110 protein-coding genes and 1 tRNA gene (2 of these 111 cut by a window edge) are annotated in these 111,505 nt (G+C 72.5%); 65 read left to right on the top strand and 46 right to left on the bottom strand.

Features of this window, described 5'->3' with window-relative positions; genetic code table 11:
* On the bottom strand, positions 1-697 hold the 5' portion of the coding sequence (gene aroA, locus ACLQ27_RS08300) for a 3-phosphoshikimate 1-carboxyvinyltransferase (RefSeq protein WP_425866191.1). 602 nt of this gene lie to the left of the window's left edge; the window shows 697 of its 1,299 coding nt (coding positions 1-697); the start codon lies at positions 695-697; its stop codon lies beyond the left edge, outside the window.
* Between the two features lie 102 nt (positions 698-799).
* Here aroA and ACLQ27_RS08295 point away from each other — a divergent pair, with 102 nt between their 5' ends.
* The 5 genes from ACLQ27_RS08295 to rsrA all read left to right on the top strand — a co-directional run bounded on the left by ACLQ27_RS08295 (position 800) and on the right by rsrA (position 4,104).
* Positions 800-1,510 carry an SOS response-associated peptidase gene (locus ACLQ27_RS08295; RefSeq protein ID WP_425866189.1) on the top strand — a complete coding sequence of 237 codons (711 nt, stop codon included), beginning with the start codon at positions 800-802 and terminating at the stop codon, positions 1,508-1,510.
* 197 nt (positions 1,511-1,707) lie between these two features.
* The gene (locus ACLQ27_RS08290; RefSeq protein WP_234587627.1) at positions 1,708-2,100 is read left to right on the top strand and encodes a WhiB family transcriptional regulator; all 393 of its coding nucleotides are present in this window, start codon (positions 1,708-1,710) and stop codon (positions 2,098-2,100) included.
* A 53-nt stretch (positions 2,101-2,153) separates the two neighbouring features.
* Positions 2,154-2,771, top strand: a complete 618-nt coding sequence (locus ACLQ27_RS08285) for an alpha/beta hydrolase family protein (RefSeq protein ID WP_357495833.1) — start codon at positions 2,154-2,156, stop codon at positions 2,769-2,771.
* Between the two features lie 216 nt (positions 2,772-2,987).
* Complete coding sequence (locus tag ACLQ27_RS08280) at positions 2,988-3,815, top strand: sigma-70 family RNA polymerase sigma factor (protein WP_354861333.1); 828 nt, start codon at positions 2,988-2,990, stop codon at positions 3,813-3,815.
* Between the two features lies 1 nt (position 3,816).
* A complete protein-coding gene (rsrA, locus tag ACLQ27_RS08275; protein ID WP_007464731.1) occupies positions 3,817-4,104 on the top strand; it encodes a mycothiol system anti-sigma-R factor in 288 nt (95 codons plus the stop codon).
* A 124-nt stretch (positions 4,105-4,228) separates the two neighbouring features.
* Here the strand turns inward: rsrA and ACLQ27_RS08270 are convergent, their stop codons facing one another.
* Complete coding sequence (locus ACLQ27_RS08270; protein WP_369814844.1) at positions 4,229-4,303, bottom strand: 50S ribosomal protein bL37; 75 nt, start codon at positions 4,301-4,303, stop codon at positions 4,229-4,231.
* A gap of 223 nt (positions 4,304-4,526) precedes the next feature.
* Here ACLQ27_RS08270 and ACLQ27_RS08265 point away from each other — a divergent pair, with 223 nt between their 5' ends.
* Together ACLQ27_RS08265 and ACLQ27_RS08260 are read left to right on the top strand one after the other, a co-directional pair.
* A complete protein-coding gene (locus tag ACLQ27_RS08265) occupies positions 4,527-4,748 on the top strand; it encodes a biotin/lipoyl-binding carrier protein (protein ID WP_007464729.1) in 222 nt (73 codons plus the stop codon).
* Positions 4,745-5,254 (top strand): GNAT family N-acetyltransferase, encoded by a 510-nt coding sequence (locus ACLQ27_RS08260; protein ID WP_425866186.1) that lies wholly within the window; start codon positions 4,745-4,747, stop codon positions 5,252-5,254. The genes ACLQ27_RS08265 and ACLQ27_RS08260 overlap by 4 nt, the downstream gene beginning before the upstream one ends.
* A gap of 10 nt (positions 5,255-5,264) precedes the next feature.
* Here ACLQ27_RS08260 and ACLQ27_RS08255 read toward each other — a convergent pair whose 3' ends face one another.
* The gene (locus tag ACLQ27_RS08255) at positions 5,265-5,867 is read right to left on the bottom strand and encodes a TetR/AcrR family transcriptional regulator (RefSeq protein WP_425866184.1); all 603 of its coding nucleotides are present in this window, start codon (positions 5,865-5,867) and stop codon (positions 5,265-5,267) included.
* 112 nt (positions 5,868-5,979) lie between these two features.
* Between ACLQ27_RS08255 and ACLQ27_RS08250 the strand changes: the two genes are divergently transcribed.
* Positions 5,980-7,560: an MDR family MFS transporter gene (locus ACLQ27_RS08250; protein WP_425866182.1), complete on the top strand. Its 1,581-nt coding sequence runs from the start codon at positions 5,980-5,982 to the stop codon at positions 7,558-7,560.
* A gap of 220 nt (positions 7,561-7,780) precedes the next feature.
* Here ACLQ27_RS08250 and ACLQ27_RS08245 read toward each other — a convergent pair whose 3' ends face one another.
* The gene (locus ACLQ27_RS08245; protein WP_425866180.1) at positions 7,781-9,610 is read right to left on the bottom strand and encodes a tetratricopeptide repeat protein; all 1,830 of its coding nucleotides are present in this window, start codon (positions 9,608-9,610) and stop codon (positions 7,781-7,783) included.
* 184 nt (positions 9,611-9,794) lie between these two features.
* Between ACLQ27_RS08245 and ACLQ27_RS08240 the strand changes: the two genes are divergently transcribed.
* Positions 9,795-10,826, top strand: a complete 1,032-nt coding sequence (locus tag ACLQ27_RS08240; protein WP_357496243.1) for an SIS domain-containing protein — start codon at positions 9,795-9,797, stop codon at positions 10,824-10,826.
* A gap of 30 nt (positions 10,827-10,856) precedes the next feature.
* A complete protein-coding gene (locus tag ACLQ27_RS08235) occupies positions 10,857-12,449 on the top strand; it encodes a histidine kinase N-terminal domain-containing protein (protein WP_425866178.1) in 1,593 nt (530 codons plus the stop codon).
* A 169-nt stretch (positions 12,450-12,618) separates the two neighbouring features.
* Here ACLQ27_RS08235 and ACLQ27_RS08230 read toward each other — a convergent pair whose 3' ends face one another.
* Positions 12,619-14,178 carry a glycosyltransferase family 39 protein gene (locus ACLQ27_RS08230; RefSeq protein WP_425866176.1) on the bottom strand — a complete coding sequence of 520 codons (1,560 nt, stop codon included), beginning with the start codon at positions 14,176-14,178 and terminating at the stop codon, positions 12,619-12,621.
* A 312-nt stretch (positions 14,179-14,490) separates the two neighbouring features.
* Between ACLQ27_RS08230 and ACLQ27_RS08225 the strand changes: the two genes are divergently transcribed.
* Genes ACLQ27_RS08225 through ACLQ27_RS08210 form a run of 4 tightly spaced genes read left to right on the top strand, consistent with a single transcriptional unit; the run spans position 14,491 to position 17,904 of the window.
* Positions 14,491-16,203 carry a nitrite/sulfite reductase gene (locus tag ACLQ27_RS08225; RefSeq protein WP_425866174.1) on the top strand — a complete coding sequence of 571 codons (1,713 nt, stop codon included), beginning with the start codon at positions 14,491-14,493 and terminating at the stop codon, positions 16,201-16,203.
* Positions 16,200-16,361: a hypothetical protein gene (locus tag ACLQ27_RS08220; RefSeq protein WP_234588653.1), complete on the top strand. Its 162-nt coding sequence runs from the start codon at positions 16,200-16,202 to the stop codon at positions 16,359-16,361. The genes ACLQ27_RS08225 and ACLQ27_RS08220 overlap by 4 nt, the downstream gene beginning before the upstream one ends.
* A complete protein-coding gene (locus tag ACLQ27_RS08215; protein ID WP_357574678.1) occupies positions 16,358-17,119 on the top strand; it encodes a phosphoadenylyl-sulfate reductase in 762 nt (253 codons plus the stop codon). Before ACLQ27_RS08220 ends, ACLQ27_RS08215 begins: the two co-directional genes overlap by 4 nt.
* The gene (locus ACLQ27_RS08210; protein ID WP_357574739.1) at positions 17,116-17,904 is read left to right on the top strand and encodes a sirohydrochlorin chelatase; all 789 of its coding nucleotides are present in this window, start codon (positions 17,116-17,118) and stop codon (positions 17,902-17,904) included. Before ACLQ27_RS08215 ends, ACLQ27_RS08210 begins: the two co-directional genes overlap by 4 nt.
* A gap of 87 nt (positions 17,905-17,991) precedes the next feature.
* Here the strand turns inward: ACLQ27_RS08210 and ACLQ27_RS08205 are convergent, their stop codons facing one another.
* Complete coding sequence (locus ACLQ27_RS08205; protein ID WP_007072794.1) at positions 17,992-18,249, bottom strand: WhiB family transcriptional regulator; 258 nt, start codon at positions 18,247-18,249, stop codon at positions 17,992-17,994.
* Between the two features lie 447 nt (positions 18,250-18,696).
* Positions 18,697-19,647, bottom strand: a complete 951-nt coding sequence (locus tag ACLQ27_RS08200; RefSeq protein ID WP_357574679.1) for a diacylglycerol/lipid kinase family protein — start codon at positions 19,645-19,647, stop codon at positions 18,697-18,699.
* Here ACLQ27_RS08200 and ACLQ27_RS08195 point away from each other — a divergent pair.
* A complete protein-coding gene (locus ACLQ27_RS08195) occupies positions 19,646-20,080 on the top strand; it encodes a hypothetical protein (protein ID WP_255787659.1) in 435 nt (144 codons plus the stop codon). The genes ACLQ27_RS08200 and ACLQ27_RS08195 overlap by 2 nt on opposite strands.
* 72 nt (positions 20,081-20,152) lie before the next feature.
* Here ACLQ27_RS08195 and ACLQ27_RS08190 read toward each other — a convergent pair whose 3' ends face one another.
* From ACLQ27_RS08190 to sodN, 3 genes are read right to left on the bottom strand one after another with little or no spacing between them, the layout of a single operon-like run.
* On the bottom strand, positions 20,153-20,560 hold the full coding sequence (locus ACLQ27_RS08190) for an ATP-binding protein (RefSeq protein WP_234588647.1): 408 nt from the start codon (positions 20,558-20,560) through the stop codon (positions 20,153-20,155).
* 32 nt (positions 20,561-20,592) lie between these two features.
* Positions 20,593-21,168 carry a GNAT family N-acetyltransferase gene (locus tag ACLQ27_RS08185; RefSeq protein ID WP_357574680.1) on the bottom strand — a complete coding sequence of 192 codons (576 nt, stop codon included), beginning with the start codon at positions 21,166-21,168 and terminating at the stop codon, positions 20,593-20,595.
* On the bottom strand, positions 21,165-21,569 hold the full coding sequence (sodN, locus tag ACLQ27_RS08180; RefSeq protein WP_007464694.1) for a superoxide dismutase, Ni: 405 nt from the start codon (positions 21,567-21,569) through the stop codon (positions 21,165-21,167). The genes ACLQ27_RS08185 and sodN overlap by 4 nt, the downstream gene beginning before the upstream one ends.
* A gap of 84 nt (positions 21,570-21,653) precedes the next feature.
* Here sodN and ACLQ27_RS08175 point away from each other — a divergent pair, with 84 nt between their 5' ends.
* From ACLQ27_RS08175 to ACLQ27_RS08165, 3 genes are all read left to right on the top strand, one after another.
* Entirely contained in the window at positions 21,654-22,004 is a 351-nt protein-coding gene (locus ACLQ27_RS08175) for a S26 family signal peptidase (RefSeq protein WP_357574681.1), read from the top strand.
* A gap of 144 nt (positions 22,005-22,148) precedes the next feature.
* Positions 22,149-23,327 carry an NAD(P)-dependent malic enzyme gene (locus tag ACLQ27_RS08170; protein WP_357495862.1) on the top strand — a complete coding sequence of 393 codons (1,179 nt, stop codon included), beginning with the start codon at positions 22,149-22,151 and terminating at the stop codon, positions 23,325-23,327.
* 146 nt (positions 23,328-23,473) lie between these two features.
* Positions 23,474-24,436: a zinc-binding dehydrogenase gene (locus tag ACLQ27_RS08165; protein WP_234588641.1), complete on the top strand. Its 963-nt coding sequence runs from the start codon at positions 23,474-23,476 to the stop codon at positions 24,434-24,436.
* Between the two features lie 113 nt (positions 24,437-24,549).
* Here the strand turns inward: ACLQ27_RS08165 and ACLQ27_RS08160 are convergent, their stop codons facing one another.
* Both ACLQ27_RS08160 and ACLQ27_RS08155 read right to left on the bottom strand, forming a co-directional pair.
* Entirely contained in the window at positions 24,550-25,518 is a 969-nt protein-coding gene (locus ACLQ27_RS08160; RefSeq protein WP_425866169.1) for an alpha/beta hydrolase family protein, read from the bottom strand.
* A gap of 99 nt (positions 25,519-25,617) precedes the next feature.
* The gene (locus ACLQ27_RS08155; RefSeq protein ID WP_425866167.1) at positions 25,618-26,667 is read right to left on the bottom strand and encodes an aldo/keto reductase; all 1,050 of its coding nucleotides are present in this window, start codon (positions 26,665-26,667) and stop codon (positions 25,618-25,620) included.
* Positions 26,668-26,757: 90 nt separating this feature from the next.
* Here ACLQ27_RS08155 and ACLQ27_RS08150 point away from each other — a divergent pair, with 90 nt between their 5' ends.
* Positions 26,758-27,219, top strand: coding sequence for a MerR family transcriptional regulator (locus ACLQ27_RS08150; RefSeq protein ID WP_357574683.1), 462 nt, complete (start codon positions 26,758-26,760; stop codon positions 27,217-27,219).
* Here ACLQ27_RS08150 and ACLQ27_RS08145 read toward each other — a convergent pair.
* Together ACLQ27_RS08145 and ACLQ27_RS08140 are read right to left on the bottom strand one after the other, a co-directional pair.
* Complete coding sequence (locus tag ACLQ27_RS08145) at positions 27,101-27,646, bottom strand: nucleotidyltransferase domain-containing protein (protein ID WP_425866164.1); 546 nt, start codon at positions 27,644-27,646, stop codon at positions 27,101-27,103. The genes ACLQ27_RS08150 and ACLQ27_RS08145 overlap by 119 nt on opposite strands.
* Positions 27,647-27,693: 47 nt before the next feature.
* Positions 27,694-28,584, bottom strand: a complete 891-nt coding sequence (locus ACLQ27_RS08140) for an alpha/beta hydrolase family protein (RefSeq protein ID WP_357495872.1) — start codon at positions 28,582-28,584, stop codon at positions 27,694-27,696.
* Positions 28,585-28,741: 157 nt separating this feature from the next.
* Here ACLQ27_RS08140 and ACLQ27_RS08135 point away from each other — a divergent pair, with 157 nt between their 5' ends.
* The gene (locus ACLQ27_RS08135) at positions 28,742-28,915 is read left to right on the top strand and encodes a hypothetical protein (protein WP_234588635.1); all 174 of its coding nucleotides are present in this window, start codon (positions 28,742-28,744) and stop codon (positions 28,913-28,915) included.
* Between the two features lie 54 nt (positions 28,916-28,969).
* On the opposite strand, the gene ACLQ27_RS08130 is transcribed toward ACLQ27_RS08135, so the two are convergent.
* From ACLQ27_RS08130 to ACLQ27_RS08120, 3 genes are all read right to left on the bottom strand, one after another.
* Positions 28,970-30,085: an acetate/propionate family kinase gene (locus tag ACLQ27_RS08130; RefSeq protein ID WP_425866161.1), complete on the bottom strand. Its 1,116-nt coding sequence runs from the start codon at positions 30,083-30,085 to the stop codon at positions 28,970-28,972.
* Complete coding sequence (gene pta, locus ACLQ27_RS08125) at positions 30,082-32,151, bottom strand: phosphate acetyltransferase (RefSeq protein ID WP_425866159.1); 2,070 nt, start codon at positions 32,149-32,151, stop codon at positions 30,082-30,084. Before pta ends, ACLQ27_RS08130 begins: the two co-directional genes overlap by 4 nt.
* Positions 32,152-32,243: 92 nt before the next feature.
* Positions 32,244-32,933, bottom strand: a complete 690-nt coding sequence (locus ACLQ27_RS08120) for a TetR/AcrR family transcriptional regulator (protein WP_425866157.1) — start codon at positions 32,931-32,933, stop codon at positions 32,244-32,246.
* Positions 32,934-33,035: 102 nt separating this feature from the next.
* Here ACLQ27_RS08120 and ACLQ27_RS08115 point away from each other — a divergent pair, with 102 nt between their 5' ends.
* The 3 genes from ACLQ27_RS08115 (at position 33,036) to ACLQ27_RS08105 (ending at position 37,126) form a co-directional block, all read left to right on the top strand.
* Complete coding sequence (locus ACLQ27_RS08115) at positions 33,036-34,154, top strand: FAD-dependent oxidoreductase (protein ID WP_425866155.1); 1,119 nt, start codon at positions 33,036-33,038, stop codon at positions 34,152-34,154.
* Between the two features lie 151 nt (positions 34,155-34,305).
* Positions 34,306-34,968, top strand: a complete 663-nt coding sequence (locus ACLQ27_RS08110; protein WP_357574688.1) for a hypothetical protein — start codon at positions 34,306-34,308, stop codon at positions 34,966-34,968.
* Positions 34,961-37,126, top strand: a complete 2,166-nt coding sequence (locus ACLQ27_RS08105) for a bifunctional polysaccharide deacetylase/glycosyltransferase family 2 protein (RefSeq protein WP_425866153.1) — start codon at positions 34,961-34,963, stop codon at positions 37,124-37,126. Before ACLQ27_RS08110 ends, ACLQ27_RS08105 begins: the two co-directional genes overlap by 8 nt.
* 41 nt (positions 37,127-37,167) lie before the next feature.
* Here ACLQ27_RS08105 and ACLQ27_RS08100 read toward each other — a convergent pair whose 3' ends face one another.
* Positions 37,168-37,347 carry a DUF6104 family protein gene (locus ACLQ27_RS08100; RefSeq protein ID WP_357495886.1) on the bottom strand — a complete coding sequence of 60 codons (180 nt, stop codon included), beginning with the start codon at positions 37,345-37,347 and terminating at the stop codon, positions 37,168-37,170.
* Positions 37,348-37,468: 121 nt separating this feature from the next.
* Complete coding sequence (locus tag ACLQ27_RS08095) at positions 37,469-41,218, bottom strand: multifunctional oxoglutarate decarboxylase/oxoglutarate dehydrogenase thiamine pyrophosphate-binding subunit/dihydrolipoyllysine-residue succinyltransferase subunit (protein ID WP_357495888.1); 3,750 nt, start codon at positions 41,216-41,218, stop codon at positions 37,469-37,471.
* Positions 41,219-41,476: 258 nt separating this feature from the next.
* Between ACLQ27_RS08095 and ACLQ27_RS08090 the strand changes: the two genes are divergently transcribed.
* Entirely contained in the window at positions 41,477-41,815 is a 339-nt protein-coding gene (locus ACLQ27_RS08090) for a hypothetical protein (RefSeq protein WP_425866150.1), read from the top strand.
* Complete coding sequence (locus ACLQ27_RS08085) at positions 41,812-42,219, top strand: hypothetical protein (RefSeq protein WP_425866148.1); 408 nt, start codon at positions 41,812-41,814, stop codon at positions 42,217-42,219. The genes ACLQ27_RS08090 and ACLQ27_RS08085 overlap by 4 nt, the downstream gene beginning before the upstream one ends.
* Before the next feature lie 53 nt (positions 42,220-42,272).
* Here ACLQ27_RS08085 and ACLQ27_RS08080 read toward each other — a convergent pair whose 3' ends face one another.
* The 3 genes from ACLQ27_RS08080 to ACLQ27_RS08070 form a co-directional block, all read right to left on the bottom strand.
* On the bottom strand, positions 42,273-43,094 hold the full coding sequence (locus tag ACLQ27_RS08080; protein ID WP_357495894.1) for an ABC transporter permease: 822 nt from the start codon (positions 43,092-43,094) through the stop codon (positions 42,273-42,275).
* Positions 43,091-44,026, bottom strand: coding sequence for an ABC transporter ATP-binding protein (locus ACLQ27_RS08075; protein ID WP_234590559.1), 936 nt, complete (start codon positions 44,024-44,026; stop codon positions 43,091-43,093). The genes ACLQ27_RS08080 and ACLQ27_RS08075 overlap by 4 nt, the downstream gene beginning before the upstream one ends.
* A gap of 140 nt (positions 44,027-44,166) precedes the next feature.
* Positions 44,167-44,811, bottom strand: coding sequence for a hypothetical protein (locus ACLQ27_RS08070; RefSeq protein ID WP_357495896.1), 645 nt, complete (start codon positions 44,809-44,811; stop codon positions 44,167-44,169).
* 151 nt (positions 44,812-44,962) lie between these two features.
* Here ACLQ27_RS08070 and ACLQ27_RS08065 point away from each other — a divergent pair, with 151 nt between their 5' ends.
* The 9 genes from ACLQ27_RS08065 to ACLQ27_RS08025 all read left to right on the top strand — a co-directional run bounded on the left by ACLQ27_RS08065 (position 44,963) and on the right by ACLQ27_RS08025 (position 54,501).
* On the top strand, positions 44,963-45,739 hold the full coding sequence (locus ACLQ27_RS08065; protein WP_357495898.1) for a GNAT family N-acetyltransferase: 777 nt from the start codon (positions 44,963-44,965) through the stop codon (positions 45,737-45,739).
* Positions 45,736-46,668 (top strand): lysophospholipid acyltransferase family protein, encoded by a 933-nt coding sequence (locus tag ACLQ27_RS08060; RefSeq protein WP_357495900.1) that lies wholly within the window; start codon positions 45,736-45,738, stop codon positions 46,666-46,668. The genes ACLQ27_RS08065 and ACLQ27_RS08060 overlap by 4 nt, the downstream gene beginning before the upstream one ends.
* Positions 46,669-46,962: 294 nt before the next feature.
* The gene (locus ACLQ27_RS08055) at positions 46,963-47,787 is read left to right on the top strand and encodes a DUF4097 family beta strand repeat-containing protein (RefSeq protein WP_357495902.1); all 825 of its coding nucleotides are present in this window, start codon (positions 46,963-46,965) and stop codon (positions 47,785-47,787) included.
* Positions 47,784-48,395, top strand: a complete 612-nt coding sequence (locus tag ACLQ27_RS08050; protein WP_234590569.1) for a PadR family transcriptional regulator — start codon at positions 47,784-47,786, stop codon at positions 48,393-48,395. Before ACLQ27_RS08055 ends, ACLQ27_RS08050 begins: the two co-directional genes overlap by 4 nt.
* Positions 48,396-48,480: 85 nt before the next feature.
* Positions 48,481-49,182 carry a response regulator transcription factor gene (locus ACLQ27_RS08045; RefSeq protein WP_030336721.1) on the top strand — a complete coding sequence of 234 codons (702 nt, stop codon included), beginning with the start codon at positions 48,481-48,483 and terminating at the stop codon, positions 49,180-49,182.
* The gene (locus ACLQ27_RS08040) at positions 49,179-50,735 is read left to right on the top strand and encodes a sensor histidine kinase (protein WP_357574694.1); all 1,557 of its coding nucleotides are present in this window, start codon (positions 49,179-49,181) and stop codon (positions 50,733-50,735) included. The genes ACLQ27_RS08045 and ACLQ27_RS08040 overlap by 4 nt, the downstream gene beginning before the upstream one ends.
* A gap of 62 nt (positions 50,736-50,797) precedes the next feature.
* Positions 50,798-52,444 (top strand): trypsin-like peptidase domain-containing protein, encoded by a 1,647-nt coding sequence (locus tag ACLQ27_RS08035; RefSeq protein ID WP_425866143.1) that lies wholly within the window; start codon positions 50,798-50,800, stop codon positions 52,442-52,444.
* A gap of 178 nt (positions 52,445-52,622) precedes the next feature.
* The gene (locus ACLQ27_RS08030; protein ID WP_234590591.1) at positions 52,623-53,288 is read left to right on the top strand and encodes a BON domain-containing protein; all 666 of its coding nucleotides are present in this window, start codon (positions 52,623-52,625) and stop codon (positions 53,286-53,288) included.
* A gap of 157 nt (positions 53,289-53,445) precedes the next feature.
* Positions 53,446-54,501, top strand: a complete 1,056-nt coding sequence (locus ACLQ27_RS08025; protein WP_425866809.1) for a glycosyltransferase family 4 protein — start codon at positions 53,446-53,448, stop codon at positions 54,499-54,501.
* A 15-nt stretch (positions 54,502-54,516) separates the two neighbouring features.
* On the opposite strand, the gene ACLQ27_RS08020 is transcribed toward ACLQ27_RS08025, so the two are convergent.
* Positions 54,517-56,004, bottom strand: a complete 1,488-nt coding sequence (locus tag ACLQ27_RS08020) for a serine/threonine-protein kinase (protein WP_425866141.1) — start codon at positions 56,002-56,004, stop codon at positions 54,517-54,519.
* Between the two features lie 165 nt (positions 56,005-56,169).
* Here ACLQ27_RS08020 and ACLQ27_RS08015 point away from each other — a divergent pair, with 165 nt between their 5' ends.
* From ACLQ27_RS08015 to ACLQ27_RS07985, 7 genes are all read left to right on the top strand, one after another.
* Entirely contained in the window at positions 56,170-57,003 is an 834-nt protein-coding gene (locus ACLQ27_RS08015) for a patatin-like phospholipase family protein (RefSeq protein ID WP_357574697.1), read from the top strand.
* A complete protein-coding gene (locus ACLQ27_RS08010) occupies positions 57,003-58,007 on the top strand; it encodes a 1-acyl-sn-glycerol-3-phosphate acyltransferase (protein WP_357495915.1) in 1,005 nt (334 codons plus the stop codon). The genes ACLQ27_RS08015 and ACLQ27_RS08010 overlap by 1 nt, the downstream gene beginning before the upstream one ends.
* Before the next feature lie 143 nt (positions 58,008-58,150).
* Complete coding sequence (cutA, locus tag ACLQ27_RS08005) at positions 58,151-58,471, top strand: divalent-cation tolerance protein CutA (protein WP_234590601.1); 321 nt, start codon at positions 58,151-58,153, stop codon at positions 58,469-58,471.
* A 47-nt stretch (positions 58,472-58,518) separates the two neighbouring features.
* Positions 58,519-62,064, top strand: coding sequence for an SCO7613 C-terminal domain-containing membrane protein (locus ACLQ27_RS08000; RefSeq protein WP_425866138.1), 3,546 nt, complete (start codon positions 58,519-58,521; stop codon positions 62,062-62,064).
* Between the two features lie 133 nt (positions 62,065-62,197).
* Positions 62,198-63,250 (top strand): fatty acid desaturase family protein, encoded by a 1,053-nt coding sequence (locus ACLQ27_RS07995; RefSeq protein WP_234586042.1) that lies wholly within the window; start codon positions 62,198-62,200, stop codon positions 63,248-63,250.
* Between the two features lie 125 nt (positions 63,251-63,375).
* Positions 63,376-63,669, top strand: a complete 294-nt coding sequence (locus ACLQ27_RS07990; protein WP_234586040.1) for a 4a-hydroxytetrahydrobiopterin dehydratase — start codon at positions 63,376-63,378, stop codon at positions 63,667-63,669.
* Positions 63,666-64,820, top strand: a complete 1,155-nt coding sequence (locus ACLQ27_RS07985) for an FHA domain-containing protein (protein ID WP_234586038.1) — start codon at positions 63,666-63,668, stop codon at positions 64,818-64,820. Before ACLQ27_RS07990 ends, ACLQ27_RS07985 begins: the two co-directional genes overlap by 4 nt.
* 56 nt (positions 64,821-64,876) lie before the next feature.
* Here ACLQ27_RS07985 and rocD read toward each other — a convergent pair whose 3' ends face one another.
* The 5 genes from rocD to ACLQ27_RS07960 form a co-directional block, all read right to left on the bottom strand.
* Positions 64,877-66,091 (bottom strand): ornithine--oxo-acid transaminase, encoded by a 1,215-nt coding sequence (gene rocD / locus ACLQ27_RS07980; RefSeq protein ID WP_425866135.1) that lies wholly within the window; start codon positions 66,089-66,091, stop codon positions 64,877-64,879.
* Positions 66,088-66,903: a dimethylargininase gene (gene ddaH / locus ACLQ27_RS07975; protein ID WP_425866807.1), complete on the bottom strand. Its 816-nt coding sequence runs from the start codon at positions 66,901-66,903 to the stop codon at positions 66,088-66,090. Before ddaH ends, rocD begins: the two co-directional genes overlap by 4 nt.
* Positions 66,904-67,571: 668 nt before the next feature.
* Positions 67,572-68,441 (bottom strand): sulfite exporter TauE/SafE family protein, encoded by an 870-nt coding sequence (locus ACLQ27_RS07970; RefSeq protein WP_357495923.1) that lies wholly within the window; start codon positions 68,439-68,441, stop codon positions 67,572-67,574.
* 111 nt (positions 68,442-68,552) lie between these two features.
* Complete coding sequence (locus tag ACLQ27_RS07965; protein ID WP_425866134.1) at positions 68,553-68,807, bottom strand: hypothetical protein; 255 nt, start codon at positions 68,805-68,807, stop codon at positions 68,553-68,555.
* Positions 68,804-68,974 (bottom strand): hypothetical protein, encoded by a 171-nt coding sequence (locus ACLQ27_RS07960; RefSeq protein WP_425866132.1) that lies wholly within the window; start codon positions 68,972-68,974, stop codon positions 68,804-68,806. The genes ACLQ27_RS07965 and ACLQ27_RS07960 overlap by 4 nt, the downstream gene beginning before the upstream one ends.
* 209 nt (positions 68,975-69,183) lie before the next feature.
* On the opposite strand from ACLQ27_RS07960, the gene ACLQ27_RS07955 reads away from it, so the two are divergent.
* Genes ACLQ27_RS07955 through ACLQ27_RS07945 form a run of 3 tightly spaced genes read left to right on the top strand, consistent with a single transcriptional unit; the run spans position 69,184 to position 71,130 of the window.
* Positions 69,184-70,071 (top strand): helix-turn-helix domain-containing protein, encoded by an 888-nt coding sequence (locus ACLQ27_RS07955; protein WP_425866130.1) that lies wholly within the window; start codon positions 69,184-69,186, stop codon positions 70,069-70,071.
* Positions 70,064-70,264 carry a DUF397 domain-containing protein gene (locus tag ACLQ27_RS07950; protein ID WP_357574703.1) on the top strand — a complete coding sequence of 67 codons (201 nt, stop codon included), beginning with the start codon at positions 70,064-70,066 and terminating at the stop codon, positions 70,262-70,264. Before ACLQ27_RS07955 ends, ACLQ27_RS07950 begins: the two co-directional genes overlap by 8 nt.
* A 56-nt stretch (positions 70,265-70,320) precedes the next feature.
* Positions 70,321-71,130, top strand: a complete 810-nt coding sequence (locus ACLQ27_RS07945) for an Fpg/Nei family DNA glycosylase (RefSeq protein WP_425866127.1) — start codon at positions 70,321-70,323, stop codon at positions 71,128-71,130.
* Positions 71,131-71,147: 17 nt separating this feature from the next.
* Here ACLQ27_RS07945 and ACLQ27_RS07940 read toward each other — a convergent pair whose 3' ends face one another.
* Positions 71,148-72,014, bottom strand: a complete 867-nt coding sequence (locus ACLQ27_RS07940) for an aminoglycoside phosphotransferase family protein (protein WP_425866125.1) — start codon at positions 72,012-72,014, stop codon at positions 71,148-71,150.
* A gap of 77 nt (positions 72,015-72,091) precedes the next feature.
* On the opposite strand from ACLQ27_RS07940, the gene ACLQ27_RS07935 reads away from it, so the two are divergent.
* From ACLQ27_RS07935 to ACLQ27_RS07925, 3 genes are all read left to right on the top strand, one after another.
* A complete protein-coding gene (locus ACLQ27_RS07935) occupies positions 72,092-72,517 on the top strand; it encodes a nucleoside deaminase (protein WP_425866124.1) in 426 nt (141 codons plus the stop codon).
* A 352-nt stretch (positions 72,518-72,869) separates the two neighbouring features.
* Positions 72,870-74,135: an AGE family epimerase/isomerase gene (locus ACLQ27_RS07930; protein ID WP_425866122.1), complete on the top strand. Its 1,266-nt coding sequence runs from the start codon at positions 72,870-72,872 to the stop codon at positions 74,133-74,135.
* The gene (locus tag ACLQ27_RS07925; RefSeq protein ID WP_357574705.1) at positions 74,132-75,085 is read left to right on the top strand and encodes a carbohydrate kinase family protein; all 954 of its coding nucleotides are present in this window, start codon (positions 74,132-74,134) and stop codon (positions 75,083-75,085) included. The genes ACLQ27_RS07930 and ACLQ27_RS07925 overlap by 4 nt, the downstream gene beginning before the upstream one ends.
* A 188-nt stretch (positions 75,086-75,273) precedes the next feature.
* Here the strand turns inward: ACLQ27_RS07925 and ACLQ27_RS07920 are convergent, their stop codons facing one another.
* From ACLQ27_RS07920 to ACLQ27_RS07910, 3 genes are read right to left on the bottom strand one after another with little or no spacing between them, the layout of a single operon-like run.
* Positions 75,274-76,287, bottom strand: coding sequence for a LacI family DNA-binding transcriptional regulator (locus tag ACLQ27_RS07920; protein WP_374109286.1), 1,014 nt, complete (start codon positions 76,285-76,287; stop codon positions 75,274-75,276).
* 27 nt (positions 76,288-76,314) lie between these two features.
* A complete protein-coding gene (locus ACLQ27_RS07915) occupies positions 76,315-77,694 on the bottom strand; it encodes an FAD-dependent oxidoreductase (protein WP_357495937.1) in 1,380 nt (459 codons plus the stop codon).
* A gap of 24 nt (positions 77,695-77,718) precedes the next feature.
* Positions 77,719-78,855: a carboxylate-amine ligase gene (locus tag ACLQ27_RS07910; RefSeq protein WP_357495939.1), complete on the bottom strand. Its 1,137-nt coding sequence runs from the start codon at positions 78,853-78,855 to the stop codon at positions 77,719-77,721.
* Between the two features lie 206 nt (positions 78,856-79,061).
* On the opposite strand from ACLQ27_RS07910, the gene ACLQ27_RS07905 reads away from it, so the two are divergent.
* Together ACLQ27_RS07905 and ACLQ27_RS07900 are read left to right on the top strand one after the other, a co-directional pair.
* On the top strand, positions 79,062-79,355 hold the full coding sequence (locus ACLQ27_RS07905; protein ID WP_357574707.1) for a DUF6412 domain-containing protein: 294 nt from the start codon (positions 79,062-79,064) through the stop codon (positions 79,353-79,355).
* A gap of 98 nt (positions 79,356-79,453) precedes the next feature.
* Positions 79,454-80,209, top strand: coding sequence for a YidC/Oxa1 family membrane protein insertase (locus tag ACLQ27_RS07900; RefSeq protein ID WP_357495941.1), 756 nt, complete (start codon positions 79,454-79,456; stop codon positions 80,207-80,209).
* Between the two features lie 42 nt (positions 80,210-80,251).
* On the opposite strand, the gene ACLQ27_RS07895 is transcribed toward ACLQ27_RS07900, so the two are convergent.
* Both ACLQ27_RS07895 and ACLQ27_RS07890 read right to left on the bottom strand, forming a co-directional pair.
* Positions 80,252-80,923, bottom strand: coding sequence for a DedA family protein (locus tag ACLQ27_RS07895; RefSeq protein WP_234585960.1), 672 nt, complete (start codon positions 80,921-80,923; stop codon positions 80,252-80,254).
* Between the two features lie 95 nt (positions 80,924-81,018).
* On the bottom strand, positions 81,019-81,633 hold the full coding sequence (locus ACLQ27_RS07890; protein ID WP_357495943.1) for a DUF1349 domain-containing protein: 615 nt from the start codon (positions 81,631-81,633) through the stop codon (positions 81,019-81,021).
* A gap of 78 nt (positions 81,634-81,711) precedes the next feature.
* Here ACLQ27_RS07890 and ACLQ27_RS07885 point away from each other — a divergent pair, with 78 nt between their 5' ends.
* Both ACLQ27_RS07885 and fabG read left to right on the top strand, forming a co-directional pair.
* Positions 81,712-83,364 carry an alpha-amylase family protein gene (locus ACLQ27_RS07885; protein ID WP_357495945.1) on the top strand — a complete coding sequence of 551 codons (1,653 nt, stop codon included), beginning with the start codon at positions 81,712-81,714 and terminating at the stop codon, positions 83,362-83,364.
* Positions 83,365-83,407: 43 nt separating this feature from the next.
* On the top strand, positions 83,408-84,166 hold the full coding sequence (gene fabG / locus ACLQ27_RS07880; protein WP_234585952.1) for a 3-oxoacyl-ACP reductase FabG: 759 nt from the start codon (positions 83,408-83,410) through the stop codon (positions 84,164-84,166).
* Between the two features lie 29 nt (positions 84,167-84,195).
* On the opposite strand, the gene ACLQ27_RS07875 is transcribed toward fabG, so the two are convergent.
* Entirely contained in the window at positions 84,196-84,612 is a 417-nt protein-coding gene (locus ACLQ27_RS07875; protein ID WP_357495947.1) for a hypothetical protein, read from the bottom strand.
* Positions 84,605-84,997, bottom strand: a complete 393-nt coding sequence (locus ACLQ27_RS07870; protein WP_234585948.1) for a hypothetical protein — start codon at positions 84,995-84,997, stop codon at positions 84,605-84,607. Before ACLQ27_RS07870 ends, ACLQ27_RS07875 begins: the two co-directional genes overlap by 8 nt.
* A gap of 463 nt (positions 84,998-85,460) precedes the next feature.
* Here ACLQ27_RS07870 and ACLQ27_RS07865 point away from each other — a divergent pair, with 463 nt between their 5' ends.
* Both ACLQ27_RS07865 and erm read left to right on the top strand, forming a co-directional pair.
* Positions 85,461-86,363: a Gfo/Idh/MocA family protein gene (locus ACLQ27_RS07865; RefSeq protein WP_425866118.1), complete on the top strand. Its 903-nt coding sequence runs from the start codon at positions 85,461-85,463 to the stop codon at positions 86,361-86,363.
* Positions 86,364-86,846: 483 nt separating this feature from the next.
* Entirely contained in the window at positions 86,847-87,644 is a 798-nt protein-coding gene (gene erm, locus ACLQ27_RS07860; RefSeq protein WP_357495953.1) for an ErmE/ErmH/ErmO/ErmR family 23S rRNA (adenine(2058)-N(6))-methyltransferase, read from the top strand.
* A gap of 8 nt (positions 87,645-87,652) precedes the next feature.
* On the opposite strand, the gene ACLQ27_RS07855 is transcribed toward erm, so the two are convergent.
* Positions 87,653-87,844, bottom strand: a complete 192-nt coding sequence (locus tag ACLQ27_RS07855; protein WP_234585931.1) for a DUF2795 domain-containing protein — start codon at positions 87,842-87,844, stop codon at positions 87,653-87,655.
* 100 nt (positions 87,845-87,944) lie between these two features.
* Between ACLQ27_RS07855 and ACLQ27_RS07850 the strand changes: the two genes are divergently transcribed.
* Positions 87,945-89,201: an erythromycin esterase family protein gene (locus tag ACLQ27_RS07850; RefSeq protein ID WP_234585927.1), complete on the top strand. Its 1,257-nt coding sequence runs from the start codon at positions 87,945-87,947 to the stop codon at positions 89,199-89,201.
* Between the two features lie 123 nt (positions 89,202-89,324).
* On the opposite strand, the gene ACLQ27_RS07845 is transcribed toward ACLQ27_RS07850, so the two are convergent.
* The 3 genes from ACLQ27_RS07845 to ACLQ27_RS07835 form a co-directional block, all read right to left on the bottom strand.
* Positions 89,325-91,535: an MMPL family transporter gene (locus ACLQ27_RS07845; protein ID WP_357495956.1), complete on the bottom strand. Its 2,211-nt coding sequence runs from the start codon at positions 91,533-91,535 to the stop codon at positions 89,325-89,327.
* A 35-nt stretch (positions 91,536-91,570) separates the two neighbouring features.
* Positions 91,571-92,122: a TetR/AcrR family transcriptional regulator gene (locus ACLQ27_RS07840; RefSeq protein WP_357495958.1), complete on the bottom strand. Its 552-nt coding sequence runs from the start codon at positions 92,120-92,122 to the stop codon at positions 91,571-91,573.
* Positions 92,123-92,222: 100 nt separating this feature from the next.
* The gene (locus tag ACLQ27_RS07835) at positions 92,223-92,657 is read right to left on the bottom strand and encodes a winged helix-turn-helix transcriptional regulator (RefSeq protein WP_357495960.1); all 435 of its coding nucleotides are present in this window, start codon (positions 92,655-92,657) and stop codon (positions 92,223-92,225) included.
* A gap of 75 nt (positions 92,658-92,732) precedes the next feature.
* Between ACLQ27_RS07835 and ACLQ27_RS07830 the strand changes: the two genes are divergently transcribed.
* From ACLQ27_RS07830 to ACLQ27_RS07815, 4 genes are all read left to right on the top strand, one after another.
* Positions 92,733-94,250 carry an MFS transporter gene (locus ACLQ27_RS07830; protein ID WP_425866114.1) on the top strand — a complete coding sequence of 506 codons (1,518 nt, stop codon included), beginning with the start codon at positions 92,733-92,735 and terminating at the stop codon, positions 94,248-94,250.
* On the top strand, positions 94,247-95,206 hold the full coding sequence (locus ACLQ27_RS07825; protein WP_425866112.1) for a DNA polymerase domain-containing protein: 960 nt from the start codon (positions 94,247-94,249) through the stop codon (positions 95,204-95,206). Before ACLQ27_RS07830 ends, ACLQ27_RS07825 begins: the two co-directional genes overlap by 4 nt.
* Before the next feature lie 61 nt (positions 95,207-95,267).
* Positions 95,268-95,750 (top strand): helix-turn-helix transcriptional regulator, encoded by a 483-nt coding sequence (locus ACLQ27_RS07820; RefSeq protein ID WP_374109285.1) that lies wholly within the window; start codon positions 95,268-95,270, stop codon positions 95,748-95,750.
* Positions 95,751-95,830: 80 nt separating this feature from the next.
* Entirely contained in the window at positions 95,831-98,212 is a 2,382-nt protein-coding gene (locus ACLQ27_RS07815) for an ATP-binding cassette domain-containing protein (protein WP_425866110.1), read from the top strand.
* Between the two features lie 64 nt (positions 98,213-98,276).
* On the opposite strand, the gene ACLQ27_RS07810 is transcribed toward ACLQ27_RS07815, so the two are convergent.
* On the bottom strand, positions 98,277-98,903 hold the full coding sequence (locus tag ACLQ27_RS07810) for a TetR/AcrR family transcriptional regulator (RefSeq protein ID WP_357495967.1): 627 nt from the start codon (positions 98,901-98,903) through the stop codon (positions 98,277-98,279).
* A 124-nt stretch (positions 98,904-99,027) separates the two neighbouring features.
* Here ACLQ27_RS07810 and ACLQ27_RS07805 point away from each other — a divergent pair, with 124 nt between their 5' ends.
* Entirely contained in the window at positions 99,028-101,154 is a 2,127-nt protein-coding gene (locus ACLQ27_RS07805; RefSeq protein WP_357574716.1) for an ABC transporter permease, read from the top strand.
* A gap of 58 nt (positions 101,155-101,212) precedes the next feature.
* Here ACLQ27_RS07805 and ACLQ27_RS07800 read toward each other — a convergent pair whose 3' ends face one another.
* Positions 101,213-101,638 (bottom strand): VOC family protein, encoded by a 426-nt coding sequence (locus tag ACLQ27_RS07800; protein WP_357495969.1) that lies wholly within the window; start codon positions 101,636-101,638, stop codon positions 101,213-101,215.
* Positions 101,639-101,745: 107 nt separating this feature from the next.
* Between ACLQ27_RS07800 and ACLQ27_RS07795 the strand changes: the two genes are divergently transcribed.
* Positions 101,746-102,720, top strand: a complete 975-nt coding sequence (locus ACLQ27_RS07795; RefSeq protein WP_425866107.1) for a helix-turn-helix transcriptional regulator — start codon at positions 101,746-101,748, stop codon at positions 102,718-102,720.
* 121 nt (positions 102,721-102,841) lie between these two features.
* Here the strand turns inward: ACLQ27_RS07795 and ACLQ27_RS07790 are convergent.
* The 4 genes from ACLQ27_RS07790 to ACLQ27_RS07775 form a co-directional block, all read right to left on the bottom strand.
* Positions 102,842-102,916: transfer RNA gene (locus ACLQ27_RS07790), tRNA-Arg, on the bottom strand.
* Between the two features lie 91 nt (positions 102,917-103,007).
* The gene (locus tag ACLQ27_RS07785) at positions 103,008-103,703 is read right to left on the bottom strand and encodes a winged helix-turn-helix domain-containing protein (protein ID WP_234585888.1); all 696 of its coding nucleotides are present in this window, start codon (positions 103,701-103,703) and stop codon (positions 103,008-103,010) included.
* Between the two features lie 355 nt (positions 103,704-104,058).
* Complete coding sequence (locus ACLQ27_RS07780; protein WP_425866105.1) at positions 104,059-104,727, bottom strand: DUF305 domain-containing protein; 669 nt, start codon at positions 104,725-104,727, stop codon at positions 104,059-104,061.
* Positions 104,728-104,735: 8 nt separating this feature from the next.
* Positions 104,736-105,536 carry a DUF3105 domain-containing protein gene (locus ACLQ27_RS07775; RefSeq protein WP_425866103.1) on the bottom strand — a complete coding sequence of 267 codons (801 nt, stop codon included), beginning with the start codon at positions 105,534-105,536 and terminating at the stop codon, positions 104,736-104,738.
* A 97-nt stretch (positions 105,537-105,633) separates the two neighbouring features.
* Between ACLQ27_RS07775 and argS the strand changes: the two genes are divergently transcribed.
* From argS to ACLQ27_RS07750, 5 genes are all read left to right on the top strand, one after another.
* The gene (argS, locus tag ACLQ27_RS07770) at positions 105,634-107,301 is read left to right on the top strand and encodes an arginine--tRNA ligase (protein WP_234585883.1); all 1,668 of its coding nucleotides are present in this window, start codon (positions 105,634-105,636) and stop codon (positions 107,299-107,301) included.
* A 1-nt stretch (position 107,302) separates the two neighbouring features.
* The gene (lysA, locus tag ACLQ27_RS07765; protein ID WP_238687368.1) at positions 107,303-108,688 is read left to right on the top strand and encodes a diaminopimelate decarboxylase; all 1,386 of its coding nucleotides are present in this window, start codon (positions 107,303-107,305) and stop codon (positions 108,686-108,688) included.
* Positions 108,689-108,696: 8 nt separating this feature from the next.
* On the top strand, positions 108,697-110,007 hold the full coding sequence (locus tag ACLQ27_RS07760; protein ID WP_357496251.1) for a homoserine dehydrogenase: 1,311 nt from the start codon (positions 108,697-108,699) through the stop codon (positions 110,005-110,007).
* A gap of 135 nt (positions 110,008-110,142) precedes the next feature.
* Complete coding sequence (gene thrC / locus ACLQ27_RS07755; protein ID WP_357495978.1) at positions 110,143-111,192, top strand: threonine synthase; 1,050 nt, start codon at positions 110,143-110,145, stop codon at positions 111,190-111,192.
* A 118-nt stretch (positions 111,193-111,310) separates the two neighbouring features.
* Positions 111,311-111,505: the beginning of an efflux RND transporter permease subunit gene (locus ACLQ27_RS07750; RefSeq protein WP_425866100.1), read on the top strand. 3,105 nt of this gene lie beyond the right edge of the window; 195 of the gene's 3,300 nt are visible here — the first part of the coding sequence; the start codon lies at positions 111,311-111,313; the stop codon falls past the right edge of the window.

The raw sequence follows: 111,505 nt of genomic DNA, 5'->3' as shown, positions 1-111,505 counted from the left end.
CGACGGCCCAGACGTCGGGGGTGCTGTCGTCGACCGCCGCGCCGGCGGCCCGCAGCATCCGCACCGTCATCCGCAGGTGGGGCGCGGAGGGCACCGGCGCACCGACGTGGCGCACCACGAGGCCCCGGTCGAAGCGCGGGGCGGCCAGCAGCAGACCGGAGACCAGCTGGCTGGACGCGGACGCGTCGATCACCACCTCGCCGCCGGTGACCCCACCGGTGCCGAGCACTGTCAGCGGGAGGCTGCCCGTGCCGGTGACGTCGATCCGCACGCCCAGCGAGCGCAGCGCGTCGACAAGCGGGCCGAGCGGCCGGGTGCGGACGTACGGGTCGCCGTCGAAGGTGACCTGCCCGTCGGTCAGCCCTGCCACCGGTGGCAGGAACCGCATCACGGTGCCGGCCAGCCCCACGTCGACGTGGGCGGGGCCGACCAGCGGGTGCGGCCGGACCAGCCAACGTTCGTCGTCGTTGATCGACACGTGCGTGCCCATCGCGCGCAGGCCGGCGGCCATCAGCTCGGTGTCCCGCGCGCGCAGCGGCTCGGCCAGGGTCGACGGGCCGGCGGCCACGGCGCTGAGCACCAGGGCGCGGGCGGTCATCGACTTGGAGCCGGGCAGGCGCAGTTTCGCTGCCACCGGGTCGGACGCGGTCGGTGCGCTCCACGGCTGTGGCGGCCGGGTCGCGGTCAGATTCCCCACGGTTACATTCTGCCGTGTCGGCCGGTGGGTGACGCCGACCGGCGGTCGTACTCCCGGTTGGCGGGACAGCAGGCAGGGCCCCCGACGGGTTAGCGTGAGCGCATGTGCGGCAGGTACGCGACGACCCGTGGTTCCGGTGAGTTGAGCGCGCTGTTCGAGTCGGCCGACGACACCGACGGCGCGATCCGGCCGGATCACAACGTCGCGCCCACCGATCGGGTGCCGCTGGTGCGGCTCACCCCGCACGGGCACCGCAGCCTCTGCGTCGCCCGCTGGGGCTTTCTGCCGCACTGGTCCCGGTCCGCCGCGGGCGCGGCCCGCATGATCAACGCGCGGGCCGAGACGGTGGCCACCAGCCGGGCGTACGCCGGGGCGTTCGCCCGCCGCCGCTGCCTGGTGCCGGCCGACGGCTGGTACGAGTGGGTCCGCCAGCCCGACGGCCGCCGGCAGGCGTACTTCATGACCCCGGCCGACGGCTCGGTGCTCGCCCTGGCCGGCATCTGGTCCGTCTGGGAGTCCGGGGCCGAGAGCCGGCTCACCTTCAGCGTGCTGACCACCGCGGCGCTCGGCGAGCTGGCCGAGGTGCACGACCGGATGCCGGTGCTGCTGCCGCCCCATCGGTGGTCGTCCTGGTTGGGGCCGTGCGACGAGCCCGACCGCCTGCTCGTGCCCGCGTCGCCCGATCGGCTGGCCGGGTTGGAGATCCGCCCGGTCGGGCCGGCGGTGGGCGACGTCCGCAACGACGGCCCGGAGTTGACCGCCCGGGTGTCCGTCCCGCCGCAGCCGGTCCCATCGGAGCTGACTCTGTTCTGAAAATGACAGGCATCGTCGAGCACCGATTTGCCAGGGTTCTGCTCGATTCGTCGCCTGGCCGTTCAGCCATGTTCTCCGTAAGCCCTTGTCTCGGTGTCCGGAAGTGCGATACAACACAGCGCCGGTAGTGGCTGTCGATTCGCACGGGGCGGACGACATCCACCGATCTTGCCGGTCCCACGGGGGAGGTGGGTGGAATGACACGGGCGCGTATGCCCCGCCCGCACGAGGTGGCCGCGGCACGGAGAGATCCGCGGCTGCTGCGGGCCTTGCGAGAACGCCGACAGGACGACGCGTGGCGCACCAGAGGGACGTGCCAGAACGTCGATCCGGAGACGTTCTTTCCGGCACCGAACGAACCGGCGGATGCCGCCGTCGCGCTGTGTCGCAGTTGTGACGTGCAGGGTTCCTGCCTGGCCTGGGCGCTGGAGGTCGGCGACTGCCACGGCGTGTGGGGCGCGACCACACCCCGCGAGCGGCGGGCGATGCTTGTCGCCTGGCGCGGCGAGGTCGAGCCCGATCCGGACGCGGCCGACGACGCCGGCCCTCCGGTCCGCGACCGTCTGCTCACCCTGGTGCCGCTGAGCTGACCGCCGGGAGTGAACCATCCCGGTGACCGCCGAGGTCGGCGCAGAATGGGTCGGTGCTGCCCAGCGAAGAGATCGACACACCCCGCGGCCCGGCGCGGATCGACACCGACCTGCCGGCCCGGCCGGCCGCCGCCCTGCTGGTGCTCGGGCACGGGGCGGGCGGCAGCGTGGACGCGCCCGACCTGCTCGCGGTGCGGGACTCGGCGGTCGGGGCCGGCCTGGCGGTGATCCGGGTGACCCAGCCCTACCGGGTCGCCGGCCGTCGCGCGCCGGCCCCCGCCGGGCACCTCGACGAGGCGTGGACGGCAGTGCTCGCCGCGCTGCGCGCTCGCCACGACGAGGTGGCCACGGTGCTGGTCGGAGGTCGTTCCAGCGGCGCGCGGGTGGCCTGCCGGACGGCCCGCGCGGTGGGCGCGGCCGGGGTCGTCGCGTTGGCATTTCCGCTGCACCCGCCCGGCCGGCCGGAACGCTCCCGCGCCGCCGAGTTGGCCACCGGGCTGCCGACGCTCGTGGTCAACGGTGATCGGGACCCGTTCGGGGTGCCCGCGTCGGAGCCGGGCGTGCAGGTCGTGACCCGGCCGGGTGAGACGCACGACCTACGGCGCGACCCGGCCGGCACGGCCGACGTGGTGCGGGACTGGCTGCGCCGGCACGGCTGGGCGGCCGACTGAACCGTCCGACCGTTTCCGCTGCCGGGCGCGGGTCGTTGCATCGGTTGGTGCCGCCGGCCCGGTTCGGACGGACGGCGCCAGTCCTCCCAGGCCCTTCCTGGTCCCAGCGCCGGCGCCACCGGGGCCGGGACCAGGAACGGGAGAGCCGGGCGGAATGCCTCACCGGTCATCTCGCGTTACTAACCCCGGACGACTTTTCTGCGAGGGGGGTGACCGGTGCCGACCGAGACACGAAGCCTGGAACGGGACGAGCGGGACGCCCGGCAGCTGCAGCGGCTGCTGGATGGTCCGGACTGGCCCGTGACAGCGGGACCGGGCGGGGTGGGTGCGGTGAGCACGGGCACACCAGCCGGAAGTGAATCTGTGGGCAGGTCCGTGCGCGTATCCTCGGCGGGAAAGCATCCGACGCGAGGGGATGTGCGGTTGACCACCGAGAAGACGGACGAGCGCAGGGCCCGGTTCGAGCGGGACGCGATGCCATTCGTCGATCAGCTCTACGCTGCCGGGCTGCGCATGACGCGCAACCCGGCGGATGCCGAAGACCTGGTCCAGGAGACCTACCTGAAGGCGTACGCGGCCTTTCACCAGTTCGAGCAGGGCACGAACCTGAAGGCCTGGCTCTACCGGATCCTGACCAACACCTACATCAACTCCTACCGTAAGCGGCAGCGCCAGCCGATCCAGGCGCCCACGGAGGAGATCACCGACTGGCAGCTCGCCGAGGCCGAGTCGCACACCTCCAGCGGGCTGCGCTCGGCCGAGACCGAGGCTCTGGACCGGCTGCCGGACAGCGACGTCAAGGAGGCGCTCCAGCAGTTGCCGGAGGAGTTCCGCCTGGCCGTCTACCTGACCGACGTCGAGGGCTTCTCCTACAAGGAGGTCGCCGACATCATGGGCACGCCGATCGGCACCGTGATGTCGCGTCTGCACCGCGGCCGTCGTAATCTGCGCAAGCTGCTCGAGCAGTACGCCGCGGAGCGGGGCTTCAGCCCGGCCCGGTCCGCGAAGGGCTCTGCCGCTGCCGCTGCTGGCCGGGAGGTGTGACGTGAGCTGTGGAAAGCCGCACGAGACGGACTGCCGCGAGGTGCTCGCGGAGGTCTACCTCTACCTGGATCTCGAGTGCGCCGACGAGCGCCGCTCGCTGATCCGGCACCACCTCGACGAGTGCGGGCCGTGCCTGCGCGAGTACGGGCTCGAACAGGAGGTGCGGGCACTGGTCGCCCGTTGCTGCGGCAACGAGACCGCGCCCGATCAGCTGCGCGAGCGGCTGCGGGTCAAGCTCACCGAGCTGGTGGTCTTCGAGACCAGTGACTCCCGTGAGCTGGCCGACTGAGCGTCGGCGTACCGAAACGGCGAAACACCGGTGGCCCGGGTCGATCTTCGACCCGGGCCACCGGTGTACCCGGCCTGCGCCGGGTCGGACTGACCGGTGACGGGCGCATCGCCCGCCGGCGCGTTCAGGAGTTGGGACGCTTGCCGTGGTTCGCGGCGCTCTTCTTGCGGGCCTTCTTCTTGCGGGACTTCTTCGCCATGCTGACCTCCTCGTGATGGGTCGGATCCGTGCTGCGCGCGGCCTCGCGCCGGTGCACCCACCGGCCGCCCGGCGTCGGGTCCGACCCGCTGATGGTAGTGCGCGCGACACCCGGTGCCTTCCTCCGGGGCCTCGGCGGCCGGTCGGCCGCACCGCTCCGCTCCCGCGCCCCACCCTCGCGTGATTGGATACGTCGGCAGGCACATCGCGAAAAAGGGAGGGCCGTGGACATGGCCGAGGAGATCCGCGCCGAGATGGTGGCGAACGTCTGGAAGGTCGTCGCGTCGGCGGGCGACACCGTGTCCGAGGGCGACACTCTGGTGATCCTCGAGTCGATGAAGATGGAGATCCCGGTCGTCGCCGAGGCCGACGGCGTGGTCCAGCAGCTCGCCGTGCACGAGGGCGACGTCGTACAGGACGGCGACCTGATCGCGGTGATCGGTTGAGCGGCCTGCTGGTCCGGCTCGCCGACACGGCCGACTTCCCGGCGGTCGCCCGCCTGACCGTGGCCGCGTACGAGGCGGACGGTCAGCTCAAGGGCGAGCACGGGTACGGGGCGGTGCTGGCCGACGTCTCGACCCGGGCCGGCAGTGGCGAGGTGCTGGTCGCGGTGGACGAGGCGACGGGCGCGGTGCTCGGCTCGGTCACCTTCGTACTGCCGGGCACCCCGTTCGCCGAGCTGTCGGGGCCGGGCGAGGCGGAGTTTCGGATGCTGGCGGTCGACCCGGGCGCCCAGGGGCGGGGTGTGGGCGCGGCGCTGGCCCAGGCGTGCGTCGACCGGGCGGCCGAGTTGGGCTGCACGGCGGTCGTGATCTGCGTCCGCGCGGGGATGGCCGTGTCGGCCCACCGGCTCTACGAGCGCCTCGGGTTCGTCCGTATGCCGGCGAAGGACTGGTCGCCGGTGGAGGGCGTGGCCCTGCTGGGCCTGCGGCTGGAGCTGCCCCGCGCCTGAGGCTGGCGCGTCAGGCCCGGCTGCTGGCCGGTGCCGTGTCCTCGTCGGGCTCGGCGCCGATCGCGGCCAGCAACTCGTCGGCCACCTCCAGCGCGAGCTGGCGGCGTTCGGCGTCGGTGATGCCCGGCGCCCGCACGGCGAACCAGCTGGTGTGCACGGCGAACAGGGACAGGGTTGCGCGCAGTTGGGCGGCGGGGGAGTCGTCGCCCCGGCAGAGGGCGCTGGCGAGCTGCATCATCCGGCCCCGCATCTGCTGACCGGAGGAGAGGCTCTTGAGCACTGTCTGGTTCTGCTCGAAGAAGCGCATCACCGACGGCATGTCGCCGCCGAACATCGTGTCGGCGTAGCGGGAGATGAGGGTGCGGCGGGTGGCCAGGGTCGCCGGCTGGGAGTCGGCCCAGGCGGTCAGCGCGTCCATCTGATCCAGCCGATCCTCGACGAAGCTGGCGACGATGTCGTCCTTGCTCTTGAAGTGGTAGTAGAGCGCCGCCTTGGTGACGTTGAGGCGTTCGGCGATCTCCCGCAGCGAGGTCTTCTCGTACCCCTGCTCGGTGAAGAGCTCCAACGCGACGGCCTTGATCCGCTCCCGGGTGCCGCCTGTGCTCTCCCTCACCTACGCCCCCCAATTCACTTGACCGTCAGTTGGTACCCAACTTACCGTGCGGCTAGTAAGGTGACTAGCCGGGCGGCAAGTAAGTAAGGCAATCCTCGGGGGGAGCTTACCCATGACTCAGGCAACCCAGACCGGCGCACGACCCAACGTACGGGTCGTGCTGTTCGGACTGATGATCGCGATGATGCTCGCGATGCTCGACAACATGATCGTCAGCACCGCGCTGCCGCGGATCGTCGGCGAGTTCGGCGGCCTCAACCACTTCACCTGGGTGGTCACCGCGTACGTCCTGGGCACCACCGTCTCCACCCCGATCTGGGGCAAGCTCGGTGACCTCTACGGCCGTAAGTCGGTCTTCCTGACCTCGGTCGTCGTCTTCCTCGTCGGCTCGGCCCTGTGCGGCATGGCCGGCTCCGGGATGTTCGGCGGCCCGCAGGACGGCATGGTGCAGCTCATCGCCTTCCGCGCCGTGCAGGGCCTGGGCGCCGGAGGCCTGATGGTCGGCGTGATGGCGATCATCGGCGACCTGGTTCCGCCGCGCGAGCGCGGGCGTTACCAGGGCATGATCGCCGGCATCATGGCCATCGCCATGGTGGCCGGCCCGCTGGTCGGCGGTTTCATCACCGACAACCTCTCCTGGCGCTGGGCGTTCTACGTGAACCTGCCGCTGGGTGGCATCGCGCTGCTCGTGCTGATCACCACGATGCACCTGCCGAAGTACCGCACCGAGCACCGGATCGACTGGCTCGGTGCGGCGCTGCTCTCGGTCGGCATCACCGCGATCGTGCTGATCACCACCTGGGGCGGCAACGAGTACGACTGGGCCTCGCCGCAGATCCTCGGCCTGGCCGTGCTGGCGCTGGTGGCGCTGGTGGCGTTCGGCCTGGTGGAGCGCCGGGTTCCGGAGCCGATCCTGCCGTTGGCGCTGTTCGCCAACCGCAACTTCGCGCTGATCTCGGTGATCGGCTTCCTGCTCGGTTTCGCGATGTTCGGCGCGATGAACTTCCTGCCGCTCTATCAGCAGACCGTGCAGGGTGCCTCGGCCACCAACAGCGGTCTGCTGCTGCTGCCGTTGATGTTCGGCATGCTTGTCGTCTCGCTGGTCATCGGGCGGGCGATCACCAAGACCGGCAAGTACCGGGCGTACCCGATCATCGGCGGCGTGGTGATGACCGGGGGCATGGCGCTGCTCTCCATGCTCGACACCGACACCAGCAAGCTGCAGTCCTCGCTCTACATGGTCGTGCTCGGGGCCGGCATGGGCTTCCTCATGCAGACCTCCATGCTGATCGCCCAGAACAGCGTGGAACAGAAGGACCTCGGCGCGGCCAGCGGCGCGGCCACCTTCTTCCGGTCGATCGGCGGCTCGTTCGGCATCTCGCTGTTCGGCGCGATCTTCGCCAACCGGCTCGCCGACTCGTCCGCCGGCCGGGCGTTCAGCGGCGGCGGCGAGGGCGGGATGGACCTGGAGCAGCTGAAGAAGCTGCCGGCCCAGGCGCGTGAGCTGGTCCTCACCGGTCTCTCCGACGCCATCTCGCACGTGTTCCTCTGGGCCGTGCTGTTCACCATCGTGATTCCGGTCCTCGCCTGGTTCATCAAGGAGATCCCGCTGCGCACCGCCAACGAGGCGCCGCCGCAGGCCACCCCGGAGGAGGAGGCCGAGGTCGCCCTCGGCAAGGCCCCGGTCGCCTGAGCCACCCCAACCCCAACCCCGCGCCGCACCGACCTCAAGGTCGGTGCGGCGCCCCCTTTCCCGCCGATCTTGCACTTTCTGTCCCGGCAAAAACCCCACACCCCGACAAAACCACGACAGCAAGTGCAAGATCGACGGGGCGGGGCGGGGCGGGGCGGGCAGGGCGGGGTGCGCGGGGCGGGGCGGGGTGCGCGGGGCGGGGCGGGGTGCGCGGGGTTGTTTAGGGGCGGCGGGTCAGCCGTTGCCAGAGACGGCGGAGCGGGTTGCGGGGGCGGGGAAGCCGGGCCGCCCGCTCGCCGATCATCCGGGTGGCCAGTGCCGTGCTGTCCGGGTCCAGGGTGGGGGCGGCCAGCGCGAGGTGGGCCAGTGAGACCGCGATCGGCACCGGCCGGGCCTGGGTCACCGCCGCCGCGTCGGCCAACCGTTCCGCCACCACGCGGGCCACGTCCGGCCGCACCTCCGGGTCCACCCAGGCGGCGGTGATCAGGGCGAACAGCGCCGCTTCGGTGACCCAGTCCTCCACACCCCAGACCAGGTCCACCAGCACCCGGCGTCGGGTCGAGTCCGCCCAGGGCTCGTCGGTGCGCTGGTGCAGCAGCCCCAGACAGGCCCAGACCTGCACCCCGCGGACCCAGATCGACGGATCCTGGGCGGCCAGCAGTCGTCCCAGCCCGCTCGCCGGCGCCGCGGGCGGGTGCACCAGCAGCCCGAGCAGGTCGTCGACGTCGAGGCCGGCCAGGCCCACCGCCGCGTCGTAGGCCGCCGGCGGGTGCGGCCACGCCGGGTGGGCCACCTGTCCGATCCGTTCGACAGCCACCGCCGAGGGCGCCGGCAGCGCCGGTGTCGGCACGTTCTCCGCGAAGTGCCACAGCCGCTGCGCGGACGGGCGTCGAGGCTCGCGCGGGTCCGGCTCCACGACCCCGGCGACCTCGATCCGCAGTCCGGGCGCCACCGCCGTCGCCGTCCGCAGGGCGCTCGGTGGGGCTGCCGCCGCGAGGCGTACGGCGCCGCCGATGCCGTTGTCGTCGTCGGCGACCGCCTGACGGAGCGCGTCGACCAGGGGGCCGCCGGCCGGCGTCAGTTGCCCGAGCCAGGGCCGACCCCGGCAGCACTGGGCCAGATCGCCGTGCTCGTGGCTGTCGTCGGGGTGGTCCCGGATGAAGTCGGCGAGCGCGACCAGGTGGGACAGGTCGCCGTCGCGCAGGTGCCGCAGTCGGTGGGCGGTGTGCACCGCGCAGTCGAACGACGGGTCCCGGGCCAGCGCCCGCTCGGTCCACTCCAACGCCTCGTCGAGCCGGCCGATCTCGGCCAGGGTGCCGGCGATGTCGGCGTAGATGGCCAGGTCGTCCGGGTCCAGTTCGACGGCTCGACCGAGCGCCGTGAGGGCGTCGCGGGTCCGGCCCGCGCTGCGGTACGCGTACCCGAGCCAGACCTCGCCCATCTTCGACGGCTGGCACCGTACGCCCCGGCTGGCCCAACGGATCGCCAGCGCGACCTCGCCGAGCCGCCGGGCCAGTGCGGACGCCGCGCCCAGCAGGAGACCGTGCTCGGGGTGCACGGTGGCGGCGTTGCGGGCCAGCGTGAGGTACGGCGTGAGGGCGTCCCGGCCGGCCCGCGGCACCGGATCGGTCAGCGCCGCGCAGACCTGCATGAGGACGCGGGCGATGTGGTCCGGCTCCAGCCGTTCGACCAGTTCGGAGGCGGTCACCCACGGCACGCCCGCCCACTGGGTGCCGGGCGCGTGACCGGTCGCCGCGGCCAGCAGCTCCAGCCCTTCGGCGGGGCGGCCGGCGGCGGCCAGCAGGTGGGCGCGGGCGACGACCGCGCCCACGAAGGTGTGGTGGTTGATCGGGAAGAGGTCGAGCCCTCCTCCGTCGGCCGCGGCGAGGCGGGCCAGCGTCTCGTGCACCTCGGGCAGGGTGGGCGCCCGCGCGAGCGCGCCGGCGAGGTGGCCGGCGGCGTGGTGGAGGTCTCCCTCGTCCAGTGCCAGCCGGGCCAGCGCCAGCTCCTCCGTCGCGGAGAGCGCGGGCTCGTCCCTTCCCTCTGGCACGGTGTCCTCTCGTCGCAGCTGCAGACAGCGGGGCCAGCGTAGTTGATGTTGAGTTGATCAAGTGATCAACTGCGCACTGCTGCTCGAATAATTGCTGCTGCCGACTTCTGCGTGCAAGACTGAGCAGGAAACGCGCGGCAATCGCGCACGAGGGGAGTGTTTCGTGACACGTGCAGGGTCCGGAATGGCCGCCGACATCGCCGAGCAGCCCGCCGGCTACGCGCGCCTGCTCGACAGCGCCAACACCGCGGCGATCGCCCGGGTGGCCGCTGTCGTGGCCGAGCGTCGACCGCGACACGTGGTCTTCACCGCCCGGGGCACGTCCGACCACGCGGCCCTCTACGGGGCGTACCTGACCGAGATCCGGCTCGGCCTGCCCGCCGGTCTCGCCTCGCCGAGCGTCGTCACCCTGTTCGGCGCCCGCCCCGACCTGTCCGACGCGCTTGTCGTCGGGGTCAGCCAGAGCGGCGGCTCACCCGACCTCGCCGAGGTGCTGCGCGCCGCGCGGTCCTCCGGCGCGCTCACCCTCGCGGTGACCAACGCCCCCGACTCCCCGCTGGCCGACACTGCCGAGTTGAGCATCGACATCGCCGCCGGGCACGAGCGGGCGGTCGCGGCGACGAAGACGTACACCGCCGAACTGCTCGCCCTGCTCATGCTGGTCGAGGGGATCCGGGCCGGCGACGGGGTGCTCCCGGCGGCCGAGCGGGAGGCGCTCGCCGCGCTGCCCGACCTGGCCACCAGGACGCTCGCCGACGACACCCCGGCCCAGCTCGCGCCGCGCTACCGCTTCGCCCGCCAACTGGTCACCACCGGCCGCGGGTACGCCTACCCGACCGCCCGCGAGGCCGCGTTGAAGCTGATGGAGACCTCGTACCTGCCGGCGCTCGCCTTCTCCGGCGCCGACCTGCTGCACGGCCCGCTCGCGATGACCGACCCGGAGGTCCCGGTGCTCGCCGTCGTCGGCTCCGGTCCGGGTGGCCGGTCGATGGGCGAGGTGCTGCCCCGCCTCGGCGAGCGTCGCGCCGACGTGGTGGTCGTCGGCTCCGCCGACGTGCCGGGCGCCACCCGGCTCGCCGTCCCCGAGGTCGACGAGCGGTACGCGCCGCTGCTGGACATCCTGCCGTTGCAGCGCCTGGCGTTGGCGTTGGCACTGACCCGTGGCGAGGACCCGGACGCGCCGCGCGGCCTGAAGAAGGTCACCGCGACGATGTGAGGCACGGCGCGGCGTGGCACCCTGGTCACCGTGTCCACGCTGCGCGACCTCGCCGAGGAGCACACCCGTCTCCGTCCGGCCGACATCGACCACCTGCACCGGATCGCCGGTGACTGGCAGCTGCTCTCCGATCTGTCCTTCGCCGATCTGCTGCTCTGGGTGCCGGTCGACGCCGAGGGCACGTTCCTCTGTGTCGCCCAGGTCCGTCCGACGACCGCGCCCACCGCGTACCAGGACGACCAGGTGGGCCGGATCATCGGCGGCTCGGAGGTGGCTCACCTGGGGGTGGCCTACTCCCAGGGGCGGATCTGGCGGGAGGGCGACCCGGTCTGGTACGGCGACGTGCCGGCCCGGCACGAGGCGATCCCGGTCCGGCTGCGCACCGCCGACGGCGAGGCCGGCGAGGTGATCGCGGTGGTCGGCCGGGACACCAACCTCTCCACCGCGCGGACGCCCAGCCAGCTGGAACTCAACTACCTGACCACCGCCGACGACCTCGCCCAGATGATCGCCGACGGCACCTTCCCGCCACCCCGGCACCCGGGCGAGACCACCTCCGCCCCCCGCGTCGGTGACGGCCTGGTCCGGTTGGATGCCGGTGGCAAGGTCACCTACGCGAGCCCGAACGCGCAGTCCGCGTACCGCCGGTTGGGCTACGCCTCCCACCTGGTGGGGGAGGACCTGGCCGCGCTGCACCGCCGGCTGGCGGGCGACCCGCTGGACGGCACCGAGGCGGCGAACGGCATCCTGGCGGCGTTGCGCGGCGAGGCGCCGCCCCGGCGGGAGATCGACGCCCGCGGGGCCACGATGCTCACCCGGGCCCTGCCGCTGATGCCCGCCGGCGTGCCGATCGGCGCGCTGGTGCTGGTGCGGGACATCACCGAGGTCCGTCGTCGGGACCGGGCACTGATCACCAAGGACGCCACCATCCGGGAGATCCATCACCGGGTGAAGAACAACCTCCAGACGGTGGCCGCGCTGCTGCGGTTGCAGGCCCGCCGGGTGGCCATGCCGGAGGCCCGGGTCGCCCTGGAGGAGTCCGTCCGCCGGGTCGCCTCGATCGCTCTCGTGCACGAGACGCTCTCGATGTCCAGCGACGAGGCTGTCGAGTTCGACGGCATCGTCGACCGGGTCGCCAGCGCGGCGACCGAGGTCGCGGCGACCGAGGTGAGCGTCGGCATGCGCCGTAAGGGCAGCTTCGGCGTACTGCCCGCGGAGATCGCCACGTCGCTGGTGATGGTCCTCAACGAGTTGCTGCTCAACGCCGTCGAACACGGCTTCCCGCCGGCCGACGAGACGGACGACGCGCCCGTACCGCAGACCTCGGGCGTGGTGCCGGCCGCCGTCGCCGAGGGCGATCCGTCGGCGCGGCCGGAGGTGGTGGTCTCGGCGCACCGGTTCCGCAAGATGCTGCACGTCTCGGTGACCGACAACGGGCGCGGCCTGCCCCCCGAATTCGACGCCGAACGCGGCAGCCGACTCGGTCTCCAGATCGTGCGGGCACTGGTCACCGGCGAGCTGCGCGGCACCATCGAGCTGCGCGCGGGTGCCAAGGGCGGCACCGAGGCGTTGCTCGTCGTCCCACTGGCCCGCAACGCCCCGGACGGCCGCTCACAGGGCTGAGCCGCCGTCCGTTCGGTGTTGTCGCAGATGGGCGCGGCTGGCCGAATGAGCGTGATGCCTGTGAGTCATCTAGATGACTCACCGGCATCAGCCTTTTCACCGCGGGCCCGGCCTCGCCTCGTGGGCGATCAGACCGACGACCGACGCGGTCCGGCCGTTGACCGATCGCTCAGCGGCCGGTCAGCAGCGCGACGGTCAGGCCGGGGCGCTGCCAGACCTGCGTGACGGTGAAGTCGGTGCGGAGCGCGTCGCCCTTGGCGCCGGGCACGGCGGCCAGCGGCTCGGCGTGCCGGCCGGCGACGACGAGCCACACCCGCGTCGTACCGGCCAGACACTGCGCCGGCTGGGGGCACTCGGCCGCCCACAGGTCGCCCCGGCGCACCTCGTCCTCGGTGACCAGCACGTCGCGTGGTGGGTCGTCGAGGTGGTAGTCGATGCCGAGATCCAGGAAGAGCCAGCTGTGCCGGGGCGAGTAGACCACCGCGTCCCCCGGGCGTTGGCCGTCGGCGATCACCCGTGCGGCCCCCGCGTAGTCCACGGGCGCGCTGCGCGGCCACTCGTGGGTCCGCCGCAGCGCGGTCTGGTCGGGCAGGCCGAGCAGCGCGGCCAGGACCACCACGACGACCGCGGCCGGCGCGGTCACGGCGGCCAGCGCCGCACCGGCCAGCAGACACGCGAACGGCACCACGAAGACCAGGTACCGGGGCACCCACAGGGGTACGACCGTGCCGGCGGCGAAGAGCAGCAGCACGGGCAGCAGCACCGCGCTCACCGGCAGCAGAGCGCGCCGCCCGAGCCGGGCCGCGCCCAACGCGGCGACCCCGACCAGCAGACCGCCCACCACGCTGCTCTGGGCCACGCCGCCCGGCAGCGCGGTCAGGTCGTCCAGCCGGGCCAGGTGGACCCAGTTCAACTGCCGGGACTGCTGCGTCCGGGCCTTGAGCAGCAGCGGACCGGCCAGCAGTGCGGCCGGCAGCACGGCGACCAGCCATCGCCACACCCGCCGGTCCCGCTCGACGGCGGGACGGTCCCGGCTGGCGGTGAGGTGGTTCGGGCTGGCGGCGACGCGGTCCGGGCTGGCGGTGGGGCGGTCCGGGCTGGTGACGCCGGCCTCGGCGGGTCCGCGCCACCAGGCGATGAGGACGACCAGCGCGTGGGCGGCGAGCACTGTGAGCGCGACCAGGTGGATGAGCCCGAGAGCGGCGACGGCGACCGCGTAACCGGCCCACCGGGCCCAGCTCGGTCGGCGCAGCGCGGTCACCAGCAGCACTGTGGCGAGCATCGCGAGCATGGTGGCCAGCGCGTACGGGCGGGCCTCCTGCCCGTAGCGGGAGGTGCCGGGGAGCACCGCGAACAGCAGCCCGGCGAAGAGGCCGGCACGTCTGTCGACCAGCCGCGCGCCGAGCACGGCGAGCAGCCCGGCGGCCACTGTCATCGCCACCACGGCCGGTATCCGCAGGGCGATTGTGGAGTCGCCGACGACAGTGCTCCAGACGTGCATCAGCAGGTAGTACGGCCCGGTGGCGGCGTCGATGGTGCCGGCCAGCCGGACCAGGTCGCCGGGCGAGCGGGTGGCCGCGCTCCACGTCGCCAGCTCGTCGCGCCAGAGCTGGGCGGAGCCCAGCCCGGTCACCGTCACCGCCAGGGTGAGCAGCGCCGGGGCGAGCCAGACCGGCAGACGACGCAGGCGCTCCCACGCCGCCCCGGCCGACTCGGACAATCCACCCACGGTCCGAGCCTGCCACGACCAGGTGGGCCCGTGATGTGGGATCCAGCACGCGGACATTGGCCGGCCCCCATGGGGTGTGGCAGCATGGGCCCCATGACCGCCGCAGTCGTCCGCCGCTTCGTGGCTCGTCGCCACGTCGATTACGGCCGCGTGCGCAGCGCGATCTGTCCGGCCTACTGACGACGCCCGACCAATCCGTCTCGGGCGCGCTCCGCGCCGGCTGTCTGAAGACACCGTTGTCCCGCCCGCCTCGCGGGCCGGCCGTCGCGCCCCGCGTAGCCCGAGGCACAGCAGACAACGGAGGTCGCCGCGATGGCGGTCAGCAGCATCCCGCCCCGTTCCGAGGACCCGACGACCCGCCCGGCCCGGGCGCCACGCCGGCCCCGGGGTGAGGGTCAGTGGGCGCTCGGCCACCGCGAGCCCCTCAATCCCAACGAGCGGATCAAGAAGGACGACGACCCGCTCAACGTCCGGACGCGCATCGAGAACATCTACGCGCGCGGCGGCTTCGCCTCCATCGACCCGCAGGATCTGCGTGGCCGTTTCCGCTGGTGGGGCCTCTACACCCAGCGCAAGGCCGGCATCGACGGCGGGCGCACCGCGGTGCTGGAGCCGCACGAGCTGGAGGACGAGTTCTTCATGCTCCGGGTCCGCATCGACGGCGGCCAGCTCAGCCTGGCTCAGCTGCGCGTGGTCGCGGACATCTCCCGGGAGTTCGCCCGGGACACCGCCGACATCACCGACCGGCAGAACATCCAGTACCACTGGATCCGCGTCGAGGACATGCCGGAGATCTGGCGCCGGCTGGAGTCGGTCGGCCTGCAGACGACCGAGGCCTGCGGCGACTGCCCACGGATCGTGCTGGGCAGCCCGGTCGCCGGGGTGGCCCGCGACGAGCTGGTCGACCCGACTCCGGCGATCGACGAGATCGTCGCCCGGTACGTGGGGGACAAGCAGTTCTCCAACCTGCCCCGCAAGTTCAAGACGTCCATCTCCTGGCTGGTCGACACCCCGTACGAGTCGAACGACATCGCCCTTCTCGGCGTCGACCACCCCGAGCACGGCCCCGGCTTCGACCTCTGGGTCGGTGGCGGGCTCTCCACCAACCCGATGCTGGCCCAGCGGCTCGGCGCCTGGGTGCCGCTGGCCGAGATCCCCGACGTGTGGGCCGGCGTGGTCGGGATCTTCCGCGACTACGGCTACCGCCGGCTGCGTAACCGGGCCCGGTTGAAGTTCCTGGTGGCCGACTGGGGCGTGGAGCGGTTCCGGGAGGTCCTGGAGAAGGAGTACCTGGGCCGTACGCTGCTCGACGGCCCCGCCCCGGAGCTGCCGGCGAAGCCGATCGACCACGTGGGCGTGCACGAGCAGGCCGACGGGCGGCACTACGTGGGGGCCGCCCCGGTGGTCGGGCGGGTCTCCGGTGGGCAGCTCGCCCAACTGGCCGACGTGGCCGAGGCGCACGGCAGCGACCGGGTGCGGCTCACCCCGTACCAGAAGCTGCTGGTGCTCGACGTGCCGTCGGAGCGGACGGAGTCGCTTGTCGACGCGCTGCGCGGGATCGGGCTGGAGGCCCGGCCGTCGGCCTGGCGGCGCGGCACGATGGCGTGCACCGGCATCGAGTACTGCAAGCTCGCCATCGTCGAGACGAAGGCCCGCGGCGAGGAGCTGGTGGCCCGGCTGGAGCAGCGGCTGCGCGACTTCGACGCGGACATCTCGATCCACATCAACGGCTGCCCGAACGCCTGCGCCCGCACGCAGGTCGCGGACATCGGCCTCAAGGGTCAGCTGGTGGTCGGCCCGGACGGCCGGCAGGTGGAGGGCTTCCAGGTGCACCTGGGCGGCGGCCTGGGCATGGCCCAGGGGCAGACGGCCGGTTTCGGCCGCAAGCTGCGCGGCCTGAAGACCACCGCCGACGAGCTTCCGGAGTACGTGGAACGGCTGGCCCGCCGCTACCTGGCCGGTCGGAGCGAGGGCGAGACGTTCGCCAACTGGGTGATCAGAGTCGACGAGGAGGAACTGCGATGAGCAGCGAGAACCGAGCGGCACCCCTGTACTGCCCGTACTGCGGCGAGGAGGACCTGCGGCCGCACGAGGCGGGGCACGGCGCCTGGGAGTGCCACGCCTGCGCACGGGTCTTCGCGGTGAAGTTCACCGGGCTGCTCTCCCGGGCGGTGACCCGATGAGCCTCGTCTCCGCTGCCAACCTGCGCCTGGTCGGTCCGGGCGCTCAGACGTCGACCGAGCCGGCCGGGCGCAACCCCGACGAGCTGCGGACGCTGGCCGAGCACGCGGCCCGGGACCTGGAGGGCGCCCCCGCCCTGGAGATCGCCCGCTGGGCTGCGCAGACCTTCGGTGACCGCTTCTGTGTCACCAGCTCGATGGCCGACGCCGTCCTGGCCCACCTGGTGTCCCGGGTCGCCCCGGGGGTGGACGTGGTCTTCCTCGACACCGGTCTGCACTTCCCGGAGACGCTGCGGGTCCGCGACGAGGTGGCCCGGACGCTCCCGGTGAACGTCCGGTCGATCCGGCCCCGGCTCACGGTGGGGCAGCAGGACGGTCAGTACGGCCCGCGACTGTTCAACAAGTCGCCGGACGACTGCTGCCAGCTGCGCAAGGTGGAGCCGCTGGAGCGGGCGCTGTCCGGGTACGACGCCTGGGCCGCCGGTCTGCGCCGGGACGAGTCGCCGACCCGGGCCAACACGCCTGTGGTGACGTTCGACGCGCGGCGCGGCAAGGTGAAGGTCAACCCGATCGCGGCGTGGTCGCAGGGGGACGTGGACGCCTACATCGCCCGCTGGAACGTCCCGGTCAACGAGCTGTTCAAGCAGGGCTACGGCTCGATCGGCTGCTGGCCGTGCACGCGGCGGACGAAGGCCGGGGAGGACCCCCGGGCCGGGCGGTGGGCCATGTTCGAGAAGACCGAGTGCGGGCTGCACGTCTGACCCCGTCACCGACGAACCCGACCGGCCCGGACGCGGCCGGCGGGGCGGCCCCGGTGGTGCTTGTCGCGCACGGCAGCCGGGATCCACGAGCGGCCGAGGCCACCCGGGCGCTGGCCCGGGCGGTGTCGGCCGCCCGGCCCGGCCTGTCGGTGTGGGCGAGTTGGCTGGACCACACCGAGCCGGGACCGACCGAGGTGCTGCGCGAGCTGGCCGAGGCGGGGCATCCGCGCGCGGTTGTCGTGCCGCTGCTGCTGACCGCCGCGTACCACCACCGGGTGGACATTCCGGCGGCCGTCGCCGCCGCGACGCAGGCCGGACCTCCACTGTCGGTACGGGTCACCGACGTGCTCGGCCCGGCGGACGGAACGGTGTCGCCGGCGCTGCTGGCGGGGCTGCGCCGTCGGCTCGGCGAGGTTGGCCCGGGGCGCTTCGACGCGCTGGTGCTGGCCGCCGCGGGCACCCGGGACGCGCGGGCGCGCGGTTCGGTGGGCCGGGTGGCGGACGCGCTCGGCGTCGAGTTCGGGGTGCCCTGCCGGGTGTCGTACGCCTCGGCGGCCCCACCGGCGACCGGTGTGGCAGTGGCCCGCCTGCGGGCGGCTGGCGCGCGCCGGGTGGCGGTGTCCGCGTACTTCCTCGCGCCGGGCCTGTTCCACGACGCGGTGGCCGACTCGGCACGGGCGGCCGGTGCGGTGGCGGTCGCGGCCCCGCTGACGGACGCGCCCGAGCTGGCCGAGCTGGTGCTGCGCCGGGTCGACGGCCGGGGCGCGCTGGCACCGACAGGTTGACGGCTCAGCCGGTTTGGCCAGGCACGGGACAGCAGTACGCCCCGGCAGGCGGACCTGCCGGGGCGTGCAGCTGTGTCGTTGGGGGAATCAGGCGGAGTGAGCGCGCAGCACCCGGAGGCCGCCGCGCCGCTTCACAGCGCGCCGCTCCTCCTCGCTCATCCCGCCCCAGACGCCAGCGTCCTGACCGGACTCGAGCGCCCACTGCAGGCACTGGTCGGTCACGGAGCAGCGCCTGCAGACGGCCTTGGCCTGCTCGACCTGCAGGAGAGCCGGTCCGGACGTCCCAATCGGGAAGAACAGCTCCGGGTCCTCGTCGCGGCAGACAGCATGGTGACGCCAGTCCATGGCGGCAACACTCCTCATTCTGGATGGGTGGCAATTTATTGCGGGTAGTGCTTTTCCTATATGCATCCGCATTGCCTATGGTGACCGTTCGCGTCTGACCATTCGGCAGTGCGTGAGCAGGCGGTTAGCCTCGGAGACCTGCTGGAACAGCTCAACCTGACGAGCATATCCAGGCAATGTCCCGGTAACTCAAGTTCGCTTGTGAATACTTTCACGAACGCTCGTGATGTCAAGGGTGACGCTCGGAAAAACTCCAAGCGGTGAGCAAGCCCACAACCCATTTGTCCGGGTTCCAGTGCGTTCCTGGTTACCCGCCGTGCCACAGCCGAGGATCAATATAGTACAGTCCGCGTGACATTGCTGACATTTCCGGCACCTGCCCCTCGGTGTGGCGGCGCCCGCCGGTGCGGTTGCGGCGCCGCGTCGACCAAGGGCAGTACCCGAGACCTAGCAGATTACTCTGAGTGCGGCCGGAATGGATGTGAATCTGACTTTCTCCCGCTCGCCAAGATAGTCGCCGTCCAGCTGGAACGCCTGCGGACGGCTGGAGAGCAGGGTGAACTCCGCCGTGTCATGGAGTCGTAACACCTGACGACCGCTCGGATCCGGCCGCCGGGACAGGAACTGAGTGACTGTCCGTGTTGTGCTAGCCACCCGGAGCTGACGCAGTGCCAGCACGTCGAGGCCGAGATCGAACGACGCTTCCGGGTTCGGGTTGACCTCGCGGTCGCCCAGGTACGTCCACGGAGCGGTGTTCTGGATGATGACGGTGGCCAGCTCCTCCTCCGCCGGCTCACCCGGTCGCTCCAGACTGATCGCCGGATGCCGCCGGTCCGAGGCGAAGAAGTACTGGTTCATGATCGAGCGCAGGTAGAGCCCCGGCGTCGAGACCCGCCCCTTGCGCCGTGCCTGCTCCACCCGGTGGATCACCGCGGCGTCCAGGCCGAACCCGGCGCAGAAGGTGAAGTAGCGGTCGTCCGCGCGGCCCAGCCCGACCGTGCGGTGCCGGCCCAGGCGCAGCCCTTCGAGGATCATGCTGGTCGCCTCCGGCCACTCCCGGGGCAGGCCCACCGCGCGGGCGAACACGTTTGTCGAACCGCCCGGAACGGTGGCCAGCGCGGGCAGCCGCTCCGCCATCGACGCGCCCTCGGCGCCGGCTGGCGGTTCGGCCGACATCAGGCCGTTCACCACCTCGTTCACCGTGCCGTCGCCACCCAGGGTGACGACGAGATCGACCCCCTCGGTGGCGGCCTCCCGGGCCAGCGCCATGGCGTGCCCCCGGCGACGGGTGTAGCGCACACTGAGGTCGACTTCGCTGCGCAGCGCCCGGACAAGCACGTCCCGGCTGCGTTCGCTGGTGGTGGTGGCCTTCGGATTGACCACCAGGACGGCCCGCATGGGCGGCACTGTACCTCTCGGTAGCCCGGGTATCGTGGCGCGCGTGACCATCGACTCGGCCCCGGTTCCCGTCACACTCCGCTGGGCGGTGCGGCTGCTCTGGGCGGAGGCGGTCGCCGTCGGGCTGATCGCGGTCTGGCTGGTCTGGGCCGACCTCACCGCCACCACCACCGACCTGGCGTCGGCGTTGCTGGTGACCGCGTTCGCCGTCGGGGCGGCCGTCGCGCTCTGGGCTCTGGGCCGCGCGCTGCTGCGCCGACAGGCCGGCGCGCGGGCCCCCGCGATCGTCCTTCAGCTCATGCTGCTGCCGATCGGCTGGTTCATGATCCAAGCCGGGCTGGGTTGGCTGGGCGTACCGCTGATGGCGCTCGGCCTGGGCGTCGGCTGGCTGCTCGTCAGCCCGCCCACCACGAAGGCCCTCGGCTTCGAGTGACCCCGCCGCACGGCCGCAGGGCAACGGGTTCGCCCGCGGCCCCGGCCGGGCGGGGCCGGCGGGGCGTGTCGGTCAGTAGCCGCCGGAGCGGCGGGTGAGCAACGAGATCGTCGCCCGGCCGTCGGAGGCACCGGCGGACGCCGACGTGGTCAGGGCGGTGAGCACCTTCCAGGCGAAGGACGACTCGGCGGGCAGCGTCGCCCCGCGCACGGTCGGCACGGTCACCTCGACGGTCAGCGCGTCGTTGGTGACCGAGAACCGGCACTCCAACTCGGCGTCGCGGGTGGCGATGGCGAGCAGCATGGCGCACGCCTCGTCGACAGCGATCCGCAGATCCTCGATCTCGTCGAGCGCGAACTGCAACCGGGCCGCGAGACCGGCGGTGGCGGTGCGGAGCACGCCGAGGTAGCCGCCGTCGGCGGGCACCGTGAGGTGCACCACGTCGTCGTCGGTCGCTGGCTGGCCGGTCAGTTGAGTCACGCCTCATCCCCCCGGTCGGGGACTCTACCCGGTCAGTCGTTCGGGCGCGTGTCGGCGGCCTCCGCCTGAGCGGCGAGGTCTCGCAACGCGTCACCGCTGAGCCGGTAGGGGACCCACTCGCTCATCTGCTCGGCGCCGATCGAGGCGTAGAAACCGGCAGCCGGATTCCACTCGATCATCCACCACTCCAGCCGCCGGTAACCCCGTCGTACGCAGATGTCGGCAAGCGTGGCGAGCAGCAGCCGGCCTGCGCCGGTGCCCCGGGCAGCCGGTGAGACGTAGAGATCCTCCAGGTAGATGCCGTGCACGCCGGCCCAGGTGGAGAAGTTGAGAAACCACAGCGCGAAGCCGATCGGCCGGTCGTGCTCGTCGACCGCGACGTGGCCGAAGAGCGCCGGAGCGGTCGTACGACTACTCCAGTTCGGCGCGTCTGACGCCGCGCCTCGACCTGGAGTAGTCGGGAACAGCGCCGAGGTGAGCTGCTCGGTGGTGAGGTGGCACTGGTCGGGAGCGCGTTCGTACTCCGCCAGCTCGTGCACCATGGCGACGACGGCCGGCACGTCCTCGGGACGTACCGGCCGGATCGTCGGGATGACCGGGTCGGTCACGCCTTCTTGGTCTCCCAGAAGATCTTGGCGATCTCGTCGATCTTCGCGAGGAGCTTGTCGGCGGTGGCCGGGTCGAGGCTGCCCTTGACGCCACCGGCGCCGGCGAGCTTGGTGGCCTCGTTGAACAGGGTGTGCAGGTTCGGGTACTTCTCGAAGTGCGGCGCCTTGAAGTAGTCGGTCCAGAGCACCCACAGGTGGTGCTTGACCAGCTCGGCGCGCTGCTCCTTGATGATGACCGCCCGGGTACGGAACTCCGGGTCGGTGTTCGCCTGGTACTTCTCGCAGATCATTTTGACCGACTCGGCCTCGATCCGGGCCTGGGCCGGGTCGTAGACGCCGCACGGCAGGTCGCAGTGAGCGCTCGCGGTGACGCGGGGCGCAAGGATGCGCGGAAGTCGCATCGGGATCCTCCATGGGAAGTTTGCGATGATCAAAGGCGACATTACTCCTGAGAATGCTCCCCGAACCGGGTGGAGGTGAAACCAGTGCGAGCCGATCACCCGGCGGAGACGCCGCACCTGCGCGGGCCGCTGACGCCCGTTTCGGTGACCGGCCCGTCCATGGCGCCGACGCTGCGGCACGGCGACGCGGTGCTGGTCCGCTCGGGCGGGCGCCCGATCCGGCCCGGTGACGTGGTGGTCGCCGTGTTCCGCACGCGTCCCGAGCTGCTGGTCGTGAAGCGGGCGGTACGGCCGCAGGACGGCGGCTGGTGGCTGCGCGGCGACAACGATCTGGTCACCGACGACTCCCGTGCGTACGGGGTGGCGGACGTGCGCGGAAGGGTGGTGTTCCGCTACTGGCCCCGCCCCGGACGGGTGCCCCGTCGGCCGTTATGACCCTGCTCACATCCGAGGGGCAGTGCCGACACTATGCTCGGAAAGTGCCCGGGTGACCCCCCGCACCGCGTGCCACCGCTCGCCGCCCACCTCGCGGCCGGGCCCGGCCGCCCCGTCTGCTCGACAGATCCTGGAGTCACCGCCATGTCTTCGTCCTCCGTGGACCCTGCTGATCCCGTCTTCCAACTGCACCGCGGCGGCAAGATGGCCGTCGCCTCGACGGTCCCGCTCACCAGCCGCGAGGACCTCTCCCTCGCGTACACCCCGGGTGTCGCCCGGGTGTGTGAGGCGATCGCCGCCGACCCCGACCTGGCCGACGACTACACCTGGGCGTCGCACGCCGTGGCCGTCGTGACCGACGGCTCGGCGGTGCTCGGGCTCGGCAACATCGGGCCGCGCGCCGCGCTGCCGGTGATGGAGGGCAAGGCGGTGCTGTTCAAGCAGTTCGCGGGGGTGGACGCGGTGCCGGTCTGCCTGGACACCCAGGACGTGGACGAGATCGTCGCGGTGGTGCGGGCGCTGGCCCCGTCGTTCGGCGGCATCAACCTGGAGGACATCAGCGCGCCGCGCTGCTTCGAGGTGGAGCGGCGACTCGACGAGGCGCTGGACATCCCGGTCTTCCACGACGACCAGCACGGCACCGCCATCGTGGTGCTCGCCGCGCTGCGCAACGCCGCCACCCTGCTCAACCGCAAGCTCGGTGACCTGCGGGTCGCGGTGAGCGGCGCGGGCGCGGCCGGCGTGGCCGTGACGAAGATGCTTGTCGCCGGTGGGGTCAACCCCGACCAGGTGGTCGTGTGCGACTCCAAGGGGATCATCGGCCGGCACCGCGACGAGCTGACGGGCACCAAGGCCGAGCTGGCGGCGAGCACCAACGCCGACGGCCGCCAGGGCGACATCACCGAGGCGCTGCGCGACGCGGACGTGCTGATCGGGGTCTCCGGCGGGCAGATCCCCGAGGCGGCCGTCGCTCAGATGGCCCCGGGCGGGATCGTGTTCGCCCTGGCCAACCCGACTCCTGAGGTGCACCCCGAGGTGGCCGCCCGGCACGTCGCGGTGGTCGCCACCGGCCGCAGCGACTATCCCAACCAGATCAACAACGTGCTGGCGTTCCCCGGCGTGTTCCGGGGCGCGCTGGATGCGCGGGCCACCCGGATCACCGAGGGGATGAAGGTCGCCGCCGCCGACGCCATCGCCGGCGTGGTGGCCGAGTCGCTGACCGCCGACGCGATAGTCCCGTCGCCGCTCGACCCGCGGGTCGCCCCGGCCGTCGCCGAGGCCGTCGCCGAAGCGGCCCGCCGCGACGGAGTAGCCCGCCGGTGAACGCGACAGCGCGGCCCGCCGGCGTGGCGCGGCGGTAGGCGCGACGGCAGGAGCCCCGCCGCCAGGCGCGGCGCGGTGGCCCGGGGTACACGTGACGGCGTGGCCCGGTGGCGGGCCCCTTCTTAACGGGCGCTCAGCTTGTTACCGTGCCGATCATGCGTGCCGCCTTCGCCTCCCGCCTCGACGATGCCGATCCGCTCGCCGCCCTCACCGTCGGTGAGCGGCCCGAGCCGACCCACCCGGAGGACGACTGGGTGACCGTGCAGGTGCGGGCCACCTCGCTCAACCACCACGACCTCTGGTCGCTGCGCGGGGTCGGCCTCACCGACGCCCAGCTGCCGATGATCCTCGGCTGCGACGCGGTCGGCGTGGACGAGCACGGCAACGAGATGGTCGTCTACCCGGTCGTCGTCACGCCGGGTGACCCGCGCGGGGTCTCCATCCTGTCCGAGCACTTCGCCGGGACGCTCGCCGAGCGGGTCGCCGTACCCCGGTCGAACCTGATCCCCCTGCCCGACGGCATGGCGGCGACCGACGCGGCGTGCCTGCCCACGGCCTGGCTGACCGCGTGGCGGATGCTGACCACCAAGGGCCGCGTCGCGGACGCCGACAGCGTGCTGGTGCAGGGCGCCGGCGGCGGCGTCGCCACCGCGGCCGTCGCGCTCGCCCTCGCGATGGGCAAGCGGGTGTACGCGACCAGCCGGGACGCCGCCAAGCGGGAGCGGATCACCGCCCTCGGGGCGACCGCCCTGGAGTCCGGTGCCCGGCTGCCGGAGCGGGTCGACGTGGTGATCGAGACGGTGGGCGCGGCGACGTTCGACCACTCGTTGAAGTCGGCCGCGCCGATGGCCCGGATCGTGGTCTCCGGCGCCACGGCCGGCCACCAGCCGTCGGTCAACCTGCGCCGGGTCTTCGCCATGCAGCTGGAGATCCTGGGCACCTCGATGGGCACGCCGGGGGAGCTGTACGAGCTGCTGGCGTTCTGCGCCGAGAACGAGGTCCGTCCGGTGATCGACGCCGTGGTCCCGTTCAGCCGGGTCGAGGACGCCTTCGCCCGCCTGCACTCCGGCGACGCCTTCGGCAAGATCGTCATCGATCACACCGCCTGACCCGCTTCCCTCTCGCGATCTTGCACTTTCTGTCGACGATTCACGGAAAATATCCCGTTATGCCCCGACAGTAAGTGCAAGATCGCGGAGGGGGGAGGGGGTGGGGGCGTGGGTTAGAGGTGGTTGTCGAAGGTGGCGATGTCGTTGCGCGTCGCGTCGGTGGAGATGCGCTTCTTGGCCTCCGCGTCGCCGTACAGCGACCAGCGCAGGAACTCCACGGATGTGTCCGAGACGACCCGCAACGTCTTGGCGTCGCCGAGCAGCGCCCGCCCGTGGTCGCCCTTGGGCAGGCTGAGCATCGCCTTCGGCCAGGGCACCTTGTCGTACGCCGCCTTGCCCGCCGCGTAGTCGACCACCTCGTCCAGCTCGCCGTGCACGAACAGCTGCGGCGCGGTCGCGCCCGCGAACGCCGTACCCACGCCGACTGCCGTACCGGCGAAGACCACCCCGGCGTCCAGCCGCTCGTCCCGGCTGGCGGTGAAGAGGCCGATGGTGGTCACCCCGCCGGCCGAGTGCCCGGCCGCGCCGACCCGGTCGGTGGCCAACCGGCCGCGCAGCCCGTCGCCGGCCTTGCCGTCGAGCGCCAGCACCTGGGTCAGCGCGTACGACACGTCGGCCGGCTGGTTGAGCACGTCGAGGATGTTGCCGTCGCCGCCCTTGGAGGTGTGCGGGAAGGTCGGCGCGGCCACCACGAAGCCCGCCGCCGCCCAGCGGGTCAGCAGGGTGGCGTAGTCCTCCGGCCGCCCGGTGAGGCCGTGGCTGAACATCACCACCGGAAACCGGCCCTGCGCCGCCGCAGCGGACCGCTTGACCGCGCCGCCGGCCTTCCCGGCCGCCGGATACCAGATCGTCGTCGGCAGCGCACGGCCGTCCCGGTTCAGCTTGAGCTGGCGTACGCCGACGCCGAAGGCGCTCGTCGGGGCGGTCCCGGAGGGTACCTGCGGCGTCGGCGTGGCGGCGGCGGGCGGTGGCTCGGCGGGCGCCTGCCAGCCCTCGGTCTTGCGGGCGTCGGCGGAGCAGCCGACCAGGCCGGCCATGAGCAGGGCGCTGGCCAGCAGCGTGGGGGTGACGCGACGCGACATGAAACCAATTGTGCCCTGCTGCGCCGGCCGGCTCGGCGCGGTTCGACGCGCGGTGCCCACGCCGTGACCGGCTGACCCGGACCGGGCGTGACCGGTCGTTCAGGCCGCGGCGCGTTCGGGGAGCGGGCGTCGCCGCCGGGCGGTGTCGGTCAGGGAGCGCGGCGGGAAGGCGGCGTTGGGGTCGTACCGGTTGGTTCCGGGCGGCGCGATCTCGTCGATCCGGTCGAGGGTCGCGTCGTCCAGGGTGAGCGTGGCGCCCTTGAGCAGGTCCTCCAGGTGTGCCATGGTCCGCGGTCCGATGATCGCCGAGGTGACCGCCGGATGGGCCACCGTGAAGGCGATGGCGAGCTGCGGGAGCGTGCAGCCGATGCCCGCCGCGAGGTCGACGAGCTGCTCGACGATGTCGAGCTTGGCGGCGTTCTCGGCGAGCGTGGGATCGAACTGCGCCGGCCGGAGCACGGCACGCCCGGTCGACAGGTCGACGGGCCGGTCCCTGCGGTACTTCCCGCTGAGGAACCCGAAGGCGAGCGGGCTCCAGACCAGGACCCCCATGCCGTAGCGCTGGCAGACCGGCAGGGTCGACGCCTCGACCCCACGGGCCAGGATCGAGTACGGCGGCTGCTCGGTGCGCAGCCGGCCGAGGCCGCGACGCTCGGAGACCTGGTGCGCCTCGACGATCTCCTCGGCGGGGAACGTCGAGCACCCGAAGGCGCGGATCTTTCCGTCGCGGACGAGGTCGCTGAGCACCGAGAGCGTCTCCTCGATGTCGGTAGCGGGGTCGGGGCGGTGGACCTGGTAGAGGTCGATCCAGTCGGTGCCCAGACGCCGCAGGCTCCCTTCGACGGCCTTGAGGATCCAGCGCCGCGAGTTGCCACCCTGGTTGGGTCCCGCACCCATCGGAAAGTGCACCTTGGTGGCGAGGACGACGTCGTCCCGGCGCCCCCGCAGCGCCTTGCCCACGATCTGCTCGGACTCACCCTGGCCGTACATGTCGGCGGTGTCGACGCAGTTGATGCCCTGGTCCAGGGCCGCGTGGACGATGCGGACGCAGTCGTCGTGGTCCGGGTTTCCGACGGCACCGAACATCATGGTTCCGAGGCAGTGGGTGCTCACCTCGATGCCGGTCCCGCCGAGTGTGCGATAGCGCATGCCGATGCTCCTCTGGCGATGTCGTGACGATCACGGGGGACCCTAGGAGCTGGAGTCGGCTCTAGGTCAAGCCTCGTTACCCTGCTCGGCATGGCCGAGGACATCGTGAGTCTGAGCATCGGGCAGGTCGCCGAACGCACCGGCTTGAGCGTGCACGCCCTGCGCTTCTACGAGCAGGAGGGCGTCTTCGTCGATCCGGTACGCCGTGGGCCCGGCGGGCGTCGCGTCTACAGCCAGGACGACGTCGACTGGCTGACCGTCTGCATCATTCTCCGTACCTCGGGCATGCCGTTGCCCGCGCTGCGCCGGTACGCCGACCTCGTCCGGGAGGGCGCCGGCAACGAGGAGGAACGTCTCGCCCTGATGCGCGAGCACCAGGAGCGCGTCACCGGCCAGATCGGCAGGCTCACCCAGTGCCTGGACCTGATCGGCTTCAAGGTCGGGGTGTACGAGGACCTGCTCGACGAGGCGCGGCCCGCAGTCGAGCCAGGTCGTCCGCGTCCTTCGGACGGCGAGGCCGCTCCGGCATCCACACCGGGTACATCTGCTTGAACTCGATCTGCGCTGGCACCGAGATCGTCGGCACGGTCAACGGGCCGATCCGGCCGGATGGCGCGTCCAGCATCCCGGCCGGCAGTGGTGTGCCGGCCCAGGACCCGGCGCCCACCGTCGGGCGACCGGCGTCGTCCCGACCCAGGTACGCGACGCTCACCTCCACGTCGTCGGCGAACAGGTCGAGCTGCAACTCCACAGGCATCCGGGGATCGGGGCGCCAGCCCCGGGCCAGCAGCAGGGCGGCCAGCCGGGCCGCGTCCTCGTGCCAGCAGTACCAGTCGACGTCGACGTGCGGTCGGGACACCTCGCCGAGCTGGAAGTCCATCGCCCAGCCGCCCCGCAACCACACCGCGATGCCGGCCGACCCGGCCACCTCGACCACGTCGGCGATGCTCGCCAACTGGCGGCGCGCGAGGTCGTCCACCCGGGCACTCTAGCCGGGGCACCGCCGTGACACGCGGGCGAAGAACCCTAGGCCGGGCGGGACTCGTAGCGGGTGCCGGGCGTGCGCGCGTCGGCGGGCAGGCGGGCGCCGGCGGTCCGGTCGCCGTAGAGGGTCCAGCGCAGGAAGTCGGTGGTGGTGGCGAGAACGGCGGCGAATCCGGGGTTGCCCGGCGTGAGGTACGCGCCATGGTCCTGGCCGAGCACGCTGACGAACACCGCAGGTCCCGGGGTACGCGCGTACGCCGCCCGGCCCACCGTCACCGGCACCACCGGGTCGGCCGTGCCGTGCACGAAGAGCACCGGTGCGGTCGGTCCGGCGAAGCTGCCCGGCAGCCCGCCGCCGGCGATCACGATGCCCCCGCGCAGCCGGGCCGGGTGGCCCTCGGTGAACATACCGGAGGTGGTGAAGCCGCCCGCCGAGTGACCGGCGGCGGCGATCGACGTGAGGTCCAGGTGGCCGGCGAGCGGATCAGCCGGGTCGCCGTCGAGGCGGCCCAGGTGCCGGATCAGCCGCCAACCGTCGGCGGGCTGGTTGCGCACGTCGGCCCGGGTGAAGTGCGCGGCACCCGCACGGGTGTGCGGGTACGCGGGCGCGGCCACCACGAAACCGGCCGCCGCCCAGCGGGTGGTCAGCCCGGCGTGCAGTTCGGGTCGGCTGTGCAGACCGTGGCTGTAGATCACCACCGGGAACCGCCCGGCGGCCACCCCGTCGGTGCCGGCCGGATACCAGATGGTCACCGGCAGGGGACGCGCCGAGCGCGGATCGAGGGTGAGCGTACGCACGCCGACGACGTACGACCCCTCGGGCGCTCGGCGCGCGGACGGCGGCCCGGCGGACCCGCCCGCCACGGCGGTTGCCGGCGCACAACCGGCCAGCAGCGCCGTCACCAGTACGGCGACCAGCCGTCGAACCCCCACCGTTTCACCGTAGGTGCCCGGGCACGTCCAGCGGCCCCGCCGTCCGGCCCGGCTCTGGCCGCCACCCGGTCGGGTCGCCTCCGCCGGCCGGCTCGACCCGGTGGGACGGCACAGACGGGGGCGGTGCTCCGCGACCGGCTTCGCTAGGGTCACCGACATGGCTGAGAACTACACCGACCCCAGCGGCAACACCGAGGCGTTCCGCGCCTTCACCCAGACGCCGGAGGCCGCCGGTCCGGCCGACGCGCCGTCCCGCCTGCCGCTCATTGTCGGTGCGGCGGTCGTCGTCGTGCTGCTGGTGGCCCTCGTCGCCTGGCTGGCGATGCGCTGAGCGGGCGCGCGGCGATGCGCTGAGCGGGCCCGACTCCACGTGGTCGGGGCGACGTCAGTGCGCCCCGACCACGTCCCGGGTCTGCCGGGCGATCTCCCGTTCCTCATCGGTACGGATGACACAGACGTTCACCTCGGCGTCGTCCGGCGAGATCAGCCGGTCGCCGTCGCCGTTGTTGCGCGCCTCGTCGACGGTGATGCCGAGCCGGGCCAGTCCGGCCAGCGCGGCGGCCCGGACGGGCGCGGCGTGCTCGCCCACGCCGGCGGTGAACGCGATCGCGTCCACGTGGCCGAGCAGCGCGTAGTACGCGCCGACGTACCCGGTGATCCGCCGGCAGTACACGTCGAAGGCCAGCGCGGCGGCCGGATCCCCGGCCGCCCGGCGCTGGAGCACCTCGCGCATGTCGTTGACGCCGGTCAGCCCGAGCAGCCCGCTGCGGTGGTTGAGCAGGTCGTCGATGTCGTCGACCGACATCCCGCCCTCCCGCCGCAGGTGGAAGATGACTGTCGGGTCGAGGTCGCCGCTGCGGGTGCCCATCACCAGCCCCTGCAGGGGTGACATCCCCATCGAGGTGGCGACGCTGCGGCCGTTCGCGACCGCGCAGGCGCTGGCCCCGTTGCCCAGGTGCAGGGTGATGGTGTTGAGCTGCTCGTACGGGCGGCCCAGCAGTTCGGCGGTACGCCGGGAGACGTACGCGTGCGAGGTGCCGTGGAAGCCGTACCTGCGGATGCCGTACCGCTGGGCGGTGTCCAGGTCGATCGCGTAGGTCGCGGCGGCCTCGGGCAGGGTGTGGTGGAACGCCGTGTCGAAGACGGCGACCTGCGGGACGTCCGGCAGCGCCGCGCGGGCCACCTCGATGCCGGCCAGGTTGGCCGGGTTGTGCAGCGGGGCCAGCGGCACCAGATCCTTGATCGCGGCCAGCACCGCGTCGTCGATGAGGACCGGGGTGGTGAACTTCCGGCCGCCGTGCACCACCCGGTGCCCGACCGCCGCCAGTCCGGTCAGGTCCAGTCCGGCCAGGATCTGCCGGACGGCGCTGGCGTGGTCCGCCGGGCCGCCGCCGGGCTCACCGACCCGCTCGACGGTGCCCTGGTCGACGGTCCGGTCTCCGTCGTAGTGCCGCCACTTCACCGAGGACGACCCGCAGTTGAGCACCAGTACCCGACTCATGACGCCTCCTCGGCGGCCGCCTGGATGGCGGTGATCGCCACCGTGTTGACGATGTCCGGCACTGTCGCGCCCCGGGACAGGTCGTTCACCGGCCGGCGCAGGCCCTGCATGACCGGGCCGACGGCGACCGCCCCGGCCGAGCGTTGCACCGCCTTGTACGTGTTGTTGCCCGTGTTGAGGTCCGGGAAGATGAAGACCGTGGCCTGGCCGGCGACCGGGCTGTCGGGCAGCTTCGTCGCGGCCACTGCGGGGTCGATTGCCGCGTCGTACTGGATCGGCCCCTCGACCAGCAGGTCGGGCCGACGCTCCCGGACCAGCGCGGTGGCCGCGGCGACCTTCTCCACGTCCGCGCCCGCACCGGAGCTGCCGGTGGAGTACGACAGCATGGCGATCCGGGGTTCGATGCCGAAGCGGGCGGCGGTGTCGGCCGACGAGATCGCGATGTCGGCGAGCTGGGCGGCGTCCGGGTCGCGGTTGACGGCACAGTCTCCGTAGACCAGCACCCGGTCGGCGAGCAGCATGAAGAAGACGCTGGAGGCCACCGAGACCTCCGGCACGGTACGGATGATCTCGAACGCGGGCAGGATGGTCGCGGCGGTGGTGTGTGTGGCGCCCGAGACCATGCCGTCGGCGTACCCGGCCGCCACCATGAGCGTCCCGAAGTAGTTGGGCTGGGCCACGATGTCGTGCGCCAGCTCGGCGGTGACGCCCCGGTGGGCGCGCAGCCGCGCGTACTCGGCGGTGAACTCGTCGCGCCACCCGCTGGTGGCCGGGTCGACCAACCGCGCGTCGCCGAGGTCGATGCCCAGCTCGCGGGTGCGCCTGGCGATGTCGTCCGGCCGCCCGAGCAGGGTCAGCTCGGCGACGCCCCGGCGCAGCAGGATCTCCGCCGCCCGCAGGATGCGCTCCTCGGCGCCCTCGGGCAGCACCAGGTGCCGGGGCCTGGAGCGGGCCCGGTCGATCAGCTCGTTCTCGAACATCAGCGGGGTGACCCGCGTCGACCGGCTGACCCGCAGCCGGCGGGCCAGGTCGTCGGTGTCCACGCAGCGCTCGAACGCGCCCAGCGCGGCCTCCACCTTGCGCGGGTTGGCCACGCTGGGCCGCCCCTCGATCCGGCTGGACGCCTCGACCGTGTCGTAGCTGTCGCTGCCGACGGAGAGCACGGCCAGGCCGGTGTTCAGGCCCTCCACCAGCCGCATCACCCGGGGGTCGGGTTGCTCGCCGAGGGTGAGCACGAGCCCGGCCACCGACACCTGCCCGGCCACGTGTGCCGCGCTGGCGGCGACGAGCAGGTCGGCCCGGTCCCCGGGGGTGATCACCAGAGCGCCCTCGGTGAGGTGGCCCAGCAGTGTCGGCACGTGTGCCGCCCCGACCACGTAGTCCAGCACGTCCCGGCCGAGCGCCGCGTCGTCGCCGGCCAGCAGGGTGGCGCCGAGCGCCGCCGCCACCTCGGCCACCGTCGGCGCCGACACGCTCGGCACCTCCGGGATGGCGTACGCCGGCACGGGCAGCTCCGGCAGCGTCATCGGCTCGGACACCCGGTTGGCGATCACCGCGAGCACCGTCGCGCCCAGGTCGGCCACATCGTGGTACGCCCCGCGCATGGCCGCCGCGACGGCCGCCGGCTCCTGCTCGTAGCCGTCGACCACCGGCACCACCACGCTGCCGAACTCGGTGGCCAGTCGGGCGTTGAAGGCCAGCTCGCGGGGGTGCGCAGGGTCGCCCGGCTCGTCGAAGTCACTGCCCACCACGACGACCGCCGGGCACTGCCGCTCCACCGCCCGGTACCGCTGGACGACAGCGGAGATCAGCTCTTCCCGTCGGCCGTCGGCGACCAGCCGGGCCGCCTCGGCGTAGGTGGAGCCGGCCAGGTCGGCGAGCGGCACCTCGACCCGGTACCGCTCGCTCAGCAGCGCGAGGATCGGGTCCGGGCCGGTGTCGGCCACCAGCGGGCGGAACACGCCGACCCGCCCGACCTGGCGGGACAGCAACTCCGCCAGCCCGAGGGCGATTGTCGACTTGCCCCCGCCGGAACCGACGCTGGTCAGATACACGCTGCGAGCCACAGCCCCACCCTAGAAGATCGCGAGACTCCCCACCCGGGCCCTACGGCCCCCCACGTCCCGGGCCCCGCCGGGCGCCTGTTGCGGCAGGTGGGTCAGGCCGGGCGCAGGGCCGCGATGCCGGTCAGGAAGATGTCGATGCCGGCCAGGAACTGCTCGCGGTCGTCGTGTTCGCGCAGCTGCGTCACCGTCGCGTGGACGAACGGGTACCTGCCGGGGTCCAGGTGTGCCCACTGCTCGGCTGTGGTGTTCAGGAACGCCGCCCGGTCCGTGTCGCCGTCGGCGAGATGCCGGGCGTTCGCGGCGTTCTGGACGGCGACACCGAGGACGTAGTTCACCAGGGTTCCGGCCGCGTCGAAGCGCGCCCCCTCGGGGACGGCGAGTGCGTCCAGCAGGCTGCCGATGCTCTCGTAGAAGTCCAGCAACGCGGGACGCCACGGTTGCCGGGAGAGCTCCGCACCGACCCAGGGGTGGGCGTCGATCGCGTCGAACAGGCCCAGGGCGAGGAGACGCAGGGTTTCGCGGGGGCCCCCGGTGGTGACCGTGCTGGACAGCACGTTCGTGATGACGTCGTCGGTGGCCGCCGCGAGCAGGTCGTTCTTGTCCGCGACGTGGTGGTAGATCGCGCCGTACCCGGTCTCGAGCCGAACGGTGAGCGCGCGCAGCGTCAGGGCGCTCTCGCCGTCGCTGTCCAGGATTTCCGTAGCGGTCTGGATGATCAGTTCCCGGGACAGCGCGTCCGTGCGTCGCCGGGCCGCGGTTCCGTTCGCGGTTCTCTTTGCCATGGCCCCAGTGTCGCACTGGTGGATCGCCGCTCCAACGTCGTGTTAACGTCCGTTGGAGCGGCGATCCATAAACGGCTCGTCCAGCAGACCTGGGGGACCACCATGACGACACCGGTCACGATCATCGGAGCAGGTCTGGGCGGCCTGGCGCTGGCCCGCGTGCTGCACCTACACGGCATCCCGTCCACGGTCTACGAGGCCGAGGCGTCCCCGGCTACGCGTACGCAGGGCGGACTGCTCGACATCCGCGACTACAACGGCCAGCCCGCGCTGGAGACGGCCGGCCTGACCGAGGAGTTCCGCAAGCTCGTCCTGGAGGGGCGTCAGGCGATGCGGCTCCTGGACCGGCACACGAACCTCCTGCTCGACGTACCCGACGACGGTACGGGTGGCAGCCCGGAGGTGCAGCGCGGTGAACTGCGGCAGATGCTGCTCGACTCACTCCCGGCCGGCACCGTCCGGTGGGGCCACAAGGTCAGCCGCGTGCGCGCCCTCGGCGAGGGCCGCCACGAAGTGGCCTTCACCAACGACACCGCAGTCGTCACGAGCCTGCTGGTCGGCGCGGACGGCGCCTGGTCCCGGGTCCGACCGCTGCTCTCCGAGGCCACACCCGGGTACACCGGCTTCTCATTCATCGAGACCCACCTGTTCGACGGCGACACCCGGCACCCGACCAGCGCGGAAACCGTCGGCAGCGGAGCGATGATGGTGCTGGAGCCGGGCAGGGGGATCCTGGCCCATCGGGAGCGCGACGGGAACCTCCACACCTGGGTGATGCTCGCCAGGCCGCAGGACTGGTTCGCCGCCATCGACTTCGCCGACCCCGACGCGGCCATCGCGCGGATCGTGCGGGAGTTCGATGGCTGGGCGCCGGAGCTCACCGCCCTGGTCACCGACGGCGAGACCCCGCCGGTCCTGCGCCACATCTTCACCCTGCCCGCCGGACACCGGTGGGACCGGAGGCCCGGGGTGACCCTGCTCGGCGACGCCGCGCACCTGGCGGCACCCAACGGCGAAGGCGCCAACCTGGCCCTTCTCGACGGCGCCGACCTCGGCACGGCCATCGCCGCGCACCCCGACGACATCGAGACCGCGCTCACCGCGTACGAGCAGGCCATGTCCGTGCGTAGTGCCGCGGCAAACGCCGAAGGCCCCGACCTTCAGGACATGCTTGGCGACGGCACACCTGACACGTTGATCAAGGCTCTCACCGGAAGCTGAGGCGGCCTGCGGCCTGCGGCCCAGGCGTCGGCGTCGGCGTCGTTCCGGCGGGGCCAGGCAGGTAGCAGGCGCTCGGTCGGCGGTGCGGTAGGCGTCTCACCTGTCAGGCGTCGCAAGAACCGAAAAAGATTCACGCCTACACTCGCTTCCCATGACCGCCCGGCGCCTGAGCAGCGAAGATACGTCGACCCGGAGGTCGACGCCCGCAGGCGTGCCCGGTGACGCTCCGACCCCACCGGCCGCGCCTGTCGACGAATCGACAATGGTGATCGGCCGCTCCGACGCCCCCACCGCGCTGATCGCCGCCGTACCCCAACCACCGCCGGTGTTCGTCGATCCCAGCGGCCGACGTCGCTCCCGCCTGCGCTGGCTCGCGTACGCCGTCGGTCTGTTCGGTCTGCTCTACACCGGGCTGGTGGCTGTCAGCTTCGCGGGCGGCATGGTGGAGCCGCACACGGTGCTCCCCTTCGTGGACGAGGCCGAGCAGCCCGAACGGCCCCGGTCGCCGCAGGCCGAGGCGATCACGGTAGTTCCCGAGCCGTCAACGGCCGTCCCCCGTACGTCGGCGGCCCCGGTGACCCCCAGCGCCGCCCCGGCGGCTACCCGCCCGGTCGCCCCCCGCCGCTCGCCGGGCGTCACCGGCTCGCCGAGCGGCGGTCCCGCCCGAGCGCCGGCCCCGCCCGCCCCCGCGCCCACACCCACGCCGACTGCTCCGTCGGCCCCGACACCAGCCGTCCCGCCGTCGACCGAGGACCCGCCGACGCCACCGGACGAGACGCTCGACGAGCCCGACGGCTCACCCGCCGATGACTGAGACGACGAGCACGGGAGCCCGCCAACGTCGGGCCGTACCGCCGCCGCGCTGGATCCTGCTGGGCGTGTTGCTGGCGGTGCTGGCCGGCGTGCTCGTCGTCCACGCGTACGCCAACGCGTCCTTCACCCCCGACCACCAGCACAGCGGCCGAGGGCAACGCGAGGTCCCCACCTCGGTGGTCACCGGGGGTCCGATCATCAGCGCCAACAGCGAACAGGTCCGTTCCTACCGGCTGCCGGAGCGGACCATCGCGCTCACCTTCGACGACGGCCCCGACCCGGTCTGGACCCCCGAGGTGCTGCGCGTCCTCGACGCCCACCAGGTCAAGGGCACCTTCTTCGTGCTGGGTTCGCAGGTCTCCCGACACCCCGACGTGGCCCGGAGCCTGGTCGGTGGCGGCCACGAACTCGGCGTCCACACGTTCACCCACCCGGACCTCACCGAGCTGCCCGGCTGGCGGCGGGACCTGGAGTACGCCCAGACGCAGCTCGCCCTGGCCGCCGTCACCGGCGTGCGGACCTCGCTGGTCCGGTACCCGTACTCCTCACACGCCGACGCCATCGACAACGAGGACTGGCCGGTGCTGACCGCCGCCGGCGACCTGGGCTACCTGACGGTGCTCAACGACACCGACAGTCAGGACTGGGCGCTGCCCGGCGTAAACAAGATCATCGAGAATGCGGCCCCGGAGGGAACCTCGGGCGCCATCACCCTCTGGCACGACGCCGGCGGTGACCGGGCGCAGACCGTGGCAGCCCTCGACCGGTTCATTCCGATGATGAAGGAACGCGGATACCGGTTCGTCACCGCGACCGAGGGGCTGAACCTCGCCTTCGCCGCCGCCGGCGCCGACCACCGGGTGGACTCCGGCCTGGCGGCCACCGCGGGGGACCGCTGGCGCGGCCGGATGCTGGTCTGGGCCGTCCAGGGTGCCGACCGCCTGCTGAGCGTGTTCGGGATCCTCTTCGTGCTCGTCGGCGTGCTCACGGTGGGGCGCACCGCGGTGCTGTTCCTGCTCGCCGGGCGGCACGCCCGCCGCCGGCGGGCCAAGGACTGGACGTGGGGGCCACCTGTCACCGCGCCGGTGTCGGTGGTCGTTCCCGCCTACAACGAGAGGGAGGGGATCGCGGCAGCGGTGCGGTCACTCGCCACCGGCGACCATCCCGGCGGGATCGAGGTGGTGGTCGTCGACGACGGCTCCACCGACGGGACCGCCGACATCGTCGACGCGCTCGGCCTGCCCAACGTCCGGGTGGTCCGCAAGCCCAACGGCGGCAAGCCCAGCGCATTGAACACCGGCGTGGCGCTGGCCCGCCACGACCTGATCGTGATGGTCGACGGGGACACCGTCTTCGAACCCGACTCCGTCCGGCGGCTCGTGCAGCCCTTCGCCGACCCGCAGGTGGGCGCGGTAGCCGGCAACGTCAAGGTCGGCAACCGGCGCAGCCTCATCGCCAAGTGGCAGCACATCGAGTACGTCATCGGGTTCAACCTGGACCGGCGTCTCTACGAGACGCTGCGCTGCATGTCGACGGTGCCCGGCGCGATCGGCGGCTTCCGGCGGCAGGCGCTGCGCTACGCCGGCGGGATGACCGACGACACCCTGGCCGAGGACACCGACATCCTCATGGCCCTGGGCCGGGCCGGCTGGAAGGTGGTCTACGAGGAGACGGCCCGCGCCTGGACCGAGGCGCCGACGAGCCTGGGACAGCTGTGGAAACAGCGCTACCGGTGGAGCTACGGCACCATGCAGGCGATGTGGAAGCACCGCCGCTCCGTGTTCGACAGGGGGGCCTCCGGCCGGTTCACCAGGCGATGCCTGTTCTTCCTCAGCCTCTTCGGCGTGCTGCTGCCGCTGCTCGCGCCCGTGATCGACCTGCTGGCCCTGTACGGCCTGTTCTTCCTCGACCGGACCGCCACGGCGGTGGCCTGGCTGGTCATGCTCGGCGTGCAGATGGTCACCGCGATCGTCGCGTTCCGGCTGGACCGGGAGAAGCTGGGTGTGCTGTGGGTGCTGCCGCTGCAACAGTTCGTCTACCGGCAGTTGATGTACCTGGTGATGATCCAGGCAGTGGTCACCGCACTGACCGGCGGCCGGCTGGGCTGGCAGAAACTCCGACGCACCGGGCTGGAGCCGGCAACCTCCCGCACCGGCTGACCGGCGCCGGTCAGCCGTCGGTAGGTCGATCGTCGGGCGGTTCAGTCCTCGTCGGGGTCGTCCAGGCGGGCCAGGTAGGTGGCCAGGCGCTCGATCGGGGTCTCGAACTCGGGGTTCAGGTCGACGAAGTCGCGCAGGCGCTCGCCCAGCCACTCCAGGGTCACCTGCTCGTCCCCCCGGCGCTCGACCAGCTCCTCGATGCCACGGTCGGTGAAGTACACGGCGTACGTCCTCGTGCTCGGCCCGGCGCGGGCCGGGCGGGTCGGTGGTTCGGACGGACCGACGCGAGCCGGGGCAGGACCGTGGAAACGGCCCTGCCCCGGCTCGCGTGGCGCGATCAGGTCACGGGCGGGGGAGTGCCGCCTCGATGAGCGCGGTCTGCTCGACCTCGTGGGTCTTGGCCGAGCCGACCGCCGGGGCCGCCGCGGCCGGGCGGGAGATCCGCCGCAGCCGGACGTCGGTGAGGTGCTCCAGCAGGTTGAGCGCGACGAACGACCAGGCGCCCTGGTTGGCCGGCTCCTCCTGCACCCAGGCGAAGTCCTCCGCGTTCGGGTACTGCGCGAGGGCGGCCCGGATCTCCTCGACCGGCAGCGGGTACAGCTGCTCGATCCGGATGATCGCCGTGTCGGTGATGCCGCGCTCCTGCCGGGCCTGGAACAGGTCGTAGTAGACCTTGCCCGAGCACAGCAGCACCCGCTTGACCGACTCCGGTGCCGGGGCGGCGGTGTCGCGCAGCACCGGCTGGAAGGTGCCGGTGGTGAAGTCCTCCACCGAGGAGACGCAGAGCTTGTGCCGCAGCAGCGACTTCGGCGTGAACACCACGAGCGGCTTGCGCTTCGGCGACAGGGCCTGGCGGCGCAGCAGGTGGAAGTAGTTCGCCGGAGTCGTCGGGATGGACACCCGCATGTTGTCCTCGGCGCACATCTGCAGGAACCGCTCCGGGCGACCGGAGGTGTGGTCCGGGCCCTGGCCCTCGTGGCCGTGCGGGAGCAGCAGGGTCACCGCGGAGCGCTGACCCCACTTCACCTCACCCGAGGAGATGAACTCGTCGATCACCGACTGGGCGCCGTTGACGAAGTCACCGAACTGGGCCTCCCAGGCGACCAGCGCGTTGACGTTCTCCACCGAGTAGCCGTACTCGAAGCCCATCGCCGCGTACTCGGACAGCAGCGAGTCGTGCACGAAGAACCGGGACCGCTCGCCGTCGCCGGTGAGCGACTTGAGCGGCAGGTAGTCGTCGCCGGTGCGGGAGTCGACCACCGACGCGTGCCGCTGGACGAAGGTGCCGCGCCGCGAGTCCTGCCCGGCGAGCCGGACGGTGACCCCGTCGTGCAGCAGCGCCCCGAACGCGATGATCTCGCCGAAGCCCCAGTCGATGTTGCCCTCGACGGACATCTTGGCCCGCCGGTCGAGCAGCTGCTGGATCCGCTTGTGCGGGGTGAAGCCCTCGGGGAGGTTGGTGTGCGCCTCGCCGACCGCCTTCACCACGGCGGCATCGGTGGCGGTGTCGACCGCCGGCTCCGGCTCCTCCTCGCGGCGGGGACGGTTGAGCTGGCGCGGCGTGGCGGCGGCGTCCCGGGTGGCCTTGAAGACCTTCTCCAGCTGCGCCTGGTAGTCGCGCAGCAGCTCCTCCGCGTCCTCCACGGTGATGTCGCCGCGACCGATCAGCTCCTCGGTGTAGAGCTTGCGCACCGACCGCTTCGAGTCAATGATCTTGTACATCTGAGGGTTGGACATCGACGGGTCGTCGCCCTCGTTGTGGCCGCGCCGGCGGTAGCAGACCATGTCGATCACGACGTCCTTGTTGAACGCCTGCCGGTACTCGAAGGCCAGCCGGGCCACTCGGACCACGGCCTCCGGGTCGTCGCCGTTCACGTGGAAGATCGGCGCCTGGATCATCCGAGCCACGTCGGTGCTGTAGAGGCTGGACCGGCTGTACTCCGGGGCGGTGGTGAAGCCGACCTGGTTGTTGACCACCACGTGCACGGTGCCGCCGGTGCGGTAGCCGCGCAGCTGCGACAGGTTGAGCGTCTCGGCGACCACACCCTGGCCGGCGAACGCGGCGTCGCCGTGCACCGCCAGCGGCAGCACGGTGTAGCCCTCCAGCTTGAGGTCGATCCGGTCCTGCTTGGCCCGGACGATGCCCTCCAGCACGGGGTCGACGGCCTCCAGGTGCGACGGGTTCGCCACCAGGGACACCTTGACGACGTGCTCGCCGTCCGGGGTGGTGAACTTGCCGTTCTGGCCCAGGTGGTACTTCACGTCGCCGGAGCCCTGCGTCGAGCGCGGGTCGAGGTGACCCTCGAACTCCGAGAAGATCTTCTCGTACGGCTTGCCGACGATGTTGGCCAGCACGTTGAGCCGGCCCCGGTGGGCCATGCCGATGACCACCTCGTCCAGCCCGCTCTCGGCGGAGGACTCGAGCACCTCGCCCAGCAGCGGGATCAGCGACTCGCCACCTTCGAGCGAGAAGCGCTTCTGGCCCACGTACTTGGTCTGCAGGAAGGTCTCGAACGCCTCGGCGGCGTTGAGCCGGTTGAGCACGTGCTTCTGCTCGTCGGCGGACGGCTTCTCGTACTTGCGCTCGATCCGCTCCTGGATCCAGCGCCGCTCCTCCGGGTCCTGGATGTGCATGTACTCGATGCCGACGCGCCGGCAGTACGAGTCGCGCAGCACGCCGAGGATCTCGCGCAGCTTCATCCGCTGGCGCCCGGCGAAGCCGTTGACCGGGAACTCCCGGTCCAGGTCCCACAGGGTCAGCCCGTGCTGGAGGACGTCCAGGTCGGGGTGCTTGCGGATGGTGAATTCCAGCGGGTCGGTGTCGGCCATCAGGTGACCGCGCACGCGGTACGCGTGGATCAGCTCGTGCACCCGGGCGGTCTTGTTGATCTGACCCTCGGAGTTGACGGCCACGTCGCGCACCCAGCGCACCGGCTCGTACGGGATGCGCAGCGAGGTGAAGATCTCGTCGTAGAAGCTGTGCTCGCCCAGGATCAGCTCGTGCATGACCTTGAGGAACTCGCCGGACTGCGCGCCCTGGATGATCCGGTGGTCGTACGTGCTGGTCAGCGTGATGACCTTGCTGACCGCCAGCTCGGCCAGGGTGGCCTCGGACATGCCCTGGTAGGGGGCCGGGTATTCCATCGCGCCGACGCCGATGATCGCGCTCTGCCCCTGCATGAGCCGCGGCATGGAGTGCACCGTGCCGATGCCGCCCGGGTTGGTCAGCGAGATCGTGGTGCCGGAGTAGTCCTCCATGGTCAGCTCGTTGCGCCGCGCCCGCCGGACCACGTCCTCGTACGCCTGCCAGAACTGCCGGAAGTCCATCTGCTCGCAGCCCTTGATGGAGGGGACCACCAGGTTGCGGCTGCCGTCCGGCTTGGCCAGGTCGATCGCGATGCCGAGGTTGACGTGCGCCGGGCGGACCACTGCCGGCTTGCCGTTGGCCTCGGCGAAGGAGTTGTTCATCTCCGGGTGCTGAACGAGCGCCCGGACCATCGCGTAGCCGACCAGGTGGGTGAAGCTGACCTTGCCACCGCGCCCTCGGGCGAGGTGGTTGTTGATCACGATGCGGTTGTCGACCAGCAGCTTCGCCGGGACCGCGCGGACGCTTGTCGCGGTGGGCACGCTCAGCGAGGCGTCCATGTTCTGGACGATCTTCGCGGCGACACCTCGCAGCGGCGTGGTCTGCGGGCCGTCGGCGCTCGGCGCGGCGGCCTTCGCGGCCGGCTTGGCCGGCGCGGCCTTCTCCGGGGTGGCCTTCGCCGGCGCGGCCTTGGCCGGCGCCGACGGCGCGGCGGCCGGCTTGCTGGCGGCGGCGGCCGGCTTCGCCGGGGTGCTGGGCTGGCTGACCGTGGCCGCCGCCTCCGGCTGGCCGTCGGGCTCGGGCGCGGCGGCCGGCTTGCCCGACGTCTCAGCCCGGCGTGGCGTGCCGGCGCCGGGCGCCGGCCGGTAGTCGGCGAAGAAGTCGTGCCAGGCCGAATCGACGCTCGTTGGGTCGGCGAGGTACCGCTGGTACATCTCCTCGACGATCCACTCGTTCGGGCCGAAACCCGCCAGTGGGTTCTCCTGCGAAGTCTGCTGGGTCGACACGGCCGGTAATCGCCTCTTTCACGCGGGTTTGTGTGTCACGCGGTGTCCGTCGCGTCCAATTGATGGACAACGGACAGGACGACTCCCAGGCTACGCCGTACAGATCGCGCAGGCATTTCCGCCTCGATGGGGTGGCCGGATTCACAGAAGATGCCAGAAGTTCACCAACCCCTGCGCGGCCCGTCCCCGGCTGCTAAGGCCAGATTGAGTACCGGTACGGATGTCGCCAGGCCGACGCGGTCCGCGAGGATCGGGCGCATGGATCATGACGGGGCACGGGGGCGCTACGGCCGGAGCATGGCGGTGGCGGCCGGTTGGTACGTCACCGCGATCGCGGCCATCGCGGTGGGCACGACGAGCGTGCCGAGTGCGCCGCACGACGACTGTGCGGCCTGGTTCAGCTGCCTGTCGCCGGGTGAGTCGCTGGTGTTCGTCGGTCTGGTGTGGGGCACGCCGGTGCTCCTCGGGCTGCTGGTCGTGACGGCGCTGGTGACCGCGCTCGTCGTCCGACTCGTCCCCTCGGCGGTGCTCGCCGGCACCACCGCCGCGGCGCTCAGCGTCGGGGTCTGCGCCGCCGCGTACCTGGGTCGCTCGTGAAGCGGCTCGGCCTTGGCGGGCTCTTCTTCGGCTGGCTCTACGGGGTGCCGTTCCTCCTGCTGGTGGGCCTGATCCGGCGCATGTCCAGGCCGTACACGCCGAACGCTGACGATGCGCAGGCGTTCGGCGCGACCACTGACGCCCTGCTGACGACCGGGCTCCTGCTCAACGGGGTGCTTCCGGTGCTCGGCCTGCTGCTGACCGGATGGGCGGGGGAGACCCTCTGGCGTCGGCACTTCGCCTGGGCGTTCGCCGGGACGGTGCTGCTGTACGTGGCGGTCGCGCTGGTCGGCAGCATGGCCACCAGCTCGCTGATCGGGCACGTCCCCGCCGATCTGGAGCCCGACCCGGTGGTCACCCAGTGCATTCCGATCAGCGGCGGCCGGAGCTGCCCGGGCGGGTGAGGCGCAGGCCCGGGGTGGCGGCCGTGCCGCCGCCACCCCGGAACCCGCGTCGGTCAGGAGATGTCGCGCCGGCGCATCAGCAGGGTGCCGACCACGCCGGTGACCACCGCGTATCCGATGAGCACGGCGGCGCCCGCCCAGCGCGGCGGGTTGCCCGGGATGTCCGCCCCGGTGACCATCAGCGACGAGGCCAGCGACGGCACCAGCAGTTGCAGGTTGTTGATCCAGTCGCCCCAGCGGTTGGCCAGGACGGCGATCACCACTGCCGCACCGATCGAGCCGCCCAGGTAGAGCAGGATGCCGGTCACTGTCGCGCCGATCTGGCTGCGGATCAGCACGCCGATGCCGACGCCGAACACGGCCCACAGCAGGTACGCGAGCAGGTTCAACCCGATCGCCCGCCAGGCTGCGTCGTTGCCGAGTTGCGAGTCCAACCCCACCGCGCTCAGCACCGCCGAGCCGGCGATCAGGTTGAGCACGGTGGTGACCAGCCAGAACAGCAGCGCCAGCACACCCGCCGCGACCAGCTTGGCGGCCATCACCGCGGTGCGGTGCGGCGCGGTGAGGAACGTGGTGGTGACCGTCTGGTGGAAGAACTCGCTGGTCACCACGATGATGCCGAGCAGCATGATGATCAGCAGGCCGAAGAACTGCCCGGAGGTGAACAGGTTCGACGCGATCGCGTCCGGGGTGGCCGCGGCCTCGAACTGGGCGGACTGGTCGCCCACGTCCGCGGGGTTGGTGCTGGTCAGCGCGTCGGTCTGCAACCAGTTGAAGAGCAGCGTGAGCGCCCACAGCGGCAGGCTGATCAGCGCGAACACCCACCAGGTGTTGGTGGTACGGATCTTGAGCAACTCGGATCGGACGAGGTTCATCGGATACCCGCCTTTCCGGCCGTCAGCTCCAGGAAGACCCGTTCCAGGTCGGGTCGTTCGGTGGTCAGTTCGTGCAGCTCCACGCCCGCGGCCAGGGCGGCCCGACCGATCGTGGGGGCGTCCACCCCGGAGACCAGCAGGACGCCGTGCTCGTCGGTCGTGACGGTGGCCGACTGCGCCTTCAGCGCGGTGGTCAGCGCCTCGGCCTGCGGGGTGCGGACCCGCACCTGGGCGCCCTGGGCCATCGACCCGAGCACCTGATCGACCGGCCCCTGCCGGACGAGCTGCCCGGCCGCGATGATCACCACGTCGTCGGCGAGCAGCTGCATCTCCGACAGCAGGTGGCTGGAGACCAGCACCGTACGACCCTCGTGGGCCAGGTTCTTGAGGAACCCGCGCATCCACCTGATGCCCTCCGGGTCCAGCCCGTTGGCCGGCTCGTCGAGGATCATCACCCGGGGGTCACCGAGCATCGCGGCGGCGATACCGAGCCGCTGCTTCATGCCGAGCGAGTAGCCCTTGAACTTGCGCTTCGCCGCCGGGGTCAACCCGACCAGCTCCAGCGCCTCGTCGGCCCGCGACCGGGGTAGACCGGCCGCCGCGCAGATCACCCGCAGGTGGTTGATGCCGGTGCGGCCCTTGTGCGCGCTGGACGCCTCCAGGATCGCCCCGACGTGCCGCAGCGGGTCGGTGAGGTCGGCGTAGCGGTGACCGCTGATGGTGGCCGTACCCGCGGTCGGGGTGACCAGGTTCAGCAGCATGCGCAGCGTGGTGGTCTTACCGGCGCCGTTCGGGCCGAGGAAGCCGGTCACCCGCCCCGGTGCCACGGTGAAGGACAGGTTGTTCACCGCCCGCACGTTCTTGTACTGCTTCGTCAGACCGGACACCACGATCTGACCGTCGCTGGTGGGGCTTCGCTGCCCGTCAGTCATCATTCTCCTCCCGTGTGGCGTCGAGGTACGCCGTGGCACAGCGTGACGGTACCGAGCAACAAGGTCAATCAGGCCCGGTCCCTACGGCGTGGTCCCCCTTGGGGCGGAGGCGTGTCCTCCCTGCGGACGACCGCGGGGCCTCAGCGGGCGATCCAGGTGGCCCGGGCCGCGCCCAGCAGCGCGCCGTCGGGGCCGTACAGGCTGGTGTGCACCAGCGCCTTGCGGCCGTCGACACCGATCAACGCGCCGGTCACCACGCACTCGTCGCCCGGCGCCGGCCGGGCGGTGACCACCGCGGCGATCCGCCCGAGCAGGTACGGGCGGCCGGACGCGAGCACCGTCCAGCCGCCGGGGCAGTCCAGCGCGGCCCAGACCGTGGCGTCGCCTACCTGCTCGGGTGCGCGAAACGGCGCGGCGGTCCGGCCGTCCGGCAACCGGCCGGGAAAGATCCGCAACCCGTCGTCGCGGCGCGGACCACAGACGAAACACTCGGGGTACGGATGCTCGACGAACCCGGGGTAGCGGGTGGAAGCCTCCACCGCCGTCTCCCGGTCGACCGGCGGCACGACGGCGTCCACGACGCCGGCGGGGCGGACCTCGGCCACCAGTTCGCCGGCCGGATCCCGGACCTCGCCGTCGACCAGGCTCAGCGCCGTCTCCAGCGGCGGTGGCCGACGCAGCGTCACCTCCACCGGTCCGGGGCCACCCTCGGCCGCGAAGAGGCCGGCGCTCCAGCCGCCGTTGCCGGAGCCGGTGGGCCCGTTGTACCGGGACTCGATGCGCATGGGTGACCTCCGTGGGGCGTGGGGCGGCGCCGTCGCCGGCCCGTCGGGCAGCCTCGCACGGGCCCGGTCGGAGGCATCCGCCGGCCGGCGTTCATCCGGTCGACACCAGTGGTGCGCGCCGATGGCAACCCGGGGCATTTACACAGATCCCATGGCCGTTCTGCATGTCGCTGGCGCATCCCTGACGACCAGCGGATACACCCTGCTGATCGCCGACGACCCCACCCAGGTCGCGGCCGCGCAACGCCTGCGCCACGAGGTGTTCGCCACCGAGTTGGGCGCCACCCTCGCACCCGGCGGCGCCGGGTTGGACGTGGACCCCTTCGACGCCCACTGCGATCACCTCATCGTCCGCGAGGACAGCACCGGGCAGGTGGTCGGCACGTACCGGCTGCTGCCGCCGGGGCGTACCGACCGGCGGTACGCCGAGAGCGAATTCGACCTCGGGGCGCTCGATCCACTGCGCGACGACCTCGTCGAGACGGGTCGGTCCTGCGTGCACCCGGACCACCGATCGGGCGCGGTGATCAACCTGATGTGGGCGGGGCTCACCCGCTACCTGCACCTGCGCGGCTCGCGCTGGCTCGGCGGCTGCGCCTCGGTGCCGGTCGACGACGGCGGTCGCACGGTCGCCGGGGTGTGGGCCCAGGCCCAGGCCCGGCACCTGTCGCCGCCGCCGCTGCGGGTGCGCCCGCTGCGCCCGTGGTTCGCCGAGCCGGCCGCCGTCGCGGCCGCCACGGCCGCCGACCCGGCCGCTCGCGTGGCGGTGCCGCCGCTGCTGCGCGGTTACCTGCGGCTCGGCGCGTGGATCTGCGGCGAGCCCGCGTACGACCCGGACTTCGGGTGCGCGGACTTCTACGTGCTCTTCTCCCTGGACCGGATGAACCCGCGCTACCTGCGGCACTTCCTGGGCGGGGACCACCGGTGACCGCCGGAGCGCGGGACCTGTGGCGGCCCTTCTCGGGCTGCGACGACGACTGCCTGCCGGCGGCCGGCGAGGTGCCCACGGTGCCGGTGGTCCGCCGGATGCTCCGGTTGGTCGCGGCGAGCGGGATGCTGCTGGCCGGGGTGGGAGTGGCGGTGCTGCTGCCGGTGCTCCCGGCGCGCGAGCGGCAGGCGGTGCTGCGCGGCTGGGCCCGCGGCACCGTTCGCGCGTTCGGCGTCCGGTTGGTGATCAAGGGCCGGCTGCCCCGGCGGCGCGCGCTGCTGGTCGCCAACCACGTCTCGTGGCTGGACATCCTCGCCGTCCTGGCGGTCGCGCCCACCCGCATGGTGGCGAAGCGGGAGATCCGGTCCTGGCCGGTGGTCGGGCTGCTCGCCGCGGCGGCGGGCACTGTCTTCGTGGACCGGTCCCGGCCGCGGGCCCTGCCGGCCACCGTGCGCCGGCTGGCCGACACGCTGCGCGCCGGCCGGTCGGTAGCGGTGTTTCCCGAGGGTACGACCTGGTGTGCCGGGGACGGCGCGGACGGGTGCCGCCCCGACGGCGGGTTCCGGCCGGCGATGTTCCAGGCCGCCATCGACGCGGGCAGTCCGGTGGTGCCGCTGCGGCTCGGGTACCGGTGCGACGCCACCGGAGCGGTCACGACGGCCGCCGCCTTCCTCGGCGCGGACACCCTGCTGCGCTCGGTCGCACGGGTGGTCGCGGCGCGGGATCTGGTGGTCTCGGTGACGATCGCAAGTGCGCTGCACCCGGCCGGCGACGCCGACCGGCGGTTGCTGGCCCGGGCCGCCGAGTCTGCCGTACACCTGGTGCCGGTTGTCCCGACGCGGACCCGGCTGCGGCCGGTCCCCACCATGACCCCGGCGGGTTCCGTGCCGCAGGTGCCTGCCGGCCGGGACCTCGACCTGGCGGCCTGAGAGCAGGACTCACCACTTGAGCACGCGCCGATCCCGGCGCCGGAGTAGGTCGGATCGCCCTTTGCTCTGCTTCAACCCACGCAACACTTGCGGCCCGCCTGTGTTGCGTGGGTTGAAGCAGAGCAAAGGAGGCGCTCGGAGCGCCCTTTCCCTCGTCGTTAAAAGGCCGGGGCTGGTGGCTGACGCCGTGGTCAGGGTCGCGGTGACGACTCGCGACAGTCTTGTGTGTCGCGATGTATCGCGTTACGGTTTCCTCGTCGGCGCGCGTGGGCGCGTCGTCGAGGGGAGGACGTCATGGCCGGATGGACGGTCGGCAGCCCGCAGCGGCTCACCGTGGACGGCCCGGTCACCCGGCTGGACGTCCGCCTGATCAGTGGACGACTCAACGTGGTCGCCACCGACGGCCCGACCCGGATCGACGTCACCCAGGTCGGCCGCCGACCCGTCCTGATCGACCACTCCGACGGCCGGCTCAGCATCCGACAGGAACGCGGGCACGGCTGGTCGGAGGTCCTGCGGTGGTTCCAGATGATCCACCGCTATCCGCGGGTGGACGTCTCCGTCGCCGTGCCCGCCGATGTCCTCGCCGACCTGGACCTGGTCTCCGGGTCGCTTGTCGCCTCCGGCCTGCGCCGGCAGACCACGGCCCACGTCGTCTCCGGCCAGATCACCCTGATGGGCCTGCGCGGTACCACCTCCGCGAAGATCACCTCCGGGCCGGTGGAGGCGCTCGGCGTCCGCGGTGACCTCACCCTGGAGACCGTCTCCGGGGAGGTGATCCTCGCCGACAGCGCCGCCGACCGGGTGCGGGCGCAGACCGTCTCCGGCGCGATCACCTGCGACCTGGACAACCCCCGGCGCAGCGAGATCCAGCTCACCACCATCTCGGGCAGCATCACCGTCCGGGTCCGCGAGGACAGCGACCTCGCCGTCCGGCTGAACACCGCCTCCGGCCGGATCACCAGCGGCTTCCCGCAGGTGCGCAACTCGCGATTCCCGCTGCCGAGCAGCGAGGGAGTGCTCGGCGCCGGCGAAGGTAAGCTCTGGGCCTCCGCGACGTCGGGAAGCATCTCGCTCCTCGCCCGACCGGTGGCCGCCGACGAGGAGGAGTTGCCGTGACCGCCGTGTTCAGCCACGGGCGGCTCCGGCTCTATCTGCTCAAGCTCCTCGACGACGGCCCCAAGCACGGCTACGAGCTGATCCGTCTCCTGGAGGACCGGTTCCTCGGGCTCTACGCGCCCAGCGCCGGCACCATCTACCCCCGGCTGCAACGGCTGGAGGCCGAGGGGTTGGTGAGCCACACCGCCGCCGGGGGGCGCAAGACGTACGCCATCACCGACGCCGGCCTCGCCGAGCTGCGCCAGCGCGCCGGTGAGCTGGCCGCGTTGGAAGCGGACATCGCGGCCTCGGTGGCGGACCTCTCCACCCTGGCCAGCGAGATCCGCAGCGAGGTGCGCGGCTCGACGCGCGACCTCAAGCGGGAGCTGAGCGAGGCCACCCGGCAGACCCGGCGTACGCGGTGGGAGCCGCCCGCGTCGTCCTACCGGCCCCCGCCGGCCGACGCGCCACGCGATGCCCTGCTCGACGAGTTCGACAAGCGGCTGGCCTCGTTCACCGCCGAGGTGAGCCGTCTGGCACGGGCGCGGCAGTTCAGCGACACTCAACTGCGCACGGCGATCCGGCTGCTCGACGGCGCCCTGGACGGGCTGCGCCGGCTGCTGCGCTGACGCCCGCCCGGCCGCCCGGCGACTCACAGGGTTTTTCCAGCGAGCGTCCAGCGCCGGTGCAGTGAGGTCACCGATGATTGGGCCCATGCCCGCTACCCAGACCGAGGCGCGACTCCTCGTCGTCGAGGACGACCCCAACATCCTCGAACTGCTCTCCGCGAGCCTGCGGTTCGCGGGCTTCGACGTGGCCACCGCGACCAGCGGCAGCGCGGCCCTCAACGCCGCCAAGGACCACCGGCCCGACCTGGTCGTGCTCGACGTCATGCTGCCGGACCTGGACGGCTTCGAGGTCATCCGGATGCTGCGCGAGGGCGGCACGCGGACCCCGGTGGTGTTCCTGACCGCCCGGGACGCCACCGACGACAAGATCCGCGGGCTCACCCTGGGCGGCGACGACTACGTCACCAAGCCGTTCAGCCTGGAGGAGCTGACGGCCCGGATCCGCGCCGTGCTGCGCCGCACCACCACCGGCGAGCAGGCCCCGTCCCGGCTCACCTTCGCCGACCTGGAGCTGGACGAGGAGACCCACGAGGTGCACCGGGCCGGGCAGCGGGTGCAGCTCTCGCCGACCGAGTTCAAGCTGCTGCGCTACCTCATGCTCAACGCCAACCGGGTGCTGTCCAAGGCGCAGATCCTCGACCACGTCTGGAACTACGACTTCCGTGGTGACGACAACATCGTCGAGTCCTACATCTCCTACCTGCGGCGCAAGGTCGACACCACCCAGCCCCGGCTGATCCACACCCTGCGCGGCGTGGGGTACGTGCTCCGCAAGCCGGCGGCGTGAACGCGGTCGCGCAGGCGAAGGGACGGCTGCGGGGCGTACCGCTGCGGGTCAAGCTGGTCGCCTCGGTGCTCGCGCTGGTCTCCGCGGCGCTGCTGGTGATCAGCTCGCTGACCGCCTACTTCCTGCACAACTACCTGGTCGGCCAGGTGGACGGGCAGATTCGGTCGGCCACCCAGAGCCTCGGCCAGTACCTCCCGGGTCTGCGCAGCGGCGAGGTCAACGTGACGCTGCCCAGCGACTACGTCGTCTCGCTGGCCGACGAGAACAGGGTGTCCCGGCCGTACTACGACAAGGTGAACCGCGCCCCCGAACAGCTGCCCAGCTTCCCCACGACCCGGGCGGGTTTCGAGGATCTGGAGGGCCAGCCGAAGACTGTCCCGTCCCAGGACGGAGGCACCCGGTGGCGGGTCTACTACGCCGCCCAGCCGGACGGCTCGGTGCTGGCCGTGGGACAGCCGCTGACCGAGGTCGACCGTGCGGTCAAGCAGCTCGTCTGGATCGACCTGCTGGTCGGCGGGGCGGTGCTGATCCTGCTCGCGTCGGTCGGCGCGGCGATCGTGCGGACCAGCCTCAAGCCCCTCGTCGAGATCGAACGGACCGCCGCGGCCATCGCGGGCGGCGACCTGACCCGCCGGGTGCCCGACCCGGAGCAGGGGCAGGAGCATCCCACCTCCGAGCTGGGCCGGCTCTCCCGCGCGCTGAACGCGATGCTCACCCAGATCGAGGCGGCGTTCACCGCCCGGGCGGCCTCGGAGACGGCGGCCCGCTCGGCGGAGAGCACCGCCCGGGACGCGGCCGCCGCAGCCCAGGCGTCCGAGGCGCGGGCCCGACGCTCCGAGGAGCGGATGCGGCAGTTCGTGGCGGACGCCTCGCACGAACTGCGGACCCCGCTGACCACCATCCGGGGCTTCGCCGAGCTGTACCGCCAGGGCGCGGCCCGCGCGCCGGAGCAGACCGCCGGGCTGCTGCGCCGCATCGAGGACGAGGCCGCCCGGATGGGTCTGCTGGTCGAGGATCTGCTGCTGCTCGCCCGGCTGGACCGGGAACGCCCGCTCTCGCTGGCCCCGGTGGAGCTGCCGGTGCTGGCCTCCGACGCCGTGCAGGCGGCTCGCGCGGTCGCCCCGGACCGGCGGATCGAGCTGGAGATCGAGCCCGGTTCCGGCCCGCTCGTCGTCTACGCCGACGACGCCCGGCTGCGCCAGATCATCGGCAACCTGGTGACCAACGCGCTGACCCACACCCCGCCGGAAGCCGACGTCAGCGTGCGTCTGCGCGCCGAGGCGGGCAACCTCGCCGTCGTGGAGGTCATCGACACCGGCCCCGGTCTCTCCCCGGAACAGTCCGAGCGGGTCTTCGAGCGGTTCTACCGGGCCGACGCGGCCCGGACCCGACGGGCCGACGGCAACACCGGCACCGGCCTCGGCCTGGCCATCGTGGCGGCGTTGGTCGCCGCCCACCACGGCTCGGTCGAGGTGCTCGAAACGCCCGGTGGCGGAGCCACCTTCCGGGTCCGGCTGCCGCAGGTGCCCAGGGGCGACGACCTGGGCGAGTGACTTTCAGCCAACTTCCAGGACGGTTCCAGGTTGATTGCAGTGCCGGGGGAGAAGGTAGTCCCATGACCGAGTTCGAGTCCGACCCGCAGCGCCGGCCGGCCCCCACCGACGCCGAGCCGTCGCACCCCACCGCCGAGCTGCCGCGCGACGAGCGCGCGCAGTCCGACTCTCCGACCACCCCCGTTCCGGTCGTCTCGACCGACGGGGACACCGCGCCCACCGTCGCCACTCCGGCCGTGCCCGCCGCTTCCGACGGACCGACCGGGTCCGACCTCCACGCCGGGCAGCCGACCGGATACGAGCCGCCGACCGTGGGTCAGCCGACCGGGTACGAGCCGCCGACCGTGGGGCAGCCCACCGGGTACGAGCCGCCGACCGCCGCCGGTGGATCCGCGCCGCCGTACCCGGTCTCCGGCCACCCGGCGCCCGGCCACTCCGGCCAGCCCGGCTACTCGGGTTACCCGCAGCCGGCCGCCGGCCAGTACCCGGGCGCCGGCTGGCACGCGGGCCAGCAGTCCGGCTGGGCCGGCGGGGGCCAGCCGGGCGCGGCCTACGCCCAGCACGCCCAGCACCAGCAGCACCAGCAGCACCACCCGGGGCAGCCCGTGCCGCCGTGGGGCCCGCAGGCCACGCCGCCCGGCTCCGGGCCCCGGCCGGGCCGGATCGCCAAGTTCGCCGGCGCCGGCGTCGCGGTGTTCGCCCTGATGCTCGGCTCCGGCGTCGCCGGTGGGGCGCTCGCGCTCGCCCTCGACGGCGACAACGGCGGCGTCACCCGCACCTACTCCGCGGCCCCCGTGCTCAACAGCGCCGACCTGCCGAAGATCGCCGCGTCCGTACAGGACAGCGTCGTCTCCATCGCCACCGACAGCGGCGAGGGCTCCGGCGTGGTCCTGAGCGCCGACGGCTACGTGCTCACCAACAACCACGTGGTCGCCTCCGCCAGCGGGGACACCGTGCAGGTCGTCTTCGCCGACGGCAGGAACGTCCAGGCGAAGATCGTCGGCACCGACCCGAAGACCGACCTGGCAGTGGTCAAGGCCAACGGGGTGAGCGACCTCAAGCCGGCCACGTTCGGCGACAGCGACGCCATGCAGGTCGGCGACCAGGTGCTCGCCCTGGGCAGCCCGCTCGGCCTCCAGGGCTCGGTGACGGCGGGCATCCTCAGCGCCCGGGACCGCACCATCCGGGCCGGCGAGGGCCAGCAGCAGGACCCGAACCAGCAGAGCCAGGCCGTCAGCTCGATCTCCGGGCTGCTGCAGACCGACGCGCCGATCAACCCCGGCAACTCCGGTGGCGCGCTGGTCAACACCCGGGGTGAGGTGATCGGCGTCAACACCGCCATCGCCACCTCCGGGCAGAGCACCGGCAACATCGGCGTCGGCTTCGCCATCCCCAGCAACAAGGCCAAGGACGTCGCCGGCAAGCTCCAGCGCGGCGAGAAGGTCAGCCACCCGTCGCTCGGGGTCGGCGTCAACCAGGCCGAGGGTGGCGGCGCGCTGGTCGCCTCGGTCACCGCGGGCAGCGCCGCCGAGAAGGCCGGCCTCCAGCGCGGCGACGTGGTCACCCGCTTCGGCGACAAGGTAATCAACGACTCCGACGACCTGGTCGGCGCGGTGCAGGCCGGCAAGGTCGGCGACCGGGTCGAGGTGCACTTCAAGCGCAACGGCGCCGAGAAGACCGCCACCGTGACGCTCGCCGAGACGTCCTGACCGACAACTGAACCTGCCTCCTCCCTCCGGCGGCGGGTGGCGGGGCCGAGGGGGTCGGCTCCGTCACCCGCCGCTCTTTTTCCGCCCGGACGGCGGTTCACCCTCACGGGGTGAACCGCCGTCACCCGTACGAGCGGCACGGTCGGCAGGCGAGCCGGCGAGCGTACGGGGGTGGACCGTGAGCGGGTCTGATGTCGACGACGAGCGGATCCAGCGCGAGGTCCTGGCCGAGCTGGCCTGGGATCCGCAGCTGCTACCGAACGAGATCGGGGTGGCCGTCGACCAGGGGGTGGTCACGCTTACCGGGTTCGTGGACGGCGCGGCCCGTGCGTGGGCCGCGACCCGCTGCGCCCAACGGGTGCGGGGCGTACGCGTGGTGGCCGACCAGATCGAGGTACGGCTGCCGGGGACACCGGGGCGTACCGACGGCGATATCGCCCTCGCCGCGGCCCGAGCCCTGGAGTGGGACAGTTTCGTGCCCGCCGAACGGTTGGACGTCACAGTGGCCAACGGCTGGTTGATGCTGCGCGGTGAGGTCGAGTTCGGGTGGCAGCGCCGGGCCGCCGAGGGGGAGCTGCGCCGGCTGGACGGCGTACGGGGAATCACCAACCTGGTCGAGGTGCGGCCGTCGGCACCACCTGCCGGCGAGCGGCTGCGGCAGGACGTCCGGCGTGCCCTGGCGCGCACGCTCGGCGCGGAGCGGGTGACGGTGGAGGTGGACGGGGACACGCTGGTCCTCGCCGGGGTGGTCCGTTCCTGGTGGGAACGGGACCAGGTGGAGCGGGTGGCGTGGTCGGCGCCGGGCGTACGAGTCGTACACGACCAACTCCTGGTCGGCGGGTAAGCGTCCGTCTTGTCCGGTTTACCGGAGGCCGGGTGGGGAAACCGCCGCGGACCATGCCGACCGACGGCGATACCCGATCGGGGATCAACGGGGAGGACTCGTGGCCGTGAACCACCCGCCCGCCGACCGCTCGCCGGAGCGGTCGTTGCGCATCGCGATGGTGGTCCCGCCGTGGCTGTCCGTGCCGCCGCCCGGCTACGGCGGCCTGGAGCAGGTGGTGGCCTGCCTGGTGGACGCGTTGAGCGCCCACGGGCACGCGGTGACGCTGTTCGGTGCCGGCGAGCAGCACGGCACCGCCGCCAGCGGATTCGTCTCCACCATTGCCCAGGTCCAGTACGAGCGGCTCGGCGAGTCACTGCCGGAGCTCGCGCACCTGGCCCGGGTGAAGAGCATGATCACGCCGGCCGACTTCGACGTGATCCACGACCACACCACGATCGGGCCGCTCGTGGCCGGCCGTCGGTCCGTGCCGACGGTGGCGACGGTGCACGGCAACCCGGTGGGGGAGTACGGCGACGTGCTCGGCGACGCCGACGAGAACGTCGCCCTGGTGGCCATCTCGCACGCCCAGCGCCGACTCAACACGGGCCTGCCCTGGGCCGGCACCGTGCACAACGCGCTGGACCTGCGCGGTTTTCCGCGCAAGACCGCGCCCGGCCCCGGACCGGTGCTGTGGCTGGCCCGGTTCAGCCCGGACAAGGGCCCGGACATCGCCATCCGCGCCTGCCGGGAGGCCGGCCTGCCGCTGCTGCTGGCCGGCAAGTGCAACGAGCCGGCCGAACGGCGCTACTACGAGCAGGTCGTCGCGCCGCTGCTCGGCGAGGACGTGTCGGTGGTGCTCAACGCCGACCGCGCCGAGACCCTGCGGATGCTCGTCGACGCCCGTTGCCTGATCATGCCGATCCAGTGGGAGGAGCCGTTCGGCATGGTGATGCTGGAGGCGATGGCGACCGGTACGCCGGTGGTGGCGCTCGACCGGGGCGCGGTGCCCGAACTGGTCCGGCCCGGACTCACCGGGCTGGTCTGCGGGCAGCCCGACGAGCTGCCCGCCGCTCTGCTGGCCGCCCGGGAGCTGGACCCGCAGGACTGCGTGGCGCACGTCGCCGAGAACTTCTCGGTCGAGCGGATGGCGTACGGCTACGAGGACGTCTACCGGCGCTTCGCCCTCGGGCGGCCCGCCGTCCGGGACACGGCCCCCGTCGCCGTCCGCTGACGGTGCCGCCCCGGGTCAGACCCGTGCCGCGCCCAGCTCGGCGATCGCGGCGTCCAGCCGCTGTGCGTACGCCGGGCTGATCGCCCCCTCGCCCAGCCGGACCGTGACCTTCTCGCGCAGCCGGGCCACCGGTCGGGCCAGCTCGTCCCGGTCGGACCCGGCGGCGGCCAGCAGGTTGCGCAGCTCGTTGCGCAGGTCGAGGCCGACATCGCCGCGGATCTCCCCGTCGCGCAGGCCGGCGTCGATCAAACCGTCGACACGGTTGGCGGCCTCCACGAGGGTGCTCGGCTCGCCCGTGGGCGCGCGGGAGGCCGGTGGCGACGACGGTGCCGGGGTCGGCCGGGACGGCTCGGTGGCCGGCGGGTCGGTCGGCGGACCGCTCGGCGGGTCGGTAGGCGCGGGCGTCACCGGGCCGGCCGACGGCTGGGCCCGGCGATCCGGCTGCTGGTCGGGCAGCAGTGCCGCACCGGCCAGCGCCACACCGACGGCCAGCGCCATCGGGATCAGGACCAGCAGCGCCAGCTGCCGGCGGGACCGGCGGGGCTCCGCGCCGGCCGGCGTCGGCACGTCGTCAACCTGCGGTGTCGTCGCGTCGCCCGCGTGCGCCATCCCGACGCTCGTCGGCAGGGCCAGGGTGGGCACCCTGATCGTGGCGGTCGGTGGGTCGGGCGGCAGGACGTGGCCGCGCAGCGCGGTGGCGAGCTGCCGGGCCGTCGGCCGGTCCGCCGGCTCCCGCGAGAGGCTCCGCAGGCAGATCCGGGCCACCGGCGCGGGCAGGTCCGGCACGTTGGCCAGGGTCGGCGCCGGGCCGTCGGCCAGCGCGGCGCTGAGCTGCTCCCAGGTGTCCGCCGGGTACGGCACGCGGCCGGTCAACGCCTCGTACAGCAGAACGCCGAGCGAGTAGACGTCGGTGGCCGGCTGGGCGGGTGCGCCGTCGAGCCGTTCCGGGGCCACGTACGCCGGGGTGCCGAAGGTGCCGCCGTCCTCGTCCTCGTCCGGTGCGCCGATCCGGGTGGCGATGCCGAAGTCGAGGACCTTCACCCCCATCGCGGTCATCATGACGTTGGCCGGGGTGATGTCGCGGTGCACGATGCCGAGCCGGTGCGCGGCGGCCAGCGCGTCCGCGACCTGGGCGCCCACCTCGACCGCCTCCGGCCACGGCAGCGGGCCCTCGGTGAGCCGCAGCTCCAACTCCTCGCCGCTGAGCAGCTCCATCACCACGAACGAGGTGATGGACCCGTCCGGGTCGACCGTCTCGCCGTAGTCGTGGACCGACGTCACGTGCGGGTGCACCAGCTGGGCGGCCGCGCGCGCCTCCTCCCGCACCATGTCGCGGAACCGCGCGTCGGCGGCGAGCGAGGGCGCGAGCACCTTGAGCGCCACGACGCGGTCGAGCACCTCGTCCCGCGCGCGCCAGATCACCGACATGCCGCCGGCACCGATCTGGTCGATGAGTCGGTACCTGCGGGCCAGCAATCGGCCCGGATGCAGCGCTGCCTTCACGGATCGCACCTGCCCTCGGGGGTGGGAGCGGTATCAGGTTGCGCGAATGTGTCCTGCCTGTCAACGCCGATGCGCCGGATGGTCGACGGACGGTGGCCGGGTACGTCCACCGGCCGGCGGACGGCGGCCCACTGGTGGTCGGCGGGCGCGTGCCAGGATGGGGACATGGCGGGGGGACCGGTGGCGTTCGTTCTCGGTGGCGGCGGGGTGCTCGGCGCCGTCGAGGTGGGCATGTTGCGGGCCCTGTTCCGCGCCGGCATCCAACCCGACATGGTGCTCGGCACGTCGATCGGCGCGGTCAACGGCGCGCTGGTCGCCGCCGACCCGTCCGAGGCGGTGACCGACCGGCTGGTCCGCCTCTGGGCCTCACCCGAGGCCAGCGAGGTGTACGGCGACTCGGTCGCCCGGCAACTGCGCCGCTTCGCAGCCCGCACCCACCTGCACTCGCCCCGGCCGTTGCGCCGGCTGCTGGAATCCGAACTGGGCGTCGACACCACCTTCGCCGACCTGCGGGTGCCGTTCCGCTGCTGCGCCGCGCACATCGAGCGGGCCGCCGAGCACTGGTTCGACAGTGGTCCGGTGGTGCCGGCGGTGATGGCGTCGGCCTCGGTGCCGGGCCTGCTCCCGCCGATGGAGATCGACGGCGCGCACTACGTGGACGGCGGCATCGTCAACTCGATCCCGATCGGCGAGGCGGTGGCCGCGGGCGCCGGCCAGATCTTCGTCCTGCAGGTGGGCCGGATCGAACGGGAGCTGACGCCACCCCGGCGGCCGTGGGAGATCGCGCAGGTCGCGTTCGAGATTTCCCGCCGGCACCGCTTCTTCCGTGAGATGGCCGCGCTGCCCGAGGGGGTGGAGGTGCACGTCCTGCCGACCGGAGGGCTGAACCCACGCGACGACACACCGTGGGCGTACCGGGACATGGCGGCGGTGGGACGGCGGATCAGCCGGGCGTACACCGCGTCGCGCCGCTACCTCGCCGCCCACGTGGAGCGTTGATGCCGCTGCCCCCGAGGTGGCTGCGGCGGCTGCTGATCGCCCCCGCCGTGGTGCTGCTCGCGATCGCCGTGGTGACCACGCTGCCGGTCTGGGCGCTGCTCGCGGCGGCCGCCTCGCCGCTGGTCCCGGGCCGGCTACGCCCCCTGCGCCTGCTCTGGATCGGCTGCGTCTACCTGGTGTGGGACGCTGCCGCGCTGCTCGCGTTGTTCGTCCTGTGGCTGGCGTCCGGGTTCGGCTGGCGCAGCCGGTCCCCAGCCTTCCAGCGGGCGCACTACGTGCTGGCCGGCTGGTTCCTGCGGGTGCTGTTCTGGCAGGCCCGCTGGTCGCTGCGGCTGCACATCGACGTGGTCGGCACGGACCCGGACACGGCGCTGCCCGGTCGGCCCGAGCTGGTGCTCTGCCGGCACGCCGGGCCGGGCGACTCGTTCATCCTGATCCACGGTCTGGTCAACTGGTTCAACCGGGAGCCGCGGATCGTGCTCAAGGACAGCCTCCAGTGGGACCCGGCGATCGACGTGCTGCTCAACCGCCTGCCCAACCGGTTCATCGCGCCGACACCGGAGCGCGGCGAGGAGACGGTACGCCAGGTCGGGCACCTGGCCGCCGGCCTGGACGACAACGACGCCTTCGTGATCTTCCCGGAGGGCGGCAACTTCACCCCCAAGCGTCGACTGCGGGCCATCGCCCGGCTGCGGTCCCTCGGCCTGGAACGGATGGCGCAGCGCGCCGAACGGATGCGCCACGTGCTCGCCCCGCAGCCGGGCGGGGTGCTCGCCGCCCTGGACGCCGCCCCCGACGCCGGGGTCATCTTCGTCGCCCACACCGGACTCGACCGGATGAGCACCGTCGCCGACGTGTGGCGGGAACTGCCGATGGACAAGCGGATCGTGATGCGGTTCTGGTCGGTGCCCCCGGAGGAGGTGCCGACCGGCCGGCAGCAGCGCATCGACTGGCTCTTCGACTGGTGGGCGCAGATCGACACGTGGATCGCCGCCAACCGGTGAGCGCGAGGAGTGCAGCGAAGCGGAGCCCCGCAGTCGCGAACGAAAAGCGGGCTCCGGTGAGCGCGAGGAGTGCAGCGAAGCGGAGCCCCGCAGTCGCGAACGAAAAGCGGGCTCAGCACCTCGTCGCCGCGTAGGGTGCGCTCGTGGACCAGATCTGCGTGGTGACGACTGTGGTGGATGCGCGTTCGGTTGCGGACGTGCTGGCGGCCGCGGCCGTCGCCGGGCGGCTCGCCGCCTGTGCTCAGGTCGGCGGTCAGGTGGACAGCACCTACTGGTGGCGCTCCGGGGTGGAGACGAGCACCGAGTGGTCCGTGCAGTTCAAGACCGCGCCGGACCGGTTGGCCGCGCTGGTGGACCAGATCCGGGCCAGCCATCCGTACGAGGTCCCGGAGATCCTGGTGTCGCGGGTGGACAGTGGTGATCCCGGGTACGCGGCCTGGGTGCACGACCACACCCGACCCTAGGTACGCGCACTCTGGGCCGTCCGCCGCCGGTTTTCGATGATGACCGGGTGGACGACACCCGCTATCCCTGCCCCGCCTGCGGCGCCCCGGCCGACCTGAACGCCGGTTGCGCCGGTTGCCGCCGCCCGCCGGACCGAATCGCGGCCGAGGTGGTCCGACTGGGGCGGGAGGTGGATCGGCTCGGTCCGGAGGTGGAGCGGGCCCATCGGACGTACACCGAGTTGGCTGGTCGGCTGGCGGCCACCTCGCGGCGGCGGGCCGAGCTGGCGGCGGTCGTCCGCGCGGGGTTGGCGGCGGGGGCCCCGGTCGTCGGGCCGGCGCCGGTCGTCATGTCACCGCCGCCCCTTCGTGTGGTGGAGCACGCGCCGCCCGGCGCGGCGGAGACGTCGACCCGGACGGTCCAGGGGTTGCTGTTCGTCCTCGGTGGACTTCTGCTCGGCACCGCGGCCGTGGTCTTCACCGCGGTGGCCTGGGCGTCCGTGGGGGTCGGTGGCCGGGCGCTGATCCTGGCGGCGGTCACGGCGCTCGTCCTGGCCGGCCCGTTGCTGGCGGTCCGCCGGGGTTTGCGGGGCACGGCGGAGACGTTCGCCGCGGTGGGGCTGCTGCTGGTGCTGCTGGACGGGTACGCCGCCTGGTCGGTGGACCTGGGTCACGTGACCGGGTGGCCGGGCGCCAGGTACGCCGCGCTGGTCGGGGGAGTCAGCGCGTTGGTCTTCGTGGCGTACGGCCGGTTGAGCGGGTTGACCGGGCCCTGGTTCGCGGGCCTCGCGGTCGCGCAACCGGTGCTGCCGTTGCTCGCGGCGCCGGCCGACCCCGGCGCGGGCGGCTGGGTGCTGGTGCTGCTCGGGGTGGCAGTGCTGAATCTGGCGGTGCTGGTCGCGCTGCGCGATGGGGACGGTGCGCGCCGGCTCGCCGGTCGGATATTCGCCGGGCTGGGTCACGTCGGCGCGCTGGTCGCCGCCGCCGCGTGTGCGTTGGTGCCGTTGGTGCAGGGGCGGTCGGCGGGGTCGCCGTTGCTGGCCGGCGTGCCGATGCTGCTGGTCGTGGTGACCGGGCTCGTCGCGGCCTTGCTGGTCGGCGGCACGGCGGCGCGGGCGGTGGCTGCCGGCCTGCTGATGCCGGTGCTCGCCGCCGCGGTGCTGCGCCCGGTGGGTGAGCTGCGGCCGTCGTTGCTGCTGCTCGCGGCGGCGATGGTCGCGCTCGTCCTGGCCGGGGCGGTACGGCTGTTGCCGACCGGCTGGCGTCCCGGGCCGCGCGCCGGCGCGCTGCTTGTCGCGGCCGGGGCCGCGCAGGTCGCCGTGGCGATCGCCGGTGTGTTGGCGGTGGCTGCCGCCGCCCGGTCGCTGCCGCCCTGGCACGGGGCCGGGTGGGGGCCGGATCTGAGCTGGGGTTGGCAGGTGGCGCCCGCCGTGGCGCTGGCGCTGGGGGCGGCCGCGTCGTTGCTGCCCCGCCGCGCGTGGGCGGGGCTGGCCACTGCCGGCGCGGTGGTGGTGCTGCTGGCCGTGCCCATCGGCTGGACGGCGTCGTGGGCGACTGTGGTGGCCGTGGACCTGGCCGGCGGGGTAGCTCTGGTGCTCGCCGTACTGGCCCGCCCGACGACCCGGGCGGCCACCCTGCTCGGCTGGGCGGCCGGGGGCGCCGTCCTGATCGGGCACGCGCTGCTGGTGGCCCTGGCCGATCCGCTCGGCGTCGTGGTGGTGCTGGGCATCGGCACCGTGCTCGGGGTGGCGCTGGCGGTGCGGACGGTCGACGGGCCGTACCGATGGGTGGCGGGCGTGGGTCTGCTGGCCGCGCACCTGGCGCTGCCCGCCATCGCCGCGGTGGCGCTCTTCGCGGCCGGCGTGCAGCCCTGGTGGCAGGCGCGGGCCGCGCTGCTCGCCGCCGGGCTGTCGCTGGTCGCGGCGCTCGCGGTGCGTCGCCACCGGGTCGACCTGATCGAGTACGCGGTGACGGGCGGTGCGGTCGCGGTGTTCGCGGCCGGGGTCTCGCCGCTGGTGGCGGCGGGGAACGAGCCCGTGACGCCGTACGCCGCGCTGGCGGCGCTGGGCGTCGCCCTCGTCGCCCGCTGGGGCCTGCCGGCGCGCGGCGACGAGCCGGACGGCCCCGCGCAGCGGACGGCGGTCGGGGGGCCGTCGGCCGCTGGGGGGCCGGTGGTGGACGCCGAAGGGCCGTCGGAATCGTGGGATCCGACGATCGGGGGGGCGTCAACCATCGGGGGGCCGTCGACGGTCGGGGGGCCGTCGGCGGCCGGGGGTCTGCTGAGGGCGTCGGGTGTGGTGCTGGCGGGGGTCGCGGTGCTGGCCGCGCTGCCGACGATCCTCAGCGCGCTGTTCATCCCGTACGGCGTCCCGGGGCCGGTCTGGTCCGGGGCGCCGACCGCGATCGCCGATCGGGGGCTGTTCCCCACCGGGCTGGCGCTTGTCGCGTTGGCGGTGGCCGCGGCGGTGGCCGGTCGGCGGGTGCGCCCACCGCTGCTGGCCGGCCTGCCGTTCGCCGCCGCCGCGCTGCCCGTGCTGCTCGTCGCGGTCGGTGTGCCGTGGCCGGTGCTGCCGGCCGCCACCCTGCTCGCCGGGGTGTCCGCGCTGCTGCTCGCCGCCCTGGTGGCGCCCCGCCCGGCGCTCGCGTCGATCGCCGTGCCCGTGGGGGCGGTGCTGGCCGTGGCCGGCGTGGCGGTGCTCCTGGCCACCCGGTCCGGCACGCTCGCGGCCGAGGGCACGCTGCTGGTGACGGCGGTGATCGTCGCCGTCGGGGCCCGGATGGCCGAGGCGCGTGTCGTCGGGAGCGTCGCGGCCGTGGGAGCGGCGTGTGCGCTGGCGGTGACCGCTCCGCTCGCCAACGGGCAGGGGTTGCGGGCGGCGGCGTACCCGCTGCTGGGGGTGGCCGTGCTGGCCCTCGCCGCCGCGGCCCTGGCCGGCCGGCAGCGGCGGGCACCGGTCGGGCGGGTGCTGGATGCCGCCGCGCAGGCGGTGGCGGGGGTGGCCGCGGCGCTCACCGTCGAGGTGGCGCAGCAGCTCGCGACCGTCTGCGTGCTGTGGGGAGCAGCCGTCGCGCTGCGGCTGCTGCGCCGGGGGGAGCCGGCCGGTCGACGGTGGCGGTTCGCCGCGATCGCCGCGGGCAGCGAGCTGATCGGGGCGTGGGTGCTGCTCGCCGCCGGCGGGGTGAGCGTGGTGGAGGCGTACACGTTGCCGGCGGCGGGGCTCGCCCTCGGCGCGGGCCTGCTGGCGTTGCGGACCCGGCCTGGGCTGACCAGTTGGCCGGCGCTCGGCCCGGGGCTGGTCGCGGCGCTGCTGCCGAGCCTGGTGTCGGTGCTGGCCGGGCCGGATCCGCAGCCGTGGCGACGGTTGCTGCTCGGGGCGGCGGCGCTGGTCGTGGTGCTGGCCGGCGCGAGCCGCCGCTGGCAGGCTCCCGTGCTGCTCGGCGGTGCGGTGCTGGCGGTCCTGGCGCTGCACGAGATCGCCCGTGGCTGGGACCTGCTGCCCCGGTGGATCTATTTGGGTGCCGGCGGGCTGGCGCTGATCGGGCTGGCCGCCAGCTACGAGCGGCGGCGTCGCGACCTGGCCCGACTGCGCGCCGCGGTGGCCCGGCTGGGCTGAATCGAGGCCGGGGGTAGGGCCCGCCCTACCCCCCATCCGGGGGTTGTCAGGGTTACTCACCGCAACCGATGCGGGGAGACTGACATTGACCCCGAACCAGCCTGGTTCGGGCGCAAGCGGAACAGGAGCAGTAATGGCGCTCGGAGCGGTGGCGGAACCGCCGGTACGACGGCGAGGTAGTGATTACGCACAGTTGTCCCGACGGATCAGTCAGGCCGGCCTGCTGGAGCGGCGACCTGCCTCGTACGTTGCCCGCCTCGTGCTCACCCTCGGCGCCTTCGTGGCCGGCTGGGTCGCCGTGTTCCTGGTCGGCGACTCCTGGTGGCAGGTGGCGCTGGCGGCCGTGATGGCGGTGGCCACCACCCAGGTCGCGTTCCTCGGTCACGACGCCGGGCACCGCCAGATGTTCCGTCGACGCGGCCCGAGCGAGGTCGTCGGGCTGGTCGCCGGCAACGCGGCGGTGGGGATCAGCTACGGCTGGTGGGTCGACAAGCACAACCGGCACCACGCCAACCCGAACCACGAGGACGAGGACCCGGACGTCGGCGCGGGCGCGCTGGTGTGGACTCCCGAACAGGCCGTCCAGACCCGGGGCGCACACCGTTGGATGGCCAGCCGGCAGGCGTACCTCTTCTTCCCGCTGCTCTTTCTCGAGGGTCTGAGCCTGCACGTGGCGAGCATCCGGGCGATCATCGGCCGGGAGCAGAGTGGCCGGTACGCGACGCCGATGCGGCACCGCGCGGTCGAGGCGGGGCTCCTCGTCGCGCACACCGCCGGGTATGTGGCGCTGCTGCTGGCGGTCATGTCGCCGGGCAAGGCGCTGCTCTTCGCCGCCGTGCACCAGGGGCTGTGGGGCCTCTACATGGGCTGTGCGTTCGCGCCGAACCACAAGGGCATGCCGATGCCGACCGCCGAGGACGAGCTGGACTTCCTGCGCAAGCAGGTGCTGACCTCACGCAACGTGCGGGGCAGCCGGCTGGTCGACACCGCGCTGGGCGGCCTCAACTACCAGATCGAGCACCACCTGTTCCCGAACATGCCCCGGGCGAACCTGCGCCGGGCGCAGCCGATCGTCCGTGCCTACTGCGCCGAGCAGGGCATCCCGTACGCGGAGACCGGGCTGATCGAGTCGTACCGGCAGGCGCTCGGCCACCTGCACGAGGTGGGTCGGCCGCTGCGCGGCTGAACACGGCTGACGTGAGACGTACCGGCGGGGCGGCATCCGATGATGCCGCCCCGCCGGCTTCTGCGCGCGTCGACTGAGCGGTGGCGCGTACGGCCCGGTGGATGCGCCACCGGTAGGGTCTGGTCATGGCAGACCTGCTCACCGCGGACGCGGTGCGAGAAGAGCTGGGCGGGTTGGCCGACTGGTCGGGTGACCCGACCGGCATCGGCCGCACCGTTCAGCTCGGCAGTTTCCCGGACGCCATCGCGGTGGTGGACCGGGTGGCGGCGGTGGCCGAGGAGCTCGACCACCATCCCGACATCGACATCCGATGGCGGACCCTGACCTTCCGCTGTGTCACGCACTCGGCCGGCGGGGTAACCCACCGGGACATCGAGCTGGCCCGGCGGATCGACGACATCGTCCGGAGTGCGGCATGAGATTCGAGATCAGCAAGGTTCTGGACGCCATCGAGGGGCGGGTCTGCACCGACCCGTCGCTGGCCCGGGCGGTGCTCGACCTGGCCGAGATCATCCGCTACCAGGACATCGACGGTGGCCGGCCGGCGAGCCTGCTGCGCCTCGGCATGGTCATCGACGCGCTCTCCCGCGAGCTGGAGGAGGACAGCGTCCAGGTGTACGCAGTGGTGCACCGGGCGCTGCTCTCCGACGCCGACCTGACCTCCAACGAGCGGATGGTGGTTCGCCGTTGGGCCGACGACGGGCTCGTGGAGGTGCTGGACAACCCGGGTGACCGGATGCTGGAGGTCGCCGACCTGCTGGGCCTTCCGGTGCTCACCCGGGTGCGCTTCGACGGGCTGCGCGGGCGGTTCCCGTGGCTGGTCGAGCAGCCCGGCCGGGTGGTCGCCCCGGTGCCGGGCGCCGGTGGGCCGGTGTTCATCGCGCACGTCGGCGGCGGGCACGCCCCGGTGGCCGGCAAGCGTTCGCCGACCGGTGCGAAGCTGCTGGCCCGGCAGTGGCGCTGCCCGGAGTCGGGCTGCGCGTTGTTCGGCGGCGGTGGTGGCGGTGGCGCGTTCGCCGACCTGGCCGGAGGGGCGGACCGCAGCCCGGCCGCGCAGCCGCCGCCCTCGCTGCGTAACGGCGTGCCGACCTGCCCGCGACACGGCGCACGCCTCGGTGACGGCGGCCCGCGTCCGCGTACGGAGGTGCTCGCCGTGCGCGTGGGTGGCCTGGTGCGGCGGCGGTTCGTGCTGAGCGAGGAGCAGCCGGTGGTGGCCGGTCGGGCACCCGAGCAGGACGGCGGGATCATGCTCGGCCAGTGGCTCAACGACGAGGCCCGGCGGTGGATCAGCCGGGGTCACGTCCGCTTCGAGCTGCGGGTTGGCGAGGTCATCGTCACCGACGTCAGCACCAACGGCTCCGGCATCCGGCCGGCCGGGTCGATGAACGAGGCGGACCGGATCCCCCTGGCCCCGCAGCAGTCCCGGGTGCTGGGCGAGAACGACATGATCGAGCTGTACCCGGGCGTGCAGATCGGCCGCGCCGAGGAGTTGCCGACGGGTGCCCCGTTCACTCCCACGTCGGTGATGGCCGAAGCCCCCACGATGGCGATGCGCCTGCCCCGCCCGTAACCCGAAAGGCGGGCGTCGGAACCCCGACGCCCGCCTCCCGTCCAGCGCTGCCGGGGTCAGGCGGCCAGGACCTCGGCTAGTTGCGCCACCGCTTGGTCGATCTCCTCTTCGGTGATCACCAGCGGTGGGGCGAGTCGGATGGTGGAGCCGTGGGTGTCCTTCGCGAGGATGCCGCGCTCCATCAGGCGCTCGCACGCCTCCCGGCCGCTCATCAGCGCCGGGTCGATGTCCAGGCCGGCCCACAGGCCGCGCACGCGTACGCCGACCAGGCCCTTGCCGAGCAGAGCTTCCAGGCCGGCGCGCAGCCGCTCGCCCAGCTCGGCGGAGCGACGCTGGAACTCGCCGGTGGCCAGCAGCCGGACGACCTCGATGGCCACCGCGCACGCGAGGGGGTTGCCGCCGAACGTGGAGCCGTGCTGACCGGGCTTGAGCACGCCAAGCACCTCGGCGTTCGCGGCCACCGCGGAGACCGGCACGATGCCGCCGCCGAGCGCCTTGCCCAGCAGGTACATGTCCGGCACGACGCCCTCGTGGTCACAGGCGAACGTCCGGCCGGTACGCCCCAGACCCGACTGGATCTCGTCGGCGATGAAGAGCACGTTCCGCTCGGTGCAGACCTGTCGTACGCCCGGCAGGTAGCCCTCCGGCGGCACCACCACGCCCTGCTCGCCCTGGATCGGCTCCAGCAGCACGGCCACCGTGTTCTCGTCGATCGCGGCGGTCAGCGCGTCCAGGTCGCCGTACGGCACGACGGTGAAGCCCGGGGTGTACGGCCCGAAGTCGGCGCGGGCGTCCTCGTCGGTGGAGAAGCTCACGATGGTGGTGGTCCGGCCGTGGAAGTTGCCCTCGGCGACCACGATGTTGGCCTGGCCCGGGGTGACGCCCTTGACCTGGTAGCCCCACTTGCGGGCCACCTTGATCCCGGTCTCCACCGCCTCCGCGCCGGTGTTCATCGGCAGCACGAGGTCCTTGCCGCACAGCTCGGCCAACTCCCGGCAGAAGTCGGCGAACTGGTCGTGGATGAACGCCCGGCTGGTCAGCGTGAGCCGGTCCAGTTGGGCGTGCGCGGCGGCGATCAACTGCGGGTGCCGGTGACCGAAGTTCAGCGCCGAGTAGCCGGCCAGGCAGTCCAGGTAGCGCTTGCCGTCCACGTCGGTGAGCCACGCGCCCTCGGCCGACGAGATCACCACCGGCAGCGGGTGGTAGTTGTGCGCGGTGTACTTCTCCGCGTCGCGTACGGCGGACGGGGTCCGCAGCATGTCCTCGATCACTCGCTTGCCTTTCCCTGACGGAGTCGCAGCGTGCAGCACTTCGGTCCGCCGCCGGCCTTGCGCAGCTCGGACAGGTCGACACCGATGGTCTCGTAACCTCGGTCGCGCAGCTTGGCGGCCAGGTCCGTGGCCTGCGCGGGCAGCACGACGTGCCGTCCGTCGCTGACCGCGTTCAGGCCCAGCACCTCCGCGTCGGCCATGGTGGCGTGCACCGCGTCGGGGAAGAGCCGGCGCAGCACGGCCTGGCTGCCGGGGGAGAACGCCTCCGGCAGGTACGCCACGGTCCGCTCGTCGAGCACGGTCAGCGCGGTGTCCAGGTGGTAGAAGCGCGGGTCGACGAGCTGCATGGTGATCACCGGGTAGCCGAAGACCTCCTGCAACTGGGCGTGCGAGGCGTGCGCGGTGCGAAAGCCGGTGCCGGCGAGCAGGTGGTCACCGGCCAGCAGGACGTCGCCCTCGCCCTCGTTGACGTGCTTCGGGTCGTACAACTCGAAGCCGGCGGCCTCGAACCAGGCCCGGTAGGCCGGGGCCTCGTCGGCGCGCTGCGGGTCGCGGAACTGCACAGCCATCGCCTTGCCGTCGATCACGGTGCCGCCGTTGGCGGCGAAGACCATGTCGGGCAGGCCGGGCACCGGAGTGATCTCCTCGACGGTGTGGCCCAGGTCCAGGTACGTCTGGCGCAGCTGCTCCCACTGCCGGACGGCCAGCGCGGCGTCGACCGGCGCGCTCGGGTCCATCCAGGGGTTGATCGCGTAGTCGACGGCGAAGTACGTCGGCCGGCACATCAACAGGCGCTGGCTGGTGGCGTCCATCGTCATTGTCCTGCTCCCAGGGGTCGGGCACGCCCGGCCACCGTGGCCCACGGGCTGGTGCCGTTGCTCAACGGTATGCGGCCCCAGCGGAAGGATCCACCACCGAAGGTTGCGCAGACCGAACATTCGTTGCGTGTGGTCAGTCTCGCGCCGCGATTCGTTGCGTAGATGGGCCGGCCAGGGCTGCTGGTGCTCCGCGTCACCCGACGTGGCCTGTGGGACGACACCGGCCGTGCGCGCGACACCGTCCGTCTGCGGGCCGACGTGCGGGGTCGACGTGCGGGCCCGGCTGCGGGGGCAGTGGGCGCATCCTTTGCTCTGCTTCAGCGGAGGCAACACCTGCCGTCCGGTAATCGGACGCTCGGTGTTGCCTGGGGTGAAGCAGAGCAAAGGATGAAAGGAGGAGAAAGGGGAGCCGGAAGGCAAGGAGCGAGCAGGAGGAAGAGGAAGAGAGAGGCGGAGAGGGGCTCAAGAGAGGGAGCGGAGGGAAGGTGCGGGTCCGCGCGATGTCCCCTCCTGGAGACGGCCTGTGCGGACCCCGGACACACTTCAGGGGCGGCGAATCGCCGCCCCTGAAAGGGTGTTGCCCGATCGGTGAACCACCTGCGGGCTGCCGGCGAACCGCCGGCTTTTCGCCGGTGCATCACCGGCGAGCGGAACAGTGCCCGCTAGAAACGGTCCACAAACTGTGAATCAAGCCACTCGCGGAAGCGCTGCACCCAGTCGCCGTCGGTGGTCGGCCAGTCGAACTGACCGGTCATCGCCAGCACGCCGATCACCACCGCCGCGAGCCCGATGAGCACGCCGAACAGCGCGTCGGTCTTGCCGGCGACGTGCCGGCGGCGGGTGGCCATCAGGCCGAGCACCGAGAGCACCGCGCCGAACGCGCCGACGCCGATGCCGTACCCGGCCAGGGTGCCGGTCAGCACGAACAGCGCACCGGCGACGGAGGCGATGAGGCCGAGGGTGGCGAGCAGGCTGGCCCGGGGCTTCGGGCCGCGCGTCACCGGCGGCTCCGGCTCGGTGTGCCCGGGGGTCGCGTCGACCGGGCGGTCGGTCCCGACACTGTCGGTCGGGTCGGGCCGTGGAGTCGTCCGGTCGAGGTCCGTGTCGCGCTCGGGGCGTCGGGTCGTGCGGTCGCGGTCGAGGTCGGTGTCCCGCTCGATGGTCGGGGCGGTCGCCGCGGCGCTGCTCGCCCGGGTCGGGCCGTCCGAGCGGACGGCGCCGGATCGGGCGTCGCCCTCCACCGGGCGGGCGGTGGCGGCCCGGGCCACGGCCGCGCGCTCGGCGGCACGCCGCTCGGCCTCGCCGGCCTGGTCGCCGGTCGCCGTCGTGCTGCGGTACGTCGTCTGGTCGGCGTCCCGGTCGGTGACCACCGGTCGGTCGGTGACGTCCCCGGACCGGGCGGTGTCGGTGACCGCCGTGCTGCTCTCCCGGTCGGCGACCGGGACGTCGCGGCCGTCGACGCGGCCGTCGAGGTTCTCGTCCCGCGTCGGTGCCGGCTCGGACCGGCGGGACAGCGAAGGAATCCTGACCACTACACACCTCCTGATGAATGCGTGGTGGCCGACGGAGAGGGTGGCACCCACGCGGTACCGCCCTCAACTACCCCGTTGGGCGTTTCCTGACACCAATTACGGGTACGGCCATCACGCGCGGACTGACCTGCCCCGCGCCGGCGCGGAGTGGAGCACCCGCAGCCCGGCCCGCCGCACGTACAACTCCCGCTTGTCGACGGCCAGGCCCTTGGCGTCCAGGACGTAGCCGGTCAGCCAGACCCACCCGTGGTAGGTGGGGCGCGCGTCCACGCTCACCAGTCGCAACCGCAGCTCGCGGTCGCCGGAGAACTGCACCGAGCAGGCCGCCCCGATCAGCAGGAGGTCGCCGGGCTTCAGCTCGGTCACGTCGGCCAGTGCCCACGGTTGATCGGGATGCGGTGACGGGCCCGGCAGGGCAGCTCCGCGCCGCAGCGGCACACCCGGCGCCACCGCGTCCAACTCCACGCCGGCCGATGCCGGCGGGCGAGGGTCAGCGCGGTGGCCAAGAGGTATTCGTCGTACGACACGCGCACCGCGGCATCCTTTCCGCCGAATTGCCGCCGACGCCATTAGTGGCGTCCTTTTCCGGCCCCCGATACGTGACAGCCTGTTCCACGCCGGCCCCCTTGTGCAACAACTCCGCGCCGTCCTAGTCTCGACCCGTATTGACGCACGAGGAATGGAAAAGAAATGGGTGCGGGGCGAAACATTCGGTGTTGCAGGAAGGGTGCGGTGATGTTGCATGACGGATGAAACAGGCGGGTCCACGGTCCCTCGGCGACAGCTCGGCCGGCTGCTCACCCAGCTCCGCGAGGACGCCTCGGTGACGCTGGACGCCGCGGCCGTGGCACTGGACTGCTCGCGGCAGAAGGTGTGGCGCATCGAGAAGGGTCTGGTCCCGGTGCGGGTGGTGGACGCCCGCGCGATGTGCGCTCTCTACCGGGTGCCCGAAGATATGCGGGAGATCGTCGCCGCGCTCGCGAAGGAAACTCGCGCGAAAGGGTGGTGGCATTCGTACGGCGATGTCGTCCCGTCGTGGTTCTCGCTGTACGTCGGCCTGGAATCGTCGGCTTCGACCCTGCGCCAATATGACGCCGAGCTGATCCCCGGCCTCCTGCAGACCCGCGAATACGCCAGCGAGCTCTTTCGCCGCAAGAATCCGACCATGAGCGCCGAGGATCGGGAGAAGCTGGTCGAGGTCCGGTTGCAACGCCAGGGCATCCTCGTCCGCCGGCTGCCGACCGCGCCCGCGTTGCGGGTCGTCCTGAGCGAAGCGGTGCTGCGGCGCACGATCCCCGACCGCCGGGCGATGGTGGGGCAGTTGCGCCACCTGCTCGACGCGGCGCGGCTGCCGAACGTCAGCCTGCGGGTGCTGCCGCTCGCCGCCGGTCCGCCGCTGGCCAGCGAGACCGGCACCTTCGTCCTGCTGGGCTTCCCGCAGGCGTTCGGGAGGGCGTCGACCGAGCCAACCACCGTCTACCTGGAGAACATCACCGGGGCGCTCTACCTCGACAAGCCAACCGAGGTGGCCGCCTTCGAACATGTCTGGTCTGATCTGGAGACGCTGGCGTCGACTGAGGCAGAATCAGAGAAAATGATCACTTCGATCATCGAGGAGCATCATGACTGACCTGGCCGGTGCCACCTGGCGCAAGAGCACCCGCAGCGGCGGGAGCGGCGGCAACTGCGTCGAGGTGGCCGACAACCTCCCCGGCGTCATCGCCGTCCGGGACAGCAAGGCCCCGTCCGAAGCCGCTCTGATCTTTGCTCCGCGCGCCTGGGCGTCGTTCGTGGCCGACGTCAGGGAGCAGCGCCTGGGCTGATGTGTCCGCGCCGCTCATTCGGCCCGGCCGGCTGCCGCTGACTATCCTTGGGTCCCGTGCCAGAGGGACACACGATTCATCGCCTGGCAGCCCGGCACGCCGAGCTGTTCGCCGGGGACAAGCTGCACGCCGCAAGCCCGCAGGGCCGCTTCGCCGAGGGCGCGGCCCGGCTGTCCGGCACGGTCCTGGAGAGCACCGAGGCGTACGGCAAGCACCTGCTGCACCACTACGCCGGTGAGCTGACCCTGCACGTCCACCTCGGCCTGTACGGGAAGTTCACCGACGGGCCGGGGGAGCCGCCCGAGCCCGTCGGCCAGCTGCGACTGCGGCTGGCCAGTGACCGGCACTGGCTCGACCTGCGCGGGCCCACCGCCTGCGAACTGTTCACCCCGCCCGAGGTCACCGCCCTGCGCGAGCGCCTCGGGCCGGACCCGCTGCGCGCAGACGCCGACCCCGAGCGGTCGTACGCCCGGATCTCCCGCAGCCCCACGCCCCTCGCGGCGCTGCTGCTGGACCAGTCGGTGGTGGCCGGCACCGGGCTGATCTTCGTGACCGAGGCGCTGTTCCGGGCCGGGTTGTCGCCGACCATGCCGGGCCGCCACCTGACCCGCGCCGGCTGGGACGCGCTCTGGGCCGACCTGGTCGAGCTGATGCGCCTCGCCCTGCGGCAGGGGCGGATCGACACCGTGCGCGACGTCCACCTGCCGGAGGCGATGGGGCGACCACCGCGGGTCGACCGCCACGGCGGCGAGGTGTACGTCTACCGCCGCGCCGGCGGGCCCTGCCACGTCTGCGGCACCGAGGTCAGCCGGAGCGAGCTGGCCGGCCGCAACCTCTACTGGTGCCGCGCCTGCCAGCCCGGCTGACCGCCCGCCGCCGGACGTCACTCGCCGTCGAGCAGCCAGCGGACCACCTCGATCTGGTGCGGGAAGACGACGTCCCCGTCGATGCTCCAGGCGATCGTGTGGCCGATCGTCCAACCCCGTACCCGCTCGGCGTCCAGCCCGAGGTCGGTGCTGAGCCGGTCGAGCCGGTGCCGGACGGCGGCCGGCGAGTGGCCCAGCTCCTGACCGCGTACGAGCGGCACGACCGAGAACTCCCGCTCGCCGCTCAGTGGCTTCGGGTCGATCACCAGCCAGGGCTCGCGGTCGGCGGCGAGCACGTTGCCGGCGTGCAGGTCCTGGTTGACGAGCACCTGCTCGCCCTGGCTCGACGCCAGGTCGACGAGCAGGGCGCAGGCGGCGTCGAGCAGCCGCCGCTCGTACGGGCGACCGGTCCGTTCCCAGCTTCGCGGAATCCGGTCGAGCCAGCCGGCGGCCTCCTCGGCGAGCGGGGTGAACGGCGTGCCGGCTGGTCGCCAGAGCCGGGGCAGCACGTCGATCGCCGCGTCCAGTGCCCGGTCCAGCGGCAGTTCGTACAGCGGCGTGCCGGGTTGGCAGCGTTCCACCAGCAGGGCGTGGCGGTCCGGGTCGTGCGCGAGCAGCCGGACCGCGCCGTCGCCGTCCCAGTGGGCCAGCGCCGGGGCCTCGTGCCGGCTGTCCTCGGTCGGGAACTGGAGCTTGAGCACCGCCGCCGTGCCGTCGGGCAGGTCGGCGGGGAGCGCCAGGGAGGCGTACGCGTACGGAAAGGGCCGGCCCAGGCGCAGCGACCACTGCTCGGCGCACTCCGCCAGCAACGTCGGAAGCGCGGCCAGCCAGCCCCGGCCGACCGCTGACCCTCGTATCCAGCCGAGTCCCTCAGGCAGATCCATCAGGCCATCCTGGGTCATCCATCGTGCTGAATCGACAGTGTTCGCGTGTCGGATCCACTGTGGCTAGCGTGGTACGGATGACACCTGAGGACGAGAAGTTTCTCCGCCGTGCCGTGGAACTCGCCAGCCGGGCCGGGGCTGCCGGCGAACGACCGTTCGGTTCGTTGCTGGTCGACGCGGGCGGCGTCGTCCTGATCGAGGACCACAACACGGTCGTCTCGGATTCGGACATCACCGCCCACCCGGAGCTGAAGCTGGCCCGCTTGGCCGCCCGGGAACTCTCCCCGGAAGCGGCCGCCGGCACCACGATGTTCACGAGCTGCCAGCCCTGCCCGATGTGCGCGACAGCCATCGACCGGTCCGGCCTCGGGCGCGTGGTGTACGCCCTGTCGGGCGAGCAGTTCGAGGAGGTCAAGCCGGCCACCCCGCCGCTGCCTCCGGTCCGCTACGAGGGGCCGGCGCTGTTCGAGGAGGCGCGTCGGCCGATCGACGACTACTACTGACCGGGCCGGTCCGTGCGGCGGCGCGGGCAGGGCGGCCGGGTCGACGCGGGTCGGGACGCGGCGGCCGGCCCGGTGTCGAGCCACCGTCCAGCGCGGCGCCGCTCGGTCTCTGGATCGGGTGGGTGTGACGCAACTGGAATTGACAGTCGGCAGGCCTCCGGAGCAGGGTTTGAGAGTGACAACGATGTCAACGGGCAAAGGGGAGGAATCGTACACATGATTTCCTTCACGCCGTACCCGGCGAAAGACCGGCCGGTCTACGGTGTCCCGTTGGCGGTTTTCCGGCGCGCACCCAGTTCGCCCGCCGATCCTGGCCCTATGTCCCTTTCCTACCCCACGGTGACCAGCTGAAATGAGCGACGTGCCCCGACCCGACGCCGACCAGACCCCTGCCCCGGCAGGGTCACCCGACCTGCCCGACCTGGCCGGGTTCCTCGCCGACCAGACCCACACGCTGCTCGACACGGCCCGCCGCGCGGTCCGCCCCGAGGGCGGGTTCTGGTGGCTCACCGACGACCGCACCCCGGATCGTGGCGAACCTCTCTACACGTGGATCACCTGCCGGATGACCCACGTGGCTGCGCTGGCCCACCGCAACGGTGACCCGGATGCCGCAGCCCTCGTCGACCACGGCGTCGCCGCGCTCAGCACGCTGCTGCGCGACGAGCGGTACGGCGGCTGGTTCAGCGCCGTCGACCAGGAGGGCACGCCCACCGACGAGCGCAAGGCCGGGTACGACCACGCGTTCGTGCTCCTCGCCGCGTCCAGCGCCGCCCGGGCCGGGCGACCCGGCGCGGATCGCCTGCTCGCCGACGTGCTGACAGTGGTGCGGGACCGGTTCTGGGACGACGACGCTGGCGCGGTCCGGGAATCGTGGAACCGGGACTGGACGGTCACCGAGGACTACCGAGGCGCGAACAGCAGCATGCACATGGTCGAGGCGTTCCTCGCCGCTGCCGCCGCCACCGGTGACACGAGCTGGACCGACCGGGCCCTGCGGATCGCCACCCACCTGGTGCACACCGAGGCCGCCCGGCACGACTGGCGGCTGCCCGAGCACTTCACGGCCGACTGGACGCCACTGCTCGACTACAACCGGGACCAGCCCGCCGACCCGTTCCGGCCGTACGGCTCGACGATGGGCCACTGGCTGGAGTGGGCCCGGCTGCTGCTGGAGCTGGAGGCGGTCCTGCCGCAGCCACCGGGCTGGCTGCTCGCCGACGCCCGTACCCTCTTCGCGGCCGCCGTGCGGCGCGGCTGGGCGGTCGACGGCGCCGACGGTTTCGTCTACACGATCGACTGGGACGACCAGCCGGTGGTCCGCTCCCGGATGCACTGGGTGCTGGCCGAGGCCATCGGCGCGGCGGTCACCCTGCACCGCCGCACCGGGGACGCCGTCTACGACGAGTGGTACCGGGTCTTCTGGGCGTACGCACGCCGCTACCTGATCGACGGCACCGGCTGGCGGCACGAGCTGGACGAGCGGAACCTGCCCGCCGACACGGTCTGGCACGGCCGGCCGGACGTCTACCACGCGTACCAGGCGGTGCTCCTGTCCCGCTCGGCCGCCGGCCTCGGTGGTCCCGGCCCGCTCGACCCCGGCACGGTGACCGCATGATCGTGGTGGCGGGCGAGGCCCTCATCGACCTGGTGGTCACCGCCGAGGGGCAGCGGGCGGTGCCGGGTGGCTCCCCGGCGAACGTGGCGGTCACCCTGGCGCGGCTCGACGAGCCGGTGCGGCTGCTGGCCCGGATCGGCCCCGACGAGTACGGCCAACAGATCGCCGAGCACCTGGCGGCCAACCAGGTGGACCTGCGGTGGGCGGTCCGCGCCGCCGAGCCCACGTCGGTGGCGGTGGCCACCCTGAACGCCACCGGGCAGGCCAGCTACGAGTTCCGGCTCGACGGCGCGGCGGACTGGCAGTGGACCCCGCAGGAGCTGCCCGACCTGGCCGGATCGTCGGCGACGGCCCTGCACACCGGGTCCCTCGCGCTCGCGCTCGCGCCCGGCGCGCAGGTGCTGGAGGGCCTGCTCGCCCGCGAACGCGACCGCGACGGGCTGACCATCTCGATCGACCTGAACCTGCGCCCGAGCATCGTGACGGACCGGGCCGCGGAGCAGGAGCGGACCCGCCGCCAGATCCGCCTCGCGCACGTCGTCAAGGCCAGCGACGAGGATCTGGCCTGGCTCTACCCGGACCGCTCGGTGGGCGACGTGCTGGCCGAATGGCGCGAGGCCGGCGTGTCCTGTGCGGTGGTCACCCGGGGTGGCGAGGGCGCATGGCTGCTCGCCCCGAACGGCGCACTGCACGAACAACCGGCGGTACGCACCACAGTGGTCGACACCGTCGGCGCCGGCGACTCGTTCACCGGTGGCCTGCTGGCCGCGCTGGCCGACATCGACGCGCTCGGTGACCGGCCGGCCGACCGGCTCGCCGCGGTGACCGAGCAGCAGTGGAGCGCAGTCCTGCGCCAGGCCGCGACGGTGGCCGCGCTGACCTGCGCCCACCGAGGCGCCGACCCACCCCGCCGAGCAGAGGTAGAAGCCCTCCTGACCACAACACCCTGACCCCAACCCGCCAACCCCCCGGCCCCTGCCCCCCACCTCCGCGATCTTGCACTTTCTGCCCCGACAAAGCGCGTGATCCTGCACAAAACAACGACAGAAAGTGCAAGATCGCGGGGCGCGGCGGTGCGGGGGCGCGGGGTGCGGGGTGCGGGGTGGGGCGCGGGGGTGCGGGGGTGCGGGGTGGGTCGTTAGGGGAGGCCTCGGCGTAGGAGGCGGGTGGGTAGGACTGTGGTTGCTGGCGGGGAGTCGTCGCCGGCGATCCGCTCGAAGAGGCGCTCCGTCGCCACGCGGGCCAGCTCCCGCGTGTCGTAGCCGACGACCGTCAAGGGCCGGGGCATCAGGTGGGCCAGCTCGAAGTCGTCGAAGCCGACCAGCGCCGCGTCGCTGCCCCGGCGGTGCAGCTCGGCGAGGGCGCCGACGGTGAGCCGGTTGTTGCCGCAGAAGAACGCGGTGGGCGGGTCCGGGAGGTCGAGCAGCGTGGCGACCGCCCGGCCCGCGTCCTCGGGGGCGATCAGGCGCTCGCGGACCAGCGAATCGTCCGGCTCGACTCCGGCCTCCGCCAGCGCGGCCCGAGCGCCGACCAGCCGCTCACGCATGGTGGGGACGCTCGGAGCGCCGAGCAGGAGACCGACCCGCCGGTGCCCCTCGTCGAGCAGCGCGCCGACCCCGGCCCGGCCGCCACCTCGGTTGTCCAGCAGCACGGCGTCCGCGAGCAGCCCCTGCGGTGGCCGGTCCAGGAAGACCACCGGCATGCCCAGCTCGACCTCGCGGCGCAGGAACGAGTGGTCGGGACCCGCCGGCACCACCAGCAGCCCGTCGACGCGGCGCTGGGTGAAGTCCTGGAGGACGGCGCGTTCCCGCTCCGGGTCCTCCTCCGACGAAGCGGTGATCAACATGGTGCCGTGCGCGGCGGCGATCTCGGCGGCGACGCTCGCGATGGTGGCGTAGAACGGGTTGGCGATCTCCTCGATGAGCAGCCCGACCGTGGCGTTGAGCTGCCGCGAGCGCAGGTTGCGCGCGATGTCGTTGCGCCGGAAACCCAGCTCGGCGATCGCGGCCAGCACACGGCCGAGCAGTTCCTGCCCCACCGGCTCGTCGTTGACCACCCGGGAGACCGTCTTCAGGCTGACCCCGGCGTGCCGGGCGACATCGACCATGGTTGGGCGTCGGCGTGCGGCCGACCTGGTCGGAGTCTGGGTCACGGGGTGGTCCTCCACGGCGGGCGCGGGTCAGCGGTCGAGAGCGGCGAGCGCGTCGACCGCCTTTCGGGCGGCGATCAGCACCGGATCCCAGACCGGCGCGTACGGCGGAGCGTAGCCGAGGTCGAGCGCGGTCATGTCATCCACCGTCATGCCGTTCCACAGAGCCACGGCCAACGTGTCGATCCGTTTGGCCGCCTCGGACCAGCCGACGATCTGCGCGCCGAGCAGCCGGCCGCTGGGTCGCTCGGCGATCAGCTTGACGGTCATCGTCCGCGCGCCGGGGTAGTAGCCGGCCCGGTTGGTCGAGTCGGCGACCACCGAGACGAACTCGAAGCCGGCCGCCCTGGCCTCCCGCTCGCGCAGGCCCGTCCGACCCACCTCCAGGTCGCAGACCTTGGTCACCGCGGTGCCGATCACGCCCGGGAAGGTCGCGTACCCGCCGCCGATGTTGATGCCGGCCGTCCGGCCCTGCTTGTTGGCGTGCGTGCCCAGCGGCACGTGCACCGGCAGTCCGCTGACCCGGTGCAGCGTCTCCACGGAGTCGCCCGCGGCCCAGACCCCGGGCAGCCCCGGCACCCGCATCCGGCGGTCCACGCGGATGCCACCCGTGGGCCCGATCGGAAAGCCGGCAGCCTTGGCGAGCGCGGTGTTCGGGCGTACGCCCAACCCCAGGACCACGACGTCGGTCGGCATCGAGCCCTCGGCCGTGACCACCGCGGACACCCGGCCGTCCCGCTGATCCAGGCCGGTCACCGGCAGGCTGGTGCGGATCGTGATGCCGAGGCCGCGCATGGCCTCGGCGACCAGTTCGGCCATGTCGCCGTCCACCGTCGCCATGGGCTGCTGGCCCGCCTCGACCAGGGTCACCGCGAGGCCGCGCTCGATCAGCGCCTCGGCCATCTCGACGCCGATGTACCCGCCACCGACCACCACTGCCCGGCTGGGCTGCGGCTCGGCGTCCAGCCAGGCGCGCAGGGCCGCACCGTCGTCGAGGGTCTGCATCCCGAACACGCCGCCCGCGTCGGTGTCCGCCCACGGTGGCTGCACCGGCACCGCGCCCGCGGCGTACACCAGTTCGTCGAAGCGCTCGCGGACCTCGCCGCCGCCCGCCAGGTCCCGGGCGACCACCTCGCGCCGTTCGAGGTCGATGGTCGTCACCTCGTGCCGCATCCGGACGTCCACGGCGAACTTCGTGCGGAACGTCTCCGGGGTCCGCGCGATCAGCTCGTCCGGGCCGGACACCATCCCGCTGATCCAGTACGGGATGCCGCACGACGAGTAGGAGGTGAAGTGACCGCGCTCGAAGACCACGATCTCCAGGTCGTCAGGGCCGCGGCGGCGTCGTGCCTGCGACGCCGCCGACATGCCGGCGGCGTTCCCGCCGATGACGATCAGTCGTTGCGCCACGGGACCATCCTGTCACGGGCGTGTTCAGCCACGGGTCTGTCGCGCCACGTCCTGCACCACGTCGACGAGCCGTCCGGTACGGGCGTACACGGCACGCTGCCGCGCCGCGCCGGTGCCGTGGCGGCGCAGCCCGCCCAACAGGTCGGACACCTCCGCCCAGTCGTCGTGCTGCTCCAGCGCCGGCCGCATCCGCTCCACGAACCGGTCCAGCAGCTCCCAGGCCGGGCGCAGCTCGCCGTTGGTGACGTCGACGCCCTCGCCTTCCAGGCCGTCGTGGGCGGCCCTCCAGTGCGCGCCGACCAGCAGGTGGTGGTCCGTGCGCAGGGCGGGCCGGCCGGCCTCGACGTCGGCCATGGCGGTGGCCACGAGTGCCCGCACCAGCGCGGCGACCAGCACCGCGTCGTCCACCGTCGGGCAGACGTCGCCGATCCGCAGCTCCACGGTCGGGTACTTCGCCGACAGCCGGGCGTACCAGTAGAGCATCCCCTCGTCGAGCATCACGCCGCTGGAGATCAACTGACGGATCAGCCGCTGGTAGTGCTCGTGCGACTCCAACCAGGGCGTCGGCGCCACCGACGGCCAGCGCTCCCACTCCACCGAGCGCCAGCTCGCGTAGCCGGTGTCCTCGCCACCGGCGAACGGCGAGTTGGTGGTGACGGCGTGCAGCATCGGCAGCCACGGCCGGACGTGGTTGAGCACCTGCACGCCGGTCTCCGGATCGGGGACGCCCACGTGCACGTGCATGCCGTTGTTGCCGGGGCCGGGCACGAGCAGCCGGAAGCGTTCGATCATCCGGTCGAAGCGGGGCTTGTCCACGACCGGCGGCACCGGGCCGTCCACCGGGCCGGTGCCGATGGCCAGCAGCCGTACGCCGGCCCGCTCGGCCGCCTCGGCGAGGGCCTTACGCAGGACGCCGAGGGAGTGCCGGATCGAGGACAGCTCAAGACCGGGCGGCGAGCCGATCTCGATCTGGCTGGTCTGGAACTCGCGCTCCACCTGACCGCGCAGTTCCGCCGGCACCTGCTCCATCACCAGGTCGACGGCGGGCACCGCGGCTCCGGTGTGCGGGTCGACGAGCAGAAACTCCTCCTCGACACCCACGGTGAGCAATTCGGTCCCCGCGGTCGTCCCGCTGGGCGCCTCCGCCACCTGGCCCGTCATCGCGACACCACCGTCCGTTTCTGCCGTCTGCGGTCCGTCCGCGTCGGTCGGCCGTCTGGTTACCCACAGTGGCAACGCTCGGAAACGTGTGACGGCGCGCTGCCCGCGCGTGTCGCCCACAACTGGCGCCTGACACCGGGCGGATCGGCCGGTGGGGGGCTCGCGATTCGGCCGGGCGGCGTGACAGCGGGTCCTATGCTGAGCCCGTGCCGGTGCCGCTGGGTTTCCTCTGGGTCGCGTGGATGTCCGCGTTCGCCCAGCTCACCATGCTGGCCGACCGCCCGGCCGACCTGCTGGCCGGGGCCGCCCTGACCGCCCTGGTCCTGTTCGCCGCGCTGCTCGCCGCGCACGTGCCCGCCCCGGCGGGGGCAATTGGCGTCGCACGACGCTGGGCCGGGCTACGGGCCCGCGCCCGGGGTCGCCGGGTTCCCCGCCAGATCGACCCGGACGCCGCCGGCCGACCTCGCCCCCGGGCACCTGGGCTCCCCTCGGCCGCGTAGCGCCACACCGCCGCGCGGCCGATCCCACCGTCACCGGTCCTTCGTGCCGGCGGCCACCGCCGGGAAGGACCCTCCGGAATCGGACCGAGGGGTTTCCCATGCTCGCCTTCGCACCACTGCACGACGTCGTCGGCGCCGCCGGCACCGCGTTGTCCTGGCTCACCGATCTGCTCGAACCGTTGGCCGGCGGCACCGCGACCGTCGCCGCCATCGTGCTGCTCACCATCGCCGTCCGGTTGCTCATCGCCCCGCTGACCGTCGCGCAGGTCCGCGGGGAACGGCGCCGCGCGGCGCTCGCCCCCCAGGTGCGCGATCTCCAGCAGCGGTACGCCGACGACCCGGCGACGCTCCAGCGCGAGGTGTTCGCGCTGTACCGCTCGGCCGGCGCGAACCCGATCGCCGGCTGTCTGCCGTTGCTGCTCCAGGCGCCGTTCCTGTTGGTGCTGTACCGGCTGTTCGCCACCGACGAGGGCGGCACGGGGCTGCTCGACGAACGGCTGGCCGGGGTGCCGCTGGGCCAGCACGTGAGCGACGGGCTGTCCGGCGCGGCCGGGCCGCTCTTCGTCGTCCTGCTGGGCCTGCTGCTGGTGCTGGCGTGGTGGTCGTCCCGGCGGGCACGCCGGGCGTCGGCGGCGGTCGGCACGGTGGCCGGTACGCCCACCGAGGGGCCGGGCGCCGCCACGCTCGGCCGGCTGCTGCCCCTGCTGCCGTTCACAACCGTGCTGGTGGCGCTGGTGCTGCCGCTCGCGGCGGTGATCTACCTGGTGACGACCACCGCCTGGTCGGCGCTGGAACAGGCGGTGCTGCGCCGGCCCCAGGCCGCACCGTCGCCCGCCGACACCGCCCAGGGCTGACGGCCAGCGAGGGAGCCGCGAGCGCTCAACTGTCGACGCGGATCAGCGACCGGCGGTCACCGACCGCCGGTCGTCGCGCTCGCGCCGACGGCGGACCTTGCGGATCACCCAACTGACCACCATCACGACGAAGACCACGCCGATGGCGTAGTTGAACCAGTCGCTGTAGCGCGCGACGTCCTGCCAGCGGCTGCCCAGCGCGTAACCGGCACCCACGATGAGGGCGTTCCACACGCCGCTGCCGATCGTGGTGAGCAGGACGAACTCACCGAGCGGCATCCGGTTGGCCCCGGCCGGCACGGAGACCAGGCTGCGGACCACCGGCACCACCCGGCCGATCAGCACCGCCCACCGGCCGTGCCGCTCGAACCAGCGGTCGGCCTTCTCCAGGTCGTCGCGGTCCACCAACGGGATGCGGTCCAGCCAGCGCTTGAGCCGTTCCTCGCCGAGCGCCGCGCCGAGCCAGTAGAGCACCAGCGCGCCGACGAGCGAGCCGACCGTCGCGGCCGCCACCACGAGGACGACGTTGAACTTGCCCTCGTGGGCCAGGAACCCGGCCAACGCCAGCACGATCTCGCTGGGGATCGGCGGAATGATGCTCTCCAACGCGACCAGCAGCGCCACGCCGACCGGGCCCGTCGCGTCGATCACCGAGGCCACCCACCCGGTCAGGCCGGTGAACTCGGACGGGTCACCAGTCTGGGCGTACGCCATTGGTCGTCCTTCCGATCCGGCTACCGGGGATCGGAAGGTCATACCCAGCGACCGGCGGCACACACCTGCGCGTGAGCCCTGCCACGCCGGCCGGGTCAGCCCTCCGGGTGCAGCGCGGTGTCGGCCGGGCCCTGCCGCCAGCCGGTGAACACCACGGTGAGACCGGCGCGCGTCGGCGCGCAGCAGAACGGGCCGGCCATCGCCTCGGCCGCCGGGTCCAGCGGAGCGAGGCGGACCAGTCGCCAGGCCGCGTCCGCGACCCGGGCCCGTACGGTCAGCGCGTCGCCGGCGCGGCTGACCCGCACGGTCACCTCCTGGCCGGCCCAGCCGGGGACCGGGGACACCGACCAGTCGGAGAACTCCCTGGTCACCACCGCGCCGAGCTGGGACTCGCCGTCGCTGACCTCGACGCCCGCCTTGACCCACGTCCCCTCGTCGACGCGGACCAGCACGCCGGCCTGGTCGAACTGCGCCGAGAAGTCGAGGACGAAGCTCACCTCCATGGCGGCGCCGACCGGCAGCGGCGCCAGCAGGGCGGGCCCGTTGTCGTGGACGAAGCCGTAGCTGGTCCGCCGCCAGAAGTCCGTCTCCGCACCGGCCTCGACGACCAGCTCGCCGGCCGGGCCTTGCGCGGCGCGGACCGGCGGGTGCAGCCAGACGCCCCGGGCCCAGTCCAACGGTTCGCTCGGCGGTACGAGGTCGATCTCCATAACCGGCACGGTAACCAACCCCGCCCGGCCCCGACGCCCGGGTTTGCCGCGGTGATCGACCGGAGATGTTCCTCCGGCATGGGTGACCGTTGGTATTCCGAAGCCGTCGTCTACTGCCTCGACATCGACACGTACGCCGACTCCGACGGTGACGGGGTCGGTGACATCCGTGGGCTGATCGGAAGGTTGGACTATCTGGCCCGGCTGGGCGTGACCTGCCTCTGGCTGCACCCGATCCACCCGTCACCCAACCGCGACGACGGTTACGACGTCACCGACTTCTACAACGTGGACCCGCGCTTCGGCACCCTCGGCGACTTCGCCGAGCTGCTGCACCAGGCGCAGAACCGGGGCATCCGCGTGATCATCGACCTGGTGGTCAACCACACGTCCGACGAGCACCCGTGGTTCCAGTCCGCCCGCTCGTCGCCGGACTCGCCGTACCGCGACTGGTTCGTCTGGTCCGACACCGAGCCGGACGACCGGCACCAGGGCATGGTCTTCCCCGGTGAGCAGAAGGAGACCTGGAGCTACGACCGGACGGCCAAGGCCTGGTTCTACCACCGGTTCTACAAGTTCCAGCCGGACCTCAACTTCGCCAACCCGCAGGTCCGGGCCGAGGTCAAGAAGATCATGTCGTTCTGGCTCCAGCTCGGGGTCTCCGGTTTCCGGATGGACGCCGTGCCGTTCATCATCGAGCTGACCGAGCCGGGCAACCCGAACTCGCCGAAGGACTTCGAGTTCCTCACCGAGATGCGCCAGCACGTCCAGTGGCGGCGCGGCGACGCCGTCCTGCTGGCCGAGGCGAACGTCGAGCCGGACCAACTGCCGACGTTCTTCGGCGACACCAGCGGCTCGGGCAACCGCATCCACATGCTCTTCGACTTCATGCTCAACGGCCGGCTCATGCTCGCCCTGGCCCGGCAGGACCCGGAGTCGCTGATCGAGGCGTTGCGCGACACCCCGAAGCTGCCCGTCGGTGGGCAGTGGGCGACGTTCCTGCGCAACCACGACGAGATCGACCTGTCCCGGTTGACCACCGAACAGCGCAACCAGGTGTACGAGCAGTTCGGCCCGGACGAGAACATGCGCATCTACGACCGGGGCATCCGTCGCCGGCTCGCCCCGATGCTCGGCAACGACCGGCGGCGCATCGAGCTGGCGTACGCCCTGCAGTTCTCGATGCGCGGCACGCCGGTGCTGCGCTACGGCGAGGAGATCGGGATGGGCGAGGACCTGTCGCTGCCCGGTCGGGAGGCGATCCGTACCCCGATGCAGTGGTCGTACCAGCCGAATGCCGGCTTCTCCACCGCGGACCCGGAGAAGCTGGTCCGCCCGGTGCTCGACAAGGGTGAGTTCGGCTACCAGAACGTCAACGTCACCGCCCAGCGCAACGACCCGAAGTCGCTGCTGGCCTGGTTCGAGCGCATGATCCGGACCCTGCGGGAGGCCCCCGAGATCGGCTCCGGCTCGACCACCCACATCGACGTGGCGATGCCGGCCGGGGTGCTGGCGCACCGGGCGGACGGGCCGACCGGGACGATGGTCTTCGTGCACAACCTGGGCACCGATGACGTCGAGGTGGACCTGAGCAGCCTCGAACCGGAGGCCGATCTGCCGATCGACGTGCTCGCCGACCGTGGCTACGGCGAGCTGGGCAAGCTCGGCGCGGTGAAGGTCTCCGGGTACGGATACCGGTGGATTCGCCTATGCCGGGGCCGGGGGTTCTGACGTTAAGCTCCTCCGATCGACCCCACGTTACCGGGAGGTAATCATGTCGGAGGAGCCCCGCGTCGCCATCGTCACCGGAGCCGCGCGCGGTATCGGCGCGGCCACCGCCCGGCGGTTGGCCGCCGACGGGATGGCCGTCGCCGTGGTCGACATCGAGGAGGCCGCCACCAAGGAGACGGTGGACGCCATCGTCGGCGCGGGCGGCCGTGCGCTCGGCGTGGGCGCCGACGTGTCCGACCGGGAGCAGGTCGAGGCGGCCGTCGAGCGGGTCGCCGCCGAGCTGGGCGCCCCCACGGTGCTGGTCAACAACGCGGGTGTGCTCCGCGACAACCTGCTGTTCAAGATGACCAACGCCGACTGGGACACGGTCATGGGTGTGCACCTGCGCGGCGCGTTCCTGTTCAGCCAGGCCGCGCAGAAGCACATGGTGGACCGCAAGTGGGGGCGGATCGTCAACCTGTCCAGCACGTCCGCCCTGGGCAACCGCGGCCAGGCGAACTACGCCGCGGCCAAGGCGGGCCTCCAGGGCTTCACCAAGACGCTCGCCATCGAGCTGGGCCCGTTCGGGGTGACGGTCAACGCGGTCGCGCCGGGCTTCATCGTCACCGACATGACCGCCGCCACCGCCGCCCGGATGAAGGTCGACTTCGACGACCTCCAGAAGCACGCCGCCGCCGAGATCCCGGTCCGTCGCCCGGGTCGCCCGGAGGACGTCGCGCACACCATCTCGTTCCTGGCCAGTGAGGGGGCGGGCTTCGTCTCCGGGCAGGTCATCTACGTCGCCGGCGGCCCACGGGCCTGACGCGCGCCCTCGTCACGCGGCCCGGCCGGTCAGGCCGGGTCGCGGCGGGTGCGCCAGAGCCAGAACAGGCCGAGCACCGGCAGCACCAGCGGGATGTAGCCGTACCCGCTGCCGAACTGCGACCACACCGTCTCGTCGGGGAACAGGTCCTTGTCGACAACGCTGAGGATGCCGACGGCGACGACCCCGACCAACTCCACCGAGCAACAGGCCAGCGCCACCCGTCGGCCGGTGTGCCCGGCGCGGGCCAGACCCACCGCGGCCACGATGTAGATGAGCGCGGCCAGGGCGGAGAGCAGGTACGCCACCGGCGCCTCGTCGAACTTGGTGGCGATCTGCAGACCTGCCCGGCTGGTCGCCGCGATGGCGAAGAGCAGGTAGACCGCGATCAGCAGCCGCCCCGGACCGGCGTTCGTGGCGCGTCGGACCGGTCGTGTCTCAACCACCGAGGACCTCCCAGGTCTGCTGCAGCCGGACCACCACTACCGGTGCGACCAGGCAGACCGCGCAGACGATCGCCGACCCCCAGCGGGTCGGCTCCATCCGGGCCAGCACCCACGCCAGCGGCGGCAGGCAGACGAGCGTGGCCAGGTAGCCGTAGAACGCGCCGGGCTCGCCCGGCCGGTCCCCGCCACCGACCGCGACCAGGGCCAGCACCCCCAACGCGAGCAGTGCCACCTCCAGTACGGCCAGACCGGCGAACTGCACCCGGTCCGGTGGCCGGTGGCGTACCGCCGCGACCAGCGCCCACACGGCGACGAGCAGCGAGAGCACGATCGACGCCGTCGCGAGGAGCCCGTCCACCGGCGAGTCGGCTGCCGCGCTCGTCATCGGCCCCACCTGGTCGTTGCCTCGGTCACCGGCACAGCCTACTAACCGTCGTAGTACCCAAGTCACGCTGCCCGGCCGCCGCGCCCGCGGCGGGTCGCCGAGGGGTGTGCGGCCCCTGTCGAGCTGCCCCATGAGTGGGGCACCACGCCCCGCCCGGCTCGCCCGCACCGCTCGCCCGCCCCGCCCGGTCCGCCCGCCCGGTCCCCCGGGGCCAAGATCGTGCTCGATCCGGGAAGTAGTGGCTTCGGGCGCGAACGAGGCCACTGGATCCTGGATCGAGCGCGATCAAGGGGGAGTGGTCGTCCCGCCGGGCGACGGCACCCGTCGGTTGGTTCGTTCCTCCCGGGTACGGGGGCATTGGGCTGCCCTGGTTGGCGACCCGCCGCCGGTGGGCCCGGTGGGGCGACTAGCGTGGATCACGTCCGTGGCGTCGCCACGGTGCGGGGAGACAGCGGAGGTACACGTGCTGCGGTTCGGTTTGTTCGGCACCGGTCACTGGGCGATCGAGACGCACGGTAAGGCGCTGCACGCACACCCGGACGCGGAACTGGTAGGCGTGTGGGGGCGTAACCCCGAGCGGGCTTCCGCGCTGGCCGAGCGGTACGGGGTGCCCGCCTACGCCGAGGTCGACGCGCTGATCGAGCAGTGTGAGGCGATCGCTGTCGCGCTGCCGCCGGACGTTCAGGCCGACATCGCGGTCCGGGCCGCCACCGCCGGCCGTCACCTGCTGCTGGACAAACCGCTGGCGCTCTCCGTCGAGGACGCCGACCGGGTCGTCGCCGCCGCCGAGGCGTCCGGGGTCGCCTCGGTCGTGTTCTTCACCCAGCGGTTCCAGCCGAACGTCACCGCGTTCCTCGCCGCGACCGCCGCCGCCGGCGGCTGGCAGCACGGCCGTACCACCGCCTTCGCGTCGATCTTCCAGGAGGGCAGCCCGTACGGCGGCTCCCTGTGGCGTCGCGAGCACGGCGCACTCTGGGACATCGCCCCGCACGCGCTCTCGATCCTCCTGCCGGTGCTGGGGCGGGTGACCCAGGTGGCGGCGATGGACGGGCCGAGCGGGATGGTGCACCTGCTGCTCACCCACGACGGCGGTGCCACCAGCAGCGCCTCGCTGTCCCTGGACGCCCCTCGTGAGGCGACGGCCCGGGAGTTCGTGTTCTACGGCGAGAACGGGATCGAGACCGTCCCGGTCGGCGAGAACGACGCCGACACGGCGTTCGGTGTCGCGATCGACCAGCTCGTCGAGCAGGTGCGGACCGGCACCCGCGACCACCGCTGCGACGTCCGCTTCGGCCGCGAGGTAGTCGCGATCCTCGCCGCCGCCGAAACCGCCCGCACCGAATCCCGCACCATCCCCCTCCCGTAACCCACCCCACCCCACCCGCCGGGCCCCACCCCCTGCCCGCCCCGGTTGATCATGAAGTTATTGCCACCCCGCCCGGCGTGTCATGGCAATAACTTCATGATCACCGCGCCAAGCCGGTGGGGAAATGGGTGGGGTGGGTGGGGTGGGGGTCGGTAGGGTGGGGGCCATGATCACGCATGCCCTGATCGAGGGGGTCGGTACGCCGGCCGCCTGGGGTGCCCTGCTGGTGTCCCGTCCGCGCGTCCGGCGTCCGGCCCTGACGGGCTGGGACGTGACCTGCCGCTGATCGGTCCACTTCGCGGTGCGCCGGGGCTGTCGCCCCGCCGCCGCTGATCCTTCGCCACGGCACGAGGCTGTCGCCTCGTCTTCGCGTACCCGCGCATCGTCCAGGGCCGTCCGAGTCCCGATCCACTCGGACAGGTCCGGCAATTCCTGCTGCCTGTCCAGCCCGTCGCCGAGCGGCGACAGACAGGACGACGACCCGTGGCGCCTCGCCCGATCCGATCAACCGAACGCGACAGGTCCCGTCGCGTACTCAGCCAGAACTTTCTCGTCGACCGCGCGGCCGTCCAGCGGGTGGTCCGTGCCGCCGACCCCGATCCGGCCGGGCTCCTGCTGGAGGTCGGCGCGGGCCGGGGGCAGCTCACCCGACCCCTCGCCGCCCGGTGTGGGCGGCTGACGGCGTACGAGGTGGACCCTGGCGTCCGCAACGCGCTGGCCGCCGTCTGCGGGGAGCTGTCCAACGTGGAGCACCGGCAGGCCGACTTCCTGGCCGCCGAGCCGCCACCGGAGCCGTTCGCGGTGGTCGGCAACATCCCCTGGTCGCTGACCTCCGCCGTGGTGCGGTGGTGCCTCGCCGCGCCCCGGTTGCGGTCCGCGACACTGCTCACCCAACTGGAGTACGCCCGCCGCCGCAGCGGCGACTACGGCCGGTGGACGCGGCTGACCGTCTCGACCTGGCCGGAGTTCGGGTGGCGGCTGGCGGGGCGGGTGCCACGTACCGCGTTTCGGCCGGTGCCGGCGGTCGACGCCGGGATCCTGCGCATCGAGCGGCGGCCGGAGCCGCTGCTGCCGGCGGCGGCTCTGCCGGCGTACCGAAGGCTCGTGGGGTGGGGTTTCGAGGGCGTCGGCGGCTCGCTCGCCGCGACCCTGCGCCGGCACCACCCGCCGGCGCGGGTCGCGGCCGCCCTGCGCGCGACCCGGATCGCGTCGGACACCCCCGTGGGGTACGTCTGGCCGGAGCAGTGGCTGGTGCTGTTCCGGCTGCTGCACGCGCGGTGAGCCGTCGGTCAGGCGAGGGTGGTCAGCGCCTCGCTCAGCTCGGCCGGCGACTCGAACTGTTCGGCCGGCAACGCCTGCAACATCTGCAACATGGCCGTGCTGGCCCCGTTCTCCTGCCCCCAACGGACGAGGTCCTCGCGGGAGACCGGGTAGTCGAGCCCGGCCAGGTACTCCTGCAATTGCACGCCGGTGACGGTCATGCCGTTCGGCTACCCGCTCGCCGCTCCCGTACACGCTCACGGCGTGTCGGTGGGCGACGCGCCGACGGTTTGTCGGCGCGACCGCCGGGTAGCCGCTGCCATGCTGGTTCAGCGGCTCGGCGCACCGAGCGACTTCGACCCGTTGCTGGAGCGCGTCCGGGACGCCCGGGTGGTGATGATCGGCGAGTCCACCCACGGCAGCTACGACTACTACCGGCTGCGCGAGCAGCTCACCCGTCGGCTGATCGCGGAGTGCGGCTTCTCGTTCGTGGCAGTGGAGGGCGACTGGCCGGACTGCGACCGGGTGCACCGCTCGGTCACCGCCGCGCCGGGCGGGGCCCTCGATCCACAGACGGCGCTGGAGCGCTTCGAACGGTGGCCGACCTGGATGTGGGCGAACGCCGAGGTGGCCCGGTTCTGTCGCTGGCTGCGGGCGTGGAACCTGGAGCGGCCCCAGGACGGGCGGGCGGGCTTCCACGGGCTCGACGTGTACAGCCTCTGGGAGTCGATGCAGGCGATCTTCGACTATCTGGGGGAGGAGGACCCGACCTCGCTGGAGGCGGCGCAGGACGCGTACCGGTGCTTCGAGCCGTACGGCAAGCGGGTCGAGGAGTACGGCGCGGCCAGCCGCTTCGTCTCGGCCCGCTGCGAGGAGGAGGTCGTGCGGCTGCTGGCGCGTACCCGGGAACAGGCCATGTCGGACGGCCCGGACCGCTTCTCTGCCTGGCAGAACGCGGAGGTGGTGGCCGGCGCGGAGCGTTACTACCGGGCGATGGTGGCCGGCGGACCGGACTCGTGGAACATCCGCGACACCCACATGCAGGACACCCTGGACCGGCTGCTGCAACGCTACGGCCCGGACGCCCGCGGGATCGTCTGGGCGCACAACACGCACGTGGGGGATGCGCGGGCCACCGACATGGCCGCCGACGGCATGGTCAACATCGGTCAGTTGGCCCGCGAGCGGCACGGCGACGACGCGGTGGCGTTGGTCGGGTTCGGCACCTACCGGGGCACGGTGATCGCCGCTCCCCGCTGGGGCTCGCCGTCGGAGGCGATGGTGGTGCCGCCGGCGCGGGAGGGTTCGGTGGAGCGGCGGTTGCACGAGCTGATGCCGGAGCGGGCGGTGCTCGTCTTCGGCGGCGACGACCAGCCGGGCTGGGTCACCGAACCGGCTGATCACCGGGCGATCGGGGTGGTCTACGACCCGTCCTTCGAGTCGTGGGGCAACTACGTGCCGACCCGGCTGGGCGACCGCTACGACGCCTTCATCTGGTGCGACGAGACGACGGCCCTGCATCCGCTGGCGGTCCCCGCCGTCCCCGGCGAAATGGAGACGTACCCAGCCGGCGTGTAAAAACCCGCCGCGCCGAGGCCGCGCCCGGGCGGGTCGATCATGGAGTTGTGGTGCCGGACGAAGGCTCCCAAACGGGGTCCAACGGGCACCGCAACTCCATGATCGACCGCGAGGTGGGTCAGGTCAGACCCGGGTCGGGGTTGCCTCGGTCAGGTGTTCGCGCAGGCCTTCGCCCTCGATGTCGACGTTGGGCAGGGCCCGGTTGAGCCAGCGGGGCAGCCACCAGGCGCGGTCACCGAGCAGGGACATCACGGCCGGGACGATGGTCATCCGGACCACGAAGGCGTCGATCGCCACGCCGATGGCCAGCGCGAAGCCCATCGACTTGATCACCGGGTCGTCGAGGAAGACGAAGCCCCCGAACACCGAGATCATGATCAACGCGGCGGCGGTGACCACCCGGGCGCCGTGCCCCATGCCGCTGATCGTGGCCTGCCGGGCGGTCTCGCCGTGCACGAAGTCCTCGCGCATCCGGGAAACCAGGAACACCTCGTAGTCCATCGCGAGCCCGAACAGGATGCCGATGAGCAGGATCGGCAGGAAGCTGATCAGCGGGCCGGGCGTGTCCAGGCCCACCAGGTCGGCGAGGTGCCCCTGCTGGAACACCGCCACCGTGATGCCGAACGTGGCGGCGACGGTGAGCAGGAAGCCCAGCGCGGCCTTGACCGGCACCAGCAGCGAGCGGAACACCAGCATCAGCAGCAGGACCGAGAGCCCCACCACCAGCAGCAGGTAGACCGGCAGCGCGTCGGAGAGCTTCTCGGACACGTCGATGCCGATCGCGGTGACGCCGGTGAGCAGCACGTCCGCGTCGCGGATCCCGCCCACCGAGTCGCGGATGTCGTGCACCAGCGTCTCGGTGGCCTCGTCGGTCGGGCCGGTCTTCGGCACGACGCCGAGCAGTGCCGTCCGGCCGTCCGGGCTGAGCTGGGCGGGCGCCACCGCGAGCACGTTCTCGGTGCGCTGGAGCAGCGCGGTGACCTGCGGCACGGCGGCCGAGGTGGCCTGCGGCGAGTCACCGGCGACGACGACCGCCAGTCGGCCGGTGAAGCCCGCGCCGAAGCCCTCGGTGATCAGGTCGTTCGACACCCGGGCCGGCGAGCCGACGGCCGCCGTCGACGCGTCCGGAAGCGCCAGCCGCATGTCCGGCGTGGGCAGCGCGAGCAGCCCCAGGCCGAGCAGGCCGACCAGGATGACGGGTACGCGGAACCGCGTGACGAACCGCGCCCAGCGGAAGCCGAACCGGGACTGGTCCTCGGTGGCGGCGTTCGTCTCGGTGGTCGGTGCGTCGTCGGAGGCAGCGGTCTCGTCGGTGGAGACGGTGCGCAGCCGGCGGGGGAGGACCCGACGTCCAGCGAAGCCGAGCAGCGCCGGCGCGAGGGTGATGGCGACGAGCACGGCCACGGTGACGGTGCCGGCGGCGGCGAGACCCATCACGGTGAGGAACGGGATGTCCACCACGGCCAGGCCGGCGAGCGCGATGACCACTGTGGCGCCCGCGAAGACGACTGCGGAGCCGGCGGTGCCCACGGCCCGGCCGACGGCCTCGTCCGGGGGCAGGCCGTCGAGCAGGTTCTGCCGGTGCCGGGAGGTGATGAACAGCGAGTAGTCGATGCCGACGGCGAGGCCGAGCATCAGCGCCAGGATCGGCGCCGTGCTGGTCAACTCGACGACGCCACTCAGCGCGAACAGTCCGGCCATGCCGGCGCCCACGCCGATCAGCGCGTTGAGCATGGTCATCCCGGCGGCCACCAACGAGCCGAAGGTGATGATCAGGACGATCGCGGCGACCACGACGCCGAGCGCCTCGGTCGAGCCGATCTCCGGCTCGCCGCCCAGCACCTCGCCGCCCGGGGCGACCTGCCAACCCTGTGCCTTCGCCGCCGCGCCGACCTCTTCGTACGCGGCCTTCTGGTCGTCGGTCACCTCGTCCGCGCCGGTGGCGAACTGGACCTGGACCAGCGCGTACCGGCCGTCGGGCGAGACGGCGCCGACCTGGAGCGGGTTGACCGCACCGACCACGCCGGGCAGCGTCCCGGCCTGCTGGACCAGCTCCTGCACCACTGCCTGACCCTGTGGAGTGCCGAGTTGGCCGTCTCCGGGCGCCTTGACCGCGATGGTGCCGGTCGCGCCGCTGGCCGCCGGGAACTGCTCGGCGAGCAGGTCGAGCGCGCGCTGGCTCTCGGTGCCGGGCATGGTGAAGTTGCTCGCCGTCGGGCCGCGCAGGGTCGCCGCGGCCAGGCCGGCGCCGACGAGTACGACGAGCCAGAGCGCGACGACGAGTCGTCGCCGGCGCAACGCGCCCCGGCCGAGCCGGTAGAGCAGGGTGGCCATCAGGAGTCCTTGTCCTCGGGTCGTGGGTGGGTGGGTCAGGGTGCGTCGACGGGTTCGACGGCCCGCCGCACGAGGGCGAGCAGGGCGGCGCGCAGTTCGTCGTCGGGGATGTCGGCGAACTCGGCGCACGCCTCGGAGATGCCGGCCAGCAGCACCAGCGCGGCGATCCGGGCGCCCGGTCGGTCGGAGTGCCCGGCCAACGCGTCGCGCAGCCGGTCGGAGATCTCCTGGATGTGCGCGAACGCCGGCTGGCACAGCAGCTCGGGGAACTCGCCGCGCAGCACCGCGATCTCCCGCCGGAACCGGACGGCGAGGTCGACGAAGCCCGCCGCGGCGAGTTCCTGGGCGGCCGCGCCGGTCCGGCCGGCGAGCTGGTCGTCGAGGTCGCGCAGTACGCCGATCGCGGGTGCCATCAGTTCGGCGAGCAGGGCTTCCTTGTTGGCGAAGTGGTAGAGCACGGTGGCCTTGGAGCAGCCGACCTCGCGGGCGATGTCCTGCAACGAGGTGCCCCGGTAGCCGGTCACCGCGAACCGTCGCGCCGCTGCGGCGAGGATCTCGCCGTGCGTCTCGGACACCGCTCTGGCCATCACCGGTCCACCTCCGTGAACCAGCATGCCTGACCGATCGGTCAGACCCTGACCGATCGGTCAGAAAGAGGTGGTGGCGTTCCCCACACCGCGTTCCGGTTTAGCCGGCGTGCTCGGTGTCGTACCTGGTCCGCGCCTCGGCGATGGCGCGGCGGTGCCGTTCGGCCCAACTGGTCAGCGCCACCAGCGACTCGTACAACTCCAGCGCCATCGGCGTGGCCGTGTACTCCACCTTCGGCGGGACGGTCGGATAGACCGTGCGGTGCAGCAGGCCGTCGCGCTCCAGGTTGCGCAGGGTCAGGGTGAGCATCCGGCGGCTGATGCCCTCGATGTGCCGCTCCAACTCGGTGAAGCGCACCGGGCCGTTCGACGCGGCCACCAGGATGCCGATGCTCCACTTGCCGCCGACCCGGTCCAGCACCTCGCGGACGGTGCACGCCCTGGCCTGCCCGGGGGTGAACGGCACGTTCCCGGCGGCGCAGGTGAACTCCGCCTCGACCTGCGCGGACACATCGCTGTTCCTCTGGGACATCACAGTGCCTCCTTCCGCTCCGGCTCATGGTCACAGACGATGACCTCGGTAACAAACCGTGCACCAAGGAGGCGTGCGATGAACCGTACCGACCCGGCCCGCTGGCCGGCCCTGCTCGTGCTCTGCGCCGGCAGCCTGATGATCATCCTGGACGGCAGTGTCGTGTCGGTGGCCCTGCCGTCGGTGCAACGCGACCTGGGCTTCACCGCCGCCGGACTGGCCTGGGTGGTCAACGCCTACCTGGTGGCGTTCGGCGGGCTGCTGCTGCTCGCCGGCCGCCTGGGCGACCTGCTCGGCCGACGTCGGGTCTTCCTGGCCGGCGTCGTGCTGTTCACCCTCGCCTCGCTGGCCTGCGCGACGGCCACCGGACCGGCAGTGCTCGTCGCCGCGCGGTTCGGCCAGGGCGTCGGCGGCGCGCTCGCCATGGCGGTCAGCCTCGGCATGATCGTCCGGCTCTATCCGGAGTCGGTCGAGCGGGCCCGCGCCATCGCCGTCTTCAGCTTCACCGGGGCGGCCGGCGCCACGATCGGCACGGTCGCCGGCGGGGTGCTCACCGAGCTGGCCGGCTGGCGTTCGATCTTCCTGGTGAACCTGCCGATCGGGGCCGCGATCCTGCTCGCCGCCGTCCGCCAACTCCCCGCCGAACGGGGCATCGGCCTGCGGGCCGGCCTCGACCTGCCCGGAGCCCTGCTCGCCACCGCCGGCCTGATGGCCGCCGTGCTGGGCATCGTGGGGACCGGTGAGCACGGCTGGACCAGCCCGCGGACCCTCGGGGCGGCGGTGCTCGCGGCGCTGCTGCTCGGCGGTTTCGCCGTACGCCAACAGGTGGCGGCGACCCCGCTGCTGCCGGCGCGGGTGCTGCGCGTGCCGGGCCTGGTGGCGGCCAACGCGGTGCAGTTCCTCGTGGTCGCCGCGTTCTTCGGCTTCCAGTTCCTGCTCGCCGTCGAGCTGCAACTCGTGCTCGGACTGGACGCGGCGGCCACCGGCTGGGCGTTCCTGCCCACCCCGGTCGTGATCGCCGTGGTGTCGCTCGGCCTGGCCGGTCGGCTGATCGGCAGGTGGGGCGCCCGCAACGTGCTGCTGGCCGGGTTGAGCCTCGCGACAGTCGGCTTCCTGCTGCTGGCCCGGTTGCCCGCCGACGGCAGCTACCTCCCCGACGTACTCCCCGCTCTGGTGGTCTTCGGAGTGGCCGGCGGCCTGACCCTGCCGTCGGTCACCACACTGGCCATGGTCGGCGCGACCGACGCCGACGCCGGGCTGGCGTCCGGGTTGGCCAACACCACCCAGCAGGTCGGCGGGGCGGTCGGCCTGGCCGCGCTGGCGACCCTGGCCGCGGCCCGCAGCGACGGCCTGCGGGCCGCCGGCCGGGCCGAGGCGGTGGCGCTGGCCGGCGGCTACCGGGTCGCGTACGCCGTGGCCGCCGGTCTGGTGCTCGCCGCGTTGCTGGTGGCGCTGGGCACGCTGCCCCGCCACCCGGCCGGCCGGCGGCCCGACGTCGATGCGCCGGTCGACGACGGCGGGCAGCGGAATCGTTCGGTGTCCAAGCGCCGCGTCCGGTTGACCGACGACGCCGAGGCCGCCAGGGTGATCGGGTGAGTGAGGCTGACGAGACCCGCGACGGCGTGGCCCTGACCAACCTGGACCAGCCGCTGTCCGACCGGAACGGCGCGACCAAACGTGACCTGGTCGACTACCTCGACGCGGTGCGGGAGCCGCTCATCGGGCAGCTGCGGGACCGGCCGCTGTCGGTGATCCGGGTCCGCCCCGGCCAGCCGCCGTTCATGCAGAAGAACCTGCCCCGCTACACCCCGGAGTGGGTCCGCCGGGTGCCGGTCTGGGCCGAGGCGTCGCACCGGGAGATCTCGTACGCCCTCTGCGACGACCGGCGCACCCTGCTCTGGTTCGCCAACCAGCGGGCCGTCGAGTACCACCCGACGCTGGCCACGGCGGCCGACCTGCACCGACCGACGCACCTGGTGCTCGACCTGGACCCGCCCGAGGGCGACGGGTTCCGCGCTGCCGTCGGCGCCGCCCTGCTGGTCCGCCAGGCGCTCGCCGACGCCGGCCTCGCCGGGGCCGTCAAGACCAGCGGCGCCAAGGGCGTGCACGTCTTCGTCCCGGTGACGGGTGAGCCCACAGCGGAGGAGTTGGCCGCCGCCACCCGGGCGCTCGCCGTCCGCGCGGAGCGGCTCGACCCGGCGCTGGCCACGACGGCGTACATCAAGGAAGACCGGGGCGGGAAGGTCTTCGTGGACGCCACCCGCGCCGGCGGGGCGACGGTCGTGGCCGCGTACAGCCCGCGACTGCGGCCCGGACTGCCAGTCTCCTTCCCGGTCGACTGGTCCGACCTGACCGAGGTGACCCCTGCGGACTTCACCATCGCGACGGTGCCGTCGCTGCTCGACGGGACCGACCCGTGGGCGGCGCTGATGCCGGCGCCGCAGGCGCTCCCCGCCGACCTGGTCGCCCAGGGCCGGACCATCCCGGTGGCCCGGGTGCAGGCTATGCACGAGGGCAAGCGCCGGGCCCGCGCCCGCCGTGAAACCAGCTGACGGTACGCGCACCCCGCGCTGCCGCGCCGATCAGCGACGGCACGCCGCCTTCGGCGGTCCCATGTCGTCGGGGGTCTGTGGCACGATTTTCCAGGTGACCAGCCGATCCGCCGAGAGCCAGCGCCTGAGCGATCTCGCGCGGCTGCGCCGCGTCCGCGACCGCATCGACCGGGAGTACGCGCAGCCCCTGGACGTCGAGGCGCTCGCCCGGGGCGTCCACATGTCGGCCGGGCACCTCAGTCGGGAGTTCCGGCTCGCCTACGGCGAATCTCCGTACAGCTATTTGATGACCCGGCGCGTGGAGCGCGCCATGGCGCTGCTGCGTCGCGGCGACCTGAGCGTCACCGATGTCTGTTTCGCGGTCGGCTGCTCGTCGCTCGGCACCTTCAGCACCCGCTTCACCGAGTTGGTCGGGGTGCCGCCCAGCACCTACCGGCGGGAGGCGGCGCTCGCGACGGCCGGCCTGCCGTCGTGCACGGCTAAGCAGGTGACCAGACCGGTCAGGAATCGAGAAGCGCAGGTCACGCCACCACCCCTAGCGTGACTGCCACGGGTCGGGTCGGCGCGGCGAGCCGCGTCGGCCGTGACCCCGGGGCCCCGCCCGCCCGAGAAGATGGAGACACGATGAGCAAGGCCACGGACCCGCCTGCGGCGCACGTCGCCGACCGGCACGACCTGATCCGGGTGCAGGGCGCGCGCGTGAACAACCTCAAGGACGTCACGGTCGAGCTTCCGAAGCGCCGACTGACGGTGTTCACCGGGGTCTCCGGCTCCGGCAAGAGCTCGCTGGTGTTCGGCACCATCGCGGCCGAGTCGCAGCGGATGATCAACGAGACCTACAGCGCCTTCGTGCAGGGCTTCATGCCGACGCTGACCCGGCCCGAGGTCGACGTACTGGACGGGCTGACCACGGCGATCATCGTCGACCAGGAGCGGATGGGCGCCAACGCCCGTTCCACGGTCGGCACCGCCACGGACGCCAACGCGATGCTGCGCATCCTCTTCAGCCGGCTCGGGCAGCCGCACATCGGCTCGCCCAACGCGTTCTCCTTCAACGTCCCGTCGGTGCGGGCGACCGGCGCGATCACCGTCGAGCGCGGTGCCGGCAAGACGAAGACCGAGAAGGCGACGTTCAACCGACTCGGCGGCATGTGCCCGCGCTGCGAGGGCATGGGCGCGGTCACCGACTTCGACCTGTCGGCGCTGTACGACGACAGCAAGTCGCTCAACGAGGGCGCGATCACGATCCCCGGCTACAGCATGGAGGGCTGGTACGGCCGGATCTTCCGGGGCTGCGGCTACTTCGACCCGGACAAGCCGATCGCCAAGTTCAACAAGAAGGAGTTGCAGGACCTGCTCCACCGGGAGCCGACCAAGATCAAGGTCGACGGCATCAACCTGACGTACGTCGGCCTCATCCCGCAGATCCAGAAGTCGTTCCTCGCCAAGGACATCGACACGCTGCAACCGCACATCCGCGCCTTCGTGGACCGTGCGGTGACGTTCACGACCTGCCCCGACTGTGCCGGCACCCGGCTCAGCGCCGAGGCCCGGTCGTCGAAGATCGCGGGTAAGAGCATCGCCGACGTCTGCGCGATGCAGATCAGCGACCTGGCGGCGTGGGTCCGGGGCATCAAAGAGCCGTCGGTGGCGCCGCTGCTCACCGGCCTGCAACACCTCCTCGACTCGTTCGAGGAGATCGGGTTGGGCTACCTGTCGCTCGACCGCCCCTCGGGCACCCTCTCCGGAGGCGAGGCGCAGCGCACCAAGATGATCCGCCACCTCGGGTCGTCGCTCACCGACGTCACGTACGTCTTCGACGAGCCGACGATCGGGCTGCACCCGCACGACATCGCGCGGATGAACGGCCTGCTCCTGCGCCTGCGGGACAAGGGCAACACCGTCCTGGTGGTGGAGCACAAGCCGGAGGCGATCGCGATCGCCGACCACGTCGTCGATCTCGGGCCGGGCGCGGGCACCGGCGGAGGCGAGGTGGTGTTCGAGGGCACCGTCGACGGGCTGCGCGCCAGCGACACGCTGACCGGGCGGCACCTGGACGACCGGGCCCGCCTGAAGACCTCCGTACGGACGCCGTCGGGCGTGCTGCAAGTGCGGGGCGCGAACGCCCACAACCTGCGCGACGTCGACGTCGACATTCCGCTCGGCGTGCTCGTGGTGGTGACCGGTGTGGCCGGTTCGGGCAAGAGTTCGCTGATCCACGGCTCGGTGTCCGACCGCGACGGCGTGGTGTCGGTCGACCAGAGCGCGATCCGCGGCTCGCGCCGCAGCAACCCCGCGACGTACACGGGGCTGCTCGACCCGATCCGCAAGGCGTTCGCGAAGGCCAACGGTGTGAAGCCGGCCCTGTTCAGCGCCAACTCCGAGGGCGCCTGCCCCGGCTGCAACGGCGCCGGCGTCATCTACACCGACCTGGGGATGATGGCCGGTGTCGCCGCCACCTGCGAGGAGTGCGAGGGCAGGCGGTTCCAGGCGTCGGTCCTGGAGTACCGGTTCGGTGGCCGGGACATCAGCGAGGTGCTCGCCATGTCGGTGCGCGAGGCCGAGGCGTTCTTCTCCGCCGGCGAGGCGCGTACGCCCGCCGCGCACGCCATCCTCGATCGGCTCGTCGACGTCGGGCTCGGCTATCTCAGCCTCGGCCAGCCGCTGACCACCCTGTCCGGCGGCGAGCGGCAGCGACTCAAGCTGGCCACCCGCATGGCCGAGAAGGGCGGCGTGTACGTCCTCGACGAGCCGACCACCGGCCTGCACCTCGCCGACGTCGAGCAGCTGCTCGGCCTGCTGGACCGACTGGTCGACTCCGGCAAGTCGGTGATCGTCGTCGAGCACCACCAGGCGGTCATGGCGCACGCCGACTGGATCATCGACCTCGGCCCGGGCGCCGGCCACGACGGCGGCCGGATCGTCTTCGAGGGCGCCCCGGCCGATCTCGTGGCCGCCCGCTCCACCCTCACCGGTGAGCACCTGGCGGCGTACGTCGGCAGGTGAGCCCGCGGGGCCGACGCGCGGCAGCGGCGTCGGCCTCACCGGGACCGGGGCCGGGTCCCGGCGATCAGCGTTCGGGTAGGCGTGGCCGGCTGATCGGGGCGCTGAGCATTCCGGTGATGGCGTCGACGAGGAAGTCGCCGACCTCGGGCCATTGCGGGTCTTCGCCGGTGCGTTCGGCGCGTGCCTCGACCTCGGCCGTCGTGGTGCTGACGATGCGGGTGATCAGGAGCGCACGGCCGGCGACCACCTCCGGGTCGAGGTGCCGCAGCCGCGCGGCCAGGGACTCGCGCAGCTCCAACGCCTGTGGCGTGGTGTCCTGGGCTTCGCGCATGATCGGCACAGTGGTGGGGTTGTGCAGCATGTGTTCCAGGAACCGGGCCCGCCAGCTCGGGCGCGGTAGCTGGTCGAGAACCCGCATGCTCGGCTCCACGAGACCGCGGATGTCGCCGAGGATGGAGTCGTCGGTCGGGGGCATCTGAGCGCGTTGTTCCGCCACGGCGTGCACGTGGCGGGCCATGAGCGCCTTCAGCAGGCCCTCGCGCCCGCCGAAGTAGTAGCGCACCGCCGAGTGGTTGGTGTTGCCAGCCGCCTCGGCCACCCGGCGGTCGGAGATCTCGGCGACTCCCGATTCGGCGAACAGCCGCTCCGCCGCGTCCAGCAGCGCGGTGCGTGCCGCCTCGGACCGCCTCATGACCCCGGCCCCCTCGTGTCCTCGCCCGGATGTGACTCAGGTCAACCTAGCTGGATTCCTGGTTCCGGCATCCGCCGCCTACAGTTTGTAAGTCAACTGGCGTACAAACTGCTCTGGAGCGTGCATGGATACCGAAGCCGTGATCGAGGCTGCCGACGTGGTGGACGGCCGCCCGCCCGGCGCGGACCGCAAGGAACAGATCATCCGAATGGTCGCCCTGTTCGTGATGCCCTTCCTCATCGTCACGATGATGTTCGCGACCTACATGTCGACCATGCATTCACCGCACCCCCGGGACATGCCGGTCGCGATCGTCGGCAGCGGCGCCCCGGCACAGGCCGTCGTCGACGGGCTCAACGCCGCCGACAGCACCGAGGCCACCCTGGTGGCCACCCGCGACGACGCGGTCGACCTGCTGCACGACCAGGAAGCCGCCGGGGCGCTCGTCCTGCCCACCGACGGCAGCGCCAACGCCACGATCCTCACCGCCTCGGCGGCCGGAGCCTCGCAGAACGCCACGGTCCAGCAGTTGCTCGCGCCCGTGGCCCTCCAGAACAGCTGGCAGACCACCGCCGAGGACGTCGCGCCGCTCCCCGCCGGTGACTCGGCCGGCATCGCGGTCCTGTTCGCCGCGATGGGCATGATGCTGGCCGGGTACGTGCCACTGAGCATCATGGTGATGGGCGTCCCCCACCTGCTGCGGCTGCGCCGGTTCCTGCCCGTTCTGGCCGGCTGGTCCGCGGTCACCAGCTCGATCATCTGGCTCATCCTCGGGCCCGTCGTGGGAGCCGTCGACGGCCACTACCTCACCTTCCTCGGCGTCGGCATGCTCGCCACCGCGGCCGTCGGCCTGGCCCAGCTGCTGCTCTCCAAGTTCGTCGGACCCCTCGCGGTGCTGCCCGGCATGCTGCTCTGGGTCGTGTTCGGCATGCCCGCGTCCAACCTGGCCCTGTCCGTGCACAACATGCCCGGGTTCTTCCAGTTCCTCCACGGCGTGCTGCCGCTCCCGGCGGCCGGTGAGGCACTGCGCTCGGTCCTGTACTTCGACGGCAACGGCCTGGGCACCCACCTGATCGTCCTGGCCGTGTGGCTCGTGGCCGCCCTCGCGCTCTGCCTGCTCAAGGAGCGCAGCGCGAGCGGCAACACGATCCCCGGCGTCCCCCCGATCGCCGACCCCGAGGCGAAGGCCCCCGCTCTGGCCGGCGGGCCACCGCGCTCCAAGCGATTCCGGTACGTGGCCGCGGCCGGCTTCCCGCTGGCCATCCTCGTGGTCGTCGTGGGCGCCATGGGGTTCTCCATGCACAAACCGCAACCGCACGACATCCCGGTCGTCGTTGTCGCCGCCGCCCCCGGGCAGGCTCAGCAGACCGCCGCCGGCCTCAACGCACAGCTTGACGGCATCCTCGACGTCACAGTTGCCGACACGGTGGACGAGGCCACCGAGCAGATCCGTACCCGTGAAGTGGTCGCCGCCTTCGTCCTGCCGTCGGCGCCCGACACTCCCGCGACGCTGTACTCGGCGTCCGCCGCCAACGCCAGCCAGCAGTCCGCGATCCGCGCGATCTTCCAGCCGATCACCGCGGCCCAGGACCTCCCGCTCACGCTGACCGACGTACAACCCCTGAGCGATACCGACACCGGCGGCAGCAACAGCATGTACGTCGGCATGTCCTGGATCATGGCCGGCTTCCTGTTCCTGGCCGTCCTGCGCGGTGGTGCCCCGCACGTGCGCCGCGTGCCCCAGTTCCTGCCGCTGCTGGGCGGCTGGGCGATCGGCATGTCCGTCTGGCTGTGGTTCCTCTTCGACGTCGTCATCGGCGCGATCAGCGGCAACGCCCTGGAGACGATCGCCTACGGCGCCCTGACCATCTTCTCGGTCTCCCTGGCCACCGGAGTGCTCACCCGCACCGTCGGCCTGGCCGGCATCATCCCGATGATGCTGGTGCTGATGATGGCCGGCGTGCCCGCCTCCGGCGGTGGCATGTCGGTGTACCTGGTCCCCGAGGTGTTCCGCCCCCTGCAGGACGTGCTGCCGCTGCCCGCGGCTGTCGACATCGCCCGATCGCTGCGGTACTTCGACGGCGTCGGTGTCGGACAGAACCTGCTGGTCATCGCCATCTGGGGCGCTGTCGGGCTCGTCCTGAACCTCGTAATCGACAGGTGGCTCAAACGCCGCGCGGACTCCGGCGACCCGGATGCGGGTGCGGCACCCGAGGTGCACCCGAGGTTGGTGCCGGCCGAGGCGCACTGAGCGGCACCGCAGCCCACCGCCGATCCCTCGCGATCGGCGGTGGGCTTGCTCCTTCTGGTCAGGCCGGGTCGTACTCGACGGCGACGTCGAGCACCCAGGTGACGCCGAACGGGTCGGTGAGCATGCCGTAGAGGGGAGCCCAGCCGGCGGGTGCGAGGTCGACCAGGACTGTCGAGCCCTCGCTCAGTTTCTTCCAGTAGCCGGTGATCTCGTCGGCGTCGCTGCCCCGGACCGAGACGAAGAACGGGCTCTCGCCCTGGCTCCACGGCCGCGCCGACGGCACGTCGTACGCCATGATCTGGAAGCCCTCGGCGGACGTGACCTGACCCCACATGATCTGGTCGGCCTCGTCCGGGGTCTGCACATTGTGGGCGTCGGCGTAGGTCACCGCGGCGAGGTCCCCGTCGAAGACGGACCGGTAGAAATCGAGGGCGGCCCGCGCGTTGCCCCGAAGGTTGATGTGGGCGACGGTGTTGATGCTCATTGCTGCTCCTCGTGGGACGTGACCCGTGGCTGTTGCCCGGGTGCAACGCCGACGATGGCAGGGGTAGCGGTCAGGTTGTGTCCGCTACCCGGGGCACACTCGGGTGCATGGCCACGACCTCCGCGAGACTGCTGTCGCTGCTCTCGCTCCTCCAGGCCCGACGTGACTGGCCTGGCGGTCTCCTGGCCGAGAGGCTGAACGTGAGCCCGCGTACGGTGCGACGCGATGTCGACCGGCTGCGCGAGCTCGGCTACCCCGTCAGAGCCTTCAAGGGCCCGGACGGCGGTTACCGGCTCGACGCTGGCGCCCAACTGCCACCGCTGCTGTTCGACGACGAGCAGGCCGTCGCCATCGCCGTCGCACTCCAGGTGGCAGCCCTCTCCGGGGCGGACATCCAGGAGGGCGCGGCGCGAGCGCTGAACACCATCCGGCAGGTCATGCCCAGCCGGCTGCGGCACCGCGTCGACGCCCTCCAGGTCACCGCCGTCGGACAACCCACGACCGGGCCGGACTCCCCGGTCGACGGCACCGTGCTGGCAGCCATCGGCGCGGCCGTCCACGCCCACGAGGTTCTGCGCTTCGACTACGCCTCGACGAGCGCCGCCGCCGACGCGCCGCCCCGCCGCGTGCAGCCCCACCACCTCGTCACCTGGAAGGGGCGCTGGTATCTCGTCGCCTGGGACCTCGACCGAGACGACTGGCGAACCTTCCGCTGCGACCGGGTCAGCCCGCGTACCCCGACCGGACCACGCTTCACCCCACGACAACTGCCCATGGGAGACGTGGCCACGTACGTCACGGGCCGCTTCCGAGGTTCCACCGACGCCTCGGCGTGGCCCTGCGTTGGCGAGGTCATCATCGGCCTTCCCGCCGTCGTCGTCGCCGCGTACACCCGCGACGGGCTTGTCGAAGAGATCGGCCCCGAGCGCTGCAAGCTCGTACAGGGCTCCTGGTCCTGGGTCGGCCTCGCCGCCGCGCTCGGCAGGTTCGACGCGGACATCGAGGTGATCGGGCCCGCCGAGCTCAAGGCTGCCTTCGGCGGTCTCGCCCGCCGCTACGCCGACGCGGCCCGGCCCGGCTAGACGCGCGGCGGCCGTGCGCACACGGCCACCCGGGCGGCGCGTCGCGGGCTTCGGGGAGCGGAAACGCAAAACCGGGCGCGTGGAGGCGGTCTGCCTCTGCGCCCGGCGGTGAAACTTTTCTTGGTGCCCCCGGCAGGATTCGAACCTGCGCCCCCGCCTCCGGAGGGCGGTGCTCTATCCCCTGAGCTACGGGGGCTCAGCGACTGGAGAAGACTAGCAAACCTCCTCCGCGTACGCCGAATCGGTATCGGACGAGCCGATCGTGTCGGTGATCGGCCCGTCCGTGCTCAGGCCGCTGCGATGGCCCGCCCACAACTGGGCAGCGGGTGCAGGACGATCCGCCGGGGGAGCCGGCGTGGCCACTCGTTGCGCGGCCAGGACCCGTCCACGATCAGGTGCACCGTGCGCTGCTCCTCGCCGCTGAGTCGCAGCACGAAGTCGCGGGGGAGCGGCGGGTCCACGGTCGGCGTGGTGATCATGAAGCGCACCCGCCCCCGGGACGAGACCGCGGAGATCACGTCCGCCGCCGGCATGGTGCCGCGCAGCCGGACCCGACCGATCCAGTAGACCTCGGCCAGGTGCTCCTGTGCCGTCCGGGTGATCGCCGGGTACTCGCTGCGTACCCAGCGCTCGACCGCGCTGACGCAGAGCCCGCAGGCCCGCTCGCGCGGTTCCCGCGGACCCAACCCCCAGGCCCGCAGGTACGCCCCGACCGCCCCCGCGTCCAGCGGAAGATTGAACCGGCGCTGGATGAGCGTGGTGAGGCTCTGCCGCGTCCACAACTCCTCGTCCAGGCCGAACTCGTCGGGGTGGACGCCCCGGAGTGTGTCGATCAGTTCGAGTTCCTGTTCGCGACTGAGCGTTCCCGGCTCGCCCTGCCGCTGTCCGCGACGGACGGCTGCCACCGCCCCGTCACCGCCGATGGTGTGGCGTCGGCACCAACTGGTCACCGAGCGCCGTGCGTCTCTGAGTGCAACCCCCACGTCTTGGGCAACGAGCCCGAATCACAACTGGTCACGATATGTATGGAGAAAACTCTCTAAGCAACGTAATCGCCCGTGACGCTCGAATCGACCAAACCGGACTTAAGTGCATGAAGGGTGCGGCCGAGGGGTGGTGAGTGGGTCGGCAGGGGGTGGAATCCGCCCGGAGCCGCCAAGATCCGCACAACTTCCGGGATGTTGCTGCCTCCCGGCGCTGCGAGACAGCAACATCCCGGAAACTGCGCGGATCTTGAGGCAGGGCGGGACGGCAGGGGTGGGGGTGCGGACAGGCGTCGGGCCCGCGTCCACGCCGGCGAGCGGCGGGAACGCGGGCCCGGTGTGCCCGTACGGCCGGTCAGCCCTTGGCCTGCGCCTGGAGCTGCCGGAGGTTGTTCAGCTCGGACTGCTGGGTGGTCTTCATGGTCTGGGCCATGCGGACCACCTCGGCGTTGTCGGTCTCCGCGAGCGCCGCGTCGATCATGTGGATCCCGCCGAGGTGGTGGTTGTACATCAGGGCGAGGAACTGCCGGTCCACCTCGATGCCCTTGGCGTCGCGCAGCGAGGCCATCTGCTCCGGGGTGGCCATGCCCGGCATCAGCCCGTCCTTGACCGCGGCGCCGTCGGACATCCACGACATCGGCGGCTGCGACCCGGTCGGGCTCAGCTGCCAGTCGCGCAGCCAGGTCTGCATGGCGCCGATCTCGCCCTGCTGACCGGTGGCGATGTCGACGGCTATCTGTCGCACCTCGGGCAGCGTCGCCGACCGGTACGCGATCAGGCTCATCTCCACCGCCTGGGCGTGGTGGGTCGTCATGTCCCGCGCGAAGCCCGCCTCGACCGACGAGTCACCGGGTCGGGTGAGGCGAGGGGTGAGCAGGCCGCCGGCGTACCCGATCAGCAGGCCCACCACCACCATGATGGCGAGCGCCGCGACGCCGTAGCGCCGCGCCGGTGCCGGGCCGCCCTCGTGCGGGGCGGCCACGACGTCGTCGTGCTCGGTGTCGGTGGTGGCGGGGGCTGTCATCGCCGTCCTTACTGGGTCGGGGGCTGCTGCTGGAGGTCACGCGGCGTGGTGCCGGTGGCGGTGATGCCCGTGTTGCACAGCGCGGTGGGGCCCTCGACGGAGGCGTTCACCCGCAGGTCCTTGATGAAGTCGTCGATCCGCTTGTCGTCGGCGTTGTCGACCTTGAGCTGGTAGCCCCACGCCTGGAGCGAGATCGGCTTGTCCAGGCCCTCGTACGGGCTCAGCATCGTCTTCTCGACGCCGCGCACCTTGCCGGCGAGCTTGTCGATCTGGTCCTGCGGCAGGCCCGGGCGGTAGGTGATCCAGACCGCGCCGTGCTCAAGACTGTGCACCGCGTTCTCGCTGGCGATCGGGGCGTCGTAGACGTCACCCATGCAGTTCTGCCAGGCCGCGTTGTGCACGCCGCCGACGGGCGGCGAGTACTTGTAGGTGAGCGGGCCGGACTTGTGCGCCTCGTACTTCAAACTGTCCGGATCGGTCTTGCGGTAGTTGACGATGCCGTCGATGGCGTTCGCCCGCTTGTCCCACGGCTTGGAGCCCTGGAACGACGCCCAGGCGCCGTAGCCGATGATGCCGGCGGCCAGCACGCCCACGGTCACGAAGAGCGCGATCGGGCCCCAGGCCCGGCCCTGGCTCACCTTGACCGGGGTGACCGGCTTGCGGGGGCCCTTGCCGCCTGCCCGTGGCGTGCCGGCCGGCTTGCCGGTGCCGGCCTTGGCGCCGGACGCCGGCCGGCCCGCGGCCGGCTTCTTGCCGGTGCTGACCACGGTCGGGCGGCGCTCAGGGCCGCCCGGGGTGCTGATGCTCATCGTGCCTCGTCAGGTCGGTCGGTCAGGGGAGTGGCGGGCCGGATGACGCGCAGGGTTGCCGCCGAGTGCCCGAGTCTACCCCCGATAACATGGTTGGGTGACTCCTGCAGAACTCGCCTCGGTCGTCCTCACCGCCGCCCACGCCGTCTTCACCGACCGTGGTCTGGATCACGCCGCGCTGCCGGAGCACACGGTGGTGGAGCGACCTCGGAACCCCGAGCACGGCGACTACGCCTCCACGCTCGCTCTGCAGTTGAGCAAGAAGGTGGGCGTCCCGCCGCGCGAGCTGGCCACCGCTCTGGCCGACGAGCTGGGCCGGGCGCCGGGGATCAAGTCGGTGGAGATCGCCGGTCCGGGTTTTCTGAACATCCGGCTGGACGCCGCCGCCGCCGGCCAGCTCGCCCGCCTGATCGTCGAGGCCGGCGCGGAGTACGGCCGCAGCGACCGGCTCGCCGGCGAGAAGATCAACCTTGAGTTCGTCTCGGCGAACCCGACCGGCCCGGTGCACATCGGCGGGGTCCGCTGGGCGGCCGTCGGCGACGCGCTGAGCCGGCTGCTGCGGGCCACCGGCGCCGAGGTGGGCACGGAGTACTACTTCAACGACGCCGGCTCCCAGATCGACAGGTTCGCCCGCTCGCTGCTCGCCGCCGCCAAGGGCGAGCCCGCGCCGGAGGACGGCTACGGCGGCGCGTACATCGCCGAGATCGCCGCCGAGGTGCAGGCCCGCCGGCCCGACGTGCTGACCCTCGACGACGCCGCCGCCCAGGAGGTGTTCCGGGTCGAGGGCGTCGCGCTGATGTTCGACGAGATCCGCTCGTCGCTGCGCGACTTCGGGGTGGAGTTCGACACCTACTTCAACGAGAAGGACCTGCACGACCGGGGCGAACTGGACCTCGCACTGGCCCGGCTGCGCGAGCAGGGCCGGGTCTACGAGTCCGAGGGCGCGACCTGGCTGCGCACCACCGACTTCGGTGACGACAAGGACCGGGTGCTGCGCAAGTCCAACGGCGAGTGGACGTACTTCGCCGCGGACTGCGCCTACTACCTCGACAAGCGCGAGCGCGGCTTCGAGCGGGTCGTGATCATGCTCGGCGCCGACCACCACGGCTACATCGGCCGGATGAAGGCGATGGCCGCCTGCTTCGGCGACGACCCGGAGCGCAACCTGGAGATCCTCATCGGGCAGCTGGTCAACCTGCTGCGCGACGGCGCCCCGATGCGGATGAGCAAGCGGGCCGGCACGGTGATCACCCTGGAGGACCTGGTCGAGGCGATCGGCGTGGACGCCTCCCGGTACGCGTTGGCCCGCTACTCCAGCGACTCCCCGATCGACATCGACATCGAGCTGTGGACCCGGGCGACCCGCGACAACCCGGTCTACTACGTGCAGTACGTGGCCGCCCGGACGGCGGGGGTGGCCCGCAATGCCGCCGAGGTGGGGCTGGTCCCGGGTGACGCCGAGGCGTTCCGCCCCGAGCTGCTCGACCACGAGAAGGAGAACGAGCTGCTCAAGGCGCTCGCCGAGTTCCCGGCGGTGGTCGCCACCGCCGCCGAGCTGCGCGAGCCGCACCGGGTGGCCCGCTACCTGGAGGAGAGCGTCGCCGCCTCCTACCACCGCTTCTACGACAACTGCCGGGTGCTGCCGCTGGGCGACGAGGAGGTCACCGACAGGCACCGGGCCCGGCTCTGGCTCAACAACGCCACCCGCACGGTGATCGCCAACGGCCTGCACCTGCTCGGCGTATCCGCACCCGAGAGGATGTGACATGCGGGCTCACGAGGCTGGTGCGCTGCACGCGGACATCAGCAACCAGGGGCCGGCCTGGCTGCGTACCCCGGCCGACGTCAACGACCTCGTGCCGGCGCTGTGGCCGCGCAGCGTGACGCGCGGCGCGGACGGCGCGGTCGCCGTCGCGGGCCTGAGCGTCCGCGACATCGCTGCCGAGTTCGGCACCCCGGTGTACGTCCTCGACGAGGCCGACCTGCGCTCGCGCTGCCGTGACTTCCGGGCGGCCTTCCCGACCGAGGACGTCTTCTACGCGGGCAAGGCGTTCCTCTGCCGCGCGGTGGTCCGGATGATCGCCGAGGAGGGCCTGCACCTCGACGTCTGCACCGGCGGTGAGCTGGCCACCGCGCTCTCGGCGGGGATGCCGCCGGAGCGGATCGGCTTTCACGGCAACAACAAGTCGGTCGCCGAGCTGGGCCGGGCGCTGGACGCCGGGGTGGGTCGGATCATCGTCGACTCGTTCACCGAGATCGACCGGCTCACCGCGCTGGCCCGCGAGCGCGGGGTGCGGCCCCGGGTGCTGGTCCGGGTGACGGTCGGCGTCGAGGCGCACACCCACGAGTTCATCGCCACCGCCCACGAGGACCAGAAGTTCGGCTTCTCGCTGGCCGGCGGCGCGGCAGCCAACGCCGCGTTCAAGATCCTCGACGAGGGTGTGCTGGAGCTGCGCGGCCTGCACTCGCACATCGGCTCGCAGATCTTCGACGCCAGCGGGTTCGAGGTCTCGGCCCGCCGGGTGCTCGCCCTGCAGGCGCAGATCCGCGACGCGCGCGGGGTGGAGCTGCCCGAGCTGGACCTGGGCGGTGGGTTCGGCATCGCGTACACCACGCAGGACGACCCGGCCACCCCACAGGACCTGGCCAAGCGGCTGCGCAAGATCGTCGACTCGGAGTGCGCGGCGGAGAACCTGGCGGTGCCGCACCTGTCGATCGAGCCGGGCCGGGCCATCGTCGGTCCGGCCGTGTTCACCCTCTACGAGGTGGGCACGGTCAAGGACCTCGACGGCCTCCGCACGTACGTCAGCGTCGACGGCGGGATGAGCGACAACATCCGCACCGCGCTCTACGACGCGTCCTACTCGGCGACGCTGGCCTCGCGCGCCTCGACAGCGCAGCCGCTGCTCGCCCGCGTGGTGGGAAAGCATTGTGAGTCCGGGGACATCGTGGTGAAGGATGAATTCCTGCCCGCCGACGTGCAGCCCGGAGATCTTGTCGCGGTGCCCGGCACCGGCGCCTACTGCCGGAGCATGGCCAGCAACTACAACCATGTGCCCCGGCCGCCGGTCGTCGCGGTCCGCGACGGCCAGGCGCGTCTGATCGTCCGGCGGGAGACCGAAGACGATCTGCTGGCATTGGATGTGGGATGACGTCACCTGTGCGCTTGGCACTGCTCGGCTGCGGCACGGTCGGCCAGGAGGTGGTCCGGCTGCTGCACGAGCAGTCGGCCGACCTGGCCGCCCGCATCGGCGCTCCACTGGAGCTCGCCGGCATCGCCGTCCGCCGGCTCGGCCGCGACCGCGGTGACCTTCCGGTCGACGACGCCCTGTTCACCACCGACGCGCTCGGCCTGATCAAACGGGACGACGTCGACGTGGTGATCGAGGTGGTCGGCGGCATCGAGCCGGCTCGCGACTGGCTGGTCGAGGCGCTGCGCGCCGGCAAGAGCGTGGTCACCGCCAACAAGGCGCTGCTCGCCGAGGACGGGGTGGCCCTGCACGAGGCGGCGGCCGAGGGCGGCGGCGACCTCTACTACGAGGCGTCGGTCGCCGGCGCGATCCCGCTGCTGCGCCCGCTACGCGAGTCGCTGCACGGCGATCGGATCAACCGGGTCACCGGCATCGTCAACGGCACCAGCAACTTCATCCTCTCCGCGATGGACACGACAGGCGCCGGGTTCGCGGAGGCCCTGGAGCAGGCCACCGCCCTGGGGTACGCGGAGGCCGACCCGACCGCCGACGTCGAGGGCTTCGACGCCGCGGCCAAGGCCGCCATCCTCTCCTCGCTGGCGTTCCACACCCGGGTCGGCGCCGCCGACGTGCACCGCGAGGGCATCACCGAGGTGACCGCCGCGGACATGGCCAGCGCCCAGGCGATGGGCTGCACGATCAAGCTGCTCTGCATCGCCGCGCGGGGCGTCGACGCGGCCGGTCAGGAGACGGTCAGTGTCCGCGTCCACCCGGCGATGATCCCGCGCAGCCACCCGCTGGCCAGCGTCGGCGACGCGTTCAACGCGGTCTTCGTCGAGGCGGAGGCGGCCGGGCAACTGATGTTCTACGGCCGGGGCGCGGGTGGCGCACCGAGCGCCAGCGCCGTGCTCGGCGACGTGGTGGCGGTGTCCCGCAACCGGCTCGCCGGGGTGCGCGCGGCCAGCGAGAGCGCGTACGCGGCCCTGGCGGTGCGGCCGATGGGCGAGGCGCTGACCCGCTACCACGTGAGCCTGGACGTGGCCGACCGTCCGGGTGTGCTGGCCGCGGTGGCGGGCGTGTTCGCCCGGCACGACGTGTCGATCGCGACCGTCCGGCAGGGCTCGGCGAGCGGCATGCCCGGCCGGGACGGCGACGCCGAGCTGGTCATCGTCACCCACGTGGCGCCGGACGCCGCGCTCGCCGCGACAGTGGTCGAGCTGCGCGGGCTGGACATCGTCCGGTCGGTGACGAGTGTGCTGCGGGTCGAGGGCGGCGCCTGAGTCGTTGAACCACCGGGGCGGCCCGCCCGTCCCGCCAGGTGGGTAACCCGGGGTGTGCCCTCGATGGCTGCGGCAGGGTGGTCCAGGGTGGCCTGATGCTCGGGTCGGTGCAGAGGTAGAGGCGAGGAGAGCGACATGTGGCGGGGTCTGATCGAGGCGTACCGGGATCGGCTGCCGGTCACCGCGGCCACGCCGGTCGTCACGTTGCACGAGGGGAACACCCCGCTGCTGCCGGCGCCCGTGCTCTCGGCCCGGCTCGGCTGCGACGTCTACCTGAAGGTGGAGGGCGCCAACCCGACCGGCTCCTTCAAGGACCGGGGGATGACCCTCGCGGTCTCCAAGGCGGTCGAGGCCGGCAACAAGGCGATCATCTGCGCCTCCACCGGCAACACCAGCGCCTCCGCCGCGGCGTACGCGGCCCGGGCCGGGCTGACCTGCGCGGTGCTGGTGCCGCAGGGCAAGATCGCCCTCGGCAAGTTGGCCCAGGCGCTGGTGCACGGGGCGAAGCTGCTCCAGGTCAGCGGCAATTTCGACGACTGCCTCGCGCTCGCCGCCAAGCTGGCCCAGGATCACCCGGTCGCGCTGGTCAACTCGGTGAACATCGACCGGCTGCACGGCCAGAAGACCGCCGCCTTCGAGATCGTCGAGGCGCTCGGCGACGCCCCCGACATCCACTGCCTGCCCGTCGGTAACGCCGGCAACATCTCCGCGTACTGGATGGGATATTCCGAGGAGCACGCCGCCGGCACGACCACGCGGGCGCCGAAGATGTACGGCTTCCAGGCGTCCGGGGCGGCGCCGATCGTGACCGGCCAGGTCGTGCCGGAGCCGTCGACGATCGCCACCGCCATCCGGATCGGCAACCCGGCGAGCTGGACCAAGGCGCTCGACGCCCGGGACGCCTCCGGCGGTCTGATCGCGGCGGTGACCGACCGGGAGATCCTCTCCGCGTACCGGCTGCTCGCCCGCGAGGTGGGGGTCTTCGTCGAGCTGGGCAGCGCGGCCAGCGTGGCCGGCCTGCTCCAGCAGGCCGCGGCGGGCGCGGTTCCGGCCGGCTCGACGGTGGTCTGCACGGTGACCGGTCACGGCCTGAAGGACCCGGAGTGGGCGATCTCCACCGCGCCCGCTCCGGTGACCATCGGCAACGATCCGCTGGCCGCGGCCCGCGCCCTCGACCTGGCCTGAGAGCGGTACGACCCACCGGCGGTGGGCCGCCCTGGGGGCGGCGGGGGTCCAGGTGATCGAGTCCGGCACACTTTCACCTATCCCCGCCCGCATTCTCTTTCAGGAGTGAGCCAGGCCGATGTCGCTGCTCGCCAGATTCAGCCTCGCCAACCGAGGGCTGGTCGCCCTCATCGCGGTGGTGATTACGGCGTTCGGAGCGTTCGCCGTGCCGTCGCTGAAGCAGCAACTGCTGCCGTCGCTCGAGTTCCCGGCCGCGTTCATCGTGGCGCCCTATCCCGGTGCCGGTCCCGAGATCGTCGAGTCGCAGGTGACC

This window comes from Micromonospora sp. DT63 (assembly GCF_049841615.1).
Lineage (GTDB): Bacteria > Actinomycetota > Actinomycetes > Mycobacteriales > Micromonosporaceae > Micromonospora.
Note: the sequence above shows the minus strand (reverse complement) of the source record. Positions and strands in the feature narration are given on the sequence as shown.

Excerpts from the sequence above, each read along its gene's own strand:
- ACLQ27_RS07845 (WP_357495956.1), bottom strand. The coding sequence starts at position 91,535 with ATGGCCACCCTGCTCTACCGGCTCGGCCGGGGCGCGTTGCGCCGGCGA.
- ACLQ27_RS08035 (WP_425866143.1), top strand. The coding sequence starts at position 50,798 with ATGACCGAGTTCGAGTCCGACCCGCAGCGCCGGCCGGCCCCCACCGAC.
- ACLQ27_RS08045 (WP_030336721.1), top strand. The coding sequence starts at position 48,481 with ATGCCCGCTACCCAGACCGAGGCGCGACTCCTCGTCGTCGAGGACGAC.
- ACLQ27_RS08220 (WP_234588653.1), top strand. The coding sequence starts at position 16,200 with ATGAGCAGCGAGAACCGAGCGGCACCCCTGTACTGCCCGTACTGCGGC.
- ACLQ27_RS08110 (WP_357574688.1), top strand. The coding sequence starts at position 34,306 with ATGACCGCCCGGCGCCTGAGCAGCGAAGATACGTCGACCCGGAGGTCG.
- ACLQ27_RS08090 (WP_425866150.1), top strand. The coding sequence starts at position 41,477 with ATGGATCATGACGGGGCACGGGGGCGCTACGGCCGGAGCATGGCGGTG.
- ACLQ27_RS08120 (WP_425866157.1), bottom strand. The coding sequence starts at position 32,933 with ATGGCAAAGAGAACCGCGAACGGAACCGCGGCCCGGCGACGCACGGAC.
- ACLQ27_RS07870 (WP_234585948.1), bottom strand. The coding sequence starts at position 84,997 with ATGACGAGCGCGGCAGCCGACTCGCCGGTGGACGGGCTCCTCGCGACG.
- ACLQ27_RS07800 (WP_357495969.1), bottom strand. The coding sequence starts at position 101,638 with ATGAGCATCAACACCGTCGCCCACATCAACCTTCGGGGCAACGCGCGG.
- ddaH (WP_425866807.1), bottom strand. The coding sequence starts at position 66,903 with ATGGACGCCACCAGCCAGCGCCTGTTGATGTGCCGGCCGACGTACTTC.
- ACLQ27_RS08155 (WP_425866167.1), bottom strand. The coding sequence starts at position 26,667 with ATGCGCTATCGCACACTCGGCGGGACCGGCATCGAGGTGAGCACCCAC.
- ACLQ27_RS08025 (WP_425866809.1), top strand. The coding sequence starts at position 53,446 with ATGGTGGTCCCGCCGTGGCTGTCCGTGCCGCCGCCCGGCTACGGCGGC.
- ACLQ27_RS08225 (WP_425866174.1), top strand. The coding sequence starts at position 14,491 with ATGGCGGTCAGCAGCATCCCGCCCCGTTCCGAGGACCCGACGACCCGC.
- ACLQ27_RS07990 (WP_234586040.1), top strand. The coding sequence starts at position 63,376 with ATGGCAGACCTGCTCACCGCGGACGCGGTGCGAGAAGAGCTGGGCGGG.
- ACLQ27_RS07885 (WP_357495945.1), top strand. The coding sequence starts at position 81,712 with ATGGGTGACCGTTGGTATTCCGAAGCCGTCGTCTACTGCCTCGACATC.
- ACLQ27_RS07985 (WP_234586038.1), top strand. The coding sequence starts at position 63,666 with ATGAGATTCGAGATCAGCAAGGTTCTGGACGCCATCGAGGGGCGGGTC.
- ACLQ27_RS08160 (WP_425866169.1), bottom strand. The coding sequence starts at position 25,518 with ATGTCGCGTCGCGTCACCCCCACGCTGCTGGCCAGCGCCCTGCTCATG.
- ACLQ27_RS07815 (WP_425866110.1), top strand. The coding sequence starts at position 95,831 with ATGAGCAAGGCCACGGACCCGCCTGCGGCGCACGTCGCCGACCGGCAC.
- ACLQ27_RS07855 (WP_234585931.1), bottom strand. The coding sequence starts at position 87,844 with ATGACCGTCACCGGCGTGCAATTGCAGGAGTACCTGGCCGGGCTCGAC.
- fabG (WP_234585952.1), top strand. The coding sequence starts at position 83,408 with ATGTCGGAGGAGCCCCGCGTCGCCATCGTCACCGGAGCCGCGCGCGGT.
- ACLQ27_RS08295 (WP_425866189.1), top strand. The coding sequence starts at position 800 with ATGTGCGGCAGGTACGCGACGACCCGTGGTTCCGGTGAGTTGAGCGCG.
- ACLQ27_RS08015 (WP_357574697.1), top strand. The coding sequence starts at position 56,170 with ATGGCGGGGGGACCGGTGGCGTTCGTTCTCGGTGGCGGCGGGGTGCTC.
- ACLQ27_RS07935 (WP_425866124.1), top strand. The coding sequence starts at position 72,092 with ATGACACCTGAGGACGAGAAGTTTCTCCGCCGTGCCGTGGAACTCGCC.
- ACLQ27_RS08075 (WP_234590559.1), bottom strand. The coding sequence starts at position 44,026 with ATGACTGACGGGCAGCGAAGCCCCACCAGCGACGGTCAGATCGTGGTG.
- lysA (WP_238687368.1), top strand. The coding sequence starts at position 107,303 with ATGCGGGCTCACGAGGCTGGTGCGCTGCACGCGGACATCAGCAACCAG.
- ACLQ27_RS08215 (WP_357574678.1), top strand. The coding sequence starts at position 16,358 with ATGAGCCTCGTCTCCGCTGCCAACCTGCGCCTGGTCGGTCCGGGCGCT.
- ACLQ27_RS08240 (WP_357496243.1), top strand. The coding sequence starts at position 9,795 with ATGGCCGCCGACATCGCCGAGCAGCCCGCCGGCTACGCGCGCCTGCTC.
- ACLQ27_RS08105 (WP_425866153.1), top strand. The coding sequence starts at position 34,961 with ATGACTGAGACGACGAGCACGGGAGCCCGCCAACGTCGGGCCGTACCG.
- ACLQ27_RS08195 (WP_255787659.1), top strand. The coding sequence starts at position 19,646 with ATGGGCGGCACTGTACCTCTCGGTAGCCCGGGTATCGTGGCGCGCGTG.
- ACLQ27_RS07830 (WP_425866114.1), top strand. The coding sequence starts at position 92,733 with ATGAACCGTACCGACCCGGCCCGCTGGCCGGCCCTGCTCGTGCTCTGC.
- ACLQ27_RS08065 (WP_357495898.1), top strand. The coding sequence starts at position 44,963 with ATGGCCGTTCTGCATGTCGCTGGCGCATCCCTGACGACCAGCGGATAC.
- sodN (WP_007464694.1), bottom strand. The coding sequence starts at position 21,569 with ATGCGACTTCCGCGCATCCTTGCGCCCCGCGTCACCGCGAGCGCTCAC.
- ACLQ27_RS08250 (WP_425866182.1), top strand. The coding sequence starts at position 5,980 with ATGACTCAGGCAACCCAGACCGGCGCACGACCCAACGTACGGGTCGTG.
- ACLQ27_RS07925 (WP_357574705.1), top strand. The coding sequence starts at position 74,132 with ATGATCGTGGTGGCGGGCGAGGCCCTCATCGACCTGGTGGTCACCGCC.
- ACLQ27_RS08055 (WP_357495902.1), top strand. The coding sequence starts at position 46,963 with ATGGCCGGATGGACGGTCGGCAGCCCGCAGCGGCTCACCGTGGACGGC.
- ACLQ27_RS07775 (WP_425866103.1), bottom strand. The coding sequence starts at position 105,536 with ATGAGCATCAGCACCCCGGGCGGCCCTGAGCGCCGCCCGACCGTGGTC.
- ACLQ27_RS08115 (WP_425866155.1), top strand. The coding sequence starts at position 33,036 with ATGACGACACCGGTCACGATCATCGGAGCAGGTCTGGGCGGCCTGGCG.
- ACLQ27_RS07820 (WP_374109285.1), top strand. The coding sequence starts at position 95,268 with ATGTCGTCGGGGGTCTGTGGCACGATTTTCCAGGTGACCAGCCGATCC.
- ACLQ27_RS08200 (WP_357574679.1), bottom strand. The coding sequence starts at position 19,647 with ATGCGGGCCGTCCTGGTGGTCAATCCGAAGGCCACCACCACCAGCGAA.
- ACLQ27_RS08010 (WP_357495915.1), top strand. The coding sequence starts at position 57,003 with ATGCCGCTGCCCCCGAGGTGGCTGCGGCGGCTGCTGATCGCCCCCGCC.
- ACLQ27_RS07930 (WP_425866122.1), top strand. The coding sequence starts at position 72,870 with ATGAGCGACGTGCCCCGACCCGACGCCGACCAGACCCCTGCCCCGGCA.
- ACLQ27_RS07840 (WP_357495958.1), bottom strand. The coding sequence starts at position 92,122 with ATGGCCAGAGCGGTGTCCGAGACGCACGGCGAGATCCTCGCCGCAGCG.
- ACLQ27_RS07850 (WP_234585927.1), top strand. The coding sequence starts at position 87,945 with ATGCTGGTTCAGCGGCTCGGCGCACCGAGCGACTTCGACCCGTTGCTG.
- ACLQ27_RS08290 (WP_234587627.1), top strand. The coding sequence starts at position 1,708 with ATGACACGGGCGCGTATGCCCCGCCCGCACGAGGTGGCCGCGGCACGG.
- ACLQ27_RS08130 (WP_425866161.1), bottom strand. The coding sequence starts at position 30,085 with ATGAGTCGGGTACTGGTGCTCAACTGCGGGTCGTCCTCGGTGAAGTGG.
- ACLQ27_RS07910 (WP_357495939.1), bottom strand. The coding sequence starts at position 78,855 with ATGACGGGCCAGGTGGCGGAGGCGCCCAGCGGGACGACCGCGGGGACC.
- ACLQ27_RS07950 (WP_357574703.1), top strand. The coding sequence starts at position 70,064 with ATGACTGACCTGGCCGGTGCCACCTGGCGCAAGAGCACCCGCAGCGGC.
- ACLQ27_RS08070 (WP_357495896.1), bottom strand. The coding sequence starts at position 44,811 with ATGCGCATCGAGTCCCGGTACAACGGGCCCACCGGCTCCGGCAACGGC.
- ACLQ27_RS07890 (WP_357495943.1), bottom strand. The coding sequence starts at position 81,633 with ATGGAGATCGACCTCGTACCGCCGAGCGAACCGTTGGACTGGGCCCGG.
- ACLQ27_RS07810 (WP_357495967.1), bottom strand. The coding sequence starts at position 98,903 with ATGAGGCGGTCCGAGGCGGCACGCACCGCGCTGCTGGACGCGGCGGAG.
- ACLQ27_RS08135 (WP_234588635.1), top strand. The coding sequence starts at position 28,742 with ATGGCTGAGAACTACACCGACCCCAGCGGCAACACCGAGGCGTTCCGC.
- ACLQ27_RS08080 (WP_357495894.1), bottom strand. The coding sequence starts at position 43,094 with ATGAACCTCGTCCGATCCGAGTTGCTCAAGATCCGTACCACCAACACC.
- ACLQ27_RS08150 (WP_357574683.1), top strand. The coding sequence starts at position 26,758 with ATGGCCGAGGACATCGTGAGTCTGAGCATCGGGCAGGTCGCCGAACGC.
- ACLQ27_RS07955 (WP_425866130.1), top strand. The coding sequence starts at position 69,184 with ATGACGGATGAAACAGGCGGGTCCACGGTCCCTCGGCGACAGCTCGGC.
- ACLQ27_RS07805 (WP_357574716.1), top strand. The coding sequence starts at position 99,028 with ATGGATACCGAAGCCGTGATCGAGGCTGCCGACGTGGTGGACGGCCGC.
- ACLQ27_RS07780 (WP_425866105.1), bottom strand. The coding sequence starts at position 104,727 with ATGACAGCCCCCGCCACCACCGACACCGAGCACGACGACGTCGTGGCC.
- ACLQ27_RS07795 (WP_425866107.1), top strand. The coding sequence starts at position 101,746 with ATGGCCACGACCTCCGCGAGACTGCTGTCGCTGCTCTCGCTCCTCCAG.
- ACLQ27_RS08205 (WP_007072794.1), bottom strand. The coding sequence starts at position 18,249 with ATGGACTGGCGTCACCATGCTGTCTGCCGCGACGAGGACCCGGAGCTG.
- ACLQ27_RS07895 (WP_234585960.1), bottom strand. The coding sequence starts at position 80,923 with ATGGCGTACGCCCAGACTGGTGACCCGTCCGAGTTCACCGGCCTGACC.
- ACLQ27_RS07995 (WP_234586042.1), top strand. The coding sequence starts at position 62,198 with ATGGCGCTCGGAGCGGTGGCGGAACCGCCGGTACGACGGCGAGGTAGT.
- thrC (WP_357495978.1), top strand. The coding sequence starts at position 110,143 with ATGTGGCGGGGTCTGATCGAGGCGTACCGGGATCGGCTGCCGGTCACC.
- ACLQ27_RS07940 (WP_425866125.1), bottom strand. The coding sequence starts at position 72,014 with ATGGATCTGCCTGAGGGACTCGGCTGGATACGAGGGTCAGCGGTCGGC.
- ACLQ27_RS07900 (WP_357495941.1), top strand. The coding sequence starts at position 79,454 with ATGCTCGCCTTCGCACCACTGCACGACGTCGTCGGCGCCGCCGGCACC.
- ACLQ27_RS08170 (WP_357495862.1), top strand. The coding sequence starts at position 22,149 with ATGTCTTCGTCCTCCGTGGACCCTGCTGATCCCGTCTTCCAACTGCAC.